The 85722-nt window shown below is 65.2% G+C and carries 71 protein-coding genes, 1 tRNA gene, 1 pseudogene and 3 riboswitches (1 of these 76 cut by a window edge); of the genes and pseudogenes, 29 read left to right on the forward strand and 44 right to left on the reverse strand.

Translation table 11 applies throughout. The features are described 5' to 3' along the window. The 8 genes from BAC01S_RS19305 to BAC01S_RS19340 all read right to left on the reverse strand — a co-directional run. A protein-coding gene (locus tag BAC01S_RS19305) for a hydrogenase large subunit (protein WP_027796237.1) crosses the window boundary here: on the reverse strand, positions 1–687 show its beginning. 801 nt of this gene lie to the left of the window's left edge; the window shows 687 of its 1488 coding nt (coding positions 1–687); the start codon lies at positions 685–687; its stop codon lies beyond the left edge, outside the window. Continuing rightward, positions 684–2168, reverse strand: coding sequence for a proton-conducting transporter transmembrane domain-containing protein (locus BAC01S_RS19310; protein WP_027796238.1), 1485 nt, complete (start codon positions 2166–2168; stop codon positions 684–686). Before BAC01S_RS19310 ends, BAC01S_RS19305 begins: the two co-directional genes overlap by 4 nt. 2 nt (positions 2169–2170) lie before the next feature. Continuing rightward, positions 2171–2851 carry a hydrogenase gene (locus tag BAC01S_RS19315; protein WP_027796239.1) on the reverse strand — a complete coding sequence of 227 codons (681 nt, stop codon included), beginning with the start codon at positions 2849–2851 and terminating at the stop codon, positions 2171–2173. 4 nt (positions 2852–2855) lie between these two features. Further along, positions 2856–3803 (reverse strand): respiratory chain complex I subunit 1 family protein, encoded by a 948-nt coding sequence (locus BAC01S_RS19320; RefSeq protein WP_027796240.1) that lies wholly within the window; start codon positions 3801–3803, stop codon positions 2856–2858. Positions 3804–4029: 226 nt separating this feature from the next. Next, a riboswitch (Fluoride riboswitch) is annotated at positions 4030–4101 on the reverse strand. 51 nt (positions 4102–4152) lie between these two features. Further along, positions 4153–4524, reverse strand: coding sequence for a DUF190 domain-containing protein (locus BAC01S_RS19325; RefSeq protein ID WP_027796241.1), 372 nt, complete (start codon positions 4522–4524; stop codon positions 4153–4155). A 139-nt stretch (positions 4525–4663) separates the two neighbouring features. Then, the gene (eno, locus tag BAC01S_RS31920) at positions 4664–6022 is read right to left on the reverse strand and encodes a phosphopyruvate hydratase (RefSeq protein WP_084168667.1); all 1359 of its coding nucleotides are present in this window, start codon (positions 6020–6022) and stop codon (positions 4664–4666) included. Position 6023: 1 nt separating this feature from the next. Beyond that, positions 6024–6572: an inorganic diphosphatase gene (gene ppa, locus BAC01S_RS19335; protein WP_027796242.1), complete on the reverse strand. Its 549-nt coding sequence runs from the start codon at positions 6570–6572 to the stop codon at positions 6024–6026. After that, complete coding sequence (locus BAC01S_RS19340; RefSeq protein WP_027796243.1) at positions 6572–6901, reverse strand: DUF190 domain-containing protein; 330 nt, start codon at positions 6899–6901, stop codon at positions 6572–6574. The genes ppa and BAC01S_RS19340 overlap by 1 nt, the downstream gene beginning before the upstream one ends. Positions 6902–7074: 173 nt before the next feature. Next, positions 7075–7142, reverse strand: a riboswitch (Fluoride riboswitch). An 80-nt stretch (positions 7143–7222) separates the two neighbouring features. Next, positions 7223–7293, forward strand: a riboswitch (Fluoride riboswitch). A 75-nt stretch (positions 7294–7368) separates the two neighbouring features. Between BAC01S_RS19340 and BAC01S_RS19345 the strand changes: the two genes are divergently transcribed. Then, on the forward strand, positions 7369–8091 hold the full coding sequence (locus tag BAC01S_RS19345) for a hypothetical protein (protein WP_156954465.1): 723 nt from the start codon (positions 7369–7371) through the stop codon (positions 8089–8091). Between the two features lie 146 nt (positions 8092–8237). Here BAC01S_RS19345 and BAC01S_RS31925 read toward each other — a convergent pair whose 3' ends face one another. The 4 genes from BAC01S_RS31925 to BAC01S_RS19365 all read right to left on the reverse strand — a co-directional run bounded on the left by BAC01S_RS31925 (position 8238) and on the right by BAC01S_RS19365 (position 12582). Continuing rightward, the gene (locus tag BAC01S_RS31925; RefSeq protein WP_043202822.1) at positions 8238–9746 is read right to left on the reverse strand and encodes a methylenetetrahydrofolate reductase C-terminal domain-containing protein; all 1509 of its coding nucleotides are present in this window, start codon (positions 9744–9746) and stop codon (positions 8238–8240) included. Between the two features lie 146 nt (positions 9747–9892). Further along, positions 9893–10402, reverse strand: a complete 510-nt coding sequence (locus BAC01S_RS19355) for a flavin reductase family protein (RefSeq protein ID WP_027796245.1) — start codon at positions 10400–10402, stop codon at positions 9893–9895. 140 nt (positions 10403–10542) lie between these two features. Next, complete coding sequence (locus BAC01S_RS19360) at positions 10543–11571, reverse strand: methionine synthase (RefSeq protein ID WP_174442451.1); 1029 nt, start codon at positions 11569–11571, stop codon at positions 10543–10545. A 27-nt stretch (positions 11572–11598) separates the two neighbouring features. Further along, positions 11599–12582, reverse strand: coding sequence for a DUF1852 domain-containing protein (locus BAC01S_RS19365; protein ID WP_027796247.1), 984 nt, complete (start codon positions 12580–12582; stop codon positions 11599–11601). 332 nt (positions 12583–12914) lie between these two features. Here BAC01S_RS19365 and BAC01S_RS19370 point away from each other — a divergent pair, with 332 nt between their 5' ends. The 3 genes and pseudogenes from BAC01S_RS19370 to BAC01S_RS31930 all read left to right on the forward strand — a co-directional run bounded on the left by BAC01S_RS19370 (position 12915) and on the right by BAC01S_RS31930 (position 14988). Then, on the forward strand, positions 12915–13823 hold the full coding sequence (locus BAC01S_RS19370) for a LysR family transcriptional regulator (RefSeq protein ID WP_027796248.1): 909 nt from the start codon (positions 12915–12917) through the stop codon (positions 13821–13823). Between the two features lie 280 nt (positions 13824–14103). Beyond that, positions 14104–14262, forward strand: a pseudogene (glyA, locus tag BAC01S_RS19375) (serine hydroxymethyltransferase); the annotation flags it as partial. Between the two features lie 18 nt (positions 14263–14280). Then, positions 14281–14988 carry an epoxyqueuosine reductase QueH gene (locus tag BAC01S_RS31930; RefSeq protein ID WP_043202823.1) on the forward strand — a complete coding sequence of 236 codons (708 nt, stop codon included), beginning with the start codon at positions 14281–14283 and terminating at the stop codon, positions 14986–14988. On the opposite strand, the gene BAC01S_RS19385 is transcribed toward BAC01S_RS31930, so the two are convergent. The 3 genes from BAC01S_RS19385 to rpoD all read right to left on the reverse strand — a co-directional run bounded on the left by BAC01S_RS19385 (position 14966) and on the right by rpoD (position 17925). Further along, positions 14966–15220: a hypothetical protein gene (locus tag BAC01S_RS19385; protein WP_156954466.1), complete on the reverse strand. Its 255-nt coding sequence runs from the start codon at positions 15218–15220 to the stop codon at positions 14966–14968. The two genes, BAC01S_RS31930 and BAC01S_RS19385, sit on opposite strands and share 23 nt — an antisense overlap. Before the next feature lie 222 nt (positions 15221–15442). Next, positions 15443–15530: transfer RNA gene (locus BAC01S_RS19390), tRNA-Ile, on the reverse strand. A 133-nt stretch (positions 15531–15663) separates the two neighbouring features. Next, positions 15664–17925 carry an RNA polymerase sigma factor RpoD gene (gene rpoD, locus BAC01S_RS19395; RefSeq protein ID WP_245616626.1) on the reverse strand — a complete coding sequence of 754 codons (2262 nt, stop codon included), beginning with the start codon at positions 17923–17925 and terminating at the stop codon, positions 15664–15666. Between rpoD and BAC01S_RS35640 the strand changes: the two genes are divergently transcribed. Further along, positions 17807–18145, forward strand: a complete 339-nt coding sequence (locus BAC01S_RS35640) for a hypothetical protein (protein WP_043202824.1) — start codon at positions 17807–17809, stop codon at positions 18143–18145. The two genes, rpoD and BAC01S_RS35640, sit on opposite strands and share 119 nt — an antisense overlap. A gap of 33 nt (positions 18146–18178) precedes the next feature. Here BAC01S_RS35640 and dnaG read toward each other — a convergent pair whose 3' ends face one another. The 4 genes from dnaG to BAC01S_RS19420 all read right to left on the reverse strand — a co-directional run bounded on the left by dnaG (position 18179) and on the right by BAC01S_RS19420 (position 22612). Beyond that, on the reverse strand, positions 18179–20056 hold the full coding sequence (dnaG, locus tag BAC01S_RS19405) for a DNA primase (protein WP_027796252.1): 1878 nt from the start codon (positions 20054–20056) through the stop codon (positions 18179–18181). Between the two features lie 102 nt (positions 20057–20158). Next, entirely contained in the window at positions 20159–20605 is a 447-nt protein-coding gene (locus BAC01S_RS19410) for a GatB/YqeY domain-containing protein (protein ID WP_027796253.1), read from the reverse strand. A gap of 229 nt (positions 20606–20834) precedes the next feature. Then, positions 20835–21047 carry a 30S ribosomal protein S21 gene (gene rpsU / locus BAC01S_RS19415; RefSeq protein WP_013434742.1) on the reverse strand — a complete coding sequence of 71 codons (213 nt, stop codon included), beginning with the start codon at positions 21045–21047 and terminating at the stop codon, positions 20835–20837. A 338-nt stretch (positions 21048–21385) separates the two neighbouring features. Beyond that, a complete protein-coding gene (locus BAC01S_RS19420; protein ID WP_027796254.1) occupies positions 21386–22612 on the reverse strand; it encodes a BaiN/RdsA family NAD(P)/FAD-dependent oxidoreductase in 1227 nt (408 codons plus the stop codon). Positions 22613–22794: 182 nt separating this feature from the next. Here BAC01S_RS19420 and tsaD point away from each other — a divergent pair, with 182 nt between their 5' ends. Then, entirely contained in the window at positions 22795–23820 is a 1026-nt protein-coding gene (gene tsaD, locus BAC01S_RS19425; RefSeq protein ID WP_027796255.1) for a tRNA (adenosine(37)-N6)-threonylcarbamoyltransferase complex transferase subunit TsaD, read from the forward strand. Between the two features lie 82 nt (positions 23821–23902). Here the strand turns inward: tsaD and folE2 are convergent, their stop codons facing one another. From folE2 to BAC01S_RS19445, 4 genes are all read right to left on the reverse strand, one after another. Continuing rightward, positions 23903–24712: a GTP cyclohydrolase FolE2 gene (folE2, locus tag BAC01S_RS19430; protein WP_027796256.1), complete on the reverse strand. Its 810-nt coding sequence runs from the start codon at positions 24710–24712 to the stop codon at positions 23903–23905. Positions 24713–24908: 196 nt separating this feature from the next. Beyond that, complete coding sequence (dxs, locus tag BAC01S_RS19435) at positions 24909–26816, reverse strand: 1-deoxy-D-xylulose-5-phosphate synthase (RefSeq protein WP_027796257.1); 1908 nt, start codon at positions 26814–26816, stop codon at positions 24909–24911. Between the two features lie 85 nt (positions 26817–26901). Next, positions 26902–27795: a polyprenyl synthetase family protein gene (locus tag BAC01S_RS19440; RefSeq protein WP_027796258.1), complete on the reverse strand. Its 894-nt coding sequence runs from the start codon at positions 27793–27795 to the stop codon at positions 26902–26904. Then, on the reverse strand, positions 27792–28115 hold the full coding sequence (locus tag BAC01S_RS19445) for an exodeoxyribonuclease VII small subunit (protein WP_027796259.1): 324 nt from the start codon (positions 28113–28115) through the stop codon (positions 27792–27794). The genes BAC01S_RS19440 and BAC01S_RS19445 overlap by 4 nt, the downstream gene beginning before the upstream one ends. Here BAC01S_RS19445 and BAC01S_RS34745 point away from each other — a divergent pair. The 3 genes from BAC01S_RS34745 to BAC01S_RS19455 all read left to right on the forward strand — a co-directional run bounded on the left by BAC01S_RS34745 (position 28114) and on the right by BAC01S_RS19455 (position 30547). After that, on the forward strand, positions 28114–28284 hold the full coding sequence (locus BAC01S_RS34745) for a hypothetical protein (protein ID WP_156954467.1): 171 nt from the start codon (positions 28114–28116) through the stop codon (positions 28282–28284). The genes BAC01S_RS19445 and BAC01S_RS34745 overlap by 2 nt on opposite strands. Positions 28285–28390: 106 nt before the next feature. Continuing rightward, positions 28391–29497, forward strand: a complete 1107-nt coding sequence (locus BAC01S_RS19450; RefSeq protein WP_027796260.1) for an aromatic ring-hydroxylating oxygenase subunit alpha — start codon at positions 28391–28393, stop codon at positions 29495–29497. 180 nt (positions 29498–29677) lie between these two features. Beyond that, positions 29678–30547 (forward strand): sulfurtransferase, encoded by an 870-nt coding sequence (locus tag BAC01S_RS19455; RefSeq protein WP_027796261.1) that lies wholly within the window; start codon positions 29678–29680, stop codon positions 30545–30547. Positions 30548–30604: 57 nt separating this feature from the next. On the opposite strand, the gene BAC01S_RS19460 is transcribed toward BAC01S_RS19455, so the two are convergent. From BAC01S_RS19460 to polA, 3 genes are all read right to left on the reverse strand, one after another. Further along, positions 30605–31477, reverse strand: a complete 873-nt coding sequence (locus tag BAC01S_RS19460) for a dienelactone hydrolase family protein (protein WP_027796262.1) — start codon at positions 31475–31477, stop codon at positions 30605–30607. Between the two features lie 24 nt (positions 31478–31501). Beyond that, positions 31502–32845, reverse strand: a complete 1344-nt coding sequence (locus BAC01S_RS19465; RefSeq protein ID WP_027796263.1) for an NAD(P)/FAD-dependent oxidoreductase — start codon at positions 32843–32845, stop codon at positions 31502–31504. A 169-nt stretch (positions 32846–33014) separates the two neighbouring features. After that, positions 33015–35813, reverse strand: a complete 2799-nt coding sequence (gene polA / locus BAC01S_RS19470; RefSeq protein WP_027796264.1) for a DNA polymerase I — start codon at positions 35811–35813, stop codon at positions 33015–33017. 1 nt (position 35814) lies between these two features. Here polA and BAC01S_RS19475 point away from each other — a divergent pair, with 1 nt between their 5' ends. The 3 genes from BAC01S_RS19475 (at position 35815) to BAC01S_RS19485 (ending at position 37823) form a co-directional block, all read left to right on the forward strand. Next, entirely contained in the window at positions 35815–36570 is a 756-nt protein-coding gene (locus tag BAC01S_RS19475; protein ID WP_027796265.1) for an LOG family protein, read from the forward strand. Between the two features lie 129 nt (positions 36571–36699). Further along, positions 36700–37299 (forward strand): chromate transporter, encoded by a 600-nt coding sequence (locus BAC01S_RS19480; protein ID WP_027796266.1) that lies wholly within the window; start codon positions 36700–36702, stop codon positions 37297–37299. After that, positions 37296–37823, forward strand: coding sequence for a chromate transporter (locus tag BAC01S_RS19485; protein ID WP_027796267.1), 528 nt, complete (start codon positions 37296–37298; stop codon positions 37821–37823). The genes BAC01S_RS19480 and BAC01S_RS19485 overlap by 4 nt, the downstream gene beginning before the upstream one ends. Positions 37824–37923: 100 nt before the next feature. Here the strand turns inward: BAC01S_RS19485 and BAC01S_RS19490 are convergent, their stop codons facing one another. Beyond that, positions 37924–39420 (reverse strand): AMP nucleosidase, encoded by a 1497-nt coding sequence (locus BAC01S_RS19490; RefSeq protein ID WP_027796268.1) that lies wholly within the window; start codon positions 39418–39420, stop codon positions 37924–37926. A gap of 210 nt (positions 39421–39630) precedes the next feature. On the opposite strand from BAC01S_RS19490, the gene BAC01S_RS19495 reads away from it, so the two are divergent. The 3 genes from BAC01S_RS19495 (at position 39631) to BAC01S_RS19505 (ending at position 42013) form a co-directional block, all read left to right on the forward strand. Then, on the forward strand, positions 39631–40068 hold the full coding sequence (locus BAC01S_RS19495) for a hypothetical protein (protein WP_027796269.1): 438 nt from the start codon (positions 39631–39633) through the stop codon (positions 40066–40068). A gap of 152 nt (positions 40069–40220) precedes the next feature. Continuing rightward, positions 40221–41225 carry a homoserine kinase gene (locus BAC01S_RS19500; RefSeq protein WP_027796270.1) on the forward strand — a complete coding sequence of 335 codons (1005 nt, stop codon included), beginning with the start codon at positions 40221–40223 and terminating at the stop codon, positions 41223–41225. After that, entirely contained in the window at positions 41216–42013 is a 798-nt protein-coding gene (locus BAC01S_RS19505) for a BPSS1780 family membrane protein (protein WP_027796271.1), read from the forward strand. Before BAC01S_RS19500 ends, BAC01S_RS19505 begins: the two co-directional genes overlap by 10 nt. A 17-nt stretch (positions 42014–42030) precedes the next feature. Here BAC01S_RS19505 and BAC01S_RS33990 read toward each other — a convergent pair whose 3' ends face one another. Together BAC01S_RS33990 and BAC01S_RS19515 are read right to left on the reverse strand one after the other, a co-directional pair. Next, entirely contained in the window at positions 42031–42207 is a 177-nt protein-coding gene (locus BAC01S_RS33990; RefSeq protein WP_084168671.1) for a DUF3563 family protein, read from the reverse strand. A 147-nt stretch (positions 42208–42354) separates the two neighbouring features. Continuing rightward, on the reverse strand, positions 42355–43557 hold the full coding sequence (locus BAC01S_RS19515; RefSeq protein WP_027796272.1) for an extracellular catalytic domain type 1 short-chain-length polyhydroxyalkanoate depolymerase: 1203 nt from the start codon (positions 43555–43557) through the stop codon (positions 42355–42357). Between the two features lie 296 nt (positions 43558–43853). Here BAC01S_RS19515 and BAC01S_RS19520 point away from each other — a divergent pair, with 296 nt between their 5' ends. Beyond that, positions 43854–44552: a phosphatase PAP2 family protein gene (locus BAC01S_RS19520; protein ID WP_027796273.1), complete on the forward strand. Its 699-nt coding sequence runs from the start codon at positions 43854–43856 to the stop codon at positions 44550–44552. Between the two features lie 33 nt (positions 44553–44585). On the opposite strand, the gene BAC01S_RS19525 is transcribed toward BAC01S_RS19520, so the two are convergent. Both BAC01S_RS19525 and BAC01S_RS19530 read right to left on the reverse strand, forming a co-directional pair. Next, positions 44586–45467, reverse strand: coding sequence for a TOBE domain-containing protein (locus tag BAC01S_RS19525; protein WP_027796274.1), 882 nt, complete (start codon positions 45465–45467; stop codon positions 44586–44588). A gap of 75 nt (positions 45468–45542) precedes the next feature. Then, positions 45543–47129 (reverse strand): CHAD domain-containing protein, encoded by a 1587-nt coding sequence (locus BAC01S_RS19530; protein ID WP_027796275.1) that lies wholly within the window; start codon positions 47127–47129, stop codon positions 45543–45545. Between the two features lie 248 nt (positions 47130–47377). On the opposite strand from BAC01S_RS19530, the gene BAC01S_RS19535 reads away from it, so the two are divergent. Together BAC01S_RS19535 and ppk2 are read left to right on the forward strand one after the other, a co-directional pair. Further along, the gene (locus tag BAC01S_RS19535; RefSeq protein ID WP_027796276.1) at positions 47378–47596 is read left to right on the forward strand and encodes a YdcH family protein; all 219 of its coding nucleotides are present in this window, start codon (positions 47378–47380) and stop codon (positions 47594–47596) included. Between the two features lie 204 nt (positions 47597–47800). Further along, complete coding sequence (gene ppk2, locus BAC01S_RS19540; RefSeq protein ID WP_084168673.1) at positions 47801–48925, forward strand: polyphosphate kinase 2; 1125 nt, start codon at positions 47801–47803, stop codon at positions 48923–48925. Between the two features lie 89 nt (positions 48926–49014). Here the strand turns inward: ppk2 and BAC01S_RS19545 are convergent, their stop codons facing one another. Next, positions 49015–49398 (reverse strand): tautomerase family protein, encoded by a 384-nt coding sequence (locus tag BAC01S_RS19545; RefSeq protein WP_027796278.1) that lies wholly within the window; start codon positions 49396–49398, stop codon positions 49015–49017. Between the two features lie 100 nt (positions 49399–49498). Here BAC01S_RS19545 and BAC01S_RS19550 point away from each other — a divergent pair, with 100 nt between their 5' ends. Beyond that, positions 49499–50353: a LysR family transcriptional regulator gene (locus tag BAC01S_RS19550; protein WP_027796279.1), complete on the forward strand. Its 855-nt coding sequence runs from the start codon at positions 49499–49501 to the stop codon at positions 50351–50353. Between the two features lie 48 nt (positions 50354–50401). Here the strand turns inward: BAC01S_RS19550 and BAC01S_RS19555 are convergent, their stop codons facing one another. Then, positions 50402–50806, reverse strand: coding sequence for a hypothetical protein (locus BAC01S_RS19555; protein WP_156954468.1), 405 nt, complete (start codon positions 50804–50806; stop codon positions 50402–50404). A gap of 191 nt (positions 50807–50997) precedes the next feature. On the opposite strand from BAC01S_RS19555, the gene BAC01S_RS19560 reads away from it, so the two are divergent. Both BAC01S_RS19560 and BAC01S_RS19565 read left to right on the forward strand, forming a co-directional pair. Further along, entirely contained in the window at positions 50998–51432 is a 435-nt protein-coding gene (locus BAC01S_RS19560; protein ID WP_027796281.1) for an MbcA/ParS/Xre antitoxin family protein, read from the forward strand. Next, positions 51429–52130, forward strand: a complete 702-nt coding sequence (locus BAC01S_RS19565; protein ID WP_027796282.1) for an RES family NAD+ phosphorylase — start codon at positions 51429–51431, stop codon at positions 52128–52130. The genes BAC01S_RS19560 and BAC01S_RS19565 overlap by 4 nt, the downstream gene beginning before the upstream one ends. Before the next feature lie 38 nt (positions 52131–52168). Here BAC01S_RS19565 and BAC01S_RS19570 read toward each other — a convergent pair whose 3' ends face one another. From BAC01S_RS19570 to BAC01S_RS19585, 4 genes are all read right to left on the reverse strand, one after another. Then, positions 52169–52903, reverse strand: coding sequence for a metallophosphoesterase (locus BAC01S_RS19570; RefSeq protein ID WP_027796283.1), 735 nt, complete (start codon positions 52901–52903; stop codon positions 52169–52171). A 52-nt stretch (positions 52904–52955) separates the two neighbouring features. Beyond that, positions 52956–54383, reverse strand: a complete 1428-nt coding sequence (locus tag BAC01S_RS19575; RefSeq protein ID WP_043202864.1) for a cytochrome c — start codon at positions 54381–54383, stop codon at positions 52956–52958. A 23-nt stretch (positions 54384–54406) separates the two neighbouring features. Next, on the reverse strand, positions 54407–56008 hold the full coding sequence (locus tag BAC01S_RS19580; protein WP_027796285.1) for a GMC family oxidoreductase: 1602 nt from the start codon (positions 56006–56008) through the stop codon (positions 54407–54409). Between the two features lie 135 nt (positions 56009–56143). Then, complete coding sequence (locus BAC01S_RS19585; RefSeq protein ID WP_027796286.1) at positions 56144–56719, reverse strand: sugar dehydrogenase complex small subunit; 576 nt, start codon at positions 56717–56719, stop codon at positions 56144–56146. Between the two features lie 289 nt (positions 56720–57008). Here BAC01S_RS19585 and BAC01S_RS19590 point away from each other — a divergent pair, with 289 nt between their 5' ends. The 8 genes from BAC01S_RS19590 to treY all read left to right on the forward strand — a co-directional run bounded on the left by BAC01S_RS19590 (position 57009) and on the right by treY (position 76298). Next, positions 57009–57665 (forward strand): DUF1345 domain-containing protein, encoded by a 657-nt coding sequence (locus BAC01S_RS19590; protein WP_027796287.1) that lies wholly within the window; start codon positions 57009–57011, stop codon positions 57663–57665. Between the two features lie 238 nt (positions 57666–57903). Continuing rightward, on the forward strand, positions 57904–61407 hold the full coding sequence (locus tag BAC01S_RS31940; protein WP_084168675.1) for a maltotransferase domain-containing protein: 3504 nt from the start codon (positions 57904–57906) through the stop codon (positions 61405–61407). Beyond that, positions 61404–64817, forward strand: a complete 3414-nt coding sequence (gene treS, locus BAC01S_RS19600; RefSeq protein ID WP_027796288.1) for a maltose alpha-D-glucosyltransferase — start codon at positions 61404–61406, stop codon at positions 64815–64817. Before BAC01S_RS31940 ends, treS begins: the two co-directional genes overlap by 4 nt. Beyond that, complete coding sequence (gene glgB / locus BAC01S_RS19605; RefSeq protein ID WP_027796289.1) at positions 64810–67026, forward strand: 1,4-alpha-glucan branching protein GlgB; 2217 nt, start codon at positions 64810–64812, stop codon at positions 67024–67026. Before treS ends, glgB begins: the two co-directional genes overlap by 8 nt. Before the next feature lie 75 nt (positions 67027–67101). After that, positions 67102–69309, forward strand: a complete 2208-nt coding sequence (gene glgX / locus BAC01S_RS19610; protein ID WP_027796290.1) for a glycogen debranching protein GlgX — start codon at positions 67102–67104, stop codon at positions 69307–69309. A 25-nt stretch (positions 69310–69334) separates the two neighbouring features. Continuing rightward, on the forward strand, positions 69335–71251 hold the full coding sequence (gene treZ / locus BAC01S_RS19615; protein ID WP_027796291.1) for a malto-oligosyltrehalose trehalohydrolase: 1917 nt from the start codon (positions 69335–69337) through the stop codon (positions 71249–71251). Then, entirely contained in the window at positions 71248–73443 is a 2196-nt protein-coding gene (gene malQ / locus BAC01S_RS19620; RefSeq protein WP_027796292.1) for a 4-alpha-glucanotransferase, read from the forward strand. Before treZ ends, malQ begins: the two co-directional genes overlap by 4 nt. After that, positions 73440–76298, forward strand: a complete 2859-nt coding sequence (gene treY, locus BAC01S_RS19625; protein WP_027796293.1) for a malto-oligosyltrehalose synthase — start codon at positions 73440–73442, stop codon at positions 76296–76298. Before malQ ends, treY begins: the two co-directional genes overlap by 4 nt. 165 nt (positions 76299–76463) lie before the next feature. Here the strand turns inward: treY and BAC01S_RS19635 are convergent, their stop codons facing one another. The 7 genes from BAC01S_RS19635 to BAC01S_RS31945 all read right to left on the reverse strand — a co-directional run. Further along, positions 76464–79940 carry an ImcF-related family protein gene (locus BAC01S_RS19635; protein ID WP_043202868.1) on the reverse strand — a complete coding sequence of 1159 codons (3477 nt, stop codon included), beginning with the start codon at positions 79938–79940 and terminating at the stop codon, positions 76464–76466. Positions 79941–80035: 95 nt separating this feature from the next. Then, positions 80036–81280 (reverse strand): hypothetical protein, encoded by a 1245-nt coding sequence (locus BAC01S_RS19640; protein WP_027796295.1) that lies wholly within the window; start codon positions 81278–81280, stop codon positions 80036–80038. Between the two features lie 97 nt (positions 81281–81377). Continuing rightward, the gene (locus BAC01S_RS33995; protein WP_084168677.1) at positions 81378–81668 is read right to left on the reverse strand and encodes a PAAR domain-containing protein; all 291 of its coding nucleotides are present in this window, start codon (positions 81666–81668) and stop codon (positions 81378–81380) included. Then, positions 81661–82128 (reverse strand): hypothetical protein, encoded by a 468-nt coding sequence (locus BAC01S_RS34750; RefSeq protein WP_156954470.1) that lies wholly within the window; start codon positions 82126–82128, stop codon positions 81661–81663. The genes BAC01S_RS33995 and BAC01S_RS34750 overlap by 8 nt, the downstream gene beginning before the upstream one ends. A gap of 43 nt (positions 82129–82171) precedes the next feature. Further along, complete coding sequence (locus tag BAC01S_RS19645; protein ID WP_027796296.1) at positions 82172–83338, reverse strand: WD40/YVTN/BNR-like repeat-containing protein; 1167 nt, start codon at positions 83336–83338, stop codon at positions 82172–82174. A 79-nt stretch (positions 83339–83417) separates the two neighbouring features. Further along, positions 83418–84284 carry a hypothetical protein gene (locus BAC01S_RS19650; protein WP_027796297.1) on the reverse strand — a complete coding sequence of 289 codons (867 nt, stop codon included), beginning with the start codon at positions 84282–84284 and terminating at the stop codon, positions 83418–83420. A 3-nt stretch (positions 84285–84287) separates the two neighbouring features. After that, positions 84288–85722, reverse strand: a 1435-nt coding sequence (locus BAC01S_RS31945; RefSeq protein ID WP_156954471.1) for a DUF2345 domain-containing protein, incomplete at its 5' end; no start/stop codon positions are given.

Genomic DNA, 85722 nt, shown 5'->3' on the forward strand with positions numbered 1-85722 from the left:
CGCACGCCCGGGAACTTCGCAGCCTGTCGCGTCTTCCACCGCCTGGGCGTAGGCGAGCGCGTGGGCCACGCTGTCGACGCCGGAAACGCGCTCCGCGACCAGCGCGCCCGTTACGCCGTCGACGCCCTCGAACTGCTTTTCCATGCCCCGATGCTTGAGAAACAGATTGGGGTGGTAGTGCAGGATGCCCTCGCCGAGATAGTAGAAAATGAACTGCGCCGATTCGACGACGTCCGCCCGCACCGGACCAAACGGCAGAAGCTGGACATGTTTGCCCGAGACGTCCGGCAGCTTCGGCGCAGTCAGCGTAGCGGCAATACTCCGGCGTTGCGTACCGGATGGCTCCAGAGGCCCTCGTTCCCCGTGCGGCAGAAATGCGGTGACGAGTCGTTCCGGCTCCGGGTGATTCGAGAACGGGATGCCGCTCATCTCCATGACCTCGCGCTCGTGCCAGCCCAGCAGCGGGCAGATGGCGGCGAGGCTGGGAACCGGCTCGCTATCGACATCGACGGACCAGCCGCAGAACGGCTCGCGATCCGGCACCGTCGCGACGTAGCGCAACTGCGCCTGCTCCGGCGCCGGAAACCAGGCGTAGACGCCCTGCATCCGGCCGCCTTGCGCCAACAGCGCGCGGGCGCGAGCCGGCAGTTCGTTGGCGCGCAGCGCCACGTATTCGCAATTGCTCATCGATTGCCTCCGCCCAGATCGGCCGCAACAGCCCCGAAGAAGTGCCATAGCGGCTCGGGCCACCAGATACCCAGCACGAATACCGGCAGGAGTGCCAACCACATCGGCAGCGTCATCCACGCGTCGATCTCTACGGGGCCATTTCCGTTCGACGGAAGCCGTTCGGCCGGCCTCGCGTCGAGATCGAGATACATCTTGCGAAAGTGATTGAGGAAGCCGATGAAAATCACGATCAGCAGCACCAGCAGCACGATCACTGCCCACGCGTTGGGCGTCGCGAATCCGGCGCGCATCAGCGTGATCTCGCTGAGGAACAGCCCGAACGGCGGCGCGCCCGTAATGGCGACGGCGCCCGCGAGCCAGAGGGCTCCGGTCACCGGAAAGCGCGCCCACACGCCGCGAATCGCGTCGATGTCCCGGGTTCGATAGACGCGCATCGCGTTTCCCGCGCCGAAGAACATGAGCGACTTGTTCAGCGAATGATTGAGCATGTGGTAAAGCACGGCCGCTATGGCGAGCGGACCGCCAAAGCCGATTCCGAGCGCGATCACGCCCATGTGCTCGATGCTCGACCAGGCCATGAGCCGCTTGATGCCCTGCTGCCGCACGATGAAAAGCGCCGCGACGAAGAGCGAGATCGCGCCGAACGCCACGAGCACCGTGCGCGGCAACGCCGAGCGGCTCGCCGCGTCGGTAATCGTCAGGAAACGCGCGATGCCGAGCATGGCCGTATTGAGCAGCGCGCCCGAGAGCATCGCCGAAACGGGCGCGGGACCTTCGCTATGTGCGTCGGGCAGCCACGTGTGCATGGGAACCAGCCCGGCCTTCGTGCCGTAGCCGACGAGCACGAGCAGGAAGGCCATCTGGATCAGCGCGGGGTTCATGTGCGGGGCGGCAGTCCGCAGCGCACTCCATGTCATATCGTAGGTGGGGCCGAGCACGAGACTGCCGGCCCAGTAGAAGAGCACCGTGCCGAGCAATGCGAGGCTGATGCCGGCCGACACGACAATGATGTATTTCCAGGCCGCCTCGATGGCTTCCCGACCCCGCTCGAAGCCGACAAGAAAGGTGCTGACGAGCGTGGTCAGCTCGATGGCGATCCAGTAGACGCCGATGTTGTTCATCAGCGGACCGCAGATCATCGTCGTCGCGAAGAGCGCGAACAACGCATAGAAGCCGGGCAGGCGCGCTTCCTCCTCCTTGATGAGCCGCATGTAGCCAATGGCGTAAATCGACGCGAGCCCATACACGAGGCAGGTGCAGACAAGCGTCCACGCCCCGAGGGCGTCGAGCAGCACATAGCCGTTGACAAAGGTCGTCGCCCCATCGACGTGAGCCGTGAGCCACAACGCCGCCACGACGCTGGCGCCGGCCGCGGCGATATTCGCGTATTCGGCCACCCGGACGTGCTGGCTCGCCGTGGCGGCCACGGCGGCCAGGAGCGGCGCGACAATGACGAGAACGAGCCATCCCTCTACCATGATCACCCCACCAGACGCCGGAGTTCGCGGCTGCTCGTGCTGCCGACGTGCGCAACGAGATAGCGGACCAGCACGCCGAAGCTCACCACGATCACAAGGAGATCGAACAATAGGACGAGTTCGATCAGCAGCGGCATGCCGGGCACGAGAATCTGCGAGCCGAGAAAAATGCCGTTTTCAAGAATCAGCAGGCCGAGCACCTGACTGATCGCTTCCTGGCGGACGGTCAGCATCAGGAAGCCGATGAGCTTCATCGACAGCATCACCGTGAGCGCGAGCACGACCACGGTGCCGCCCAGCCCCAGCGCATTGCCAAGGTGGTTCGACACCACGAAGGCGAAGAGCACCAGCAGCGCACCCAGCACGAGGCTCGATCCGGGCTGCAGGATCACGTGCAGTTCGCGCTCCACGGCGAGGCGCGCAATGATGCGCCAGATGAGATACGGCAGCACGAGGCCGCGGAAGAATGCGGTCAGCACGGCCACCAGATACAGCTCGTGATAGTGGCCGTAGTAGCCGACCGCGCCGGAGAGCAAGGCGATGAGCCAGGATTCGGCCATGAACGCGAGCAGATAGTCCTTGAGCCAGCGCGAACCTAGCATCACGAAGGCGAGCAGCAGACTGCCGATCGCCAGCAGGCTGAAGAGCGATGCGGCAAGCGGGCTCAGATGGGCGAGCAGCATGGCGTCACCGTAGCTGGTTGGCCGCGATGGCCAGCACCGCAAGCATGAACGAAGCCGCGAGCGGTTCCTGATACCGGAAGAAGCGCAGCCTCGACTGCGCCGTTTCAACGAGCACCACGACGAGCGCGACGACCAGCATGCGCGCGAAAAGGCCCGCCGCCGCGCCGACCGCTCCGAGTGCCGTGCCATGTTGCGAGAGCCCCCACGGCAGCGTCAGCACGTTGCAGAAGATGGTGTAGAGAATGAACTGCTTCATCATCGAAGCCCACTTGAGCAACGCGAGCAACGGGCCCGAGTATTCGAGAATCCGCGCCTCCTCGATCATGTAGACCTCGATGTGGGTGCTCGAGTGGATCGGCAGCCGGTCGGTCTCGACCAGCAGCAGCACGAAGAATGCGAACACGAGAAAGAGATGCGCGGGACTCCAGTACACGGACGGCTGCTGCACGAGCAGATGATTTACGACGAACGGCAGCATGGCCTTCGCGAGCAACGTGATGCCGACGAGCACGAGGATCAGCGTCGGCTCGGCGAGGATGCCGAGCATCACGGAGCGGCTGGAGCCGATGCCGCCGTAGGCGCTGCCGGAGTCGAGCCCCGCGAGGACGATGGCGAACGAGCCGAGCGTGAGAATGAGCCCTCCGCCCAGGATGTCCCCCATATCGGAGAGCGGCAGCGGAAAGTCGGTAAGCACGGGGATCAGGATCGGCACCGTCATCATGCAGGTGAACGCGACGACGGGTGCGCACCAGTAGATCCATGAAGCCGTTTCCGGCACCACGATCTGCTTGCGGAACAGCTTGCGCAAGTCGCGGTAGGGCTGAAAGATGCCGGGGCCGCGTCCGCGCTGGACGCGCTCCTCCCACTGGAGAATCACGCCCTGCAGCAACGGGGCCAATGCGAGAACGGTGACAACCTGCGCGATCTGCAGGAGTATGTCGCGCGCGCTCATGACCGATCTCCGCGCGGGCGCAGGCGCGTCGCAGGTCGTATGGCGCACGGCCCTACCCCGCGCGATAAAGATGTTCGCGCGACCGGGCGGTGGGTGAAGCACGGGGGGTTATGCCATGACAACTCGCTCGCGCATCCCATGTTCTTCGCTTTTTTCAGGCATTCGTATGCCCGGGATGCTCGTGAATGCGAGCCGGTCAGACATGCCTACCGGCCCCGGCGCCCGGGGACTGGTAGGCATCATCAGCCGCGAGGGGAAGACGCGGCGGTTAAGGGAGGATGCCATCTCCACAGGATTCAGTGACGAGTATAGGCAAGCGGTCGCCACATGCAAGACCGGAGATTTTCTCCTAGTGAGGTCGCCGTCCGAAGAGCGGGAAGTGTTTCTTTGCTTCGGCGGTCTGTCCCTCGTCGCCAAGCAGTCCGAACTCAATGGGCGTGCGCGTGTAGAACACATGCACATGCTGCAGCCTGACCACATCGAGCATGCGGTCCGCCTCGTCCTCGGTCACGGCCAGGATGACCTGGATCGGCTGATCCGCGAGCCTCAGCGCATGCGCCGCATGATGCGCGCCGGCGTGACCCGTGCCTTCCGCGCAGTTGATGACGGTGGCGCCGTGAATGCCCAATTGCTTTGCCTCGTGCAGCAGCCATTCCGTGATGGTGTGGTGGCCGTGACGGCGATTCTGCTCGGTGTAGAACGTAAGCTGGTAACCGTTCATGTCTGCCTCCGTCGATCGACACCGCGACCCGTGCCACGATGGTTCCACCGCAGCGTGGACCGCGGCGCCCGTCTCCCTCAGGAAATTCTAGTGCATCGGCGGAATTCCGCCGGATACCGCAGTGCGGGAAAGCGGGTAATCATGAAGCGCCGGCCGGCCGGGACTCGCCGGCTCCCGCCTCATGACCGGACGGGCTCGAGTGTGTGCCGCGGCGAGGCCGGAACGCCGCGCGGCCCGCATATTCCGCCTGCTCGCCCAGCGTGCTCTCGATGGTGAGCAGCCGGTTGTATTTCGCCACCCGCTCGCCGCGCGCCGGGGCGCCCGCCTTGATCTGCCCGCAGTTCAGCGCGACCGCGAGGTCGGCGATGCTGGTGTCTTCTGTTTCGCCCGATCTGTGCGAAACGAGGCACGTATAGCCTGCCGAGAACGCCAGCGCCGCGGTGTCGAGCGTTTCGGTCACGGTGCCGATCTGGTTGAGCTTGATGAGGATGCTGTTGCAGCAGTGTTCTTCGATGCCGCGCTGGAGGAACGTCCGGTTCGTCACGAACAGATCGTCGCCGACGATCTGAACGCGGTCGCCGAGATCGCGCGTCAGTTCGGCAAAGCCGCTCCAGTCGTTATCCGCCAGCGGGTCTTCGAGGGAAATCAGCGGGTAGCGATTCAGCCAGTCCGCCCAATACGCGATCATCTCTCGCGAATCGAGCGACTTTCCGTCGCGACGCAGAGCATAGCGGCCGTCTTCGTAAAACGAGGTGGCGGCCGGATCGATGCCGATGGCAATGTCCTCGCCCGGACGGTACCCTGCCCGCTCTATTGCCCGCACGATCAGCTCCATGGCGACCGCGTTGGACGGCAGCTGGGGGACATACCCGCCCTCGTCGCCCACGTTCGTCGATGCGCCCGCGTCCGCGAGGATCGCGCCAAGAGCATGGTAGGTTTCCGCGCCGTAGCGCAGCGCCTCGCGAAACGTCGGCGCACCGAGCGGCACGAGCTTGAACTCCTGCACGTCGGGCCCGTCGTGTCCATGTTTGCCGCCGTTGAGGACGTTGAACATGGGAACCGGCAGCACATGCGCCTTCGCACCGCCCAGGTAGTGAAAGAGCGGCAACCCGGCCGCAAGCGCCGCGGCTCTCGCGCAGGCAAGCGACGCGCCGAGTACCGCATTGGCGCCCAGCCTCGCCTTGGACGCGGTTCCATCCGCCTCGATCAACGCATCGTCGATGCGGCGCTGGTCGTCCACCCGCATTCCGGCCAGCACCCGGGCGATTTCCTGGTTGACGTGGCGCACCGCCTCCAGCACGCCTTTCCCACCGTATCGGCGAGCGTCCCGGTCACGCAGCTCGACCGCTTCGAATTCGCCCGTCGAGGCGCCGGACGGCACCGCTGCCGTCGCGCTCACACCACTCGAAAGCGTGACCGTCACTTCGACGGTCGGATTGCCGCGCGAATCGAGAATCTCGTCGGCGCAAACGGTTTTTATCAAAGCAACGTTGCCCATATCACGGCTCCCTATTTCCATGAGCACTGCGAAATGCCGTTACTGCCTGCCTGATCGCTTCAAAGGCCGCGTCGATATCGGCCCAGCCGTTGAACTCAACCCACTTGCCCGGCTCCAGCTTCTTGTAGTTTTCGAAGAAAAACTGGATCTGGTCGAGCGTGAACTCGCCCACGTCCGCCAGTTCGCGGATAGCCCGCGTGGCAGGGCACACGCTATCGACAGGCACGGCGATAACCTTCTCGTCGGGGCCCGCCTGGTCCGTCATATTCAGGAGGCCCACCGGGCGGCACGAGACCAGCGAAAGCCGCTCCAGCGCGAACGGAGCAATGACGATGATGTCGAGCGGGTCGCCGTCGCGCGCGAGCGTTCCGGGAATGAACCCGTAGTTCTGCGGATAGCGCATGCCCGCGCTCATGATCCGGTCGATCCTCAGTAGTCCGATATGCTTGTCGACCTCGTATTTGACCGGCTCGCTCTGCGCAGGAATCTCGATGATCGCGTTCACGTCGAGCGGCACGTTTTCGCCGGTGGGAATGGCGTTGAAGTCCATCAGGCTCCTCCGTTCGTTCCAAGGGTGTCGTATTCGATCGGTGCGCGCGTATAGAACAACCTGATACCGCTGTCACGCAGTACCGCGAGCAGTGCATCGATTTCGACGTCGCCGGCAATGACGGTGACTGCGACTGGCTGGTCGGCCAGCTCGAAAAAGCGGGCGGCGTGGTACTTGCCTTTCGCGTCGACGCCTGCGGAAACCTCGGTGACGGTCGCGCCGCGAATACCCGCGCGCTTCACCTCGTCGAGTATCCAGTCCACCACCGTCATATGGTGTATGCGATGGCTCTGATTGGCAGCGTACACGGTCAGCTGGCTGCCGTTCATGACGGCCTCCGTCGACGCGGAAACAGCAGTGGACACGGAAACGGCAGGCGCACGGCGGCGCCGCACGCATTGGCGTGCAGGACGGAATTCGATCGCATGAAAAACCAGATTCGCAGAGTGACAAATCTGGGCAGCAGGACGCCTGGAACAATGCCCACGGCTTCCCGACCCAGGAACCCGTAGGCATCATTAGCCGGACAACGCCGGCGGTTGAAGGAGGAATGCCATCTCCTGCCGGTCAGTGTAGCACCGGCGTTTCGAGGCCGCTACTGTTTGCACAGCGGTTTGCGCAGCGCCCGCGCGTTATCTACAGTGGAAACGACAGATTACGGAGATGGCATACCTCCCCAAACTGCCGCGCAAACGCCGCGGATGATGATGCCTGGAGTTCCTGGCCGGGAGCTGCAGGGTCATGACGATGCCCCCCCGTCCAGGCTTGTTTCCTTTCAGCCGCATGGACGGTCAACGTGTTCGCTTCCCTGCCCTTCGCTGCCTCGCCGCACGCCGGTTTGCCTCTTTCGGATAACGAAGTTGATTTCCTCTGGTGGTTCATCCAGGGAAGCATCATGGATGCGGACGTGCGTGCGCGGCTCTGCGCGCACTGGGGGATGTGTCCGCGCCATGCGCTCGCGTTCTTCGCCGTCGAAGCCGCGTTTCGTCCGCACCTCATTCACGGAAGCACGATTCTCTATCACGATCTGATGAAGCGCGCACTGCACGTCCTCGGCGGGCACGGGCTCCATCGCCTCGCGCCTGCACCTGTCGTGCGTCGATCACTGCATGTGTGGGGCCCGTGCCATATGTGTAGTCTCGGATATGGTCCAGGTACGGTTGGCAACGCGCCCGCGGAGCGTCTTGCCCAGGGACGGAGCCTCGCCAACGCCCGCGCCTTTGCGCATGAGAGTCGGCGCGGCTGGCTTCCGCATGTCTGCGGGCAATGCGCCGGCACCGGTACCGGCACGCCATGCCGCTGCCACCTGATCGAAATGCCCGGCCACGACGGCGGCGCGGCGCTGCGAGCAGCACGGGCTTCCGTAGCGGACATCGCGACCCATCTTGCGCGCTTCGAAAACGCGTTCCGTTGGGACAGCCGGGCCACCGACACCGACGAAGACCGTGGCGCCCTCATCGCTGCCATCGGTTGGTGCGGCGGCTGGAGTGAAATATTGAACACGTTCGGCGCCGGTTGAGCGACGGAGACATCATGTTTCGCGAGAGGAACGGCAACGCATTTCCGCCCGGGTATGCGAGGCTGCGGGCGATGGCGCCAAGCTAGACGATTCCATCAATTCGTTGCGTCGACCGGTTGAATCCGCCGAGTACTTTCGGCCACTGATCACTTTCGGCATCGTGAAGGCCGCCTGGCCACCTTCCATTCTCTGGGGTTGGATTCAGCGCCCTGCGTAGTATCTTCCGGCTCGAACCATTCAGGCCAGGAGCTGCGGTGCCTGTTGTCCGCTTCGATGCAAGGAATCAACCTCTGCGCCAGCACAGGCAACTGATTGGCAGATTTGGCAATCCGGTATTTGACACTGTGCACGCACTCCCGGTCGCCAAATTCGCAACGATTGAGCCGGGTTCCGCCACAGGGGCCGTTCGCCAGGCCTTTGGGGCATGTCTCGGGGCATATGTAGAGGGTGTCCTGCAAGCGGCAGCGGCCGCAGGTATCGCAGCCAACCAGCGGCCGTTTGACCGTCCGTTCGACAGCATGCAAGGCATTCGCCCCCACGCCGACCTTCCAGATCGGCCGCGTCACGCTCCAGCCGAAGGCCCTGCTGAGCCATCCCGTGCGACTGAAGAACTGGCCATGTAGCGAGGAGAGCAGCGTATGTCGCAGGCGCTCCCTGCGGGTGGCGGTGACATCGGATTGCCCCATTTCCCAGGCATCGCTTTCGGGGGTGAAGCTTACCTGGGGTGCCCCAGGCATCTGCCAACTTGCACGCCATCGCTCGCCCCAATCGGTCAATGAGGTCGTGCTGTTCCGCTGCTCGGTGATCGCCTGCTCCAACGAAAGCAGTTCGTCAAGCGTATGCACCCCGGACACATGAGCACCGGCATAGCCCATCAATTGCAGGCCCACTATCTGCAGCGCCAGGCGCTCGAGGCTTCGTGCGCCGGCATAAGCCTGCGATACCTGCTGCTCCCTGCTCAACAGCATGCGCATGGATTCGGTGATGACGATGCCGGGTACGGTCTGCAGAAAGGCCGCGCGTTTGTCGGTCAGCCCCGTCACACAGGCCAGCATGGGTTTCATACGTGCCTGAGAGCGCATCCAGGTCTGGGCTTCACTATGCTTGGCGGCGTCAAAACCGAGTTGCAGGGTAAGGAAATCCGCCCCGGCCAGAAGCTTTTTTTGCGCTTTCAGATACTGTGCGCCGCCTTCTTCTTCGCGGTATTTGAACGGGTTCAGCGCAGCGCCCAACAGCCAGCCCGGGCAGTGTTCACGGGCAATCCGCAGCGCAGGTACCGACTCCAGATAGCGCACTGGTGCCTGACCAGGATAGTGGCCCGGCAGGCGATCACCACTGAGCAGCAACAATTGCTCCACACCAAGGGTCTTCATCGAGTCCATCTGGAGCAGCAAGTCGGCACGCTCGCGATCCTTGCCTGAAAAATGCAGCAGGGATGAAGCCGGATTTCCCAATACTTCAGCGGCTTCCAAGGGGCTCAAGTCCGAGTGCAGACCGACACGATCGGCGAAAGCTGGCAGTAGCGGCCAGCCTGCCAGGTGCCCGCGTTGCACGATTTGCTCAAGCGAGGCCAGGCGCGAAGGGGACTGTTGAGGAACGACCTCGAGCACGCAGACGAAGCGTCCTTCGTTTAGCGCCTGTTTCAATGAACTCAAGACAGCTCGATACCTTTTAGGTCAGAGGGGCGTCGTCGCAGCAGCCTCCTGGTGATAGTGCAAAGCAACCATCGCGATGACAGCCAGTAGCAGACCGGCGGCATGGAAGAAGAACAATTGCGCCGACGCCCAGCGGAGATAACCGCTCAAGCCGCGCTATGCGCGGCGATGTTGCGATATTGCCCTTTGAAATACAACAATGGCTGCGAAGCAGCAGCTTCTTGCAGGTCTAACGCTTTCACTTCACCAATCACGATCAGGTGATCGCCCGCAGCGTGTTCGGCGTAAATTTCGCAATCGAGCCAGTGAAGGCTGCCGGCAATGATCGGATTACCCAGCGGCGATTCCTGCCATTCGACGCCGTGCCACTTGTCTGTGCCTCGTCGAGCGAATTGGTTGGAAATCCTGACTTGCTCGTCCGACAGGATATTGACGACGAATCGACCTGCCCGGCGAATTTTTGGATAGCTGGCCGAACTGGACATTACGCTGAATGACACCAGCGGCGGACTCATCGACACGCTATAGAAAGACTGGCAAGTGAAGCCGATCGGCTCGCCATCGACGTGTGACGCAATCACCGTGATACCGGATGCGTAGTGCCCGAGCGCTTCGCGAAAGCTCAAAGGCTCGATGGCAGTGCTGGAAAGTGACATGGTAGATACCGAATACTGAGTGCGGCCCGGAAATATCAAAGCGGCGTATTTCGACAGATTCAGGGAGCCATTTCAAGGCACTCCCTGAAATCCACACAGCCTTCAATTCCCCGAGCACTACTTCCGACTTCAGCTCGGAACTAGTTCGAGAGTTCTTTTCGGACGATTTCCGCGCCCGCGCTCAAAGCACTCAGCTTGCCTCTCGCGACTGCACGTGACAAGGGAGCCATGCCGCAGTTGGTGCAAGGATAGAGCTTGTCGGCATCCACAAACTGAAGCGCTTTTCGCAACGTGCTGGCGACTTCCTCGGGGGTTTCAATGGTACCGGTTGCCACATCGATGGCCCCCACCATCACCTTCTTGCCTCGAATGAGTTCGATCAGATCCATGGGAACGCGAGAGTTGTGACATTCCAGCGAAACCATATCGATACTGGATTTTTGCAGCTTGGGGAAGGCTTCCTCGTATTGCCGCCACTCCGACCCCAGAGTCTTCTTCCAATCCGTATTGGCCTTGATGCCATAGCCATAGCAAATATGCACGGCGGTTTCACACTTGAGACCTTCAATCGCCCTTTCCAGGGTCGCGACGCCCCAATCATTCACCTCATCGAAGAAAACATTGAATGCGGGCTCGTCAAATTGAATGATATCGACGCCGGCGGCCTCCAGTTCCCTGGCTTCCTCGTTCAGGATCTTTGCGAACTCCCAAGCCAGTTTTTCGCGGCTCTTGTAATGATCGTCGTAAAGCGTATCGATCATGGTCATCGGGCCCGGCAAAGCCCATTTTATGGGCTGCCTGGTTTGCTGGCGCAAAAACCTGGCATCTTCAACGAAAACCGGTTTTTGTCGGGCAACCGCATCAACGACCGTCGGCACGCTTGCATCATAGCGATCGCGAATCCGAACGGTCTTACGGTTCTCAAAATCAACGCCGCTGAGGTGCTCAATAAACGTAGTAACAAAATGCTGGCGTGTTTGTTCGCCATCGCTGACGATATCAATACCTGCGTGCCGTTGTTCTTGCAACGACAAACGCAAAGCATCCTGTTTGCCCTCGGTCAATTGCTCATCCTGCAATTTCCAGGGTGACCAAAGCGTCTCGGGTTGTGCAAGCCAGGAGGGTTTAGGCAAGCTGCCGGCAGTTGAAGTGGGAAGCAATTTCTTCACGATATACGACCTTGCGTTTTTTATTAATCAAAGAGCGTAGTCAGCGGACCACTGCTCAAGAATGGCCTGGTATGGCTTGATAAATTGCTCCTCAACAAACCTTCCCTGCTCGACAGCCAGCCGGCTACGTTCTTCCCGATCGTAAACAATTCGAGTCAACGAAAAATCCTGATGCTTCAAACTGGGTTGATAGGATTTTCCTGCTGGAGAATTCGCATTGTAAATCTCGGGCCGGTAAATCTTCTGGAAGGTATCCATCGTGCTGATGGTGCCGATAAGCTCAAGATTGGTGTAATCGGCAAGCAAATCGCCGGCAAAATAAAAAGCCAAAGGTGCAACACTATTCGGAGGCATGAAATAGCGGACCTTCAACCCCATTTTTTCGAAATATTCGTCAGTCAAAGAATATTCGTCCTGCTGGTACTCGATACCCAATACAGGATGCTGATTGACAGTCCGGTGATAGGTCTTGCTACTCGAAACGCTTAGACATATAACGGGCGGTTTGGCGAAATGATCTCTGTAAGCTCTGGAATTTACGAAGCACTTGAACAGCTTTCCATGCAGCTCTCCAAAATTATCTGGCGTGGTGAATCCGGGCTGATTCTTGTTGTGCTCCAGCAATACTACACTGAAGTCATAATCTCGCACATAAGAGGAAAAGTTATTTCCTGCGATACCTTCAATGCATTCGTTAGTTTTTCGATCAACAATATTCGTTTTCAATATTTCGATCAAAGGAAGCGCGTCACCTCTGCTTTCCCCATCAATATTCAGTTCAACGGAAATGATTTCAAGTTTGACAGCGTAACGATCACCCTCAGGATTATCCCAATGCGCCAGCGCATTGAAACGATTGTCAATCATCCTGAAGGTGTTACGCAAGTTCTCCTGGCGACTCTTTCCTCTAGCCAGGTTAGCAAAGTTGGTCGTGATACGCGTATTTTCTGAAGGGCGATAGTCTTCATCGAAACAGATGCTGTTAATAGCAAATGTGAACTCTTTACTCATTGTTATCCTGCACCCTGGTTTCTGAAATGAATACTGCGTTTGTTCTTTGCTTTCAATGCTTCCCGCTTTTCTTCTCTGATTTTTTACTCAGCAGCCTCATTGGCATCGACATTCAGGACGAATTCCACGTTGAGCCGCGGCTGACCGGACATGAATCGATTTCATGCAACCATTAGTGATGCTCATGGCGCGGTGTACGTTGATCCGCGTAGTGACCATGTGCCGTGTGCTAATCAGAAGAAAAGTGACTGGCAGCGATGATATAGTTTTCATTGCATGAATGAAAATGGATTTATTTCATGCAGACATTAAATTTGTTCATGGAGTGAGCGATGCTGGATCGCAGTCATCTGATGGTCGTGCGGGAAGTGGAGCGGCAGGGTTCGCTCACGGCCGCCGCCGATACGCTCAATCTCACGCAGTCGGCGCTAAGCCATGCGGTGAAGAAGCTCGAGCAGCAGCTCGGTACGCCGGTGTGGACGCGCGAGGGACGTTCCATGCGGCTCACGCAGGCCGGACAGTACCTGCTGAGCCTCGCGAACCGGCTGCTGCCGCAATTCGAACTCGCCGAAGAGCGCATGAAGCAGTACGCGCAGGGCGAGCGCGGCACGTTGCGGATCGGCATGGAATGCGCGCCGTGCTATCAATGGCTGCTGAAGGTTGTGTCGCCGTATCTCGCGCGCTGGCCGGATGTCGACGTCGACGTGAAGCAGCGCTTCCAGTTCGGCGGCATCGGCGCGCTGATCGGCCATGAAATCGACGTGCTCGTCACGCCCGACCCGCTCAAGAAGTCCGAGCTGCATTTTCAGCCGGTGTTCGATTACGAGCAGGTGCTGGTGGTCGGCAATGACCACATGCTGGCCGGAGAAGCGTATGTCATGCCGGAGCAGTTGGCGCATGAGGTGCTGATCACGTATCCCGTCGAAACGGACCGGCTCGATATATACACGCAGTTCCTCACGCCCGCGAACATGGTGCCGAAGCGCCACAAGGTAATCGAGACGACCGACATCATGCTGCAGATGGTGGCGAGCGGCCGTGGCGTGGCGGCGTTACCTCGCTGGCTTGCGGAAGAATACGCGGGCTGGATGCCGCTCACGCCCGTGCAACTTGGAAAGAAGGGTATTACGAAGCAGATTTTCCTCGGCACGCGCAAGACTGATGACGACATCGATTATCTTGCGGCATTTGTGAAGGCGGCGCGGGAGTGGAAATGGGCGGAAGCAAAGATGCGAGACTAGTTTTGCATTGGGACATGAACAAAACTAATCGCTAGATGAAAAGATACCATTTCATCTTGCACGGCTCAGCCTCTATCATTTTCGCTGGAGAGCTTTAGCCGTTTGGCCTTTTAGCCTTTTGCCACCTGTGGACCCGTACCCCGCGTCGGGCCGCGCCACGCCGCGCCACGCCACGCCACGCCATCACGCAATGCTTGCGCCTGAAAATCAGCCGTGAGCGTCAGATACCTTTTTCTTCCAGGACTCCAATCCCATGTTCGAACGTCGCCGCTGCTCATTTGCCGAACATGAGAAAGCAATCAACTCGGCGATTTTCCCTGGCATCCAGGTGGTCTGCATGACGCATGCGATCGCGGGCAAGGCCGTCGCATTCAACGAGGCTGCATCGCTGGAGTTCAAGGCGCATCAGCCGCAGGCCGCGCGATGCGCGGCAGTGATGGATTGAGGTAAAACGACGATGACCAACTCCAACGAACGCAAATCCCTGCCCTTACCAGGCGGCCATCGGAAGGTTCTGCTGCATTCGTGCTGCGCGCCGTGTTCCGGGGAAGTCATGGAAGCCATGGTCGCTTCGGCGATCGATTTCACGATCTTCTTCTATAACCCGAACATTCATCCGCGCAAGGAGTACGACCTGCGCAAAGATGAAAACATCCGTTTTGCCGAGAAATTCGGCATCCCGTTCGTGGATGCCGACTACGATCGCGACAATTGGTTTGCGCGCGCCCGCGGCATGGAGAACGAACCCGAGCGCGGCGTTCGCTGCACGATGTGCTTCGACATGCGCTTTGAGCGCACGGCGCTGTACGCGCACGAGCACGGCTTTCCGGTGATCACCAGTTCGCTTGGCATTTCGCGCTGGAAGAACATGCAGCAGATCAACGACTGCGGCAAACGCGCGGCCTCTCACTATCCGGAACTGCTGTATTGGGATTACAACTGGCGCAAGGGCGGTGGTTCGGCTCGCATGATCGAAATCAGCAAGCGCGAGAATTTTTATCAGCAGGAATATTGCGGGTGTGTCTATTCGTTGCGCGACACCAACGAGCATCGCATCGCTACAGGACGCGAGCGAATCAGGCTGGGCGAGTTGTACTATGGGCAATCTTCAGCGGAGGAGAAGGACGCACAGCCTGCGGCGCTCAGGTCCTCACGTGCCACCTGATCTGGAAGAGGCGATCGGTGTTGCCGCGCTGCTCCACGACGTAACGCACGTGCCATTCGGTCATACGCTTGAGGATGAACAATGTCTGTTCGCGCGCCATGACAATGGCATCCGGCTCGCCAACATGCTGGCCGGCGAGCTCGGCATTGACGCGCCTCGGGCTTCGGGAAATCGTTGCAAGCCTGCTGGGTGTGGCTTCAGGCAAGAACGCGCCAGGCTGGGCGAAGGACATCGTGTCAGGTAGCATCGACGCCGATCTGCTCGACTATCTGCGCCGCGACAGCTTCTTTGCCGGGCTTTCCCGGAACTATAATGGCCGGATCTTCCGGTGCTTACGGTGGAAATCAACGGAATGAGGTGACTGGCCCGGGTACGCACGGAAAGACCGGTGCGCCCAAGCATGAACGTGGGTGAGCCAGAGGGGATGCCCAGAAATTCACTCAAACACTTTGAATGGTGGGCCGGGTCGGGTTCGAACCGACGACGGGATTTCTCCGGTGGATTATGAGTCCACTGCCTGCAACCAACACGGCGTCCGGCCCAAAGAGAAGCGCCGACAAAAAAGCCCGGTCTAGCAAAAGGCCGGGCCTTGTTCGACGACAGGCCGACATACTACACGAAAGCAGGCCGGCCTGGCGAGTGCACATGCACAGCATGCACACATGAAGCAAACAATCAGTTCCCTTCGAGGAACGATTTGAGCTTGTCCGAGCGGCTCGGGTGACGCAGCTTGCGCAGCGCCTTCGCCTCGATCTGGCGAATCCGCTCACGCGTCACGTCGAACTGCTTGCCCACTTCTTCGAGCGTGTGGTCTGTGCTCATCTCGATGCCAAAACGCATGCGCAGCACCTTCGCTTCGCGCGGCGTCAGCGAATCGAGCACGTCCTTCACCACGTCGCGCATCGAGGCATGCAGCGCGGCGTCCGCCGGCGCAACCGTGTTCGTGTCCTCGATGAAGTCGCCGAGATGTGAGTCGTCGTCGTCGCCGATCGGCGTTTCCATGGAGATCGGCTCCTTCGCGATCTTCATGATCTTGCGGATCTTGTCCTCCGGCATTTCCATCTTCTCGGCCAGCGTTGCCGGATCCGGCTCGAGACCGGTTTCCTGCAGAATCTGCCGCGAAATACGGTTCATCTTGTTGATCGTCTCGATCATGTGAACCGGAATGCGGATCGTGCGCGCCTGGTCCGCGATCGAGCGCGTGATGGCCTGGCGAATCCACCACGTCGCGTAGGTCGAGAACTTGTAGCCGCGCCGATATTCGAACTTGTCCACCGCCTTCATGAGGCCGATGTTGCCTTCCTGAATCAGGTCGAGGAACTGCAGCCCGCGATTCGTGTACTTCTTTGCGATCGAGATCACGAGACGCAGGTTCGCCTCGGTCATCTCGCGCTTCGCCTGGCGCGCCTTCAGTTCGCCGGCCGCCATCTGGCGGTTGGTTTCCTTCAGGTCCTTGAGCGGCAGCACCACGCGCGCCTGCAGGTCGAGCAGGCGCTGCTGCTGTTCGCGAATCGCCGGGATGTTGCGCGAGAGGATCGCGCTGTACCCGTGGTTCTCGCCCACGATCTTGTCGGACCACTCCAGATCGGTCTCGTTGCCCGGGAAACGCGCGATGAACTCCGAACGCGGCATGCCGCACCGGTCCACCACCGTGTGCAGAATCTGGCGCTCGACCTGGCGCACTTCGTCCACCTGGGCACGCAGCGTGTCGCACAGGCGCTCGACGGTGCGCGCCGTGAAGCGGATCGACATCAGCTCGTTCTGGATCGTTTCCTGCGCCTTGAGGTAGGACTTCGACTTGTAGCCTTCCTTCTCGAACGCACGGCGCATCTTGTCGAACCATTCGCTGATGAGCGCGAACTTCTCGAGCGAGGCGCGCTTGAGCGCCTCGAGCTGGGCTGCGTTGGCCGTCGCCTGCGCGGCGCCCTCGTCCTCTTCTTCCTCTTCTTCTTCCTCTTCCTCTTCGGCGTTCTCGTCTTCGTTCTCGATCGCTTCCGCTTCCTGCGCGGAGAAGCCGTCGGTATCTTCGGCATTCGGATCGATCAGGCCGTCGACGAGCTCGTCCACGCGGATCTCGTCGTTCGCCACGCGCTCGGCCATCGCGAGGATGTCGGCAATCGTGGTCGGGCATGCGGAGATCGCCATGACCATGTGCTTGAGGCCGTCTTCGATGCGCTTGGCGATTTCGATTTCGCCTTCGCGCGTGAGCAGCTCGACCGTGCCCATTTCGCGCATGTACATGCGCACGGGGTCGGTGGTGCGGCCGAATTCCGAGTCGACGGTGGACAGCGCAACTTCCGCTTCCTCTTCTACTTCGTCGTCCGAAGAAGCATTCGGCGCGTTGTCGTTGAGCAGCAGCGTTTCGGCATCGGGCGCCTGCTCGTACACGGCCACGCCCATGTCGTTGAAGGTGCTGATGATGCCTTCGATCGCCTCGGTCTCGGTGAAGTTGTCCGGCAGGTGATCGTTGATTTCGGCGTACGTGAGGAAGCCGCGCTCCTTGCCCAGCTTGATGAGCGCTCGCAGCTTCGAGCGACGCTCCTCGAGCTCTTCGACGGTCCCGGGCTGCGAGGACGCGAACGCGTCTTTCAGCAGCGCCTTTTCCTTCGCCCGCCGGTCGCGCGCACGGGCCTTTTCGCCCTTGCCCGCGGCGGGCGTGCTGTCTTCGCTCTGGCTTGCGTCGTCTTCGACGGATACTTCATTCAGCTTTTTCGTCATGGAGTTCGCCGTTTCGGCTATAGTCTCGACTCGCGGCTGGTGGACGTCAGCCTCTTGAACCGTGGATCCTGGAGCCTCGCGCTCTGCCACATCGTCCGCAATGGCAGGCACTTGCCTTGCACTACTCGAACCGGACCGCTTCGTTGCCGCTGGCGTTCGCGTTTGGGTTGCGGCTTTCGCCGCGCGTGTTGGCGCCGCTCTGCTGGCCGAAGCAGCCATGGTCTTCTTCCGGGCAGCGGGTTCTGGAGAGGTGGCGGTCGACTTGCTGGCGGAGTGGGTGGCGCTGGCCTCTCTGACCTTGCTGGTCGGCTCCGTCGAGCCTTTGCCTGTCGCCTTTTTTCCGCCTGTAGTCTTTGCCATTGCCATTCCGTCCTTGCTGGAAGCTGGGTATAAGCCCGGAAAAAAACAAAAACAAACCGCTGAAAACCTTTTATTATAGCACGCGAGGCAAAATCCCCCGGTGCGCCCTCCCTTACAAACCGAGCTGGCGTTTCATATCAGCCCGAGTCTGATTCAGCGCCATCAATTCCGCCAGTTCTTCGGGCGTGTGCCGCGACTGCCGCGAAAGCACGTCGAGCCGGTCGCAACAGGCGTCATAGCGCATCTTCAGGATCGCCGCCGTCAATTCCTCGCCCACCAGCCGCTCCTGCTCGCGCCGCTCTTCGGCCACCGTGGCGTCTTCGGGATTTTTCATCAATAAATCCCGAACGTTTTCATCATAGTCCAGAATTTCCCGAAAAATCTCCTCGAAGGTGGGGGCGTTCGCACCGTTGCGCAAGAGATCCGAAAGGAGCTGAAATGCCGCTGCATCGCCCAGTCCGCGGGCGTGCGTGGTCACTTCCTCGAAAAGTTCGCCGTGGCGCGTGAGCCCGATCAGGGCCCGCTCGGCCTCCTCGTCCAGTTGCGCGACGATGCGCGGATGCATTACGAGGTTGCGCAGCGCCTTGCGCTCGATCCCGGTCACGAGATGCCGGTCCTTGCGCGCCGGTGCCGCCCGGGCGGCCCGGGCGATCCGCGCGTCGACCTCGCACAGCGCCGCCACTTCCTCGAACGGCACGTCCAGCCGGTCCGCAAACATGTGCATGATCTGCGCGCGCAACGCGTTCGCCGGCAGCGCCTGCAGGAGCGGCTTGGCGTCGAACAGCGCCCGCGCGCGGCCCTCCGGCTGATCCAGTTCCTTGCCCGTCAGCACCTCGTTCAGCATGAACTGCGACAGCGGCATGGCCCGCTCGACCTGCTCGCGGAACGCCTCGGTGCCGAATTCGCGGACATAGCTGTCCGGATCGTGCTCCGGCGGCAGGAACAGGAACCGGATCGTGCGGTTGTCGGCTGCATGAGGCAGGCAGGCATCGAGCGCGCGCCGCGCGGCACGGCGGCCGGCCGAGTCGCCGTCGAAGCTGAAGATCACCGTATCGGTCTGACGCAGCAGCTTTTGCACGTGAATCGGCGTGCAGGCGGTGCCGAGCGTCGCGACGGCGTTCTGGAAGCCGAGCTGCGCCAGCGCGACCACGTCCATGTACCCTTCGACCACCAGCACGTACTGGTGCTCGCGAATCGCAAGACGCGCCTCGAAGAGGCCGTACAGTTCGCTGCCCTTGTTGAATAACGGCGTTTCCGGCGAATTCAGATACTTGGGCTCGCCGCCGTCGAGCACCCGCCCGCCGAAGCCGATCACGGCACCCTTGACGTTGCGGATCGGGAACATGACCCGGTCGCGAAAGCGGTCGTAGCGGCGGGCCTGCCCTTGGGCATCCTGCTTTTCGCTGACGATCACGAGCCCGGTTTCGACCAGCGCATCGTCACGATAATTGGCGAATGCCGACTCCAGGTTCTGCCAACCATCGGGCGCATAGCCAAGGCCGAAGCGCGCTGCGATCTCGCCCGTAAGGCCGCGTTTTTTCAGGTACTGGATCGCATCAGGCGCGCTGCGCAGTTGCCTGCGGTAGTAGTCACACGCCGTCTGCATGATGTCGGACAAGGCGGTGGCGACCGCCTTCGAAGGACCGCTCGGGTAGCCGCCCGCGCCGGCACCGCCCCCGCCACCACGCATCGGCGACGGTTCCTGCGGCACCGTGAGTCCGACCGATTGCGCGAGCTCGTTGACGGCCTCGGGAAACGTGAGGCCCGCGTGCTCCATCAGGAAACCGATGGCGGTGCCGTGAGCGCCGCAGCCGAAGCAGTGATAGAACTGCTTCGTTGGACTAACGGTAAACGACGGGCTCTTTTCGTTGTGGAACGGGCACAGGCCCATGAAGTTCGCGCCGCCCTTCTTGAGCTGCACGTAGCGCCCCACCACGTCGACGATATCGACGCGGTTCAGCAGATCCTGCAGGAACGAATGCGGAATCATCGGGACGAATGCGCTCCGGCTGGCTGGGTGATGCGGATGGTGCGGACGATGCGGGCTCGCGTCCCGGTAGTCCAGATCGCGCCGCCCGCGAGGCGCCTCACCTTACTTCGAGAGCGCGGCCTTGACCAGCGCGGACACGGCCGTCATGTCGGCACGGCCGGCGAGTTTGCCCTTGAGCACGCCCATCACCTTGCCCATGTCCTGCGGGCCGGCGGCGCCCGTCTGCGCGACCGCCGCCTGCACTTCAGCGGCGACTTCCGCTTCGGAGAGCTGCGCGGGCATGTAATCGGCGAGCACCTTCAGCTCGGCGGCCTCTTTCTCCACGAGATCCGTGCGGCCCGCGGCCTCGAACTGGCTGATCGAGTCCTTGCGCTGCTTGATCATCTTGTCGATCACGGCCGTGATGCCCGCGTCGTCGAGCGTCACCCGGTCGTCGACCTCACGCTGCTTGATCGCGGCGAGCAGCAGACGAATCGTGGCGAGGCGCTCGGTTTCGCGCGCGCGCATCGCGGCTTTCATGTCGTCGTTGATCCGGTCCTTGAGGCTCATCACTCACCTGAAATACGTTGGGGTTACGAATATCCGGGCGTACCGAGGCGCTGACACCCCATGCATCGCTGGCCGCACACACATCATATCAATGCAAAAACCCGCCTGGAAACGCTTCCAGGCGGGTCGGCGCAAATTCTCGATGGTCGCGACCACACCAGAGGGGCAGCAACGGCCGCTTCAGCCGACATTCACGGCCGACTGCGGCCAGACCACGGCAATGCCGGAATCAGTACAGCTTCTTCGGCAGCATCTGGCTGCGCAGGCGCTTGAAGTGGCGCTTCACAGCCGCAGCCTTCTTGCGTTTACGCTCAGCCGTCGGCTTTTCGTAAAACTCGCGCGCGCGAAGTTCGGTCAGCAGACCGTTCTTCTCGATCGTGCGTTTGAAGCGGCGCATGGCAACTTCAAAGGGTTCATTTTCTTTTACACGGATGGTCGTCATTTTCCAATAACGGATCGGGAGTAAAGGGAATTGAGTATAGCAGGTACAAAGCGCGACATCGCCCGGCCGATTGGCGGAAATACCCGGGGCAGCGCGGTCTGCGAACCGCTCATTCGACACCCGGCCCGACCAGCAACAGAGGCAACCGCGTGATCTCGACGGCGCGCTGCGCCACGCTGCCCGGCAACCAGCGCGCGACGCCCCGGCGCCCATGAAGTGTTCCATCCCGATTCGGGAAGCTGGCCAACAATGACCGGCATCAAACCCGCAAGACGCGGCAGGCGATCCCGACCGGAAATGTTGATCGCATTGCCGGATCGCGTCGACCAGGGCGAACGTCAGGCTTTTTCCACGGTCGCCGAATATTGCGCGGCGGCCTCACCCGCCGCCACGCCCGAAGCCCACGCCCACTGGAAGTTATAGCCGCCCAGCCAGCCGGTCACGTCCACCGCCTCGCCGATAAAGTAGAGGCCCGGCATCCGCTGGCTCATCATCGTGGCCGACGAAAGTTCACGCGTGTCGACCCCACCGCGCGTCACCTCGGCCTTCTTGTAGCCCTCGGTGCCCGTGGGTGTCAGCGTCCATTGTGCGAGGCCTTCGCCTATGCGGCGCAGCGTCTTGTCGGGCAGGTCGGCGAGACGTGCGTCGGCCGCGACCTGATGCCCTTCGAGCCAGACATGCGCGAGCCGCGCCGGGACCCATTCGGCCAGCAGAGTGCCGATCTGGCGTTTGGACACGCCCTTGGCTTCGACGAGCGCGGCGGCCGGATCACGCTCGGGCAGCAGGTTCACGCGAATGGGCTGCCCCGGCTGCCAGAAGCTCGATATCTGCAGCACGCCGGGGCCGGACAGGCCGCGATGCGTGAACAGCAGGTCCTCGTCGAATGCTCCGCCCGCCTTGCGCTCCCCGGTCGCGATATGAACGTCGAGCGACACGCCCGAAAGCGCCGCATACGGCGCCCACTCGTCGTGAGCGAAGGTAAGCGGCACGAGCGCCGGGCGCGTGTCGATGAGTTTGTGGCCGAACTGCTTCGCGATGCGGTACGCAAAATCGGTTGCACCGATCTTTGGAATCGAGAGCCCGCCCGTCGCGATCACCAGCGCGTGGGCGCGAATCGTGCCCTGTGGCGTGCCGAGGGTGAAACCTGCGCCGTCCGAGTGGCTCACCGCCTCCACGGGCAGCGGACGGCGCCAGGCCACGCCGCCGGCGTCGCATTCAGCGCGCAGCACGTCGATGATCGCCTCGCTCGACTGGTCGCAAAACAACTGTCCCTTGTGCTTTTCGTGCCAGGTCACGCGATGCTGGCGCAGCAGCGCGAGAAAATCGCGCGGCGTGTATCGCGCGAGCGCCGAGCGGCAAAAATGCGGGTTCGCCGAAAGATAATTGCCCGGACCGGCGTGCAGATTCGTGAAGTTGCAGCGGCCGCCGCCCGAAATGCGGATTTTTTCCGCGAGGCGCGGCGCATGATCGATCAGCGCCACACGGCGCCCCTGCTGGCCGGCCACCGCCGCACACATCATCCCGGCCGCCCCGGCGCCGATCACGGCGATGTCGAAAGATTCCATGGCGCGCATTCTACCTGCCCCATCGTCGCGCATCCGGGCACGGCAGCCCGGAATCGCCGACGCCCGGCCCCGCCGGCCGTGTTTCATGCGTACTGCTATACTTTCGTGCTTCCCGCTCACTTCGTACCGGCAAGGATTTGCGGCCGGATCCGGCATCCGCAAACCCCAGCGCCCGTCTCACCATGCTCGTTCTCGGCATAGAAAGCTCCTGCGACGAAACCGGCCTTGCGCTCTACGACACCGAGCGCGGCCTGCTCGCCCACGCCCTGCATTCGCAGATCGCCATGCATCGCGAGTACGGCGGCGTCGTGCCGGAGCTCGCCTCGCGCGACCACATCCGCCGCGCGTTGCCGCTGCTCGAAGAAGTGCTGGAGCAAAGCGGCGCGGCGCGCGGCGACATCGACGCAATCGCCTATACGCAGGGCCCCGGCCTCGCGGGCGCGCTGCTGGTGGGCGCGAGCATCGCCAATGCGCTCGCCATGGCCTGGAATCGTCCGACGGTCGGCATCCACCATCTCGAAGGGCATCTGCTCTCGCCGCTTCTCGTCAGCGCGCCGCCGCCGTTTCCGTTCGTGGCGCTGCTCGTCTCGGGCGGCCACACGCAGCTCATGCGCGTGACCGACGTGGGCGTGTACGAAACCTTGGGCGAGACGCTCGACGATGCCGCCGGCGAGGCCTTCGACAAGACTGCCAAGCTGCTGGGTCTCGGTTATCCGGGAGGTCCTGAAGTCTCGCGGCTCGCCGAGTTCGGCACTCCCGGAGCGATCGTGCTGCCGCGACCGATGCTGCATTCCGGCGATCTCGACTTCAGCTTCAGCGGACTGAAAACGGCCGTGCTGACGCACGTGAAGAAGCTGGGCCCGAACCTCTGCGAGCAAGGCAAAGCCGATATCGCGCGCGGTTTCGTCGATGCGGCCGTGGAAGTGCTCACGGCCAAGTCGATCGCCGCGCTCAAACGTACGAAATTGAAGCGCCTTGTGGTGGCGGGCGGTGTGGGCGCGAACAAGCAGTTGCGCGAAACGCTTTCGGCGGCCGCGCAAAAGCGCGGCTTCGAGGTCCACTACCCCGACCTTTCGCTATGCACCGACAACGGCGCGATGATCGCGCTCGCCGGCGCGATGCGCCTTGCGCGGTGGCCCGAGCAGGCCACGCGGGATTACGCTTTCACGGTCAAACCGCGCTGGGATCTGACTTCGCCCGGACGGTAAAACGCCGTTTCTGCCGCTGCAACGGCAACAAAAAGCCGCCTCGGAAGGCGGCTTTTTTCGTTCTGCGTAAGGTCTCCGGAGATCACCCGAGCGTACGCTTGTCATGCTCGATCACAGCATACGCACTGTGATTGTGGATCGACTCGAAGTTCTCGGCTTCCAGCACGTAAGCGGCAACGCGTGCGTCGGCATTCAGGCGCACGGCCACGTCGCGCACGAGATCCTCGACGAACTTCGGATTCTCATACGCGCGCTCGGTCACGAACTTCTCGTCCGGACGCTTGAGCAGGCCCCACAGCTCGCACGACGCCTCTTCCTCGGCAATCCGGATGAGATCCTCCACCGGCAGATCACCCGCCAGCTCGGCGTCGATCGTGACGTGCGAGCGCTGGTTGTGCGCGCCGTACTGCGAAATCTTCTTCGAGCACGGACAAAGGCTCGTCACCGGCACGAGCACCTTCAGGAAGAGGCGCGTCTGGCCGTCACGCGTCTCGCCCGTCAGCGTCACCTCGTAGTCGAGCAGGCTCTCCACGCCCGACACCGGCGCCACCTTCTTCACGAAGTACGGGAACGACACCTCGATGCGGCCCGCCTGCGATTCGAGCTTTTCGAGCATGGCGGCCAGCATCGTGCCGAACGTCGCGGACGTCAGCGGCGCCTTGTGCTCCTCGAGCAGCGCAACGAAGCGCGACATGTGCGTGCCCTTCTGGTCGGACGGCAGATGAACGTCGAGGTTCCACGTGCCGACCGTCGGCTGCACGTCGCCGTTGCCGGTCACGACAGTCAGCGGATGGCGCACGGCCTTCACGCCCACGCGCTGGATCGGAATCTGGCGGGTATCGACGGAGCTTTGCACGTCCGGCATCACAAAAGCCGGGTTCATCTGGTTCATGTTCTTGTCCTTGATGCCGCGCGCTGCGCGGCGCGCAATGGCAAGCGCCGGCATGAGCCGGCGCTTGCAGGCGGGTTCGGGGCTCGTCGAGCCGCCCGCCCGCGGGTTCAAACGGAAGATGGGCTAACGCAGGCGCCAACACCCGGTACGAACCGGGCAGGCGCGCCGCGAGGCGCTGATTCCGGCCTCGCCCAACTCAGGCGACGCGCATCACCGACTTGCCGGACGCGTTCGCCGCGCGGTCGAGGAAGCGCTCGCGAATCGACTTCGCGATCCCTGCCGCGTCGAGCCCCACGCCGGCCAGCAACTTGGCCGGGTCGCCGTGATCGATGAAGCGATCAGGAAGGCCCAATTGTAGTACGGGCTTGATAACCCCACTTTCAAGCAGGGCTTCCACGCAGGCCGAACCCGCGCCGCCCATGATGCAGCCTTCCTCGACCGTCACGAGATAGTCGTGCGTCTCGGCGAGCTGGCGCACGAGTTCCGCGTCGAGCGGCTTCACGAAGCGCATGTTCGCCACGGTGGCGTCGAGTTCCTCGGCTGCCTTCAGCGACGGTGCAACCATCGTGCCGAACGCGAGGATCGCAATGCGCTGGCCTGCCGGTGCGCTGCTTTCGCGGCGAACCTCGCCCTTGCCCACCGGCAGCGCCGCCATCTGCTTGACGGTGGCGACGCCCGTGCCCGCGCCGCGCGGATAACGCACTGCCGTCGGGCAGTCCTGCTGGAGCGCCGTGTAGAGCATCTGGCGGCACTCGTTCTCGTCCGAGGCGGCCATGACCATCATGTTCGGAATGCAGCGCATGAACGCGAGGTCGTAGGCACCCGCGTGCGTTGCACCGTCAGCGCCCACGAGGCCCGCGCGGTCGATCGCGAACACGACCGGCAGGTTCTGCAGCGCGACGTCGTGGATCAGTTGGTCATACGCGCGCTGCAGAAAGGTCGAGTAGATCGCGACAACGGGCTTGAGGCCTTCGGTCGCGATACCGCCCGCGAACGTCACCGCGTGCTGTTCGGCAATACCCACGTCGTAATAGCGGTCCGGGAAGCGCTTCTCGAACTCGACCATGCCCGAGCCTTCGCGCATGGCCGGCGTGATGCCGATCACGCGCGAATCGAGTTCGGCGGCATCGCACAGCCACTCGCCGAAGACCTGCGTATAGGTCTTCTTGCTCGGCGCCGTGGACGGCTTGATGCCTTCGGCCGGATTGAACTTGCCGGGGCCGTGGTAGAGCACGGGGTCCGCTTCGGCGAGCTTGTAGCCCTGGCCTTTCTTCGTCACGACGTGCAGGAATTGCGGACCGCGCAGTTCCTTGATGTTCTGCAGCGTGGGAATCAGCGAATCGAGATCGTGACCGTCGATCGGGCCGATATAGTTGAAGCCGAACTCTTCGAACAACGTGGCCGGCACGATCATGCCCTTGGCGTGCTCCTCGAGCTTGCGCGCGAGGTCGAGCACGGGCGGCGCATGACGCAGTACGCGCTCCACGCCGGCACGCGCCGCTGCGTAGAAGCGGCCCGACATGAGGCGCGCGAGATGGCGATTCAGCGCGCCCACCGGCGGCGAAATCGACATGTCGTTGTCGTTGAGGATCACGAGCAGCGGCACGTCGTCTTCCACGCCGCCGTTGTTCAGCGCCTCGAAAGCCATGCCGGCCGTCATCGCGCCGTCGCCGATCACGGCGATGCCCATGGCGTCGTCGCCCTTGAGCTTGCTCGCGATGGCCATGCCGAGCGCCGCCGAGATCGACGTGCTCGAGTGCGCGGTGCCGAACGTGTCGTACGGCGACTCGTCGCGTTTGGGGAAGCCCGAGATGCCGCCGAGCTGGCGCAGCGTGTGCATCTGGTCGCGGCGGCCGGTCAGGATCTTGTGCGGATAGGTCTGATGGCCGACGTCCCAGACGATGCGATCGCGCGGCGTGTCGAACACGTAGTGCAGCGCGATCGTCAGTTCGACCGTACCGAGGTTGGACGACAAATGGCCGCCCGTCTGCGAGACGCTGTCGAGAACGAAGGCACGCAGTTCGTCGGCAAGCGGTTGCAACTGGCGGCGATCAAGGCGGCGCAAATCCGCCGGGTCGTCAATGGTTTTCAGCAAGTCGTACATCGTCGTTCCAGTCCAGGAAATCGGGCGCTCCCGCACTTCTGGCACACATTACGTCCCCTTTCATGTGCGCGGGCGGGTGGCGCGGTCAGCTGACCCGGTTCACCACCAGGTCAGCGAGTTCGGCAAGGCGCCTTGCGGGCGCGCCGAACGGTTCGAGGGCCGCATGCGCGTCGCTGCGCAACTGCTGCGCCAGCGCCCGCGATGCGTCCAGACCGATGATCGACACGTAGGTCGGCTTGCCGTCCTTCGCATCCTTGCCAGCGGTCTTGCCGAGCGTCGCCGAGTCGGCGGTGACGTCGAGAATGTCGTCCACCACCTGGAAGGCGAGGCCCACTGCCGCTGCGTACGCGTCGAGCGCGCGCAGCGTGCCGGCGGAGGGCGTCTCGCCCGCCACCGCGCCCATGCGGACCGACGCGCGCAACAGCGCGCCGGTCTTCAGCCGGTGCATCGTTTCGAGTTCTTCGCGCGTGAGCGCACGCCCCACGCTCGCGAGGTCGATGGCCTGGCCGCCGGCCATGCCGATCGAACCGCTTGCGAGCGCCAGCTCGCGCACGAGCGATGCCTGACGCGAGGGCGCCTCGCGCAGTCCCGGCACGTCCGACGTCAGCGTAATGAAAGCCTGCGACTGCAGCGCGTCGCCCACCAGCAGCGCCGTCGGTTCGTCGTACTTGACGTGGACCGTCGGCTTGCCGCGGCGCATGTCGTCGTTGTCCATGCACGGCATGTCGTCGTGCACGAGCGAGTAGACGTGGATCATCTCCAGCGCGCAGGCCGCCGCGTCGAGCGCCTCGGGCGTCGCGCCCGTCAGTTCGCCCGCAGCATGGCACAGAAGCGGCCGAACGCGCTTGCCGCCGCCCAGCACGGCATAACGCATGGCGTCATGCAGGCTCGCGGGCAGCACGTCGGCTGCCGGCAAATAGTGTTCGAGCGCGCTCTCGACCCGGTCCAGCACCAGCCGGGTCCATTGTTCAAAAGTCATAGATCGTCGTCTCCGCCCGTTGCGGATGTCGTATTGAGGGGCGCGGGCTTGAGCGTTTCGCCGTCGAGCACGCGCACCTGTTGTTCAACCTTTTCCAGCTGCTGCTGGCAGAACTTCACCAGCACGGCGCCGCGCCGGTACGCGTCCAGCGATTCCTCGAGACTCAGGCTGCCGCCTTCCATGCGCGCCACGAGCGCATCGAGCTCGGCCAGCGCGGCCTCGTAGCTCTCGGGCTGCCGCGGGTCGCCGCCACTGTTGCCGCCGTCGTCGTTGCCGTTTTCAGCCCCTTCGGCGCGGTCTTTCGTTGCGGATTTCGCCATGAGTCGTCGCAGAATTGAAACAAGGCGGACATTCTACGGCAAAAGCGCGGAATCCGACCCGCTCGCCCACTTGCACCCTCTTACCGCCACAGGTGCGATCCTGACCGAAATCCGCCACGCCAGCACGCCGATCGCGTTGCCTGGAGGCAAATTTGGCAAAAATCAGTGACTTAGCTACCCCTTGGGGGTGGAAACGGGTATACTAGCCGGCTCCCTAAATCGAATCTTCGATGGTTGGGTTGTTCACTGCTTTCACGTCTTCATCGGGAGTGGGAATGTCCAATCTGAGCAATGCATTGCAGCTGAAGTCTATCCACAGCCAGCTGCCAGTCACCGCTTATTTTGACGAAGCGCTTCTCCAGCGCGAAATCGAAACGCTTTTCCAGAAAGGTCCTCGTTACGTCGGGCACGAGCTGATGGTGCCCGAAGCGGGGAATTATTTTGCACTGCCCGGCGAAAAAGAAGGCCGCGTGCTGGTGCGTAACAAGCAAGACCAGGTCGAGCTGCTCTCGAACGTCTGCCGCCACCGCCAGGCCATCATGCTAAACGGTCGCGGCACGGCAGACAATATTGTATGTCCGCTGCATCGCTGGACCTACGACCTCAAGGGCGAACTGCTCGGCGCACCGCACTTCGCGGACAAACCTTGTCTGAACCTGAACCGCACGCCGCTGCAGCAATGGAACGGCCTGCTCTTCGAGTCCGCGGGACGCGACATCGCGCGCGACCTCGCCCGCCTCGGGCCCGCGAAGCACCTCGACTTCACGGACTATATGTTCGATCACGTCGAGGTCCACGAGTGCAACTACAACTGGAAGACCTTCATCGAGGTCTATCTGGAGGACTACCACGTCGTGCCGTTCCACCCGGGCCTCGGCCAGTTCGTCTCGTGCGACGACCTGAGGTGGGAATTCGGCGAGTGGTACAGCGTGCAGACCGTGGGCGTGCACAGCCAGCTCGGCAAGCCGGGCAGCCCGACGTACCGCAAGTGGCACGACGAAGTCCTGCGCTTCCGTAACGGCGTGCCGCCGGAATTCGGCGCGATCTGGATGGTGTACTACCCGAATCTCATGATCGAGTGGTATCCGCACGTGCTCGTGGTGTCGTGGCTGATTCCCGAGGGTACGCGGAAGACGAAGAACATCGTCGAGTTCTATTACCCCGAGGAAATCACGCTGTTCGAGCGCGAGTTCGTCGAGGCCGAGCGTGCCGCCTATATGGAAACGGCTGTCGAGGACGACGAGATCGCCGAGCGCATGGACGCCGGCCGCCGCGCGCTGTTCGAGCGCGGCGTTTCGGAAGTCGGCCCGTATCAGAGCCCGATGGAAGACGGCATGCAGCACTTCCACGAGTTCCTGCGGCGCGAACTGGGAACGATCTGATCGCTTGCTTGATCCATAAGCAGCGCATGCCGATGCATCAAGGAAAGACGGGCCACGGCCCGTCTTTTTGTTTAGACTGACGGCATCGGGCCGGCCTTGCCGGCCGTGCATCTCTCAGCTTTGCATGGGTTCGCACCAAAGCGCTGAAGCGCCAGGTGCGATCGACAAGGAGCCGCCGTCATGCCCCACACGCACTACACCACGCTCATCTCCGCCGCCAATCTCTACGAACGCCTGACCGCTGCGCCGGGCAGCGTGCTCGTGTTCGACTGCCGCTTCGATCTTGCGAACGCCGGCAGCGGCGAAGCGGCTTACACGGCCAACCACATTCCCGGCTCCCAGTATCTCCACCTCGACCGCGACCTCTCCGGCGCGAAGACCGGCAAGAACGGCCGTCATCCGCTGCCCGAGCGCGCGGCGCTCGTCAGCACGCTCGCGGCGCACGGCCTCAACGCCGGGCAGCAGGTCGTGGCTTACGACGCCCAGGGCGGCAGCTACGCCGCGCGCCTGTGGTGGCTGCTGCGCTGGCTCGGTCACGATTCGGTGGCGGTGCTCGACGGCGGCCTGCAGGCTTGGGAAGCGGCCGGCTATCCGCTCTCGAGCGACGTGCCGCTTCCCGTGCCCGGCAACTTCAAGGCGGGTGCGCCGCTGCAGGTGACGGTCGATGTGCAGGCTGTGGTGCGCAATCTCTCGACGCACGACCTGCTGGTCGTCGATGCGCGCGCCGCAGACCGCTATCGCGGCGAGAACGAAACGATCGACCCGGCGGCCGGCCACATTCCGGGCGCGCGCAACCGCTTCTTCAAGGACAACCTCGGCGCCGACGGCCGCTTCAAGCCCGCGCACACGCTGCGAGACGAGTTCTCGGCGGTGCTGACCAGCACGACGCTCGAACACGTCGTGCTGCAATGCGGCTCGGGCGTCACGGCTTGCCACAACGCGCTCGCGATGGAGATCGCGGGCCTGCACGGCGCGGCGCTCTACGGCGGCTCGTGGAGCGAATGGTGCGCCGATCCTGCGCGCCCGATCGCGACGGGACCCAATCCCTGAGCGTGCCGCCCGGGATCGGGTCGTACATCGGGTCAAACTCGCCTCAACCGCGCGGCGTCACCCGACGCCGTGCTCCCTGAACCACGCCAGCGCGCGCTTCCAGCCGTCTTCGGCGTCGGCCTGGCGGTAGCTCGGGCGATAGTCGGCGAAGAAGGCGTGGCCCGCGTCGTCATACACGACGAAGTCCGAGCCGCGCCCGCCCTGTGGCCCCTGCGCGATTGCCTGCTTCATCTGCGCGAGCGTGTTCTGCGGAATGCTCGGGTCCTGGCGGCCGTAGAGCCCCAGCACGGGCACCTGCAGGCTGCCCGCGAGGTCGAGCGGATTGGCCGGCATGGTCGCCGTATGCGGCCCCGCCACGCGCCCATACCACGCCACGGCGGCCTTCAGATGCGGATTGTGCTCGGCATAGAGCCAGCTGATGCGCCCGCCCCAACAGAACCCGTTGATGCCCACGCGCTTCAGGTCGCCGCCATGCTGCCCGGCCCAGGCGACGGTCGCGTCGAGATCGGACATCACCTGTGCGTCGGGGACCTTGCTCGCGATGTTCTGGTCGATCTGCTGGATCGTCGGATAAACCGATGCATCGCCCTCGCGCACGAAGAGGTCCGGGGCGATGGCGAGGTAACCGAGCTTCGCGAAACGCCGGCACACGTCGGCGATGTGCTCGTGCACGCCGAAGATCTCGTGCACGACGATGATCACCGGCAGATGCGTCTTGCCGAGCGGTTGGGCCCGGTACGCCGGAATCAGCGTGCCGTTCGACTCGAAGCCCACCTCGCCGGCTTCAAGACCCACGGCGTCGGTGTGAATGGTCTGCGCGGAAACCGGCAGCACGGCTGCGGCAAAGCCGCTGCCGAGCGCGGCCTTCAGGAAAGTGCGCCGGTTGAACGGCACGTGCGGAACAAGCGAATCGACTTCGGGCTTCAGCATGCAACGCTCCTCGTTAGACGGCATTCAATGCAGTTTCACGCGTGGCAGCGTCGTGCGGCGCAGCCAGTGCGCGAAGGTGTCGAGCACCATGCGCGCATAGCCGTGCAGCGCGGCGATATGCATGCGGTACAAGGACATATACATGAAACGGGCGAACAAGCCTTCGATCAGCATGCTACCGCCAATCACCCCGCCCATCAGATTGCCGACCGCGCTGAAATGGCCGAGCGACACCAGCGAGCCGAAGTCGCGATAGGTGAACTCGGGCAGCGACCGGCCTTCGAGCTGGTTGCCGAGCGAGCGCAGCAGGAAGGCCGCCTCCTGGTGGGCGGCCTGGGCGCGCGGCGGCACGCCGCGCTCATGTCCGGGCCATTCGCAGGCGGCGCAGTCGCCGAACGCGAAGACGTTGTCGTCGGCTTCGGTTTGCAGCGTGCGGCGCACGATCAGCTGGCCCAGCTTGTTGACGGGCAGACCGTCGAGCTGGGCCAGCACCGGCGGTGCCGAGATGCCCGCCGCCCAGACCGTGAGGTCGGCGCGCAAGGCCTTGCCGCTTGCCGTGCGCACCACGCCCGGGGCAACTTCCGTCACGCGCTCGCTGGTCAGGATCCGCACGCCGAGCTTCGTCAACAGCTCGGCCGTTGCCGACGAAACGCGCTCCGCCAATGCGGGCAGAATGCGCGGGCCGGCCTCGATCAGCACGATGCCCACGTCGTGGCTGGGATCGAGCTTGTGAAGGCCATAGGCGGAGAGCACCTGCGCGGTATTGCGCAGCTCGGCCGAAAGCTCGACGCCCGTTGCGCCTGCGCCAATGATCGCGATCTGCACGCGCCGCTCGTCGCGAGGCGGGCCGCCTTCGGGCGCCGGCTCGGGCTCCTGATGCTCGGCGCGTATGCACGCCGCGATAAGCCGCTTGCGAAAGCGTTCGGCCTGCGCCACGGTGTCGAGTGCGAGGGAATTTTCCGCGGCGCCTGGCACACCGAAGAAATGCGTCGTGCTGCCGATCGCCAGCACGAGCGTATCGTATTCGAGCTCGCGCGGCGGCAGCATATCGCCGCCGTCCTCGTCCTTCACCGCGCCGAGGCTGATGCGCTTCGCCGCGCGGTCAAGGCCAGTGAGCTCGCCCTGCTGGAACTCGAAGCCGTGCCAGCGCGCCTGTGCCGCGTATTCGAGCTCCTGCGTGAACGGATCCATGCTGCCTGCGGCGACCTCGTGCAGGAGCGGCTTCCAGATATGGGTCGGATAGCGGTCCACCAGCGTCACGCTCGCGCGCGGCGGCGCTCCTCTGCGGGCCTTGCCGTAGCGGTCGCCCAGCCGTGTCGCGAGCTCCAGTCCGCCAGCCCCTCCTCCCACAACGATAAAGCGATGCATAGACCCTCCGTGCGTGTTGTCTGGCGTCAGAACGGCCGGCAATGCGTGCCGGCCTACGCATTCTCGGCCGACGCCGCACGTCACGGCAAGCATGCGCCGGGCATGCCGGTCATGCGAGCCGCGTGCTTGCGCCAGCCGGCGTGCGCGGGTACTGCATCGTTACACTCCCTCAGTGCGCTTCCTCCCAGTTCGCGCCCACGCCCACCTCGGCGACGAGCGGCACCTTGAGCTGGGCCACCGAGCACATCAGTTCCGGCAGACGCTTGCGGACTTCGGCGAGTTCCTCGTCCGGCACTTCGAGCACGAGTTCATCGTGCACCTGCATGATCATCTTCGTGCGCATGCGCGTGCCGTCGAGCCACTTCTCGACCGCGATCATCGAAAGCTTGATGAGGTCCGCCGCGGTGCCCTGCATCGGCGCGTTGATCGCGGCGCGCTCGGCCGCCTGGCGGCGCGGGCCGTTGCCGCCGTTGATCTCGGGCAGCCAGAGACGGCGGCCGAACACGGTTTCGACATAGCCGCGCGATTTCGCGTCCATGCGGGTCTCGTCCATGTAGCGCGCCACGCCCGGATAGCGTGCGAAATAGCGGTCGATATAGAGCTTCGCCGCGTCGCGCGTGATGCCGAGATTCGAGGCGAGCCCGAACGCGCTCATGCCGTAGATCAGGCCGAAGTTGATGACCTTGGCGATGCGGCGCTGGTCGGCGCTCACTTCGAGCGGCGTCACGCCGAACACTTCGGCGGCGGTGGCGCGGTGAATGTCGTCGCCGCGCGCGAACGCGGCGAGCAGCGACTCGTCGCCCGAGATGTGCGCCATGATGCGCAGCTCGATCTGCGAATAGTCGGCCGAAACGATCTTGCAGCCGGGCGCGGCGACGAACGCCTCGCGAATGCGGCGCCCCTCGCCGGTGCGCACCGGAATGTTCTGCAGATTCGGATCGTTCGACGCGAGACGCCCCGTAACCGCCACGGCCTGCGCGTAGTTCGTATGCACGCGGCCCGTCTGCGCGTTGACCATGCGCGGCAGCTTGTCGGTATAGGTGGACTTCAGCTTCGAGAGGCCGCGATGCTCGAGCAGCAGCTTCGGCAGCGGGTAGTCTTCGGCGAGCTTCTGCAGCACTTCTTCGTCGGTGGACGGCGCACCGCTAGGCGTTTTCTTCACGACGGGCAGCTGCAGCTTCTCAAAGAAGATCTGGCCGATCTGCTTCGGCGAGCCGAGGTTGAACTCGCCGCCCGCGAGCGCATACGCTTCCTGCTGGAGCTCGACGAGACGCACGGCGATTTCAGCGCTCTGACGCTCGAGACGCTCCGCATCGATCAGGACTCCGTTGCGTTCCATCTGGCGCAGCACGCGCGAGGTGGGCATCTCGATCTCGCGGTACACGTAGCCGAGTCCCTTCTCCTGCTCGATCTGCGGATAGAGCGCGAGATGCAGCTGCAGCGTGATGTCGGCATCTTCCGCCGCATATTCGGCCGCCTTGTCGAGCGCGACTTCGTCGAAGCCGATCTGCTGCGCACCCTTGCCCGCCACTTCCTCGTACTTGATCGTCTTGATGCCGAGGTGACGCAGCGCGAGGCTGTCCATGTCATGGCTGCGATGCGATTCGAGCACGTACGATTCGAGCATCGTGTCGTACTCGACGCCGCCCAGCGCAATGCCGTAGTTCGCCAGCACCTGCTCGTCGTACTTCATGTGCTGGCCGACCTTCTTGTACTGCTCGCCTTCGAGCCAGGGCTTCAGGCGCGCGAGCACTTCGTCGAGCGGCAGTTGCTCGGGCACGTCCGGCCCGCGATGGCCGACCGGCAGATACGCGGCCTGCCCCGGCTCCGTGGCGAACGAAAGGCCGACGAGCTTCGCGACCATGGGATCGAGCGCCGTCGTTTCGGTGTCGAACGCGGTAAGGCGCGCGCCTTCGATCTTTTTGAGCCATGCATCGAACTGCGCCCACGTCTGGATCGTTTCGTAGTGGCGCGGCACGTCGAGCATCAGCGCGGGCTGCACGTCCGCGTCCTGCTTCGGTGCGTCGCCGCTCGCCGCGGCCGGCGCACTGCTGCTCTGATCGGCTTCGTTGACTTCGCGCAGCCAGGTCTTGAAGCCGTGACGCGCGAAGATGTCGCGCAGCTCCTCGCGCGCTTCGGCTCGCGCGGCGAGCGAGGCTTCGATCGACTCGATGTGCGGCGCGAGTTCGCAAGCCGTCTCCACGGTGACGAGCTTTCTAGCCATCGGCAGGAAGTCGAGCGCATCGCGCAGATAGCCGCCCACGGCGCCCTTGATGTCGGCCGCGTGTTCGACGATGCCGTCGAGCGTGCCGTACTCCGTGAGCCACTTCACCGCCGTCTTCGGGCCGCACTTGTTCACGCCCGGCACGTTGTCCACGGTGTCGCCGATCAGCGAAAGATAATCGACGATGCGCTCCGGCGGCACGCCGAACTTCGCGATCACGCCTTCGCGGTCGAGCGTTTCGTTCGTCATCGTGTTGATGAGCGTGACGCGGTCCGTCACGAGCTGCGCGAGATCCTTGTCGCCCGTGGAAACGATCACTTTCATGCCGAGCTTTTCGGCCTGGCGCGCGAGTGTGCCGATCACGTCGTCGGCCTCCACGCCTTCGATCATCAGGAGCGGCCAGCCAAGCGCGCGCACGGCCACGTGAATGGGCTCGATCTGCGCCGCAAGCGGCTCGGGCATGGAAGGCCGGTTCGCCTTATAGTCGGGATACCAGTCGTCGCGGAACGTCTTGCCCTTCGCATCGAACACGCACGCGCTATACTCTGCCGTAACCTCCTTGCGCATACGGCGCAGCATGTTGATGATCCCGTATAGCGCACCCGTCGGCTCGCCATCGGGACCGCGCAGATCCGGCATCGCATGGTAGGCCCGATAGAGATAGCTGGAACCATCGACCAGCAGCAGGGTCTTTCCTTCCAGCTCAGTATGTAGGTTGGTTTCCACGCGTAGTTCTTCAGGCATTATGGACAAGAGAAAAGTGATTCCGAGTCTGCGTTCACTCGCAGATCAAGAGCGCGCAACGGCCAAGAAGGCGCGCGCATCGTGGCAGATGTTCACGATTATGGCAGAGTTTATCGAGGCGACCGAGTACCTGTCGGAGATCCGGCCGGCGGTCAGCATCTACGGTTCTGCCCGCCTGAAACCGGACTCGAAGTACTATCAGTTGGCGACCGAAATCGCGCGCAAAGTGTCGGACGCAGGCTTCGCCGTGATCTCCGGCGGCGGCCCCGGCATCATGGAAGCGGCCAACAAGGGCGCACACGCGGGCAAGTCGCCTTCGGTGGGCCTGAACATCGAGTTGCCGCACGAGCAGTCGGGCAACCAGTGGCAGGATATCTCGCTGCGTTTTCGCCATTTCTTCACGCGCAAGGTCACCTTCGTCAAGAACTCCGACGCCGTGATCGTCATGCCCGGCGGCTTCGGCACGCTCGACGAACTGGCCGAAGTGCTCACGCTGATCCAGACGAAGAAATCGCGCCACGTGCCGATCATTCTGGTGGGCGCCGAATTCTGGCAGGGCCTGCTTGCCTGGTTCCGCTCGGCGCTCGTGCCGATGGGCCTCATCAATCCCGAGGACATGGACCTGATGCAGGTGATCGACGACCCGGACCAGGTGCTCGAAGCGGTCCTCAAGTTCTACGAGGACAGCGGCGAAGAAGGCGAGAAAGTCCGTCACGAACGCAGCGACTCCGACGAAGACCGGATGTTCTACCTCTGAGGTTCGGCTCTCGTTTCACCGCTGCCGCCGCGCGCCAATTCCGCCACGCTTCGAGGCGTGGGCCCGAATTGGCGCGCGAGACCGATCGGCGCTAACCTCGGGGCTTGCCTCGAAGACCGTGCCATCACGATGAATCAAACACTCCCCCAGGACGCACCGCCGGGCGCCGCCAGCGCGTCTCCGGCGCCGACCGTGCGCGAACTGTTCCTCGGCTTTCTCGGCCTTGGCTTCTCCTCGTTCGGCGGCGCGCTGCCGCTTGCGCGCCGCACCATCGTCGAGCGGCGCCGCTGGCTTTCGGCGGCGGAATTCACCGACCTGCTCGGCCTGTGCCAATTCCTGCCGGGCGGCAATGTCATCAACCTTTCGGTTGCGATCGGCATGCGCTTTCGGGGCTGGCGCGGTGCGCTGGCCGGCCTGCTCGGGCTGATGGCCGGGCCGACGCTCGTGGTCATCGCACTCGGCGTGCTCTACGAGCGCACGCAGAACGATCCGCACGTGCGCCACCTGTTCGTCGGGCTCGCCGCGGCCGCGGCCGGGCTCCTCGTCGCGATGGCCGTGAAGATCCTGCTGCCGTTGCACCGCGAGCCCGCCATGGCCTTCATCGCGCTGCTCGGCTTCATTGCGATCGCGATCCTGCGCACGCCGCTTTTGCCCACCATGCTCGTGCTCACTCCCATCGGCATTGCCGTCGCGGCGTGCGCCGCCCGCCGCGCGGGTGGCGCACGATGAACGCCACGCTCGTCGCGCTCGCCGCGATCTTCAGCCAGCTCTCGCTGCTCGCGTTCGGCGGCGGCAACACGATCCTGCCCGAGATGCAGCGTCAGGTCGTGGAAGTGCATCACTGGATGCCCGCCAGCGAATTCAGCGCGCTCTTCGCCCTCGCCCAGGCCGCGCCCGGGCCGAATCTGATGATCGTCCCGCTGGTTGGCTGGCATGTGGCGGGCTGGGCCGGCCTGCTCGTGACTTCCGTGGCGAAATTCGGTCCGTCGTCGCTCGTGACCCTCACCGTGCTGCACGCATGGGACCGCTTCAAAGACCGCCCGTGGCGGCGTATCGCGCAGCGCGGGCTCGTGCCGGTGACGGCCGGGCTCGTTGCCGCGAGTGCGATGCTGATCGCGAAGGCCTCCGACCCTTCGTGGATCGCGTGGGCGATCACCGGCGTGTGCGCGGTGCTGGCGTTTCGCACGAAGATCCACCCGCTGTGGCTGCTTGCGGCGGGTAGCCTGATCGGATTGAGCGGGTTCGGGCAGTGAGGAGGAAGAGGCTCTGCCGGGGCCTTCAGGCTATCTATATGGACTGCTGATTATTTGCCTCAAAAGACTGGCCACGCGTCGCGCGCAGCCAGGCTTAGTCTTACTGAAACGCCACTTCGGCAAAGCTGCGCAGCTTGCGGCTATGCAGCTTGTGCAAGCCATTCGTGCGCAAAATCTCCATCGCCTTCACGCCAATCTGCAGGTGCTGGTCCACCTGCGCGCGATAGAACGAATCGGCCATGCCGGGCAGCTTCAATTCGCCATGCAACGGCTTGTCGGAGACGCACAGCAGCGTCCCATACGGCACGCGGAACCGGAAGCCGTTCGCCGCAATCGTCGCGCTTTCCATATCGAGCGCAACCGCGCGGCTTTGCGACAACCGCTGCACCGGCTCGCGGTGATCGCGCAGTTCCCAGTTGCGGTTGTCCACGCTCGCCACCGTACCCGTGCGCATCACGCGCTTGAGCTCCGGGCCGTCGAGCTGCGTGACCTGGGCCACCGCGCGCTCCAGCGCGAGCTGCACTTCCGCCAGCGCCGGAATCGGCACCCACAGCGGCAGGTCCGCATCGAGCACGTGATCCTCGCGCACGTAGCCATGCGCGAGCACGTAGTCGCCCAGGCGCTGCGTGTTGCGCAAGCCGGCGCAGTGCCCGAGCATGACCCACGCATGCGGCCGCAGCACGGCAATGTGATCGGTAATGGTCTTCGCGTTCGAGGGCCCCACGCCGATGTTGACCATCGTGATCCCGCTGCCGTCGGCGCGCTTCAGGTGGTACGCAGGCATCTGCGGCAGGCGCGCCGCCAGCGTGCCTTCGTCGTCCTGCTCGCCCAGATTCGCGTTGTAGGTCACCACGTCACCCGGCTCGACGAACGAGGTGTACTCGCTGCGGTAGTTGCGCAGGTCGGCGTCGTCGGTGTGGGCCATCATCGCGCGGCCGAGCTTCACGAACTCGTCGATATAGAACTGGTAGTTCGTATAGAGCACGTAGTTCTGGAAGTGCGTGGGCGACGTGGCCGTGTAGTGCTTCAGGCGGTGCAGCGAGAAGTCCACGCGCGGCGCCGTGAAGAGCGCGAGCGGCTGCGGCTCGCCCGGCGCCGGTTCGTAGGTGCCGTTGACGATGCGGTCGTCGAGCTGCGCGAGGTCGGGCGTGTCGAACACGTCGCGCATGGCGACGAGCCGCTCGCGGTCCAGATCGCCTTCCAGGTGGATGCCTTCGGCAAAGGCGAAATGCACCGGAATGGGCTGATCCGAAACCCCTACTTCGATCGAAACGTGATGGTTCTTTGCCAGGAGCCGCAACTGCTCGCGGTAATAGTCGCCGAACAGGTCCGGCCGCGTGATGGTCGTCTCGAACACGCCCGGTCCCGCCACGAAGCCGTAGGAGCGCCGCGAGTCGATGTGCGTGTTGACTTCCGTACAGATGCGCACGAACGGATAGCACGCGCGCACGCGGCGGTCGAATGCCTCGCCGCGCCGGTAGCGCGCGAAGGCGTCGCGCAGGAACGAGGTATTCGACTCGTAGATGGTGGAGAGGCGGGCGACAGCGTCGGCGGCGTCCGTGAAGGACTCGGTCGGGAAATCGTGCGCGGGCGTCATGAGCGGCCGCAGGTGGGTTTCGTTGTTCATCGTCTTGCGCTCCGGTCGGTCGAACCACCTTACCACGGAACCCCGCCACGCTGAGCACACCCCTTCGGCACGCCCGGAGATTGCCCGCCGGTCGTTGCCGCCGGGCGCGGAACGGCATGGGGCGCAACGGCCGGATTTGCTAGAATTGAGCCATCGAACCGGACAATCAACGGAATCAACATGAAGTTGCTCCTTCCCGTCGCCGCCGCGACGATGCTCGCGCTCAACGGGGTTGCCATGGGAGTCGCCATGGCCGCGCCCGACGACGCGAAGAACGCCGTCGAAGCCCAATCGGCAGAGTCGGCGCCGGCGTCGCAGCCGGAACTGTCGGCCAACGAAAAGGCGGGCCTGCCGAATCTCGAGGAAATCAACCGCCCGGCGGCCAAGGTCACCTCGAAGGTCGACATCAACGTACCGCGCAAGCCCAGCTTCCACGAAGTGAGCCCGAACGGCACCGAAATCACCGAGTACCGCGACAAGGGCAAGCCCGTCGAAATCAACGTGCGCTCGAACTTCGGCACGCACTACACGATGACCGCGCCCGCCGACACGTCGCCGCAAGTGCACTCGAGCGGCGAAGCCAGCACGCGCCTGCCGTCGATCAACCTGCATTACTGATACGCTGCCCGCCCGCGCGCCCCACGCACCTGGCGCGCGGCGCGGACTGCAGCACCCCGGCAAATTCGCTCCCGCAGGCACCGCGCGCGGGTCAATCCCCGCAGCGGGGCATTGCGCGCTGCACCTGCTCACGAAACCAACCTGACTCCCGCATGGCCGTCTTCACCGCTGTCACCGATACCCAGCTTGGCGCATGGATGCGCGACTACGATCTCGGCGAAGTCGTCGATTTCCGCGGCATTCAGTCCGGCATTGAGAACAGCAACTTCTTCCTGACGACGACGCGCGGCGAATACGTCCTGACGATCTTCGAAAAGCTGACGGCCGAACAACTGCCGTTCTACCTCGACCTGATGCGCCACCTGGCCTCGCACCGCGTCCCGGTGCCCGACCCGATGCCGCGCGCCGACGGCTCCCTCTTCGGCCTGCTGCACGGCAAGCCCGCGGCCATCGTAACGAAGCTCGACGGCACGCCCGAGCTCGCGCCGGGCGTGGAGCATTGCGCCGAAGTGGGCCAGATGCTCGCGCGCCTGCATCTGGCGGGCCGCGATTTCAAGGGCGACCAGCCGAACCTGCGCAGCCTCCCGTGGTGGGAAGAGACGGTGCCGACGGTGCTGCCGTTCCTCGCCGGCGCGCAGCGCGAACTGCTGAGCGCCGAACTCGCGCATCAGCGCGCATTTTTCGCGTCCGCCGACTACGCGGCGTTGCCGGGCGGCGCGTGCCACTGCGATCTGTTCCGCGACAACGTGCTGTTCGCGCACACGAATGCGGCCCCGGGGCACGAGGTGCGCCTGGGCGGCTTTTTCGATTTCTATTTCGCCGGCTGCGACAAGTGGCTGTTCGACCTGGCGGTCGCGGTGAACGACTGGTGCGTGGACCTGCCCACGGGCGCGCTCGATCTGCCGCGCGCGGAAGCGCTGTTGCGCGCCTATCAGACGGTGCGGCCCCTCACACCGGCGGAAATCCGCCACTGGGACGACATGCTGCGCGCCGGCGCCTACCGTTTCTGGCTCTCGCGCCTGTACGATTTCCACTTGCCGCGCTCGGCCGAGCTGCTCAAGCCGCACGATCCCGGCCACTTCGAGCGGATACTCCGCCAGCGCCTCGCCGGCAGCGCGAACGCAGCCCTCCACGCAGGATCCCGCGCATGCAACTGATCGAAGTGCCCGCAAAGGCGGGCTACGTCTGGTTCCGCCAGGGCATCTGGCTGTTCCGCCGCAATCCGCTGGCGTTCCTCACGCTGTTCTTCGCGTATCTGCTTGCGATGACCCTGATCTCCGCCATTCCCGTGGTGGGCGGCGTGCTGCCGCTGCTGTTCGTGCCGGGCGTGGCAGTGGGGTTCATGGCGGCGTGCCGCGACACCGTCGCGGGCAAGCCGGTCTTTCCCACGATCCTGATCGACGGTTTCCGCGCTTACGGCTCCGTGGTGACGAAGCGCCTCTTCGCGCTCGGCGTGATCTACGTAGTGGCGATGACGCTCGTGCTTGCCGCCTCCGCGCTGGCGGACGGCGGTACGCTGCTGCAGCTGATGACGCTGGGCGGCACGCTGGACACGGACACGCTCGAAAACAGCAATGTCCCGCTCGCGGTGCTGGCGTCGCTAGTGCTGTACGTGCCGGTGTCGATGCTGTTCTGGTTCGCGCCCGTGCTGACGGCCTGGCACGACGTGCCGCCCGTCAAGGCGATGTTTTTCAGCGTGGTGAGCTGCTGGCGCAACAAGGGGGCCTTCGTGGTCTACGGCGCGTTGTGGATGGCCGTGTCGGTCGCCGTTTCGGTGGGACTCTCGGTGCTGCTGCACGCGCTCGACGCCGGCGGCTATGGGCTCGCCGTGCTGATGCCCGCGCTCATCGTCCTGCTGACGATGCTCTACTGCTCGTTCTACGCAACCTACCGCGGCTGCTTCGGCGTTCAGGACCCGCAGACCCTCGACGCCGCCGGCCGCTAGGCCGTTCCGCCAATGGCTTAGTACTGGCTCATCCAGTCCGGATGACGCGCGGCCTTTTCGCGATCGAGCTTGCGCAGGCGGAATTCCAGATCGTAGATATCGTTCGCTTCGGAGAGATACGCCTCTTCGCGCTCTTTTTGATGCTCGTCGGCGGACTTCGTGAGGAACAGGAACAGACGACTAAGGAGATACATGATTTGCCCCTACTTCGGATGACATTCGCTTTGAATGGACAAACGAATTATAGGGTAAACCCTAACCTCTTGCCAGCCATCTCGACCGAGTGTTTATTCGAGATGGAGGCGGCGGCATTGCGCCCTTAGCGCCCCCTTGCCGCCCCCTTATCGCGCGCCTCCGGCCATCTTTCGGCCAAACGCGTCGTTGGCCGCCGCGCGGCGATGCCCTTCGAAGAAATTCCAGATCATCGCGCTTGCGTCCGGCCCCTTGGCCGAGTGGAACGGCACAGTGTCGTCGCCACCGCTCCAGGCGTGGTCGAGATTCGCGACGCGGCACAAGCGCACCACGCTCTCGCCGCGTCGCGTGTAGTCCTGCACGACGTGGTCGTCGCGTGCCGACTCCCGGGCCGCGACATCGGGTCGCACGCCGTGCGCGTCCGCCAGGCCATTCAGCCGCAGGAACTGCACCGCCAGTTGTTCGGCGTTGATCGGCGCGACCACCGCATCCTGATCGCCTTGCACGACAATCGCGGGCATGCCCGGGTGCGTCTCGCCATCCAGTTGCCGCTCGAGCAGATCGACCGGATCCTGATGGAGCCCGCGCCGCATGACGTCCAGCGCCTGGACGCCCGAACGCGCCTCGCCGAATGCAGGCCCCGAGTGCAGGGCGACCGCCGCGAAACGATCCGGCGCGCGCACGGCCAGCAGCGCGGCGAGCCCGGCGCCGGCCGAAAGCCCGGCTAGATAGATACGCGTGGCGTCGAAGCCGTATTCGTCCACGAGCGTGTCGACCAGCGAGACGACCGCCGCCGCTTCGCCGCCGCCGGCCTCCTCGCGCGCGTCGTACCAGTGCCAGCACTGATGCGGGTGCGCATGTGCGGACTGCTCGGGGTAGACCACGGCAAAACCGTGCCGGTCGGCGAGCAGGTTCATGCGCGTGCCTTCGGCGAACGTGTCCATCGACTGCTGACAGCCGTGCAGCATCACGACGAGCGGCAGGCCGGACGGATCGTCATGGCCCGCCGGCAGATAGAGCCCGTAGGAAAGCGTGCGTGCGGCGCGCTGCGGCGTGGCCGGCGCGATATGTTCGGCGCGATGCCACTCGCCCGCCGCCCAGGCGGCCGCGCGCGGCCCCACGCGCGATTCGCGCGGCGGCGTCATGGGGCGCGCCGCGCGAGGCGTGGCCGTGGTGGTCGTGGTGGGCGCGGCAACCGCCTCGGCCGCAGCGGTCTGGGCGGCACGCCACAGCGCCTGCGGCTGCGGCGCGTGCTGGCGCGCTTCGCGCAGCGCCGCGCGGGCAGCCCGATTCTGGATGGCGAGCAGACGTCGCATGCCACCCGCCCACAGCTTCGTCAGATCCTTCGTCATCATCAGCCTCGTGAAAGGGGGGTCGGATACGTCAAGGGCTGACGCCGATGACATGTCGTTGTGCGATGCACAATAACACTAAATGGTGGATGCTGCAGAGGAATACAAGTCGCCCCCGGGCGCTGATCGTGCAGTGCAAATATATGTCGAACGGATGAGGTCCCTGCCGAGGTTTTTCGAGACGGCTATACTTGAGAGACTTATGCGATGTGCGTGTCCGCCAGTTGGGCGCTTCGCGCGTTAGCTACATTAACTGGCAGAACTTTCCTGTTGCCGCACTGTTGCGGCGCCGACTCATGCCCGATTTACCCCTTCACCTTTGGTACTCGATCACGAACCTCGGCGGTGCCGGACTGGCGCTGCCGCTCGCGTTCGCGATCGCGCTCTGGCTGCTGGCCGGCTACTCGTGGCGCATGGCCGCGAGCTGGCTGCTGCTGCTCGGCGCGTCGATCGGCGTGGTCACCGTCACCAAGATCGCATTCCTCGGCTGGGGCGTGGGGGTGCGCGAACTCGACTTCACGGGCGTAAGCGGCCATGCCATGCTCTCCACGGCCGTCTATCCGGTGGCATTCTTTCTGATGCTGCAGGGCGTACGGCCGGGCCTGCGCGCCGCGGGCGTCGCCGTTGGGCTGGTCACGGGCGTCGCGGTCGGCCTCTCGCGCGTCGTGCTGGAAGCGCATTCGCCGTCCGAAGCCGTGGCGGGCTTCGTCATCGGCGCGCTGACAGCGCTCATTTTCGTGCGCTACTGGTGGAACGCCCAGTCGGGCCGCCTGTCGGGGGCGGCCGTCACGCTGAGTCTCGCGGCGCTGACTTTCGCATTGCACGACGTGCACGTGCCTACGCACCGCTGGGTCACGCATCTCGCGCTGACCGTCTCGGGCCACGAGCAGCCCTATGTACGCGCCCGCTGGAAGGCCAACCGGCCGAAAGCGCCCGAGTCGCCTATCTCCCAGACCCGCAACACGCTCGGCGCCCCGACCCAACGCCACGCCTGACGGTGGCCGGCGCTGTCGCCCGCCCTGTAGCCGTCAACCGCTCACGCCCAGCACCACGCTCGACGCCTTGAAAACGGCCGTCGCCGCCGCACCGGGGGCAAGCCCGAGTGCCTCGATGCTTGAGTCCGTCACGACCGCCGCAATCACCGTGGCTCCCGGCAATTCCAGCGTCACTTCGGCATTCACGGCTCCGCGCCGCACCTGACTCACCGTGCCACCCAGGCGGTTGCGCGCCGATAGTCGCGCGGCATCCCCGGCTTCTCCCGCCACCAACACTACCGACGACGCCTTCACAAGCGCAACGGCTGCAGCGCCTTCGACGAGCCCCAGCGCTTCCGTACTTTCACGCGTCACCACGGCCACCACCGTCTGACCGCCCGGCAATGCCAACGACACCTCGTCGTTCACCTCGCCCCGCAGGATCGCCGCAACGGTGCCGTAAAGGTAATTGCGCGCGCTCGTCCGCAGGCCGAAGCGCCCGAGGAGCGCGAGATCGCTATCGACGCTGCCCGCGGCATCCGCCCCGCCAAGCGCCGCCGCAGCGGCTGCCGCCCGCTCCAGAAAGCGCCGATGCTCGCGCTCGAGAACGCGCCACGTGTCGATGAGACGCAGCGCGCGCGGCGTGAGCGTCGTGCCGCCGCCGCCCTTGCCGCCCGTCGCGCGAATCACGAGCGGCTCGCCGGCGAGATTGTTCATGGCGTCGATGGCGTCCCATGCGGCCTTGTAGCTCATGCCGACCGCCTTGGCGGCGCCGGTGATCGAGCCGGTCTCGCGAATCGCGGCGAGGAGCCCGATGCGGGCCGCACCGCCCAGCATCTGGGGTCCGGACTGAAACCAGAGCGAACCGCCGACACCGAGTTCGAGCGCGGGCTCTGACGCCGCGGTCGATGGCAGATCATGGGAGGGAGAATTCATCGTCGTGGCGAGAGGGGCGAAGCGCGCGTTCGGGTATCCCGATTATAGAGACGGGGCATCTGTGCGCCGCGCACTTCAATCACGCGGAACCTTGGGCCGGCTCAGCTCGCGCAGCAGGCGCTCGCCGTCCTTCGCCGTATAGCGCTTGACGGCTTCGCACCAGCCGCGCGCAAAGCCAAGCTGATACGGCTCGACCTCCATCCCTTCGATGAAGCGCAGCCCGACGGCCGCATCGTTGCCGTCGCCGAGCACAGTCTGCAGCCGCGCGAGCGCGCGTGCCGTCTCCGTTCGCGTACGCCGCGAAAGGAGCGGCGTAAAGAACTCCAGCGTGTAGCGCAGATACTTCGCATTGATGCGCGCGCGATGCCGGCTGGCTTCGTCGAGCGCGGTGAGATTCTTCGTTTCGGCGAGGAGCGTGTAGTAGCGCCGCACCCGTTTTCGCGCGTGCTCGTGCAGCGAGCGTGCGAACTCGCCGTCCGCCGCCGCACGGTCAGCCAACGCGGCCAGCCAGCGCAGCCACGCCAGAGCGAGGTGTGCATAGCGCGGCGAGCGCAAGGCATCGCGCACGCGTGCGCGCGCGGCAAGCCGCTCCGAATCCGCAGCCGCACGCACGGCCTCCCAGCGCGCGGGGTCGACGTCGGCTGCGGCCAGCGCGGGCAGCGTCGATTCCACGAAGACATCGCGGTCGCGCGCATCGCCGAGCAGGTCGCCCAGCCACGCCAGGTCGGGCTTGAGGCGCGCGGTCCAGGTCTCGTCCTGCCAACGCTTGAAGATCCGCATCGCCGTGCGCAGCCGCCGCTGCGACACACGCATCTGGTGAATGAATTCGGTCTTCGGCGAATCGCGCACGCCTGCGTCGTTGCCGAACCACTGCGCGCTGATGTTGCGCCCGATCGCGACAAGCGCCGCTTCGTCCGTGTCCGCGCCCGCCAGATCGACCGGCGCGGCGCGCTGGGCCTCGGCGTCGCCGGCCAGACTGCCGGACGCGGCGCGCTCCAGGGCATCCGTCATGCGCACGAACGCGGGCGCATCCGTGCTCGCCGCGTCGACCAGCGTATCGCCGCAGGCGAACAGCGCCTGCACGATGGGCGCGGCTTCGGCGCCCTCGGGCCAGGGCGCGCGCAGACGCAGTTCATGCAGGCAAGGCGGATCGCTGGCCGCGTCATCCGGCGCCGTTCGTTCGCGCAAGCCCGACTCCAGGATCAGTTCGGCCTCGACGCCATCGCACTTCCAAGGCCACCGATAGCGCGCGCACTCCAGCGCGGCGACGGCAACCGGCTCGCCAGCGGCGGCAAGCGCCTCGCGAAACGGCTCCGGCGCCGCGTCGAAGAGCGCATTGGCCATGCCGTCCGCATCGAGCGGCGCAGCGAAGATCGGCGTGAGCGCCGTGACGCCCGGCGTGACGGTGCGGCGGCGCGAGACCGTCACTTCGCGCGCGCCGTCGCGCGTTTCGACGGCGATCCGCCAGCCGTCCCGAGCCAGCAGCGCTTCGCGGTCGAATACGACGGTGGTGATGCGCTCGCCCTGTGCCGTGGGCGCGGCAAGCTGTGGCAGCGTGGCAGTGAACAACGCCTGTGCCGCGTCTGACCGCCCGTTTTCGTCAGTCGCGGGGCACGGCATGGGAACGACGATATCCAGCACGATTTCGAGGACACGAACCATGAACGCTCCAGAGATCGATCGGAGGGCGAAACAAGGTGGCGGAAGGAATCGAAACGGCGACGGCAGGCCCTATGTCCCCAATAGTACAACGGCCTGTTCGCTGTGGCGCGGATGCCGAAGCGCGGCAGTCGGGCACATCCTCTCCCATGCCCGCGTGACTTGACTATTATCAAGACAGCAAATATGCGACAGTGAAAAAATACTTACACATTGATTCCATCAATTCCAATATCTATAAGGAGTATTGAGTGTTCCCGGAATTCAGAGACTTGATTTCGCGCCTGAAGACGGAGGACGAGCATTTCGCACGGATCTTCCATCGCCACAACGAACTGGATCAGCGGATCAAAAATAGGGAAGCGGGTCTCGTGCCGGCCAACGGCATGGAGATCGAGCAACTGAAGAAAGAAAAGCTGCAGCTCAAGGACTCGCTGTACCAGATCCTTCGCAAAGCCTCGAACGCCTGACCACGCTGGGCGCGGGCTCGCCAGCCATGTCTCGCGCCGGCAGGCGCGCGCGTCGATTGTGTCTGCGCGAATACGCGAGCCCGCGCCACGGCCGCATCCGGCGCTCGTCCGAGCCCGGCAGCCTCGCAGCCCCTGCCATCTCTTCATCCGCAAGCGTCGCCTGCGTGCGACGCTTGTGCCCTATACGACGCAGAATCGATACGTATGCCGAACTCGAGCCACGATACGCCGTCTTCCACTCACTCCCTCACACCCGAACACACGCCTCATGGCGCCGGCCGCAGCACCCGGGTGCCGGCCGTCACGCCCCGCAGCGCTGAACTGCGCACCGTCGACGATCGCGTCGAAGCCGCCGCCCAAATCATCGCGGGCACCGTGCAGGATCTCGTCTTGGCAAGCACCGCAACCAGCGAATCGCCGTCGTCGCTGCTCGATTCGATTGCGGCAATCATGAAAGGCTTGTCGCCCGACGAAGTCGCGCAACTGCGCAGCATGATCCTGGACGGCAACCCCGCCGACTGGGGAACCGCACGCACGCGGCACCCTGACGACGAACTCGCGCCCGGCTGGCGCGACGGCGACTATCCGTACCGCCACCTGATGTCGCGCCGTGCCTACGAGCGGCAGAAATACCGTCTGCAGGTCGAGTTGCTGAAGCTCCAGGCGTGGGTGCGCGAGACCGGCCAGCGCGTGGTGATTCTGTTCGAGGGACGCGACGCGGCCGGCAAAGGCGGCACGATCAAGCGTTTCATGGAGCACATGAACCCGCGCGGCGCCCGGGTGGTTGCGCTGGAAAAACCCACCGAGGTCGAGCGCGGCCAATGGTACTTTCAGCGCTACGTGCAGCATCTGCCATCGGCAGGCGAGATCGTGCTGTTCGACCGCTCGTGGTACAACCGCGCGGGCGTCGAGCGCGTAATGGGCTTCTGCACGCCAGGCGAATATGGCGAGTTCATGCAGCAGGTGCCCGAGTTCGAACGCCAGTTGATCCGCAGCGGCATCCACCTGATCAAGTTCTGGTTCTCGGTGAGCCGCGCCGAGCAACGCCGCCGCTTCAAGGAACGCAAGGTGCACCCGCTCAAGCAATGGAAGCTGAGCCCCGTCGATCTGGCGTCGCTCGACAAGTGGGACGACTACACGCTCGCGAAAGAAACGATGTTCTCGCAAACCGATACGGCCGACGCGCCCTGGACCGTGATCCGCTCGGACTGCAAAAAGCGCGCGCGCCTGAACGCGATGCGCTACGTGCTGCACAAGCTTCCTTATGCGAGCCGCGATCCCGAAACCATCGGCTCTGTCGATCCGCTGCTCGTGAGCCGCGCGCTTTAGGCTGCTGCTCCAAGTCCTACTCTACGTTCCAGCACCGCCGCGCGCCCTCCCCGGCGCGCGGCGGCCTTCCCTCTCTCTTTCCTGCCTCGTTACGTCGCGTACTGCGCGATGCCGTTGCCGAACGACCAGTTCTCGCGCGCCACGTCAATGAGCGTGACGAATACATCCTCGGGCCGCACGCCCGGACTTTCCGCGAGATTGCGCGCGATCTGGGCGTACAACGCCTTCTTCTGATCCTGCCCGCGCGTGTTGTTCACGGTGATCTGAATCATCACGAGGTTGTCGCTACGCTCGATGCCCAGATAGTGACGGCCGAAGAAAAAGTTCTCGGCGTCGTGCTCGTTGATGACCATGAAAAGGTCGTCTTCGGGCACCTTGAACACCTCCATCAGCGCACCATGCACGCCCTTCACGAGGGCTTCACGGTATTCGGCGGGCTTGCCGGCGCGAACGGCGATTCGGGTAAATGGCATGTCGTTCTCCTTCGGTGAATGGACATGCACAAGCATAGGCAAGCGCTATCATAATAAACAGACATAGCTGGATATTTCATTCATTTAATTTGGAAATGAAATGACCCCGACACTCGACCTGGACGCCGTCCGCGCCTTCGTACTGGTGGCCGAGCTGCGCAGCTTCACGCGCGCCGCCGACGCGCTCGACACCACGCAATCCGCCGTCAGCCTCAAACTCAAGCGGCTCGAGCGGCACCTCGAGCGACAGTTGCTGGAACGCACGCCGCGCGTCGTGCGGCTTTCCGCCGACGGCCTCGCCTTCCTGCATGCCGCACGCGATCTGCTCGGCGCGCATGAGCGCGCGCTTGGCGCGTTTGGCGGCGACGAGCGGCGCCTCGCGCTCGGGCTGAGCGAGCATGTTGCCGATGCGCAGCTTGCCCGCCAGCTCGCGGGTCTGCGCGCGCACGACCCGGCGCTCGTGATCGAGCTGCATCTGGGGCAGTCGGCGGCGCTGCTCGCGCAGTACGACGAGCGCCGGCTCGACGCCGTGATCGCCCGTCAGGACGAAGACGAACTGCCGCGCGGCGGCGCGCAGCCGCTCTTCGCCGAGCCGCTGGTCTGGCTGGCCGCCCCAGGGTTTCAGTGGCAGCCGGGCACGCGGTTGCCGCTCGCGCTGCTCACCGCTCCGTGCGCGGTGCGTACGACGGCCATCCGCGCGCTCGACGCCGCGGACATAGGTTGGGAAGAAGTGTTCGTGGGCGGCGGAGTCGCCGCCGTCGGCGCGGCGCTGGAGGCAGGTCTCGCCGTTTCGCCGCTGGCGCGGCGGGTGGCGCCGCGCACGCTTGTCGACGTGGGATCGCGGTTCGACTTGCCTGCACTGCCCGTCTCACGTGTGCAGTTGCACTCCCGCGTGCGCGAGCCGCGCTCGGCGGCCACGCTGCAATTGCTCGCCGCCAGCCTGGGATCGGGTTGAGCGAGCGCGGTGCGGCGTGTGCCGGCGCGCGTCCGGATAGCTCGGAGATCAGCCGAGGATGGGCGGAAGCTCGCGCGACTGCGTGGCGAACGGATGCGCCGGCGGCACGGCAGGCGCCTGCACCATCAGCTTGCGATGGGCAGCGGGACGCGCTGCCGCGGGCTTCGCCGGCATGCGCGCCGCTTTCTTGCCCGCTTTCTCGTGAGCCGCGCCGGCATGCGATTCGGCACGCCGCGCCTCTGTGTGGGCCTTCGAGGAAGACGCCGGTGCGTGAGCGCCGACGGTATGCGCTTTCGCCTTAGCGTGCGTCGCACCCTTCGCGCCATGCACGGCATGCCCGGATCGGTGCACGGCGCCGGCGCGCCGCCCCGCAGCCTTCGGCGCATGCCGCTGCCCATCGCGCTTGCCCGCATGCGCCACGCTCCCGCGCGCCTGCGCTGAAGTCGAAGTCACCGCTCCTTGCCCTGCGGCCGCAGCCGCCGTCGCCATCCACATTGCCGCGAACACCACCACTGCTTTGCACACATCGCCTCCGAATGCCCATCTTGTCTCAGCGTTATCGGGCGGCGATTATACCCAACCAGAACTTGCAATAATCCATATATGGACTAAGATTTAGTAAAAGTTCATTTCAGGACTCAATCATGTCTCATGCGATTGCCGCATCGTCAGCCGCTCCGGCCCGGCGACCGGGCGCCGAGCCCACGCTTACCCAGATGTCGGCTGCCGGCCTGCGCGCCTTTTTCAACATCGCGCACGACTGGGACCTCACCGTCGACGAACAGATCGTCCTGCTCGGCACCCCCGGCCGCTCGACCTTCTTCAAATGGAAGCAGGCGCCCGAAAGCGCGCGCCTTGGCCGCGACACGCTGGAACGCCTCTCCCTGCTGCTCGGCATCTACAAGGCCTTGCAGATTCTCCTGCCCCAGCCCGCCGCCGCGGACGCCTGGATCAAACGCCCCAACAGCGCACCGCCTTTCGGCGGCCGGCGCGCGCTCGACCGCATGCTGGCCGGCAATGTCAGCGATCTCGTGGCGGTACGGCAGTATCTGGACGCGATGCGGGGCGGCTGGGCGTGACGCAAACGAACTGGCAGGACCGCTGGCGCAGCACGCCGCTCACCTGGTCGCCCGCGTACCGGGTCATTCCCACCCGCTTTCCCGCCGTGAACCTGTTCGACCGCGTGGCATCGGCGGAAGACTTCGAGGCGCTTTACGCGCTCGAAGCGCTGACCAACGACCGCCTGCGCACCGAAACGGGCGAACTCGATCTGGTGCCGCGCGAGGAGCGCCGCTTCGGGCCGGGCTACGGCCCGATCATGGCCGCCTTCACGCATCTGAATCCGCAGGGCAGCCGCTTTTCGGACGGCACGTATGGCGTGTTCTACTGCGCCCGCGCGAAAGAGACCGCCATTGCCGAAACGCGCTATCACTCCGCGCTGTTCCTCGCGGCAACCGACGAACCGCCGCTGCGCCAGCAAATGCGGCTCTACACCGTCACGGCCGCGGGCGAGGTGGTGGACCTGCGCGACGATCCCACCGCCGACCCCGCCGTGCTCGCGCCCGACAACTACGCGGCAGGCCAGGCGCTAGGGCGCGCGGTGCGGACCGCAGGAGCGCCCGGCATCGTCTATCCCTCGGTGCGTCATGCGGGCGGCGAATGCCTCGCCGCGTTGCGCACGTCGCTCGTGCGGGCATGCCATCACGCGGCCTACCTCGAATACAACTGGAACGGGCATGTCATCGACATGGTGTTCGAGTTGAACCGCATCGGTTGAAGGGCCGGCAAGGGCGAGCAAGAGCGCCCTATGCTCGCTCAGGGCAGCACGATCTGCGCGGCGCCCTGCTCGCGCGCCTCAAGCGTCGAAATGGACCATTGCCGCGAGGTCAGCGCCTCGACCATCGTGAGCCGGCCTTCGGCAATGAACGCGCCCGTGTCGATGAAGATCTGGGCGCCGATCTGAGTCACGTCGCGCATCGGCGTATGTCCGCAGTAGGTGGTCGAAAGCGCGCGCTGCTGCGGCTTCGCCTCGCCGAGCGCAAGCTCGCGTCCCCACAGCAAACGCTCGCGCACTGCGTCGTCGAAACGGCCCGCGTCGAGTTCGGCGTCGTCGCCGAAGAATTCCGCATGCACCACGTTGAAGCGTGATTCGCCCGCGCCGATCACGCGCGCAAGCGGCAACTGGCGCAAACGCGCCGCGTGCCGCGCGAGCGCTTCGTCGGACAGCGACTCGGCCCATGCGCCGCCAATCCCGTACCAGCGAAAGCGCGGCAGGCGCCCTTCGGCGACGGCGCACATCGCATCCTCGTGATTGCCGAGCACCGCGTAGAACCAGGGCTTGTCCAGCAGGCCGAGCGCTTCCTCGCACTGATCGCCGCGATCGACGAGGTCGCCGACCGAGAAGAGCCGGTCGCGTGTCGCGTCGAAGGCCGCGTCGCGCAGCACGAAGCGCAGGGCGTCCACGCAGCCGTGCAGGTCGCCGATCACGAAATCTCGGCCGGCGCGGTTGCTCGCGTGATGCTGGACGACGGTGACGGGAGCAGGTGTCATTCTCTCATCATAGCGCCACGCCGAATTCGCGTGCGAGGCGCACCGTGCACCGTCACTGCGGCTGGGCGCGCAGCGTGCCGACCTGATCCGGCGTGATGGTCGCCTGCGGATTGCCGAACTGCTTCGTCACGTAGTTCGAGATCGCCGCGACCTGGTCGTTCGTGAGCTCGCCGCCGAAGGCCGGCATCAGCACATCCGCGCCCTTCGTTTTGCGCGTCACGCCGTGCAGGATCACCATGGCCAGGTTGTTCGCGCTCGCCGCGCCCGCCACGCTGTTGTGGATCAACGCCGGATACGCGCCCGGCGCGCTCGCGCCGATGCCCTCGCCCGTCCAGTTGTGGCAGGTCGCGCAGTTCGCGATGAAGAGCTGCGCGCCGTTCACGCTCGTCACGGCGGTGCCGCGCAGCGTCGTCACGTCGTCGATGGCGGGCTGGCCCCACGAATCGCGCGCGCGCGTCACGCCGCCCGCAATGGGCTGCTGCGCGTGCAGATACGCCACGATCGAGCGCAGGTCCTCGTTCGTGAGGTATTGCGTGGAATTCTGCACGACCTCGGCCATCGGGCCCGCCGCATTCGCGTGGCCGCCCGCGGCGCCGGTGGCGAGATAGGCCATCAGCGCGTCGTCGCTCCAGTTGCCGATGCCGCCCGTGCGGTCCGGCGTGATGTTGTACGCTTGCCAGCCCGCCTGGATCGCACCGGCGAAGCGGTCGGTCTTTTTCAGGCCCTGCATGAAGTTGCGCGGCGTGTGGCATTCCTCACAATGCGCAAGCCCTTCGACGAGATACGCGCCGCGGTTGTATTCGGCGCTCTTCTGCGGGTCCGGCACGAAACGCCCTTCGTCGAAATTGAAGAGGTTCCAGAAGATCATCAGCCAGCGCAGGTTGAACGGGAAGCGCAGATCGTTGGCAGGCGGCGTGTAGTGCACCGGCGCGACGGTGTTCAGATACGCGCGGATCGCCAGCACGTCCTGTTCGGTGACGCGCGTGAACTCCACATAGGGGAACGCCGGATAGAGATGCTCACCGTCCTTGCCGACGCCCTCGTGCATCGCGCGCAGGAAGTCGGCGTCGCTCCACTTGCCGATGCCGGTATCGGGATCGGGCGTGATATTCGGCGTGTAGATCTTGCCGAACGGCGTCGAGATAGCGAGTCCGCCCGCGAACGGGCGGCTCTTGTCGACGGTATGGCAGGCCATGCAGTCGCCCATGCGCGTGAGGTATTCGCCGCGTTTCACGAGCTCGGGCTGGTCCGCCGCGGCGGCGCCGGGCGCGGCGTCCGATGCTTCGCCGCGCGCGACGGAAACCGGCAGCTCGTCCACGGGACGCGCGACGCCGTCGTGCGAGGCATGCCATGCGATATAGAGCGCGAACGCGCTGAAGAGCACCGCGGCGAAGGCGGCGCGCGTGCGCCGCGTCCGTCGTGCATACGCCAGGGGCGCGAGCACAGCGGTCTGTACGGTGGGGGACTTTCGTTCGTTCATCGTCTGTCTCCGGCCGGTGCGCATCAGAGCTCGTGCCGCAGCTTGTCGGCCAGCTTCAGCGACAAGGCGGCGATCGTCAGCGTGCAGTTCACCGAGGCCGCGGTCGGCATCACCGCGCTGCTCGCGATAAACAGGTTCGAATGATCGTGGGTGCGGCAGTCCGCGTCGACGACCGAGTCAGCCGGATTCGCCCCCATGATCGTCGTGCCCATGATGTGGTTGTTCGGCGCGAAGGTGTCGTCGAACGAGACCTCGGTGCCGCCGAAGAGCTGCGCGATCTGCGCGTAGAGGTCGTGCGTGTTGGCCGCGCTCTTCTTCACGTAGTCGTTGATCGAGTAGTAGATCTCGGGCTGCGGAATGCCGAGCGAGTCCTTGTGCTCGCCCGAAGGCAGCACGCGGTTCTGCGGCTCCGGCAGGTGTTCGTGGAAGCTGTTGATATTGAGCGTGCGCGCGGCGCGGTCGCGAATCTGCCGGTCCAGCTCGGCGCCCGTCAGGCCTTGCTGGATGAGCGCGGCCGTCACGGCCATCGTGCCGACGCCGTTCGACAGATGCAGCTTCTTCGCGGCGTAATCGGAGCGGAATGAACCGTCGCGGAAGTTCACCACCGAGGTCATTTCCATCGGCCCGCGTCCCGGCCACAGCGGCTCGTTGGCGAGGAAGGTGACGCCCGTGCCCGGATGGTCCATCAAATTGCGGCCCACCTGGTCCGAGCTGTTGCCGATACCGTGGGCAAACGCGTCGCTCGTGGAAATCAGCATCAGCTTGGGCGTTTCGATGCCATTGGCGGCAAGCACGAAAAGCTTGCCCGTCACGCGCGTGCTGTTGCCGTTCGGGTCCTTGTAGTGCACCGCCGTGATGAGCCCCTTGTTGTCGGCTTCGATGCGGTAGACCACCGCCTCGGGAACGAGCTTCGCGCCGGCGCGCTCGGCTTTCTCCGCGTGAACCACGCCGCCGTACATGGCGGCGATCGGGCAGATCGGCATGCAATTGTTGTTGCCGCAACAGGTTGGGCGCGCGTCGTAGGGACGGCTGTTGCGCGCGACAGGCTCGGGCACGACATGAAAGCCGTTGGCGTTGAGCACGTCCGAGAAGCGCTGGTCCATGTACGAGAGCGGCAGCATGCTCATGGGGTACGGGTGCGAACGCGGCGAGCCCAGATCGTAAGGGGCGCCCGGCCCCGAAACGCCCAGCTCGATCTCGGCGAGCTGATACCACGGTTCGAGCGTTTCGTACGGATACGGCCAGTCGCGGCCCACGCCGTATTGCGTATTGAGCTTGAAGTCCGACGGCAGGAGACGCCACGCGGCGGCGGCCCAGTGCCATGTCGTGCCGCCTACGAGGCGCAGGTATTGTGAGTTGTACGGATAGTCGCCCTTCTGGATCATGTAGTCGTTGGGCGGCGAGTACTCGGGATGCGGCGCCCAGACCGACGACGGATAGGGCGTCGCGAAGTCGGCTTTCGCGGGCGAGTTGCGGAAGTTCTCCACGATCTGCCAGCGCGCGAGACGCGGCCCCGCCTCGAGCAGGATCACGGAGGCGCCCGCCTGGGCCAACTGGTGCGCGACCAGACTGCCCGCTACGCCTGAACCGACCACGACCACGTCGGCAGAGTTTTCTATCGCCATTGTCGTCCTCTTTCTTCTGGCTCTCGTTGTGGGGACCGCGCGCGGCATTGCGTTGCCGGCGTGCCGCGAATACATCCGCGAAAACACGCCAGCCGCCGTGCGAGAGGCTGCTCGCGCGTGGTCTTGGCCCGGCGGTCAACCGCCGTCGGGCTTTTGCGTCCAATAGAACGGCACGTCGCGACAATACGACGGAATCGTCAGCACATCTTTCACCGGATCGAACATCAGCGCCTTCTCGTACGCCACCACCTGAATGTGCGGCGAGTCGCCGACGAGGCCCAGATACCACGCGCGCATGATGTTGCCCACCGTGGTCGCGAGTTCGGGCTGGTCGCTCTTGAGCGCCGCGGTCACGCTGTCCGAAGGCACGCCGCCGTGCCCCTGCAACCAGGTGTTGAGCGCGCCCACGTTCTGCTCGAACTGGCTGCTCGCGCGCGCAAGCGCCGCGTAGACGCGCTGGCCGAGCGGCTGGTCGAAACCGGTGCGTCCGGTGAGGTGTTGCGAGAGCGCGATGAAGGCGTCGTAGCCGCTATCGCCGCCGCTGCCGGGCGTCGCGGCGAAAACCCGCGCGAAACCCAACGGCCCGCCGGGACGGCCGGCCATCGTGAAGGCCAGCGCCGCCGCTGCGGCACAGGCGCCGGTCATGAAGTGCCGGCGGCCGGGCCGATGGCCCGAAGGGGAAGGCGTCCCGTCCTGCGTCACATCTGTCATGCTTTCTCCAGATGAGTTTCGTGGCGAGCCGGCAGCAAGACGCATGCCGGGTCCGGGGCGATACAGGGGCGATATGAAAAAGTTATCAATCATGCCACGCGCACGGATTGCCTTTCCCGATCGCTTTCCGCATCGCTTTCCGCATGAAAGGCAGCGATAACGCGCCGCGCAAGCAATATAGCCTCTCCTGACCCGATTCGACAAACCGCTTGCCGCAATTGAGTCTGCAAACGCGCGGTAGAATCCCCGCAACCCGCATGCGACCGAAGCTCGTCAACCCGCTCACGCCATGAACTACATTCCGCAGGTGTTGCGCAACCGGCCTCACATGATGCTCGGCGTCGCCGCCGGGCTTGTCGTCGGCCTGCTATCTCCCGCCGCGCTCAAGCCTACTGCGCGCGCGCTGCTCGGCTGGGACGCCGCCATCTGGGTGTACCTCGTCCTCATCTGGATTCACATGGCGCTCGCCACCGAAGGGAGCGTGCGCCGCAATGCGCAGCGTGAGGACCAGAGCGCCGGCACGGTGCTCTTCGTGATCTGCACGGCGACCGTGGCCAGCATCCTCGCGATCGTGCTGGAGCTCGGCACGACGAAGGACCTCGGCATCGCCTCGAAGGTGCTGCATTCGGCCATCACCGGCCTCACGCTGATCGGCGCGTGGTTCCTGATCCCGACCATCTTCACGCTGCACTATGCGCGCGTGTTCTACGGTTCCGATCCGGCCGCGCCCGCGCTCGTCTTTCCCGACCGCGACCTCGCGCCGAATTACTGGGACTTCCTGTACTTTTCGTTCACCATCGCCGTCGCCTCCCAGACCGCCGACGTCGGCATGCGCGGGCGCAGCGCGCGGCGCAGCGTGCTCGCGCAATCGATCCTGTCGTTCTACTTCAACGTCGCCGTCCTCGGCCTGTGCGTGAATATCGCGGCCAGCATGGTGGGCGGCTGACCCCGCGCGCGCTTCCCGCACGCCATTGCCCCGCCGTTGGGCATGCCCCTTGCTGACCGATGAGCCAGAACGCCAGGCGGCGTTCGCGGTTTGGTTCCGGCCTGCTCTTGCACTACATTGAACAGGACGCGCCGCCGCGAGCGCAGCGCAATCCAACGCCGTGGCTCCGGCACCCTCCGGGCAGCGTGATCGCACGAAACAGGCATCCGCGCCGCCCGACGCAACTGGAAGACGACCGATGGAAGCTCCTCACGCCTATGCGCCGCGGATCTATTTCGTCCATTCCGTTCTCGTCGGCCCGCTCGACGCGTGGCCCGCGTGCTTTGCCCACGCATCCTCGCTTGGCTTCGACCATGTGCTGATCGGGGCGCTGTTCGCGCCCGGCTCTTCCGGCGACGGCCGCATCGTCGCCGATCATGGCCGCCTGCATCCCGTCTTCGAAACGTCACAACCGGCCGACGATGCCGTGCGCACGCTCTGCGCCGCGGCGCGCGAGCGCGGCCTCACGCTGCTCGCCGACCTCACGCTCGACCGCGCCGCCGCGGACGGCACGCTCTACGCCGCCCACCCCGAATGGTTCCGCCCGTTCGAGCCCGACGACGCGCGTCTCGATCCGCGGCACGGCCATCGCGAGGCCAACGTCGCCTACGCCGACTTCGATCGCGCGGGGGCGCCGCTCGCCGCATGGTGGTCTCAGCGGATGACCGAGCTCGTCGGCGCGGGGCTGGGCGGCTTTCGCGTCGACTCTCCGCATCGCGTGCCGCCGGCGGTGCTGCGCGGCATCTTCGATACCGTGCGCCAGCGCCATCCTGAAACGCGCTGGCTGGCCGCCACACCCGGGCTGGCGCGCGGCGACATTGCACGCCTCGAAGGTGTGGGCTTCGACGCCGCCTTCACGTCGCTGCGCTGGTGGGACTTCGCGGCGGGCTGGCTCGCGGAGGAGCACGAGGTGCTGCGCCATGTGGGTTCGCCGGTGACGTTTCCCGAGGCCCCCTACGGCATACGCTACGCGCACGACCAGGAAGGCGCCGCCGACGCGCGCGCGATCGAGCGCGCGTACCGGCGCATGCTGCGCACGGCGGCGGCGCTCGGCACCGGCTGGCTCGTGCCGATGGGCTTCGAATACGGCGTGGCCGACGCCACCGTCCACGCCGGCGGCAGCGCCGCGGCTTACGGCGAAGCGAAAGCGCGCTCGCCGTTCGACCTTTCCGCCGACATCGCCCACGCCAACGCCTTGCAGCGCGAAACCTGGACGCTGCAGACCAACGGCGAACTGCGCGCGCTGAACGGCCCCGGTGCGCCCGTCGTGGCCCTCTTGCGCGGCGACCGGGCCGACTTGCGCGACGCGGACGACGCCGTCCTCACGCTCATCAACCCCGCCCTCGCCGCGCCCGTGCGCGTGAAGCTCGCGCACCTGCTCGACGGCGCGCCCGGCAGCTTCACGCGCTTCGCCCCGCTCGACGCGGAGACGCTGCGCGGCGCACGCACAAGCACGCCGCACGATGCGCTCGCCGTGCCTGAAGCGTTCACGCTGCCGGCCGGCGCATGCTGGATGTTACACGCGCTCGCGGCGCCGCACGTGGCGCTCGCGCCGCCCGAAGACGTGGCCAAGGCACCTACGAGCGGTCGCAAGAGTGTCGTAGAAGCGCTCGCCGCCCCCCGCATTGCGATCGAAAGCGTGAGCCCTTCGGTGGACGAAGGACGCTTCGTGGCAAAACGCACGGCGGGTGAGCGCCTCGAAGTGCGCGCGGCGATCTTCGCCGACGGCCACGACCGCATCGACGCTGCGATACTCTGGCGCGCCAGCGACGAAACGGCCTGGCACGAAGCGCCGATGCTGCCCGCGCAGCCCCCGGGCGCCGACATGTGGAGCGGCCACTTCCCGCTCGATCGCGTGGGCCGCTACGAATTCACGGTGATCGCGTGGCGCGACGAATTCGCCTCGCTCGTCGATCACGTGCAGAAAAAGCGCGCGGCGAACCAGGACGTCCACCTCGAAATGGAGGAAGCAAGCCGATTGCTCGCACTGGTGCTGGCTTGCGCCGAAACCTCCGACGCCCCCGACGAAGCCGGCGCGCCCCACGCCGACACCTGCGCGAAACTCGACGCGATCGTGCAGCGCTTCATCGGCGCCGACACCGACACGCGCTGCGCGCTGCTCGCCGCGCCCGCCACGGCGGCGGCCGTGCGCGCCGCGCGTCATCGCCCGTTCCTCTCGCGCGACGACCATGTCCGGCGCGTGGACGCCGAGCGCCGCGAAGCACGCTTCGCGAGCTGGTACGAGATCTTCCCGCGCTCGATGAGCGACGACGAAGCGCGCCACGGCACCTTCGACGACGTGATCGCGAAGCTGCCGCGCATCCGCGACATGGGCTTTACCGTGCTGTACTTCCCGCCGATCCACCCCATCGGCCTCGCCAACCGCAAGGGCCGCAACAACGCGCTCACGGCGCAACCCGGCGACGTGGGCAGCCCCTATGCGATCGGCGCGGCCGAAGGCGGCCACACGGCCATTCATCCGCAGCTGGGCACGCTCGAAGACTTCCGGCGCATGCTGGCCGCCGCGCACGAACATGGCCTCGAAATCGCGCTCGACTTCGCGATCCAGTGCTCGCCCGACCATCCCTGGCTGAAGGCGCACCCCGGCTGGTTCGCGTGGCGCCCGGACGGTTCGCTGCGCTACGCGGAAAATCCGCCGAAGAAGTACCAGGACATCGTGAATCCCGAGTTCTACGCTCACGATTCGAAGCCCGACCTGTGGCTCGCGCTGCGCGACGCGATCCTCTTCTGGGTGAACCAGGGCGTGCGCATTTTTCGTGTCGACAATCCGCATACCAAACCGCTGCCGTTCTGGGAATGGATGATCGCCGACGTGCGCGCGCGCCATCCCGACACGATTTTCCTCTCCGAAGCCTTCACGCGGCCGCGCCTCATGTACCGGCTCGCCAAGCTCGGCTTTTCGCAGTCGTACACGTACTTCACCTGGCGCGAGAGCAAACGCGACTTCACCGAGTACCTCACGGAACTGACGCAGCCGCCCGTGCGCGACTTCTATCGCCCGAATTTTTTCGTCAACACGCCCGACATCAATCCGCGCCATCTGCAGAGCGGCGCGCGCGCGAGCTTCCTGATCCGCGCGGCGCTGGCCGCGACGCTCTCGGGCCTGTGGGGTGTCTATTGCGGCTTCGAGCTCTGCGAGGGCCGCGCGCTGCCGGGCAGCGAAGAATATCTGGACTCCGAAAAGTATCAATTACGCGCATGGGACTGGGACCGGCGCGGCAACATCGTGGCCGAAATCGCCGCGCTCAACCGCGTCCGGCGTGCGAACCCCGCGCTGCAGACGCATCTGGGCGTGACCTTTCTCGATGCGCGCAACGATCAGATCCTCTGCTTCGAGAAAGCCACGCCCGCGCGCGACAACGTCGTGATCGTCGCGATCAGCTTCGACCCCTATGGCGAGCAGGGCGCGGACTTCGAATTGTCGTGGCAGACCTTCCAGCACTGGCGCATCGACGACGGCGCGCCGCTCGCCGTGACCGACGAGCTGAGCGGCGAGCGCTTCGCGTGGCACGGCCGCTGGCAGCACGTGCGTCTCGATCCCCACGCGCGGCCGTTTGTGATCTGGCGCATCGAACCCGCGCGCGGCCTGCCGCGCGAAGAGCCGCCTCCCGAAGCGGACGAGACGCACATCGAGGGCCATCCCGAACTCGACGCGGACTTCCCGCCCGGAGGAGCGACATGAAACGCGATCCCGCTTCCCACGAATCGCAAACGCACGAGGACGACGGCGCGCACGGCGCAGCCATCGCCCAGCGGCGCGGCAAGGCCTCGCTGCTCACGGACGATCCGCTCTGGTACAAGGACGCGGTGATCTACCAGGTGCATGTCAAGTCGTTCTACGACGCGAACAACGACGGCGTAGGCGATTTCCCGGGCCTGCTCGCGAAGCTCGACTACATCGCGGGGCTCGGCGTGACGGCGATCTGGCTGCTGCCGTTCTACCCTTCACCGCGCCGCGACGACGGCTACGACATCGCCGACTACCGCAACGTGCACCCGGACTACGGCCAGCTCGCCGACGTGCGCCGCTTCATTCAGGAAGCGCATGCGCGCGGCATCCGCGTGATCACCGAACTCGTCATCAATCACACGTCCGACCAGCACCCGTGGTTTCAGCGCGCGCGCCGCGCGAAGCCGGGCTCGAATCATCGCAACTACTACGTGTGGTCCGATACCGACACGAAGTACAAAGACACGCGCATCATCTTCATCGACACGGAACCCTCGAACTGGACCCACGATCCTGTTGCAGGCGCGTATTACTGGCACCGCTTCTATTCGCACCAGCCCGACCTGAACTTCGACAATCCGGCCGTGCTGCGCGAGGTGCTGCAAGTCATGCGCTTCTGGCTCGACATGGGCATCGACGGGCTGCGCCTCGACGCCGTGCCGTACCTCGTCGAGCGCGAGGGCACCAACAACGAGAATCTGCCGGAAACGCACGCGATCCTCAAGCAGATCCGCGCGACCATCGACGCGCACTACCCCAACCGCATGCTGCTTGCCGAGGCGAACCAGTGGCCGGAAGATGTGCAGGAGTACTTCGGCAACGAGGACGAATGCCACATGGCGTTCCACTTCCCGCTGATGCCGCGCCTTTACATGGCGATCGCGAGCGAAGACCGCTTTCCGATCATCGACATCATGAAGCAGACGCCGGATTTGCCGGAGAGCTGCCAGTGGGCGGTTTTCCTGCGCAATCACGACGAACTCACGCTGGAAATGGTTACGGACTCCGAACGCGACTATCTCTGGAACACCTACGCAAGCGACCGGCGCGCGCGCCTGAACCTCGGCATCCGCCGGCGCCTCGCGCCGCTCATGGAGCGCGACCGCCGCCGCATCGAACTGATCAACTCGCTGCTGCTTTCGATGCCGGGCACGCCGGTCATCTACTACGGCGACGAACTCGGCATGGGCGACAACATTCACCTGGGCGATCGCGACGGCGTGCGCACGCCGATGCAATGGTCGTCCGACCGCAACGGCGGCTTCTCGCGCGCCGACCCGGAGCAGCTCGTGCTGCCCCCGCTCATGGGCTCGCTCTACGGCTACGACGCGATCAACGTGGAGGCGCAGAACCGCGATCCGCATTCGCTGCTCAACTGGACCCGGCGCATGCTGGCCACGCGCCGCGCGAAGCAGACCTTCGGCCGCGGCACGATCCGCTTTCTGCGCCCGGCCAACCGCAAGATCCTCGCGTACCTGCGCGAGATGCCGGGCGAAGCGCCGATCCTGTGCGTGGCGAATCTCTCTCGCGCGCCGCAGGCCGTGGAGCTCGACCTCTCCGAATACGCCGGCACGTCCCCCGTCGAAATGACGGCCGACTCGGTGTTTCCGCCCATCGGCCAGTTGCCGTATCTGCTGACGTTCCCGCCCTACGGCTTCCTGTGGTTCCTGCTGTGCCCGGGCAACGAGCGCCCCGCGTGGAGCCAGCCCGTTTCCGAACAGTTGCCGGAATTCGTCACGGTCGTGATCCGCGAAGGGCAGGCCGGGCCGACACCGGAGAACGTGCGCCTGCTCGAATCGGAAGTGCTGCCCTCGTGGCTCTCGCGGCGGCGCTGGTTCGCCTCGAAAGACAAGGCGCTCAAGGGCGTGCGCCTCGCCGCGCTCACCACGATCCACGGCGCCGGCTTCGCCTTCACGGAAATCGAGGCCCAGCTTGCGGACGGCGCGAGCGAGCGTTACGTACTGCCTATCGCCATCACCTGGGGCACGGACACCACGACGCCGCTGCATATCCAGCTCGCGCTCTCGCGCGTGCGCCGCGGCCGCACGGTGGGCTATCTGACCGACGCGTTCTCGCTGCCGTGGTTCGCCTACGGCGTGCTGCGCAAGCTGCACGAACATGCGGCGGTGACCACCGTGCAGCAGAGCGTGATCCACTTCCGCTCCTCCGACCTGCTCGACGCGCTCGACCTGGGCGAAACGCCCGAGATCCGCTGGCTTGCCGCCGAGCAGAGCAACAGCTCGCTCGTGATCGCGGAAGCGCTCGTGCTCAAGCTCGTGCGGCGCCTGCTGCCCGGCGTGCATCCCGAAGTGGAAATGTGCCGCTACCTGACGCAGCTCGGCTATGCGAACACGGCGCCGCTCTATGGCGAAGTGGTGCGCGTCGATCCGGAGGGCGTGCCGCACACGCTCGCGATCCTGCAAGGCTATATCGACAATCAGGGCGATGCGTGGGACTGGGCGCTCGGCTACCTGCGCCGCACGATCGACGAACTGGCGCTCGCCGTGGACGACGGCGGCGCCGACCAGGCACACGAAGAAGAAGCGCTACAGAACTACGGCACGATGATCGGCATTATCGGCAAGCGGCTTGGCGAGCTGCACGTGGCGCTCGCCACGCCCACCGACAATCCGGCCTTCGCTCCCGTCGAGGCCGCCCGCGACGATATCCGCCACTGGATCGCCGACACGAAGAGCATGCTGATCGAAGCGCTCGACATCGTCGAGCGACAGACGTCGAGCGACGTGCATGCGCATCCGCTCGACGACGACACCCGCGAGCTCGCCTTCGGCCTGCTCGCGCGCCGCGATGCGCTGATCGCGGCGGTGGAGCATCTCGTGCCGCTCGACGCCGCCGCGTGGCGCATCCGCATTCACGGCGACTTCCATCTGGGCCAGGTGCTGATCGCGCAAGGCGACGCGTGGCTGATCGACTTCGAAGGCGAACCCGCGCGGCCGCTTGCGTACCGGCGCGCGAAAGCGTGCTCGCTGCGCGACGTGGCAGGCCTGCTCCGTTCGCTCTCCTATGCAGGCGCGGCCGCGCAGTCGACCACCGAAAGCGCGCCGCAGCAGACGGCCGACCGCAAGCGCACGCTGTTCGAGCGCTTTCGAGGCCAGGCGGTCGAGTCCTTCCTGAGCCAGTATCGCGCCGCCGTGGCCGACGCGCCGCAGCCCCTCGTGAGCGCGACGCACGAACAGGCGCTGCTCGACCTGTTCCTGATCGAGAAGGCCGCTTACGAGATCCGTTACGAAGCCGCCAACCGGCCCAGCTGGCTCGGGCTGCCGATACGCGGCCTCGCCGCGATCGCCGGCCGCGTGCTGGGTCCGACCGGCGCACCGGCCCCGGGAGGCGCTCATGGCTGAACACGCGCCCGACGCCGGGCTGCAACTCCACGATATCGATGCCGTCGCCGCCGCACGCCATGCGGACCCCTTCGCCGTGCTCGGCCCGCATACGATCGACGGCACGCCCTACGTGCGCGCGTGGCTGCCCAACGCCGCGCGGGTGCGGGTGCTGGCGCGCGACCGCGCCCATACGCTGGCCGAGCTCGCCCGCGTTCATCCGGCGGGACTATTCGCGGGCCCGCTTGCCGAGTCCGTGCCGTACCGGCTCGAAATCGACTGGAACGGCGTGATCCAGGAAGTGGAGGACCCCTATTCATTCGGCCCGCAACTGCCGGAAGAAGCGCTGCACCGCCTCGCCGACGGCGATCCGTACGCCGTGCTCGAATGCCTCGGCTCGCGCCCGCTCACCTGCGACGGCGTGCCCGGCGTGCGCTTCGCGGTCTGGGCGCCGAATGCGCGGCGCGTTTCCGTCGTGGGCGACTTCAACGCATGGGACGGCCGCCGCCATCCCATGCGGCTGCGCCACGAGGCCGGCGTCTGGGAGCTCTTCATCCCACGCCTGGCAGCGGGTACGCGCTACAAGTACGAGATCCTCGGCGCGCGCGGCGACGTGCTGCCGCTCAAGGCCGACCCCTGCGCGCTGCAGACCGAATGCCCGCCCGCCACGGCGTCCATCGTCGCGCCGGTCGAGGCGCTCGATCACTACGCCTGGCAAGACCATGACTGGCTGCAAACGCGCGGCGAACGGCAGACCCCACGCAGCGCGATCTCGGTCTACGAGGTTCACGCGCCTTCGTGGCTGCCGCACGACGGCGAAGAGGCGCCCGCCCCCAACTGGACCTCGCTCGCCGACCGCCTGATCCCCTACGCCCAGGGCATGGGCTTCACGCACCTCGAACTGATGCCGGTGGCGGAGCATCCGTTCGGCGGATCGTGGGGCTATCAGCCGCTCGCGCAGTTCGCGCCCACGGCGCGGCTGGGCTCGCCGGTCGAGTTCGCCGCCTTCGTGAATCGCGCGCACGAAGCCGGCCTCGGCGTGATCCTCGACTGGGTGCCCGCGCATTTTCCGAACGACGCGCACGGTCTCGTGGACTTCGACGGCACGCCGCTCTACGAACACGCCGACCCGCGCGAGGGCTACCACCCCGACTGGAACACGATGATCTACAACCTCGGCCGCCGCGAGGTCAGCGCGTTCCTGATCGCCTCCGCGCTCGCGTGGCTGCTGCGCTATCACGTGGACGGCCTGCGCGTGGATGCCGTGGCCTCGATGCTGTACCGCGACTACTCGCGCAACGCGGGCGAGTGGGTGCCGAACCAATATGGCGGCCGCGAAAACCTCGAATCGATTGCCTTCCTCAAGCGCCTGAACCACGAAACGCAATACGTACCGCAGCGCCCCGGCGTCATCACCATCGCCGAGGAATCCACCGCGTGGCCCGGCGTGAGCGCGCGCCCCGAGGACGGCGGACTCGGCTTCCAGTTCAAATGGAACATGGGCTGGATGCACGACACGCTGCGCTACCTGCACGAGGATCCCGTCTACCGCCGCTATCACCACCACCAGATGACCTTCGCGCTGGTCTACGCCTGGTCGGAGCGCTTCGTGCTGCCGCTCTCGCACGACGAGGTCGTGCACGGCAAAGGGTCGCTGCTCGGCAAGATGCCCGGCGACCGCTGGCAGCGCTTCGCGAACCTGCGCGCCTATCTGGGCTTCATGTGGGCGCATCCGGGCAAGAAGCTGCTCTTCATGGGCGGCGAGTTCGGGCAGATGGCGGAGTTCGACCACGACGGCACGCCGCACTGGCACCTGCTGGACGATCCCTTGCACCGCGGCACGCAAACGCTCGTGCGCGACCTGAACCTCCTGTACGCGGGCGAACCGGCGCTCCACACGCTGGACGCTGAGCCGGGCGGGTTCGAATGGCTCGTCTCCGACGACGCCGAAAACAGCGTGCTCGCCTGGCGCCGCGTGGACGGCACGGGCCGCGAGATGGTGGCCGTCTGCAACTTTACGCCGGTGCCGCGCCACGGCTACCGCATCGGCATGCCGCAGCCCGGCCAGTGGGACGAGGTGCTGAACACCGACGCGGCGGTCTACGGCGGCTCGAACATGGGCAACGGCGGGCAGATCGCGACGGAACCGGTGGCAAGCCACGGCAGGCCGCAGTCCGCGGCTCTCGTGCTGCCGCCGCTCGGCACGCTCTACTTCCGTCTTCGCCGGTAAAGCCAGCGGCTGCTGACGCCGCGAACAACCTCAGGATTCCGATGCAATACGAAGGAATAAAAGCGGAGCATCGCCATGGCTAACGGGTTGACGGAGCGCCTGCTGCCGGGCAAACCCTGGCCGCTCGGCGCGACGTGGGACGGCCTCGGCACGAATTTCGCCGTGTTTTCGGCCCACGCCTGGCGCATCGAAGTGTGCCTTTTCGACCGCACGGGCCGCAAGGAGCGCACGCGCTACACGCTGCCGGAATGCACCGACGAGGTCTGGCACGGCTACCTGCCGGGCGCGCACCCGGGCACGGTGTACGGTCTGCGCGCGCACGGGCCCTATCAGCCGCAGCAGGGGCATCGCTTCAATCCGCACAAGCTGCTGCTCGACCCCTACGCGCGGCGTCTCGTCGGCCAGTTCCGCTGGTCGGACGCCATGTTCGGCTACCGCGTGCATTCGAACCGCGCGGACCTCTCGCTCGACCGCCGCGACTCCGCGCCGGCCATGCCGAAGGCCATGGTGGTCGCCGACACCTTCGACTGGTCCCAGGACGTGCGGCCCAATGTGCCCTGGGACCAGACCGTGATCTACGAAACGCATCTGCGCGGCATTTCGATCGCACGCCCGGAACTGCGCCCGCCCACGCGCGGCACGTTCGCCGGGCTCGCCACGCCGCAGTTCGTCGAACATCTGCACAAGCTCGGCGTCACCGCCGTCGAGCTGCTGCCCGTGCACGCGTTTCTCAACGAGCGCTTTCTCATCGAGCGCGGGCTGCGCAATTACTGGGGCTACAACACCGCGGCGTTCTTTGCGCCGGAACCGTCGTATCTGGGCGGCTACGACCCCGACATGATGCGCATCGCGGTGCGCCAGCTGCACGCGGCCGGCATCGAGGTCATTCTCGACGTGGTCTACAACCACACCTGCGAGGGCGGCGAGCTGGGCCCCACGGTTTCGTGGCGCGGCCTCGACAACGCGAGCTACTACCGCGCCGTACCCGGCGACCCGCGCCACCTCATCAACGACACGGGCGTCGGCAACACGCTGAATCTTTCGCATCCGCGCGTGCTGCAGATGGTGACGGATTCGCTGCGCTACTGGGCCACGTCGTACCGCATCGACGGCTTTCGCTTCGACCTTGGCGTCACGCTCGGGCGCGAAGCGCACGGCTTCGACCCGAACAGCGGCTTCTTCGACGCGCTACGCCAGGACCCGGTGCTGTCGCAGTGCAAACTGATTTCCGAACCGTGGGACGTGGGCCCCGGCGGTTATCAGCTCGGCAATCACCCCCCCGGCTTCTCCGAATGGAACGACCGCTTTCGCGACAGCGTGCGCCGCTTCTGGCGCGGCGACGCCCTCCAGCGCCCCGAGCTCGCCGCGCGGCTCACGGGATCGGCGGACCTCTTCGACAAGCGCCGGCGGCGGCCATGGGCGTCGGTCAATTTCATCTCGTCGCACGACGGCTTCACGCTCGCGGACCTCACGGCCTACGATCACAAGCACAACGAAGCCAACGGCGAGGACAACCGCGACGGCCACAACGAAAACTGGAGCAGGAACTGGGGCGCCGAGGGCTCGACCGACGATCCGGCGATCCTCGACACGCGCGCCCGCGTGGCACGCTCGATGCTTGCGACACTCTTCGTCGCGCTCGGCACGCCGATGCTGCTCGCGGGCGACGAGGCCTGCCGCACCCAGGGCGGCAACAACAACGCGTATTGCCAGGACAACGAAATATCGTGGATGAACTGGACCCTCGCGGAATCCCCCGAAGGCGAGGCACTGAGCGCATTCGCCGCGCGTGCGATCGCCCTGCGCCGGGACCATCCTTTGCTGCGCGAAACGCGTTTCCTGTTCGGCGATCGCGAGCTGCTGCCCGGCGTGCACGACATCGACTGGTTCGACGAGCGCGGCGAGGGACTGTCGCCCGAGGCGTGGCAGGACCCCGAAGGACGCGCGCTTGCGCTGCGCCGCGCGGGCCCGGGTCTCGACGGCGAATTGGAAGTATTGTTAATCATGCTGAACGCCACGCCCGCGGCGATCACGTTCTCGGCACCGCTGCCGTCCATGCAGTGGGAGGTGCTGCTCGACAGCGCCCACCCCGAGGCCGCGACGCATACGCTGCCCGGCGTCACGTTCGATGTGGCGGCGCACACGATCGCGGTGCTGTGCGCCCGGCCCACACGGCCTATACGCAAGGCCGCCCAGGAGCCGCCGGCAGGCCCCGACGGCACACCGCCGCCGCCCGACCCGCGCACGCCGCCGGGCACCGGCACGAATGGGTCTGCCGGATAGCACCGGCCAGAAACAGGAACTCGTCATGTCCTCGACCTCACACGATCCGCACGCCCGGCGTTACGCGCATTGCCTGCCGTTCGGCGCGCAATTGACCGGGGCGGCGCGCGCGCAGCCGCACACGCGCTTTCGCTTCTGGGCGCCGTCTTGCACGACGGTCCAGGTGGTCTTCGAAAACGCGGCCGAAGGCGGTGCGCCGCCCGCACCGCTCGACATGGCGCCCGCGGGCAACGGCTGGTTCGAAGCCGAGGCGCCGTGCGGCGCCGGCACGCTCTACCGCTACCGCATCGACGGCGGCCAGGCGGTGCCCGATCCCGCGTCGCGCTTTCAGCCCCAAGGCGTACACGGCCCGAGCGAGGTGCTCGATCCGCGCGCCTACGCATGGCGGCATACGCACTGGCGCGGCCGGCCCTGGGAAGAAACGGTGCTTTACGAACTGCACGTGGGCGCGCTGGGCGGCTATCGGGGCGTGACCGAACGGCTGCCGGCGCTGGCCAGCCTCGGCGTGACGGCCGTCGAACTGATGCCGCTGAACGACTATGCGGGCGAGCGCGGCTGGGGCTATGACGGCGTGCTGCCCTATGCGCCGCACGCGGCCTACGGGAGTCCTGACGAACTGAAAGCGCTCGTCGATACCGCGCATGGTCTCGGTCTGCAGGTTTTCATCGACGTCGTCTACAACCACTTCGGCCCCGACGGCAACTGGCTCGGCCAGTACGCGAAGCCGTTTTTCCGCGCGGGCACGAAAACGCCGTGGGGCGACGCGCTCGACTTCGACCGCTTCGAAGTGCGCGACTTCTTCTGCGACAACGCGCTGTACTGGCTCTCGGAGTATCGCTTCGACGGCCTGCGCATCGACGCCGCGCACGCCATCGGCAACGTGCACTGGCTGCGCGAATTGTCCGACCACGTCCATGCGCGCGTGGAGCCCGACCGTCACGTGCATCTGGTGCTGGAGAACGAGCACAACGCGGCCAATCTGCTGGAGGCCCACTTCGACGCGCAATGGAACGACGACGCGCATCACGCGCTGCATGTGCTGTTGACGGGCGAGAGCGAAGGCTACTACCGCGCGTTCACGAAACATCCCATCCGTCTGCTGGCGCGCGTGCTGGCAGAGGGCTTCGCCTACCAGGGCGAGGCTTCGCCGGTGCACGGCGGCAAGCCGCGCGGCGAGGCGAGCGCGCATCTGCCGCCCACCGCGTTCGTGACCTTTCTGCAGAACCACGACCAGATCGGCAACCGCGCCTTCGGCGAGCGCTTGCGCACCCTCTGCCGCAACGACGACGCCCTGCGCGCGGCCACGGCGCTGTATCTGCTCACGCCGCAGATTCCCATGCTGTTCATGGACGAGGAATACGGCTCGACGCAGCCCTTCCAGTACTTCACGGCCTATACGGGCCAGCTCGCCGATGCGGTGCGCGAGGGGCGCCGCCGCGAATTCGCGGCATTCAGCGCGTTTACCGACCCCGCACGGCGCGAACAGATTCCCGATCCTAACGATCCGCGGACGTTCGCGAATTCGTCGCCGGCGCTCGACACCCGTCTCGACGGTGAGCGGTCCGAATGGATGCACTTCTACAAGTCGGCGCTTGCGGTGCGCGCGCATCTCCTGATGCCGCGCCTCGCCCACGCGCGCGCGCTCGACGCAACCGTGCTGGCCGACGACGCGGGCAACGACCTCGCGGCGCTCGTCGCGCGCTGGCGCCTCGGCGACCACGTGGTGCTGACGATCGCGCTGAATCTCGGCCACGAGGGCGTGCGGCTCGAACCGGAACCCGAAGGCATGGTGGTCTTCGAAACGCCGCCGCGCGCGCGCGACCGCATCGCAAACGGCGTGCTCACCGAGCACGCCTGCGTGGCGTGGCTCACCGGCGACGTGCCCGAGTACGCACGCCTTCACGATGCGCTCGCCGTGCCGCGCGAGGAGCCGCGCGCATGAACTCGCGCCGCGAAACGCTCGCGGGTCTCGCCGCGCGCGCGGGATTCGAAGTCGAATGGTCCGATGCGCACGGCGCCATGCAGCGCGTGCCGGACAGCACGCTCGAAGCGCTGCTCGACTGCGCGGGCCTGCCGTGCGCAAACGCAACGCAATTGCGCCAGAGCGCTTCGCTCCTGAACGCGGAGCAGTCGGCACGGCGCTTGCCGCCGCTCATCACGGCCGAATACGAAAGCGCCATCGCCTTGCCGGCCTCGGCCGTGCGTTCGGGCAGCCACTATCGCATCGACCTCGAAAGCGGCGAGCACATCGAAGGCCGCTTCACCTCGCCGCGCGGCGAGACCGCGCTGCTCGCGCCGCTCAGCGAACCGGGCTATCACACGCTCACGATCAACGACCACCGGCTCACGCTCGCCGTTGCGCCGCCGCACTGCCATACGGTTGCCGACGCCTGGCGCGCGCGCCACGGCGAGACCGCGCCGGTGCCCGCACAGTGGGGCGTAGCGGCGCAACTCTACGGACTCCGACGCAAAGGCGACGGCGGCATCGGTGACTACAGTGCGCTGGCGACGCTGGCCACGGAGAGCGCGCGCCACGGCGCGCAGGCGCTGGCCGTGAGTCCCACACACGCCATGTTCAGCGCGCTGCCCGGCCATTTCAGCCCCTACGCGCCCTCGTCGCGGCTCTGGCTGAACGTCGCGCATATCGATCCGGCCGCGATGTTCGGCGCCCAGGCCGCGCACGAGGCGAGCGTCGCCGCCCATGCCGAAGGCGTCTTTCAGGAGCTCGAAGCACGCGCGCAAATCGACTGGAAACGCGTCGTGCCGCTCAAGCTCGAGGTGCTGCGCGCGCTCTTCGAACGCTTCGACAAGGACGAGCGCACGCGCGGCTCGCCGCGCGCGGCCGCGTTCGACGACTTCTGCGCGCGCGGCGGCGAAGCGCTCGAAGACCATGCGCGCTTCGAGACGCTGCAGGCTGCGCTGCTGGCGAGCCCGGGCGGCAACGCGCATTGGCGCGAGTGGCCCGCCGGGCTGCGCGACCCGCGCAGCCCCGAGGTGGCCGCATTCGCCGCGGAGCATCGGCGCGAAGTGGACTTCCACCGCTTCCTGCAATGGCTGGCCGCCGACGGCCTCACGCGTGCGCAACACGACGCGTGCGAGGCGGGCATGGCGATCGGCCTGATCGCCGATCTCGCGGTGGGCTGCGACGGCGCGGGCAGCCACGCGTGGTCGCTGCCGCACGACATGCTGCAGCGCGTTTCCGTGGGTGCGCCGCCCGATCTCTTCAACCAGGCCGGACAGAGCTGGGGCCTCACCACGTTCTCGCCGCGCGCGCTGCACAACAACGGCTTTCGCGCTTTCATCGACATGCTGCGCGCCGCATTCGCGCACGCGGGCGGCGTACGCATCGACCACATTCTCGGCCTGCGGCGCCTCTGGCTCGTGCCCGAAGGCGAAAGCGCGAAGCACGGCGCGTATCTGCGCTACCCGTTCGAGGACCTCGTGCGCCTCATCTCGCTCGAATCGTGGCGTCACCGCGCCATCGCGATCGGCGAGGACCTGGGCACCGTGCCGCCGGGACTGCGCGAGCGGCTCGCCTCGCATGCGCTCTACGGCATCCGCGTGCTCTGGTTCGAGCGCAAGGGCCCCACGTTTATCGCCCCGCAGCGCTGGGACCCGCACGGTATCGCGACGACCACCACGCACGACCTGCCGACCATTGCCGGCTGGTGGCGCGGCCTCGACATCGACTGGCGCAACCGCATCGGCCAGACGCTGCCGCGCGCGGACGGGCGCGACCCGGTGGCGTTCGCGCACGCGCAGCGCGCCATCGACCGCACCGAGCTATGGCATGCGCTCCAGCAGGCTGGGTTCGCGCCGCAGGATGCGCCCATGCCGGCCGCGGAAGAGGCGCCTGTCGAAGCTGCGCTCGGCTATGTCGGCGCCACGGCGAGCCCGCTCGTGACCTGCCCGCTCGAAGACCTGCTCGGGCTCGCGGAGCAGCCCAACCTGCCGGGCTCGATCGACGAGCATCCGAACTGGCGCCAGCGCCTGCCGCTGCCTGTCGATGCGCTCTACGCGGACCCCGGGGTCGCGGCGCGCGTCGAGAGCGTCGTGCGGGCGCGCGAGGCGGTCACGGCATCGCCCCGCGACCCCGGCGCGCACGCGGCGCCGCCCACCGGTCCGACGCCATGACCCTGCCCCGCGCGACGCTGCGCCTGCAGTTTCATCACGACTTCACTTTCGACGACGCGCTCGCGCAGCTCGATTATTTCGCGGCGCTCGGCGTCAGCCATCTCTACACCTCGCCCATCACGACGGCACAGCCTGGCTCGATGCACGGCTACGACACCGTCGACTACGGCACGGTCAGCGCGGAGCTGGGCGGCGAGGCAGCCTTAAGGCGGCTTGCTGCGAAGCTGCACGAACGCGGCATGGGTCTCATCGTCGACATCGTGCCGAACCACATGGGCGTGGGTGGCGCGCACAACGCATGGTGGCTCGACATACTCGAATGGGGACGCCATAGCGCCTTTGCGCGCCATTTCGACGTGGACTGGCACTCGCCCGACCCCGTGCTGCGCGGCAAGGTGCTGATGCCGTTCCTCGGCGCGCAATACGGCGAAGAACTGGCTGCGGGCCGCATCGAGCTGAAGTTCGACGCGCGCGAAGGATGCTTCTTCGCGGCCTACGGGCCGCACGTTTGCCCGATCTGCCCGACCGATTACGCCGCCGTGCTGCAGTCGGCGAACCGCGCCGATCTCAATGCGCTCGCCGCGCCGTTCCAGAGCCTCACCACGCAGCCCGAAGACCAGCCGCGTGCGGCCGCCGCGCGCGACGCGCTGCGCGCGTTCGCCGAACGCAACGGCACGGAGGCGTTCGACTTCGTGCTCGAAGCCTACACGGGCACGGACCCGGTGCCGCGCGAGCGGCTGCACCGCCTGCTCGAGCGCCAGCACTACCGGCTCGCGTGGTGGCGCACGGCCACCGACGAAGTGAACTGGCGGCGCTTCTTCGACATCAGCGCCCTGGCAGGCGTGCGCGTGGAACGGCACGACGTGTTCGAGGCCGTGCACAAACTCGTGTTCCGGCTCTACGCGGACGGGGTGATCGACGGGTTGCGCGTCGATCATGTGGACGGACTCGCGGACCCGCGCGAATACTGCGAGCGTTTGCGCCAGCGGCTGCTGCCGTTGCGCGCGACGCTGCCGTATATCGTGGTAGAAAAGATCCTCGCGCACGGCGAAGCGCTGCGCGACGACTGGGCAGTCCAGGGCACCACGGGCTACGACTTCATGAACGACGTGGGCGCATTGCTGCACGATCCGGCCGGCGCCGGGCCGCTTGCCGAAGCGTGGGCCGCCATCAGCGGATCGGACGCGCCGTTTGCGCGCGTCGCGCTCGACGCGCGCCGCGAAGTGCTGGCCGCCTATCTCGCCGCCGAACTGGACCACGCCGCGCGCGCCCTGCACCGCATCGCGCGCGAGCAGCCCGCGACGCGCGACTTCACGTATGCAAGCGTGCACCGTGCCGTCGCGCAGATCGCCATGCACTTTCCGGTGTATCGCATCTATCCCGCGAACGGACTGCGCGGGCCGCTCGACAACCGCTATTTCGACAAGGCGCTCGACGCGGCTCGGCATGCGCTGCCCCGCGCCAACCGCGCCGCGCTCGAACAGGTCGACGCGTGGCTGGGCGGGCGGTCGCCCGACGCCGCGCCGCCAGCCGCGCCAGCCGGCACGAAACCGCCACGCTCGCAAAGCGCAGCACCGAACGGCCCCACCAACGGCCCGCTCAGTCACGCGCTCATCGCGCAACGCACGGCGCTCGCGCTGTTCTCGCAACTCACCGCGCCGCTCGCGGCCAAGGCGACCGAAGACACCGCGCTCTACCGCTATGGCCGCCTGCTGTCGCGCAATGAGGTCGGCGCGGACCCCGACGATTTCGCCCGCAGCGTAGAAGCGTTCCACGCCGCCAATCGGGAACGGCAACGGCGCGCGCCCTATGCGCTGCTGGCCACTGCCACGCACGACCACAAACGCGGTGAAGATGTGCGGGCGCGCCTCGCCGTTATGAGCGAACTGTCCAGCGACTGGAGCGCGACGCTGCGCGCATGGTCCACGCTGAACCAGCCGCACCGCCGCAACAGCGGCGCGGGCGGTGCCGACTGGGCGCCCGGGCCGACCGCAGAGGCCATGCTGTACCAGACGCTCGTGGGCAGCTGGCCGCCCACGCTCGATCCCGGCGACGAAGCAGGCGTGCGGGCGCTTGCCGAACGCGTCGCGCAGTGGCAGTTGAAAGCATTGCGCGAGTCGAAGCTGCGCACGAACTGGCTCGTGCCCGACGAAGCCTATGAGTCGGACTGCCAGGCATTTTTGTTCGACATCCTCGCACCGCAGCGCCTCGACGGCTTTCTGCACGAACTGGCCGCCTTCGTGGCGCGCATTGCGCCGGCCGGAGCGCTCAACTCGCTGCTGCAAACCACGCTGCGGCTCACGTCGCCGGGTGTGCCCGATCTTTATCAGGGCACGGAGCTATGGGATTTCAGTCTCGTCGACCCGGACAACCGCCGGCCTGTCGATTTTGCGCTGCGCGCGGCGGCCGTCGACGACGAACCGCCCTCGGCGAAACTCCCGCACTGGCGCGACGCGCACGTGAAGCTCGCCACCGTGCGGCGTCTGCTGGCATTGCGCGCCCGCGCACCGGAACTGCTGCGGGAAGGTTCGTATATGCCGCTCGAAGTGCGCGGCGAAGGCGCGGCGCATGTCATCGCGTTTGCGCGCCGCCATCGAGACTCGTGCGCGCTGGTTGTCGGCACACGCCTCGCGGCGCCGCTGCTGGAGAACGGCGTGCCGCTCGTTCTGGCGCAGCGTTGGGGCGATACGGTCGTGGTATTGCCGCCAGGGATGGCCGAGCCCCAGTGGTACGACTGGCTCAGCGATGCCACGCGAACGCCGGATGGGGAAAACCGATTGTCTGTGCGCGATCTGCTTGCGGCACTGCCTGTCGCGGTGTTGTCGAATCTCGCGCCTGAGCGCCAAACTCAATAAACGTGACGTCGGGCTATTTTCGCTGTCGCGTTGTTTCCATTCCCAGACTTCCGTCGACCGCTATCAGCCTCACCGGATCGGTCTTCTTCCATTGCGATTTCGGAATCGGAATCGACCACTCAACGTTCGCCGTAGCCAGCGCGAGGCCCACGCCGAGCGCACCCATCACGGTTGCATCTCCGGGGGAAGCGGCGGCAGGGACGGCATGCCGGGGGGCAATATGCCCGCGCGGCCCGTCACGAAGATCCGGTCCGGCATCTGGAAGCCGCGCAGCTTGAGCAACTCCAGCGGCCCGGCCCCCGCCTGCACGCGCAGCAGATAACGCAGCGGCGCTGCCGTATCGTCGGCTGCCTTCGTATCCCCGCCATTCCAGACCAGCTCATAGCGCGTATCGTCGAGCGCCTTCACCTGGGCCTTCTCCAGCATCCGCAGGAATGCCCAGTCCCCGGTGCGGTCGAACGCCAGGCGCAGCCCCGCATCCAGCGACTGCCAGCTCAGCGACGCATGGCCGTTCAGGCCGTCGCCCGGCCACACAAGCGGCGTCCAGGTCTCGCGCTGGTTGAAATAGACCACCTGATGTCCATCGACCGTCAGTTCCGTTTGCGTCACGGTAGGCGTCGACTGCGGCATGATCTCGAAGTGGTAGCCGGCCTCCCCCTGGACGTAAAGGCGCGCGCCGAGCGGGCCGATCAGCCGTAACATGGCGAGGAATTTCGGATCGAACTGCAGTGATTGCGGCGCGAGTTCGCCCGGCACCCACTGGTCGCCCTGGCGCTTGAGCACGCCGGAGAGTTCGATCTCGACAAAGCGGTTGATCAGCCCCGTATCGGGCCGCACGTAACGGCCGAACTCGGCGAAGGACGCATCCGCCGACGTCGGCGAGAACGGATAGCGTGAAGCGAACGACGATGCGAAAGGTGCCGCCACGCCCGCGCGCCACGCATCGTTCAGGCTCGCGGCCGCAGGCTGGAGCACCGCCTGCCACGACGCATCGAGCGGCTGCACGAACATCGCCTGACCGAAGCCCGCCCACTGCGCACCCAGGCTCGCCGCGGTGAGCGCCGCATCGTCGCGCGCCTGCGTCAGATCGGAGAGCTTGCCCTGGAACACCGCCTGCGCAAGCGAGCGCGCCATCGACTGCGCATCCGGGCTCGACTGGATCTGCTGCAGCTTCAGGCGCACGGTCGTGTCGGCCGTCAGCACGCGCGAGAGGCTCACGCCGCTGAACGCAGCGGCATTCGCGGCGTTGCCGTTGCCGGCCTTGCTGCTGTCGGGAGCCGCGCCAGCGTCGCCGAGCAGTGCGAGCAGCGGACCAAACGAGCGGTCCAATGGATTCACGACGGGCGCCTGGCTGGCATCGTCGCCACCGCCGAACAGCCCCTGCGCCTTGCGCACGAGCGTGTCGGTCAACGCCTGCGAGGGACGCCCTGCCTCGCCCTGGTACTGCACCGACTTCATGACCGCGACCATCGGCGAAGTCTGCGGATCGGTCATGCGCGCAAGCTGGTCAATCACGCCCGAGAAGCTCGTCGCCCCGATCCACTGGAAGCTGTTGAGCATCGTCCCCCAGGCCGCCGTGTAGTCCGTGAAGTAGCGCATGCGCAGCCGCTGCCTGAGAGCGTCGGCGTCGTGCTTCGCGTCGATCGTCCCTTCGGCTGCGACAACACTTGCCCGGGCCACCGGCTGGTCGCCGGTCAGCACCCAGTCTCCCTCGACGTGCTGCTCCTTTGCCGCGTCGTCGATAGCGTTGCCGATGAAGCCCTCCCACGCGGCGCGCGTGAAGATGCCCGGCACCGTCTGCGTGGTCGCAAAGAGGCCGTGCGCGTCCGTCCCCGCGAGCAGCGTCGCGAGCGACACGTCCGCGTACCTGCCGCGCGCCTCGTCCAGGATGCGCTGGTACAGCACGTCGTCGCTCGCCGCCAGGCCGATCTGGTTCACGAGCGTCGAGCGCATCTGCGTGACGAGCGGCATCGATGCGCTGATCCGCCAGCCGGGGTGCGCCTTCAGGTGATCGGACCAGAAGCCCGCGAGGCGCTGCGAGGTGTCGAGCCATTCGCCCGTGCGCATGCCGGCGGGCGCCGGCCATACGTCGAGCAGTTGCGCCTTGAGGAACGGTGCGTCGGTACGCGCCGGCGTGGCGAGCATCAGATACGCCTTGAGGTGGTTGTAGGCCTGCTGCTGCGCGTCGTGGCCCTGCTGCTCGTCGGCGCGCACCTGCGAGAGCTGTGCGAGTTGCTCTTCGAGCGCCTGCACGACCGGCTGCTGCAGGTTGCGGGTCGCGACGGTCTGGTACGGACGCCACAGTGCATCGAGCAGGTCGTCGTTGTGCGAGACGCCCGCGCGCAGGTACCAGGGCGCGCCGTGCTGCTGACGGTATTCGAGCGTCGCGATCTCATTCTGCAGGGCAAGCTGCGCTCGCAGCGCCTGCGGTGTGCCGGGCATGGCCGCCAACGCGGTGGAGGCAGTGGTTTCGGCATCCTTGACGAGGGCGTGGTTACCGAGGCCCGAGACGACCAGCGCGACCGTCCACAGGGCGGCCCCAACGAGCAGAAGCACCGCAAGCGCGTCGGGCCAGTAAAAGCCGGCTCGCCTGCCCCGATAATGCGCCGACCCGCCAGCGATCTCTTTCCAGACCGGAAGCAGCGCGGCGGGTTGCTCGCGCGTAACCGCTACCGTCTGCGGCGCATCGGCGGGCTGACCCGCCGTAGCGTTTCCGCCCGCGATCGGTACCGGAACAACAGTCGACCCGAGAAAGACCGGCGTGAACATGACACCGGCGAGCGGCGAACGCAGCCAGTTCGACGCGGCGAGCGCGCCGAGGCTCGCAGCAATCCGCGCGGCATGGTCGCCGACATACTTCGAGACTTCCATCAACCCTACCGCCTTCTCGCGCGTATAGAGACGCACGCCCGCGTCTGCCGACCACCGCTCGACCTCGTCGAGAAGCTCCGGCAGTCTGGTGGCGGCGTCCTGCGCCTGCCTGCGCGACTCGTTCGGCATGAAGGTACCGACTGCTTCGAACCGTTCGGATGGACGACCCTCAGTCTCTACCGGGTGAAGGAACGTAACGGGCGCGGCCCAGCCGAGTGCAGTCGCGGTCATCGAGAGCGCGCGGGGCAGACCCGTATCAGTCTCGTCGGCGCGTGCAACGTGGACCAGACCATCAACCGGGCGACGACTACGCAGGTTGCGGATCTGGCCGAGCCACTTTTCTCTCTCAATACCGTCTGGCGCGGCGTGGACGAGGACGGTCTCGCCGACGTGCATGACACCCGCCTGCTTGAGCCCGGGTGCGACCTGATCGACCCGCTCGTCTCTACCGTCGACCATCAGCCAGCGCAGACGGTTACGCCAGAACCAGCCATGCGCAACGCGCAGTTCCTCGGCCATGCGTTGCAGCCGCGCGTCGCGCTTCGAAACCGGCGCAGCGTTCGTCGACTTACCCGAATCGTTTCCGTTGTCCTGACGAAACACGACGCCGGCAACGTAGTACGCGCCGACCCGTGTAGCGAAAACGTGCAGTAGCACCACGACGAGCAGAATGCCAAGAATCCACAGGCTGAGGGTTTTCTTCGCGTCGAGGGTCGTTACATTGACGATTCCACCAAAGACCCACACGATCACCAGCGCAACTGCGGCCATCAATACTGCAAACGCGGGAATCGCCCAGGTCAGAAGCGAACGTGCCGCTGGAGATGGCGGGACGACGCTCTCGGGAGTTACAAGAGGTTCGAGACTCATGACGGTTGTGGATGGGCTTGCAGGATAGCTGCCTGACAGGTGGCAGGCGTACGGTTCAGGATGAATTGCGGAGCGTCCGAGCCATCCTCGGCTGCCGCCGTAATGGCGAGCCAGTCGGCCGCCAGGCCAGCATGACCGAGGACACGGTCAGGCATGCGACGCGCTTCGAACTTTGTCAACTGGTCCAAACCGGCGCGGCGGCATGCCTGGGTAACGTGCGTCTGCTCCTGGGCGTCGAAACCGGTCAGCCACGCGTGCTTGATTACCGACGAAGTTACTCGCCCCCAGAGCATCGCAAATGCAAGTCCTTCGAGCAGTTCCAGCGGCGGTACGGCGACCGGTCGGTGAAGCGTTGCGCGAGGCGTTAGCCCATGAGGCAACGCGACTGTCTGAGGCAGGAAAAGCAGAGCTACGCCCGCCTCTGCACTATCCTCTGGCGGCTTTTCATGCAACTGAACCGCGACTACCATCAGCGGACGCGCTTCTTGTGCGTCAAGCCACGCGTCGACGGGCATCAGCCCGTCCGCAACGGCCACCGTTTTGCAGTCCGGCAGATAGAGGTTCATCGCACCGATTACCGTGCGTAGTTGTTTTAGCGCGTCGCCGGGACTTGAAGTGTCCGGCACTACCAGCCGTAAGGCGGGGGGTATTCCAGCCTGTAGCAGAGGGCGTATCGTCCTTACGAGAGGCACCAGCAGTTGCGCGTAAAGTCTGCCAACGCGATCAAGCGGTACCTGCTGGAGCACCTGAACAAGCAACGGATCAACAGAGGCAGTATCGGAATCATCAGATAGCCGCGTATGCCTCGCAGTAGCAGTGCCGTCCTTGAGCGGCTGAGCCTTGAGCAGCGGCTTCCCTTCCACAATCGTGCTCGCGAGCGCACCGTTCTCGACGGGGAGCTGGTAGCTATAGTCGAGTACGCGTACTGACCTCCGCCCACGCTCGATGAGGTTTCGACGACGCTGCTCGCGATGGTCGTTGTAGAACATCGCATGCAGATAGGCACCCTCGTAGCCCGAGCGGGCGACGATGAGGATTGCAAGGAACAGGACGTGAGGCAGGCCCGCAACTGGAAGCCAGAAGATCGCGCCTCTCGCGGGCCAGTTATGCGGCCATAGCAGGAGTATTGCGCCATCTACAACGACAACGCAGACGAGCCATACGACGAACCATGTGCGTAGTCCCGGGCCGCGCGGAGGATAGGGCTTTGGCGGCCCAAGCTGTTTCAGGTCAACCGGCATCGACTTGCGTCTCCCTTGTGCCCGTCATATCCGACGCTCCAAACGCACGGCAACCGCATGCGAAGCACGGGAAATATTCAGCGGTCTGCATGGTTGATCAGGTGGATGAGACCGAGGTTGTCTGTGACGGAATCAGCACCGGCGGCGGATCGCATCGGCACAGACACAGATCGTCGGCAAGCGCCGGGCGTTTTCCGTCGGGACCGATTTCGTTCGCCCGCGCGCCTGCGCAGCCGATACGCCCGTAGGTACTGCACTTCGGACACCAGACAGGATCGTCTTCATAGGCCGCGATCTTGCCATCGAGCATGTCTCTACGCGCGGGCGTCTCGACCTGACCGCCGACGTTCGTCTCGTCGCCGTTTCGGATATAGGGCCTTCTACTCATTAACGTCCTCTGAACCTCGTTCGACCTGAAGATTGCGCTGGTTGTGGCGGTGGAGAATTTTCAGAAATACTCGCGTAAGGACGGCAGCTACAGGCATCGAAAAGCCCGTACCAAAAGCGAGTGGCCCATCACCTGGATTCATGACAAATGCAAAATACAACGGGCCAACCACAACGGCGCTTACAACTGCGAATAGATAGAGGTACCGCCGCCGAAGCCGGGTAGGCATCGCGCCGACCAATGCCCCAACAATGGCCGCCGGCGGTCCGCCTCCATAAAAGGCGACCAGACTAGCTAAATAGAACACGCCTAACCAACCGCCGACGACCCGTCCTAAACCCTGATAGTCGTTAATTGCGACAATGACGGCGGCCAGGGTAGCAAAGCATGCCGCGATCATTAGAGGTCCGACAGCTCCAAAGATCACCGCACCAAGAGCAATGCGTTTATATAACTTCACAGCACGTTCCTAATTGCGTGGCAATACAGTCATACCGGCGCGGTCAAAATTGGCGCTTCTTGAGCGTATAGGCATACAGCGCGTATTGCGTATTGGTCTGAGAATCGAACCAGCCGCCTTGAGGCATCCCGTCATCAATGTCCTCCCACGACTTGCCGTAATCCTGGCTGTGGAAGGTAATCTGATGCGGCGCGCCCTCTCGGTTGGAATCGGTCGCATAGACAAGCAGCACACCGCGCTTGCCAACGCTCAGGCCACCGACGCGATAACGCTCGTCGAAGATATGCCGCTGCTCGACTGTCGGAGTCTGATAACCCGGCCACGTCGAAATTGCGCCGGTCCGCTTGCCTTTGTCGTTTTGATCGTCGTAATTCCTTGGAGGCCCGAGGCGCGAAAGGGCGTAGACCGAATAGGTCCGACCTGGAGGCTCATCCGTCGTACCAAGTTGCACCACAACCTGATCGGGCAACACTACGTCCGGCTCGAAATGCGGACTCTCCCAGCGTAACCGGTACACGACGCTGGACAGACGCACTTCGCCGAGCATCCCGACATAATAGGCAACGCGTAACGTCCCGTCCGGCCCGAGGTCAACAGCATCAAACTGCTTGCGTGGCTTGCGATAGTCAGAAGCCATCGGTGGCTGGGGAATCTCCTGCCACGTTTGACCACCGTCGGCGGTGCGCCATACATGAGGCCCCCAGCCGATTGCATAGCCGCGCTGCGAGTCAAGAAACTTGAGATAGCTGATGTTGCGGTCTTCCGGCCACTTCAACTGCGCCCATGTCTTTCCGCCATCGATCGAACGCCAGAGTTTTGTGATCTGCGGCGAGAGACCGTCTTTCGGCTCCGGACGTGTATAGTCCATCCAGCCCGTAGCGATGTACTGCACCTGCCAGTCCCTCGAATACCACCATGCACCGTCCTGGGCCTGCTGCTGGAAGTAGCGCGTGGCTGCTCCTTCGAGTGTTCCGCGGAAAAAGCTTGCGGTGGAGCGATTTAGCGTTTCTCCCGACCTGTACATCCACGGTTCGGCTGGTTCTGCGACATCCGGATCTTTCCATTCGCTTGATGGTTTGAATTTGATTTCCGGCCCAGCAACCTTCAGCGTCATCATCTCATCGCCGCGAAGCCGAAAAGCGCCTCCCCCATAAGGTTTGTCGCTTTTCATGAACACATTCGAGACGGTTTCCCACGCGGGTGTTGTCATTTCCTGATATCCGTATTTCAACGCAACCAGCACCGCAACGGCGCCAGCGCATATTTTCCAGAGGACTGGTCTCCGCATCTCACTTCGCCATCAGCCGTTGTAGCGCGCCATTCACTGCGTCGCTTGCGGAATTCACGAGATCGCCGGCCTTTTGCGGCAGCACGACGGCCCCACTCTCCACTGCCTGCTCCCACGTACGGCCATCCTCCCACTCCTGAATGCTCGGCTGCCCCGTGATCTTGAGCAGATCCGTCCATGGAAGGTCAGCCAGCCCGGCGTCGAGATACGCAAGCGGATGCGTGTTGAACGCAAATGACTTGAAGGTGTCGTCGTCCAGCTCAAGCTGGTACTGCTTTACGTCGGACATTGAAAAGCTGCCATTGCCGTCAATTCCACTGGCCATCTGGATTCCATCACCTATCATGTTTTGATGAAGTCCAGTTTCCATATTCTTTTGCAGCAGAAACCTTGCTCTAGCCAACCAGTGCTTCCCTGCCTCACTCAGCCTGGGATTCAATTTAGCGCCATAGTTCGAACAGTAGTAGTAACCGTAGCTGAGGTAATAGGACGGCGGCTTGTGCCCACAGCCAATATGGCGCATCATGAAATTGCTGTGGCGCGACCAGTCTGAATCGGTGCATTGAGGACGTATCAATCGATCCCGCTTGCCAAGAAGCTCTTTCGTAACGGTACTGTCTGACCACGGATTGAAACTCCTGGCCCAGTCGACAATCTCATTGAAGCTCGGCAATTTCTCGACTTTGTCCCTGAATTCGCAATGCAGCGGACGATAGTAATACTCGCAATGACCGATAATCGAATCGGCTGCTGGAGTTACATGCAAGTCGCATCTTCCCGCATCGGCCTTTGCGCGCTGCGTATAGCCCGCAGGCGTCATGTAGGAACGAAAGACGCCGGTGACGTTGGTATCGTCGTTTTCAGCCATGCTTCAGTCACCCAGAAGTTTGAGTACGGCATCTTGCGGAACGTGGCTTTGTGCAAGTGACGTTTCGCCCTTTTCGTTGGTCAGGCCCTCGGCAATTAGCTTGCCCTCAGAGAGCAACTGGTATTTCACGTTGCTCGCAGGAACCTGCGTGCCGCTCCAGTTGACGACAAACGCCTGGTCGAATGCGCCGCCTGAGCCTGGCAGCGCAGGTATGGCTGCCGAAAGACTCTGCGGTCCGAGCTTCGCATAGGATGCCGAATGGATTGTCCGGTCGCCCTGAGTACCGTCCTCGATACCGGACGGCGTCATGCGGAAATAAGACCCGCCGCAGACAAACAGAATCTCCTCCTTCGCCGTGATCGTCACGCGGCTATTGGTGCTCGAAATGCTCATTCCATCGTGCGAGATCAGGCTCATTTCGCCCTGTTGCGCCTGAACGTCAACCTTGCCGTTTGCGGCCAGCGCCTTGATACCGCTTCCCAGCGCGCACAGCGAGACACCCTTGCCCGACGCCACGGTAAAATTGTGGCCAACGCTGAAATCTGTATTCCCCCCGGAGCTCGCAGCAATATGCTCCCCACCGGCAAACTGGATGGTCCGTGGCGTAACCAGGCCGATCCCCTTCGGCGCCGACATCAGAATAACGGCCTCCTTGAGATCGCGGAACGCGTTTTCGAGTTGCTGCTGCTGTGCCTTGAGTTCGGACAACTCCGCAGTGGCCCGCTGCGCCTCTTCACGAAGGGATGCAACCTCCGCCTGCGAGGCTTCAAGCTGCCGGATGGCCGCTTCCATCTCCAGGTGCGGCGTATCCGGCCCGGCCGCCGTGTCCGCCGAGAAGAACAGCCCCTTCGCCGCACGCACCGCACCCCACCCCTGGGTCGTCGCCTCGAACCCGTTCCCGCGAGGCAGCTTTCTGCTGTCAAGCAGGTAGCCCTGGTTAAACGCCGACTGGCTGTACACGGTCGCAATACGTGCGCTCTCCTTGCCCCGCAGGTCGTTGAACACGACCTCGGCACCGAGCAGCGGCGAGCGCCAGATGGCGTAGCTGTACAGCGCATCCGTACCCCGGACCGGATCGCGGTGGTTGGCGTCGTGCAGCGCGCCGCTGATGTGCAGACGATCGACGTCCCCGTGCGCGGCCTCCAGCAGCACCTCGGTCCCTGGCAGCAGCGGCGCGTGCAGGCCGCCCTGATCCGATGACGACACGCGCAGCAGCCGCAGTTTCAGCAGTTGCCGGTCGGTATTGCCCGTGCCCTGCAGGAACTTCGGGAGAACGGGATAACGCCCGAATTCATCCATACACCCGTAAGGTGTCGAATCGGAGGTTGTGACAACCCCAGCGACGGGGCCTGTCAAAAAACGCCAATCCCGCTCGTAGGCAAATTTCGGGCGGTACGTCAGATGTGCAGGCATCGCCTTGAAGCGGGTATGGGCCGGC

Origin of the sequence: Paraburkholderia acidipaludis NBRC 101816 (genome assembly GCF_000684975.1) — a bacterium.
In the GTDB taxonomy this organism is placed as follows: Bacteria; Pseudomonadota; Gammaproteobacteria; order Burkholderiales; family Burkholderiaceae; genus Paraburkholderia; species Paraburkholderia acidipaludis.

Bases quoted from the DNA above. Each gene is read 5' to 3' on its own strand.
- BAC01S_RS19580 (WP_027796285.1), bottom strand. From the start codon at position 56,008: ATGGCGATAGAAAACTCTGCCGACGTGGTCGTGGTCGGTTCAGGCGTA.
- BAC01S_RS19635 (WP_043202868.1), bottom strand. From the start codon at position 79,940: ATGGCCGCAGTTGCGCTGGTGATCGTGTGGGTCTTTGGTGGAATCGTC.
- BAC01S_RS19460 (WP_027796262.1), bottom strand. From the start codon at position 31,477: ATGCTGAAGCCCGAAGTCGATTCGCTTGTTCCGCACGTGCCGTTCAAC.
- BAC01S_RS19455 (WP_027796261.1), top strand. From the start codon at position 29,678: ATGCCCCACACGCACTACACCACGCTCATCTCCGCCGCCAATCTCTAC.
- BAC01S_RS19365 (WP_027796247.1), bottom strand. From the start codon at position 12,582: ATGAGTAAAGAGTTCACATTTGCTATTAACAGCATCTGTTTCGATGAA.
- polA (WP_027796264.1), bottom strand. From the start codon at position 35,813: ATGCCTGAAGAACTACGCGTGGAAACCAACCTACATACTGAGCTGGAA.
- BAC01S_RS19575 (WP_043202864.1), bottom strand. From the start codon at position 54,383: ATGAACGAACGAAAGTCCCCCACCGTACAGACCGCTGTGCTCGCGCCC.
- BAC01S_RS19525 (WP_027796274.1), bottom strand. From the start codon at position 45,467: ATGAATTCTCCCTCCCATGATCTGCCATCGACCGCGGCGTCAGAGCCC.
- BAC01S_RS19320 (WP_027796240.1), bottom strand. From the start codon at position 3,803: ATGAGCGCGCGCGACATACTCCTGCAGATCGCGCAGGTTGTCACCGTT.
- BAC01S_RS19315 (WP_027796239.1), bottom strand. From the start codon at position 2,851: ATGCTGCTCGCCCATCTGAGCCCGCTTGCCGCATCGCTCTTCAGCCTG.
- BAC01S_RS31940 (WP_084168675.1), top strand. From the start codon at position 57,904: ATGGAAGCTCCTCACGCCTATGCGCCGCGGATCTATTTCGTCCATTCC.
- ppa (WP_027796242.1), bottom strand. From the start codon at position 6,572: ATGGACTTCAACGCCATTCCCACCGGCGAAAACGTGCCGCTCGACGTG.
- BAC01S_RS19495 (WP_027796269.1), top strand. From the start codon at position 39,631: ATGAAGTTGCTCCTTCCCGTCGCCGCCGCGACGATGCTCGCGCTCAAC.
- eno (WP_084168667.1), bottom strand. From the start codon at position 6,022: ATGGGCAACGTTGCTTTGATAAAAACCGTTTGCGCCGACGAGATTCTC.
- BAC01S_RS19650 (WP_027796297.1), bottom strand. From the start codon at position 84,284: ATGGCTGAAAACGACGATACCAACGTCACCGGCGTCTTTCGTTCCTAC.
- BAC01S_RS19420 (WP_027796254.1), bottom strand. From the start codon at position 22,612: ATGGAATCTTTCGACATCGCCGTGATCGGCGCCGGGGCGGCCGGGATG.
- dxs (WP_027796257.1), bottom strand. From the start codon at position 26,816: ATGTACGACTTGCTGAAAACCATTGACGACCCGGCGGATTTGCGCCGC.
- BAC01S_RS19485 (WP_027796267.1), top strand. From the start codon at position 37,296: ATGAACGCCACGCTCGTCGCGCTCGCCGCGATCTTCAGCCAGCTCTCG.
- BAC01S_RS19480 (WP_027796266.1), top strand. From the start codon at position 36,700: ATGAATCAAACACTCCCCCAGGACGCACCGCCGGGCGCCGCCAGCGCG.
- BAC01S_RS19530 (WP_027796275.1), bottom strand. From the start codon at position 47,129: ATGGTTCGTGTCCTCGAAATCGTGCTGGATATCGTCGTTCCCATGCCG.
- BAC01S_RS19475 (WP_027796265.1), top strand. From the start codon at position 35,815: ATGGACAAGAGAAAAGTGATTCCGAGTCTGCGTTCACTCGCAGATCAA.
- BAC01S_RS19645 (WP_027796296.1), bottom strand. From the start codon at position 83,338: ATGACAACACCCGCGTGGGAAACCGTCTCGAATGTGTTCATGAAAAGC.
- BAC01S_RS19505 (WP_027796271.1), top strand. From the start codon at position 41,216: ATGCAACTGATCGAAGTGCCCGCAAAGGCGGGCTACGTCTGGTTCCGC.
- BAC01S_RS19410 (WP_027796253.1), bottom strand. From the start codon at position 20,605: ATGAGCCTCAAGGACCGGATCAACGACGACATGAAAGCCGCGATGCGC.
- rpsU (WP_013434742.1), bottom strand. From the start codon at position 21,047: ATGACGACCATCCGTGTAAAAGAAAATGAACCCTTTGAAGTTGCCATG.
- BAC01S_RS19355 (WP_027796245.1), bottom strand. From the start codon at position 10,402: ATGTCACTTTCCAGCACTGCCATCGAGCCTTTGAGCTTTCGCGAAGCG.
- BAC01S_RS19590 (WP_027796287.1), top strand. From the start codon at position 57,009: ATGAACTACATTCCGCAGGTGTTGCGCAACCGGCCTCACATGATGCTC.
- BAC01S_RS33995 (WP_084168677.1), bottom strand. From the start codon at position 81,668: ATGAGTAGAAGGCCCTATATCCGAAACGGCGACGAGACGAACGTCGGC.
- ppk2 (WP_084168673.1), top strand. From the start codon at position 47,801: ATGCCGAACTCGAGCCACGATACGCCGTCTTCCACTCACTCCCTCACA.
- BAC01S_RS19570 (WP_027796283.1), bottom strand. From the start codon at position 52,903: ATGACACCTGCTCCCGTCACCGTCGTCCAGCATCACGCGAGCAACCGC.
- dnaG (WP_027796252.1), bottom strand. From the start codon at position 20,056: ATGATTCCGCATTCGTTCCTGCAGGATCTGCTGAACCGCGTCGATATC.
- BAC01S_RS19340 (WP_027796243.1), bottom strand. From the start codon at position 6,901: ATGAACGGCAGCCAGCTGACCGTGTACGCTGCCAATCAGAGCCATCGC.
- BAC01S_RS19465 (WP_027796263.1), bottom strand. From the start codon at position 32,845: ATGCATCGCTTTATCGTTGTGGGAGGAGGGGCTGGCGGACTGGAGCTC.
- BAC01S_RS19500 (WP_027796270.1), top strand. From the start codon at position 40,221: ATGGCCGTCTTCACCGCTGTCACCGATACCCAGCTTGGCGCATGGATG.
- BAC01S_RS31930 (WP_043202823.1), top strand. From the start codon at position 14,281: ATGACCAACTCCAACGAACGCAAATCCCTGCCCTTACCAGGCGGCCAT.
- BAC01S_RS19450 (WP_027796260.1), top strand. From the start codon at position 28,391: ATGTCCAATCTGAGCAATGCATTGCAGCTGAAGTCTATCCACAGCCAG.
- BAC01S_RS19440 (WP_027796258.1), bottom strand. From the start codon at position 27,795: ATGACTTTTGAACAATGGACCCGGCTGGTGCTGGACCGGGTCGAGAGC.
- BAC01S_RS19545 (WP_027796278.1), bottom strand. From the start codon at position 49,398: ATGCCATTTACCCGAATCGCCGTTCGCGCCGGCAAGCCCGCCGAATAC.
- malQ (WP_027796292.1), top strand. From the start codon at position 71,248: ATGAACTCGCGCCGCGAAACGCTCGCGGGTCTCGCCGCGCGCGCGGGA.
- BAC01S_RS19520 (WP_027796273.1), top strand. From the start codon at position 43,854: ATGCCCGATTTACCCCTTCACCTTTGGTACTCGATCACGAACCTCGGC.
- BAC01S_RS19310 (WP_027796238.1), bottom strand. From the start codon at position 2,168: ATGGTAGAGGGATGGCTCGTTCTCGTCATTGTCGCGCCGCTCCTGGCC.
- BAC01S_RS19560 (WP_027796281.1), top strand. From the start codon at position 50,998: ATGTCTCATGCGATTGCCGCATCGTCAGCCGCTCCGGCCCGGCGACCG.
- BAC01S_RS19550 (WP_027796279.1), top strand. From the start codon at position 49,499: ATGACCCCGACACTCGACCTGGACGCCGTCCGCGCCTTCGTACTGGTG.
- BAC01S_RS19585 (WP_027796286.1), bottom strand. From the start codon at position 56,719: ATGACAGATGTGACGCAGGACGGGACGCCTTCCCCTTCGGGCCATCGG.
- tsaD (WP_027796255.1), top strand. From the start codon at position 22,795: ATGCTCGTTCTCGGCATAGAAAGCTCCTGCGACGAAACCGGCCTTGCG.
- BAC01S_RS19490 (WP_027796268.1), bottom strand. From the start codon at position 39,420: ATGACGCCCGCGCACGATTTCCCGACCGAGTCCTTCACGGACGCCGCC.
- rpoD (WP_245616626.1), bottom strand. From the start codon at position 17,925: ATGGCTGCTTCGGCCAGCAGAGCGGCGCCAACACGCGCGGCGAAAGCC.
- BAC01S_RS19370 (WP_027796248.1), top strand. From the start codon at position 12,915: ATGCTGGATCGCAGTCATCTGATGGTCGTGCGGGAAGTGGAGCGGCAG.
- BAC01S_RS34745 (WP_156954467.1), top strand. From the start codon at position 28,114: ATGAGTCGTCGCAGAATTGAAACAAGGCGGACATTCTACGGCAAAAGC.
- treZ (WP_027796291.1), top strand. From the start codon at position 69,335: ATGTCCTCGACCTCACACGATCCGCACGCCCGGCGTTACGCGCATTGC.
- BAC01S_RS19515 (WP_027796272.1), bottom strand. From the start codon at position 43,557: ATGACGAAGGATCTGACGAAGCTGTGGGCGGGTGGCATGCGACGTCTG.
- BAC01S_RS19640 (WP_027796295.1), bottom strand. From the start codon at position 81,280: ATGCCGGTTGACCTGAAACAGCTTGGGCCGCCAAAGCCCTATCCTCCG.
- treY (WP_027796293.1), top strand. From the start codon at position 73,440: ATGACCCTGCCCCGCGCGACGCTGCGCCTGCAGTTTCATCACGACTTC.
- glgX (WP_027796290.1), top strand. From the start codon at position 67,102: ATGGCTAACGGGTTGACGGAGCGCCTGCTGCCGGGCAAACCCTGGCCG.
- treS (WP_027796288.1), top strand. From the start codon at position 61,404: ATGAAACGCGATCCCGCTTCCCACGAATCGCAAACGCACGAGGACGAC.
- glgB (WP_027796289.1), top strand. From the start codon at position 64,810: ATGGCTGAACACGCGCCCGACGCCGGGCTGCAACTCCACGATATCGAT.
- BAC01S_RS19445 (WP_027796259.1), bottom strand. From the start codon at position 28,115: ATGGCGAAATCCGCAACGAAAGACCGCGCCGAAGGGGCTGAAAACGGC.
- BAC01S_RS19325 (WP_027796241.1), bottom strand. From the start codon at position 4,524: ATGAACGGTTACCAGCTTACGTTCTACACCGAGCAGAATCGCCGTCAC.
- BAC01S_RS19385 (WP_156954466.1), bottom strand. From the start codon at position 15,220: ATGTCCTTCGCCCAGCCTGGCGCGTTCTTGCCTGAAGCCACACCCAGC.
- BAC01S_RS33990 (WP_084168671.1), bottom strand. From the start codon at position 42,207: ATGTATCTCCTTAGTCGTCTGTTCCTGTTCCTCACGAAGTCCGCCGAC.
- folE2 (WP_027796256.1), bottom strand. From the start codon at position 24,712: ATGAACCAGATGAACCCGGCTTTTGTGATGCCGGACGTGCAAAGCTCC.
- BAC01S_RS35640 (WP_043202824.1), top strand. From the start codon at position 17,807: ATGGCAGGCACTTGCCTTGCACTACTCGAACCGGACCGCTTCGTTGCC.